Annotated in this window: 78 protein-coding genes and 1 pseudogene (1 of these 79 running past the window's edge); 45 read left to right on the forward strand and 34 right to left on the reverse strand. The window is 61.4% G+C overall.

All coding sequences use genetic code 11. The annotated features are described in order from the left end of the window. The 14 genes and pseudogenes from CWS72_RS27320 to CWS72_RS02150 form a co-directional block, all read right to left on the reverse strand. Positions 1-1,219, reverse strand: a pseudogene (locus CWS72_RS27320) (hypothetical protein); the annotation flags it as partial. After that, the gene (locus CWS72_RS02090; protein ID WP_101248917.1) at positions 1,216-2,013 is read right to left on the reverse strand and encodes a MinD/ParA family protein; all 798 of its coding nucleotides are present in this window, start codon (positions 2,011-2,013) and stop codon (positions 1,216-1,218) included. The pseudogene CWS72_RS27320 and the gene CWS72_RS02090, both read right to left, overlap by 4 nt. Further along, positions 2,010-3,005, reverse strand: a complete 996-nt coding sequence (locus tag CWS72_RS02095) for a flagellar biosynthesis protein FlhF (RefSeq protein ID WP_101248918.1) — start codon at positions 3,003-3,005, stop codon at positions 2,010-2,012. Before CWS72_RS02095 ends, CWS72_RS02090 begins: the two co-directional genes overlap by 4 nt. Positions 3,006-3,008: 3 nt before the next feature. Further along, positions 3,009-5,060 carry a flagellar biosynthesis protein FlhA gene (gene flhA / locus CWS72_RS02100; RefSeq protein WP_241911553.1) on the reverse strand — a complete coding sequence of 684 codons (2,052 nt, stop codon included), beginning with the start codon at positions 5,058-5,060 and terminating at the stop codon, positions 3,009-3,011. A gap of 268 nt (positions 5,061-5,328) precedes the next feature. Then, positions 5,329-6,702 carry a sigma-54-dependent transcriptional regulator FlbD gene (gene flbD / locus CWS72_RS02105; protein WP_101248919.1) on the reverse strand — a complete coding sequence of 458 codons (1,374 nt, stop codon included), beginning with the start codon at positions 6,700-6,702 and terminating at the stop codon, positions 5,329-5,331. Between the two features lie 19 nt (positions 6,703-6,721). Beyond that, a complete protein-coding gene (gene fliN, locus CWS72_RS02110) occupies positions 6,722-7,039 on the reverse strand; it encodes a flagellar motor switch protein FliN (protein ID WP_101248920.1) in 318 nt (105 codons plus the stop codon). A 139-nt stretch (positions 7,040-7,178) separates the two neighbouring features. Then, positions 7,179-7,910 carry a FliH/SctL family protein gene (locus tag CWS72_RS02115; protein WP_101248921.1) on the reverse strand — a complete coding sequence of 244 codons (732 nt, stop codon included), beginning with the start codon at positions 7,908-7,910 and terminating at the stop codon, positions 7,179-7,181. After that, a complete protein-coding gene (gene fliG, locus CWS72_RS02120; RefSeq protein ID WP_101248922.1) occupies positions 7,910-8,932 on the reverse strand; it encodes a flagellar motor switch protein FliG in 1,023 nt (340 codons plus the stop codon). Before fliG ends, CWS72_RS02115 begins: the two co-directional genes overlap by 1 nt. Positions 8,933-8,977: 45 nt before the next feature. Then, positions 8,978-10,636: a flagellar basal-body MS-ring/collar protein FliF gene (gene fliF / locus CWS72_RS02125; RefSeq protein WP_241911535.1), complete on the reverse strand. Its 1,659-nt coding sequence runs from the start codon at positions 10,634-10,636 to the stop codon at positions 8,978-8,980. Between the two features lie 254 nt (positions 10,637-10,890). After that, entirely contained in the window at positions 10,891-12,879 is a 1,989-nt protein-coding gene (locus CWS72_RS02130) for a flagellar hook-length control protein FliK (protein ID WP_101248924.1), read from the reverse strand. 204 nt (positions 12,880-13,083) lie between these two features. Next, entirely contained in the window at positions 13,084-15,870 is a 2,787-nt protein-coding gene (locus CWS72_RS02135; protein ID WP_101248925.1) for a FlgK family flagellar hook-associated protein, read from the reverse strand. A gap of 87 nt (positions 15,871-15,957) precedes the next feature. After that, positions 15,958-16,653, reverse strand: coding sequence for a flagellar protein FlgN (locus tag CWS72_RS02140; RefSeq protein WP_146002594.1), 696 nt, complete (start codon positions 16,651-16,653; stop codon positions 15,958-15,960). Next, a complete protein-coding gene (locus CWS72_RS02145; RefSeq protein ID WP_101248927.1) occupies positions 16,650-17,024 on the reverse strand; it encodes a rod-binding protein in 375 nt (124 codons plus the stop codon). The genes CWS72_RS02140 and CWS72_RS02145 overlap by 4 nt, the downstream gene beginning before the upstream one ends. Further along, the gene (locus tag CWS72_RS02150) at positions 17,024-18,187 is read right to left on the reverse strand and encodes a flagellar basal body P-ring protein FlgI (protein WP_101248928.1); all 1,164 of its coding nucleotides are present in this window, start codon (positions 18,185-18,187) and stop codon (positions 17,024-17,026) included. The genes CWS72_RS02145 and CWS72_RS02150 overlap by 1 nt, the downstream gene beginning before the upstream one ends. A 488-nt stretch (positions 18,188-18,675) precedes the next feature. Between CWS72_RS02150 and CWS72_RS02155 the strand changes: the two genes are divergently transcribed. Both CWS72_RS02155 and dksA read left to right on the forward strand, forming a co-directional pair. After that, positions 18,676-19,116, forward strand: a complete 441-nt coding sequence (locus tag CWS72_RS02155) for a flagellar assembly protein FliX (RefSeq protein ID WP_101248929.1) — start codon at positions 18,676-18,678, stop codon at positions 19,114-19,116. A gap of 132 nt (positions 19,117-19,248) precedes the next feature. Further along, positions 19,249-19,665, forward strand: a complete 417-nt coding sequence (gene dksA / locus CWS72_RS02160) for an RNA polymerase-binding protein DksA (RefSeq protein WP_101248930.1) — start codon at positions 19,249-19,251, stop codon at positions 19,663-19,665. A 78-nt stretch (positions 19,666-19,743) separates the two neighbouring features. Here dksA and CWS72_RS02165 read toward each other — a convergent pair whose 3' ends face one another. Then, the gene (locus CWS72_RS02165; RefSeq protein ID WP_101248931.1) at positions 19,744-21,204 is read right to left on the reverse strand and encodes a tetratricopeptide repeat protein; all 1,461 of its coding nucleotides are present in this window, start codon (positions 21,202-21,204) and stop codon (positions 19,744-19,746) included. Between the two features lie 457 nt (positions 21,205-21,661). On the opposite strand from CWS72_RS02165, the gene CWS72_RS02170 reads away from it, so the two are divergent. The 4 genes from CWS72_RS02170 to CWS72_RS02185 are packed head-to-tail and all read left to right on the forward strand — an operon-like array spanning position 21,662 to position 26,397. Continuing rightward, entirely contained in the window at positions 21,662-23,116 is a 1,455-nt protein-coding gene (locus CWS72_RS02170) for a glycosyltransferase family protein (protein WP_146002595.1), read from the forward strand. Positions 23,117-23,164: 48 nt separating this feature from the next. Next, a complete protein-coding gene (locus tag CWS72_RS02175; protein WP_146002596.1) occupies positions 23,165-23,743 on the forward strand; it encodes a hypothetical protein in 579 nt (192 codons plus the stop codon). A gap of 5 nt (positions 23,744-23,748) precedes the next feature. After that, positions 23,749-25,203 (forward strand): glycosyltransferase family protein, encoded by a 1,455-nt coding sequence (locus CWS72_RS02180; protein WP_101248934.1) that lies wholly within the window; start codon positions 23,749-23,751, stop codon positions 25,201-25,203. A 9-nt stretch (positions 25,204-25,212) separates the two neighbouring features. Next, positions 25,213-26,397, forward strand: a complete 1,185-nt coding sequence (locus CWS72_RS02185) for a glycoside hydrolase family 99-like domain-containing protein (RefSeq protein ID WP_101248935.1) — start codon at positions 25,213-25,215, stop codon at positions 26,395-26,397. A 6-nt stretch (positions 26,398-26,403) separates the two neighbouring features. Here CWS72_RS02185 and CWS72_RS02190 read toward each other — a convergent pair whose 3' ends face one another. Genes CWS72_RS02190 through CWS72_RS02200 form a run of 3 tightly spaced genes read right to left on the reverse strand, consistent with a single transcriptional unit; the run spans position 26,404 to position 31,040 of the window. After that, positions 26,404-27,417 carry an SPASM domain-containing protein gene (locus tag CWS72_RS02190; protein ID WP_158240469.1) on the reverse strand — a complete coding sequence of 338 codons (1,014 nt, stop codon included), beginning with the start codon at positions 27,415-27,417 and terminating at the stop codon, positions 26,404-26,406. Positions 27,418-27,429: 12 nt separating this feature from the next. After that, the gene (locus CWS72_RS02195) at positions 27,430-29,574 is read right to left on the reverse strand and encodes a glycosyltransferase (RefSeq protein ID WP_101248937.1); all 2,145 of its coding nucleotides are present in this window, start codon (positions 29,572-29,574) and stop codon (positions 27,430-27,432) included. A gap of 38 nt (positions 29,575-29,612) precedes the next feature. Continuing rightward, complete coding sequence (locus CWS72_RS02200) at positions 29,613-31,040, reverse strand: hypothetical protein (protein WP_101248938.1); 1,428 nt, start codon at positions 31,038-31,040, stop codon at positions 29,613-29,615. 590 nt (positions 31,041-31,630) lie between these two features. On the opposite strand from CWS72_RS02200, the gene CWS72_RS02205 reads away from it, so the two are divergent. Next, entirely contained in the window at positions 31,631-33,580 is a 1,950-nt protein-coding gene (locus CWS72_RS02205; protein WP_241911555.1) for a glycosyltransferase, read from the forward strand. Positions 33,581-33,960: 380 nt separating this feature from the next. Beyond that, positions 33,961-35,688: a B12-binding domain-containing radical SAM protein gene (locus CWS72_RS02210; protein ID WP_101248940.1), complete on the forward strand. Its 1,728-nt coding sequence runs from the start codon at positions 33,961-33,963 to the stop codon at positions 35,686-35,688. A 181-nt stretch (positions 35,689-35,869) separates the two neighbouring features. Here the strand turns inward: CWS72_RS02210 and CWS72_RS02215 are convergent, their stop codons facing one another. From CWS72_RS02215 to CWS72_RS28265, 8 genes are all read right to left on the reverse strand, one after another. After that, positions 35,870-36,763 (reverse strand): class I SAM-dependent methyltransferase, encoded by an 894-nt coding sequence (locus tag CWS72_RS02215; protein ID WP_101248941.1) that lies wholly within the window; start codon positions 36,761-36,763, stop codon positions 35,870-35,872. Between the two features lie 49 nt (positions 36,764-36,812). After that, positions 36,813-37,748 carry an FkbM family methyltransferase gene (locus tag CWS72_RS02220; RefSeq protein WP_101248942.1) on the reverse strand — a complete coding sequence of 312 codons (936 nt, stop codon included), beginning with the start codon at positions 37,746-37,748 and terminating at the stop codon, positions 36,813-36,815. 14 nt (positions 37,749-37,762) lie between these two features. Continuing rightward, positions 37,763-38,812 (reverse strand): NAD-dependent epimerase/dehydratase family protein, encoded by a 1,050-nt coding sequence (locus CWS72_RS02225; RefSeq protein WP_101248943.1) that lies wholly within the window; start codon positions 38,810-38,812, stop codon positions 37,763-37,765. Positions 38,813-38,834: 22 nt separating this feature from the next. Beyond that, complete coding sequence (locus tag CWS72_RS02230; protein ID WP_101248944.1) at positions 38,835-39,851, reverse strand: hypothetical protein; 1,017 nt, start codon at positions 39,849-39,851, stop codon at positions 38,835-38,837. 249 nt (positions 39,852-40,100) lie between these two features. Beyond that, the gene (locus tag CWS72_RS02235; RefSeq protein ID WP_101248945.1) at positions 40,101-40,904 is read right to left on the reverse strand and encodes a hypothetical protein; all 804 of its coding nucleotides are present in this window, start codon (positions 40,902-40,904) and stop codon (positions 40,101-40,103) included. Between the two features lie 69 nt (positions 40,905-40,973). Then, complete coding sequence (locus CWS72_RS02240; RefSeq protein WP_101248946.1) at positions 40,974-42,083, reverse strand: radical SAM/SPASM domain-containing protein; 1,110 nt, start codon at positions 42,081-42,083, stop codon at positions 40,974-40,976. 333 nt (positions 42,084-42,416) lie between these two features. Next, positions 42,417-43,433 (reverse strand): radical SAM/SPASM domain-containing protein, encoded by a 1,017-nt coding sequence (locus CWS72_RS02245; RefSeq protein ID WP_158240470.1) that lies wholly within the window; start codon positions 43,431-43,433, stop codon positions 42,417-42,419. Between the two features lie 350 nt (positions 43,434-43,783). Continuing rightward, positions 43,784-44,011 (reverse strand): hypothetical protein, encoded by a 228-nt coding sequence (locus tag CWS72_RS28265; protein WP_241911561.1) that lies wholly within the window; start codon positions 44,009-44,011, stop codon positions 43,784-43,786. Between CWS72_RS28265 and CWS72_RS02250 the strand changes: the two genes are divergently transcribed. The 14 genes from CWS72_RS02250 to CWS72_RS02315 all read left to right on the forward strand — a co-directional run bounded on the left by CWS72_RS02250 (position 43,913) and on the right by CWS72_RS02315 (position 60,155). Next, positions 43,913-45,364 carry an N-acetylneuraminate synthase family protein gene (locus CWS72_RS02250; protein WP_241911556.1) on the forward strand — a complete coding sequence of 484 codons (1,452 nt, stop codon included), beginning with the start codon at positions 43,913-43,915 and terminating at the stop codon, positions 45,362-45,364. The genes CWS72_RS28265 and CWS72_RS02250 overlap by 99 nt on opposite strands. A 3-nt stretch (positions 45,365-45,367) precedes the next feature. Then, positions 45,368-47,188: a thiamine pyrophosphate-binding protein gene (locus CWS72_RS02255; RefSeq protein WP_101248949.1), complete on the forward strand. Its 1,821-nt coding sequence runs from the start codon at positions 45,368-45,370 to the stop codon at positions 47,186-47,188. Further along, on the forward strand, positions 47,188-48,009 hold the full coding sequence (locus CWS72_RS02260; protein ID WP_101248950.1) for a transposase: 822 nt from the start codon (positions 47,188-47,190) through the stop codon (positions 48,007-48,009). The genes CWS72_RS02255 and CWS72_RS02260 overlap by 1 nt, the downstream gene beginning before the upstream one ends. Next, the gene (gene rfbG / locus CWS72_RS02265) at positions 48,006-49,112 is read left to right on the forward strand and encodes a CDP-glucose 4,6-dehydratase (RefSeq protein WP_101248951.1); all 1,107 of its coding nucleotides are present in this window, start codon (positions 48,006-48,008) and stop codon (positions 49,110-49,112) included. Before CWS72_RS02260 ends, rfbG begins: the two co-directional genes overlap by 4 nt. A 19-nt stretch (positions 49,113-49,131) precedes the next feature. After that, positions 49,132-49,902 carry a glucose-1-phosphate cytidylyltransferase gene (rfbF, locus tag CWS72_RS02270; RefSeq protein WP_101248952.1) on the forward strand — a complete coding sequence of 257 codons (771 nt, stop codon included), beginning with the start codon at positions 49,132-49,134 and terminating at the stop codon, positions 49,900-49,902. A gap of 22 nt (positions 49,903-49,924) precedes the next feature. Then, a complete protein-coding gene (rfbH, locus tag CWS72_RS02275; protein ID WP_101248953.1) occupies positions 49,925-51,265 on the forward strand; it encodes a lipopolysaccharide biosynthesis protein RfbH in 1,341 nt (446 codons plus the stop codon). Positions 51,266-51,404: 139 nt separating this feature from the next. After that, entirely contained in the window at positions 51,405-51,902 is a 498-nt protein-coding gene (locus tag CWS72_RS02280) for an NUDIX hydrolase (RefSeq protein WP_101248954.1), read from the forward strand. Positions 51,903-52,248: 346 nt separating this feature from the next. Further along, on the forward strand, positions 52,249-54,699 hold the full coding sequence (locus CWS72_RS02285; RefSeq protein WP_101248955.1) for a hypothetical protein: 2,451 nt from the start codon (positions 52,249-52,251) through the stop codon (positions 54,697-54,699). A 320-nt stretch (positions 54,700-55,019) separates the two neighbouring features. Next, on the forward strand, positions 55,020-55,634 hold the full coding sequence (locus CWS72_RS02290) for a sigma-70 family RNA polymerase sigma factor (RefSeq protein ID WP_241911536.1): 615 nt from the start codon (positions 55,020-55,022) through the stop codon (positions 55,632-55,634). A gap of 132 nt (positions 55,635-55,766) precedes the next feature. Further along, on the forward strand, positions 55,767-56,603 hold the full coding sequence (locus tag CWS72_RS02295; protein WP_101248956.1) for a flagellin: 837 nt from the start codon (positions 55,767-55,769) through the stop codon (positions 56,601-56,603). A 171-nt stretch (positions 56,604-56,774) separates the two neighbouring features. Then, the gene (fliD, locus tag CWS72_RS02300; protein ID WP_101248957.1) at positions 56,775-58,841 is read left to right on the forward strand and encodes a flagellar filament capping protein FliD; all 2,067 of its coding nucleotides are present in this window, start codon (positions 56,775-56,777) and stop codon (positions 58,839-58,841) included. 18 nt (positions 58,842-58,859) lie between these two features. Then, entirely contained in the window at positions 58,860-59,294 is a 435-nt protein-coding gene (gene fliS / locus CWS72_RS02305; RefSeq protein WP_101248958.1) for a flagellar export chaperone FliS, read from the forward strand. A gap of 75 nt (positions 59,295-59,369) precedes the next feature. Beyond that, on the forward strand, positions 59,370-59,642 hold the full coding sequence (locus tag CWS72_RS02310; RefSeq protein ID WP_101248959.1) for a hypothetical protein: 273 nt from the start codon (positions 59,370-59,372) through the stop codon (positions 59,640-59,642). Between the two features lie 135 nt (positions 59,643-59,777). Beyond that, positions 59,778-60,155 (forward strand): flagellar export chaperone FliS, encoded by a 378-nt coding sequence (locus tag CWS72_RS02315; RefSeq protein WP_101248960.1) that lies wholly within the window; start codon positions 59,778-59,780, stop codon positions 60,153-60,155. 93 nt (positions 60,156-60,248) lie between these two features. Here the strand turns inward: CWS72_RS02315 and CWS72_RS02320 are convergent, their stop codons facing one another. From CWS72_RS02320 to CWS72_RS02335, 4 genes are all read right to left on the reverse strand, one after another. Then, a complete protein-coding gene (locus CWS72_RS02320; protein ID WP_101248961.1) occupies positions 60,249-61,775 on the reverse strand; it encodes an O-linked N-acetylglucosamine transferase family protein in 1,527 nt (508 codons plus the stop codon). A 165-nt stretch (positions 61,776-61,940) separates the two neighbouring features. Next, a complete protein-coding gene (locus CWS72_RS02325) occupies positions 61,941-67,109 on the reverse strand; it encodes a tetratricopeptide repeat protein (RefSeq protein ID WP_158240471.1) in 5,169 nt (1,722 codons plus the stop codon). Between the two features lie 56 nt (positions 67,110-67,165). Beyond that, entirely contained in the window at positions 67,166-69,424 is a 2,259-nt protein-coding gene (locus tag CWS72_RS02330; RefSeq protein WP_158240472.1) for a tetratricopeptide repeat protein, read from the reverse strand. Next, the gene (locus CWS72_RS02335; RefSeq protein ID WP_101248964.1) at positions 69,421-91,761 is read right to left on the reverse strand and encodes a tetratricopeptide repeat protein; all 22,341 of its coding nucleotides are present in this window, start codon (positions 91,759-91,761) and stop codon (positions 69,421-69,423) included. The genes CWS72_RS02330 and CWS72_RS02335 overlap by 4 nt, the downstream gene beginning before the upstream one ends. Before the next feature lie 511 nt (positions 91,762-92,272). Between CWS72_RS02335 and CWS72_RS02340 the strand changes: the two genes are divergently transcribed. From CWS72_RS02340 to CWS72_RS02365, 6 genes are read left to right on the forward strand one after another with little or no spacing between them, the layout of a single operon-like run. After that, complete coding sequence (locus CWS72_RS02340; protein WP_101248965.1) at positions 92,273-92,932, forward strand: flagellar hook assembly protein FlgD; 660 nt, start codon at positions 92,273-92,275, stop codon at positions 92,930-92,932. 41 nt (positions 92,933-92,973) lie between these two features. Beyond that, positions 92,974-94,647, forward strand: coding sequence for a flagellar hook-basal body complex protein (locus tag CWS72_RS02345; protein WP_101248966.1), 1,674 nt, complete (start codon positions 92,974-92,976; stop codon positions 94,645-94,647). A gap of 17 nt (positions 94,648-94,664) precedes the next feature. Then, on the forward strand, positions 94,665-95,021 hold the full coding sequence (locus CWS72_RS02350) for a hypothetical protein (RefSeq protein WP_101248967.1): 357 nt from the start codon (positions 94,665-94,667) through the stop codon (positions 95,019-95,021). 11 nt (positions 95,022-95,032) lie between these two features. Continuing rightward, complete coding sequence (locus tag CWS72_RS02355) at positions 95,033-95,470, forward strand: hypothetical protein (protein WP_101248968.1); 438 nt, start codon at positions 95,033-95,035, stop codon at positions 95,468-95,470. 23 nt (positions 95,471-95,493) lie between these two features. Next, on the forward strand, positions 95,494-97,611 hold the full coding sequence (flgK, locus tag CWS72_RS02360) for a flagellar hook-associated protein FlgK (RefSeq protein ID WP_101248969.1): 2,118 nt from the start codon (positions 95,494-95,496) through the stop codon (positions 97,609-97,611). A 30-nt stretch (positions 97,612-97,641) separates the two neighbouring features. Beyond that, positions 97,642-98,838: a flagellin gene (locus CWS72_RS02365; RefSeq protein ID WP_101248970.1), complete on the forward strand. Its 1,197-nt coding sequence runs from the start codon at positions 97,642-97,644 to the stop codon at positions 98,836-98,838. A gap of 371 nt (positions 98,839-99,209) precedes the next feature. Here CWS72_RS02365 and flgH read toward each other — a convergent pair whose 3' ends face one another. From flgH to flgF, 4 genes are read right to left on the reverse strand one after another with little or no spacing between them, the layout of a single operon-like run. Further along, positions 99,210-99,965, reverse strand: coding sequence for a flagellar basal body L-ring protein FlgH (gene flgH, locus CWS72_RS02370; protein ID WP_101248971.1), 756 nt, complete (start codon positions 99,963-99,965; stop codon positions 99,210-99,212). Between the two features lie 11 nt (positions 99,966-99,976). Beyond that, positions 99,977-100,924 (reverse strand): flagellar basal body P-ring formation chaperone FlgA, encoded by a 948-nt coding sequence (flgA, locus tag CWS72_RS02375; protein WP_101248972.1) that lies wholly within the window; start codon positions 100,922-100,924, stop codon positions 99,977-99,979. 12 nt (positions 100,925-100,936) lie between these two features. After that, positions 100,937-101,725: a flagellar basal-body rod protein FlgG gene (flgG, locus tag CWS72_RS02380; protein WP_101248973.1), complete on the reverse strand. Its 789-nt coding sequence runs from the start codon at positions 101,723-101,725 to the stop codon at positions 100,937-100,939. 15 nt (positions 101,726-101,740) lie between these two features. Then, positions 101,741-102,484: a flagellar basal-body rod protein FlgF gene (flgF, locus tag CWS72_RS02385; protein ID WP_101248974.1), complete on the reverse strand. Its 744-nt coding sequence runs from the start codon at positions 102,482-102,484 to the stop codon at positions 101,741-101,743. A gap of 292 nt (positions 102,485-102,776) precedes the next feature. On the opposite strand from flgF, the gene CWS72_RS02390 reads away from it, so the two are divergent. The 17 genes from CWS72_RS02390 to flhB all read left to right on the forward strand — a co-directional run. Then, positions 102,777-103,319 (forward strand): flagellar basal body-associated FliL family protein, encoded by a 543-nt coding sequence (locus CWS72_RS02390; RefSeq protein ID WP_101248975.1) that lies wholly within the window; start codon positions 102,777-102,779, stop codon positions 103,317-103,319. Between the two features lie 15 nt (positions 103,320-103,334). Next, positions 103,335-104,543, forward strand: a complete 1,209-nt coding sequence (fliM, locus tag CWS72_RS02395) for a flagellar motor switch protein FliM (RefSeq protein WP_101249205.1) — start codon at positions 103,335-103,337, stop codon at positions 104,541-104,543. Then, positions 104,543-105,061: a DUF6468 domain-containing protein gene (locus CWS72_RS02400; RefSeq protein ID WP_101248976.1), complete on the forward strand. Its 519-nt coding sequence runs from the start codon at positions 104,543-104,545 to the stop codon at positions 105,059-105,061. The genes fliM and CWS72_RS02400 overlap by 1 nt, the downstream gene beginning before the upstream one ends. A gap of 14 nt (positions 105,062-105,075) precedes the next feature. Further along, a complete protein-coding gene (locus CWS72_RS02405; protein ID WP_101248977.1) occupies positions 105,076-105,915 on the forward strand; it encodes a MotE family protein in 840 nt (279 codons plus the stop codon). Positions 105,916-106,028: 113 nt separating this feature from the next. Beyond that, positions 106,029-106,415 carry a response regulator gene (locus CWS72_RS02410; protein ID WP_101248978.1) on the forward strand — a complete coding sequence of 129 codons (387 nt, stop codon included), beginning with the start codon at positions 106,029-106,031 and terminating at the stop codon, positions 106,413-106,415. Positions 106,416-106,426: 11 nt separating this feature from the next. Then, on the forward strand, positions 106,427-107,074 hold the full coding sequence (locus CWS72_RS02415) for a protein phosphatase CheZ (RefSeq protein ID WP_101248979.1): 648 nt from the start codon (positions 106,427-106,429) through the stop codon (positions 107,072-107,074). A 177-nt stretch (positions 107,075-107,251) separates the two neighbouring features. Then, complete coding sequence (locus CWS72_RS02420; protein WP_101248980.1) at positions 107,252-110,785, forward strand: tetratricopeptide repeat protein; 3,534 nt, start codon at positions 107,252-107,254, stop codon at positions 110,783-110,785. Positions 110,786-110,887: 102 nt separating this feature from the next. Further along, complete coding sequence (locus CWS72_RS02425; protein WP_101248981.1) at positions 110,888-111,211, forward strand: EscU/YscU/HrcU family type III secretion system export apparatus switch protein; 324 nt, start codon at positions 110,888-110,890, stop codon at positions 111,209-111,211. Then, a complete protein-coding gene (locus CWS72_RS02430; protein WP_101248982.1) occupies positions 111,208-111,519 on the forward strand; it encodes a hypothetical protein in 312 nt (103 codons plus the stop codon). The genes CWS72_RS02425 and CWS72_RS02430 overlap by 4 nt, the downstream gene beginning before the upstream one ends. A 25-nt stretch (positions 111,520-111,544) precedes the next feature. Further along, positions 111,545-111,856, forward strand: a complete 312-nt coding sequence (locus tag CWS72_RS02435) for a FliO/MopB family protein (RefSeq protein ID WP_158240473.1) — start codon at positions 111,545-111,547, stop codon at positions 111,854-111,856. A gap of 41 nt (positions 111,857-111,897) precedes the next feature. Further along, positions 111,898-112,602 carry a flagellar type III secretion system pore protein FliP gene (gene fliP, locus CWS72_RS02440; RefSeq protein WP_101249206.1) on the forward strand — a complete coding sequence of 235 codons (705 nt, stop codon included), beginning with the start codon at positions 111,898-111,900 and terminating at the stop codon, positions 112,600-112,602. Positions 112,603-112,962: 360 nt separating this feature from the next. Then, positions 112,963-113,364, forward strand: a complete 402-nt coding sequence (gene flgB / locus CWS72_RS02445; protein ID WP_101248984.1) for a flagellar basal body rod protein FlgB — start codon at positions 112,963-112,965, stop codon at positions 113,362-113,364. Positions 113,365-113,379: 15 nt separating this feature from the next. After that, positions 113,380-113,790: a flagellar basal body rod protein FlgC gene (flgC, locus tag CWS72_RS02450; protein WP_101248985.1), complete on the forward strand. Its 411-nt coding sequence runs from the start codon at positions 113,380-113,382 to the stop codon at positions 113,788-113,790. 53 nt (positions 113,791-113,843) lie between these two features. Next, positions 113,844-114,167 carry a flagellar hook-basal body complex protein FliE gene (gene fliE / locus CWS72_RS02455; RefSeq protein ID WP_199175513.1) on the forward strand — a complete coding sequence of 108 codons (324 nt, stop codon included), beginning with the start codon at positions 113,844-113,846 and terminating at the stop codon, positions 114,165-114,167. 10 nt (positions 114,168-114,177) lie between these two features. Further along, a complete protein-coding gene (gene fliQ / locus CWS72_RS02460) occupies positions 114,178-114,444 on the forward strand; it encodes a flagellar biosynthesis protein FliQ (protein WP_101248986.1) in 267 nt (88 codons plus the stop codon). 9 nt (positions 114,445-114,453) lie between these two features. Beyond that, entirely contained in the window at positions 114,454-115,218 is a 765-nt protein-coding gene (locus CWS72_RS02465) for a flagellar biosynthetic protein FliR (RefSeq protein WP_101248987.1), read from the forward strand. A 3-nt stretch (positions 115,219-115,221) separates the two neighbouring features. Further along, positions 115,222-115,343, forward strand: the 5' end (the start) of a protein-coding gene (flhB, locus tag CWS72_RS02470) for a flagellar biosynthesis protein FlhB (protein ID WP_101248988.1). It continues 949 nt past the right edge of the window; the window shows 122 of its 1,071 coding nt (coding positions 1-122); the start codon lies at positions 115,222-115,224; its stop codon lies beyond the right edge, outside the window.

A 115,343-nucleotide genomic window follows, 5' to 3' on the forward strand; every position in this document is an offset into this window, starting at 1 on the left:
AGATGTGTATAAGAGACAGTGCCGGTGGCGCGGAAGCGGCTGTCTTTGGATCCGACGCGACGGGGGGATTGACCGTAGGTTGTGATGGCGGTTCGGCCGCGTGACCGGATGGGGCGGGGGGGGATGACGGTCCGGCAATTGGCGGATCGGATGGATGACCCCCGAGTCCCGCAGGGGGAGTCGGCGAGAGGGGAGCTCCTCCGGCCGTTTGTTGAGGGGCGCCGATCACGTCCGGGGATGACGCCGGCGTAGGCGTTCCCGCCGCCGGCGTCGTTGGCGAAGTGCCCGGGGGGGGGCCTGACGTCACCGGCAGCGGCTGTGAAGCGACGGTACCGGGCGATTGGCTGGTTGTGGGGAGTGACGAGGCCAAGGCGGGGGGCGCGGCGGTTCCTTTGTCCTCCGCCACCGGGGGGGCCGTCTTTTCAGCCATTGGCAGGAGGGGGGCTTGTGGAAGTGGAGCCCCTCCCAGCGGAGGCAGGGGACTCAATGCCGGGGGCGGACCCGGAATCAATGTGCCCGATTGGCCATAGGCCTGCCGCGCCAGACTGGCTGTGGTGAAGGGGTTGTCCGGTACCAAAGGCTCGCCCGTGATGCCCGGTCCGGAAAAGATGGTGGCGGAATTCGCTCCGGCCGGAGGGGCGGCGGCGCCATTTTGAATATCGACGATTCGGACGGTAAAGGTGGCGCCGGCCGGCAGAGGCGCCGCCGTGTTCTTCTCGGCCTGGCCCGTTTGGTTGGATATGACGGTCGCGGTGACGCCTTTTGCCGGTGATGACGCGACGACATCGGTGGTGGGGGGCGTGCTTACGACAGGTGCTGATGTCGTGGCCGTGTCGGCCGGGGCCGCCGCCGCCGTCCCACCTAACGCGGCGGGCTGCCGGAAAGCGGTTTGTCCGGCAGGGGATATCGGTTGGCCGTTGACGGTGAGCAGGCGAAGCGGAACGGCGTCGCCGGCGTCGCCCACGCGCAGTTGAAGGGTCGTTCCGGCAGGCATCGCGACAGGGAGTTTGACCTCAAGGGCGCCGTCGGAATTTTGCAAGGTGACGGCCGTCTTGGCCGGCGCCGTCCCGGTGCCGGTCGATGTCAATTCGATGACCGAACCCGCGGCAAGGCGGGACAACAGGGCTGCGGGGTCGCTCAACACCGTAACTCCGCCTGCCGCCGGGGTGGGCGTCGCGATGGGCCCGGATGGCGGCAGGGACGGGGAAATGGTGCTCATCGGCCTCCTAGCAATTTGTCGACGATGGCTTCCACATCGGCGGCGGCTTCGCTATTGGGCGATCGGGTCAGCAGCGGGCTCTGGTTCCGGATGGCCTCCCTGACCTTGAGATCCCGGCGGATCACTCCGGCCAGAGGGGGGGAGGATTTGAGAAATCCTTCGCAGGCCTTGAGCAGGGTATTGTAAATGCGTTCGCCCTCGCGGGTCGAATTGGCCATATTGACGACGACGCGGATATCGGTGCCGGGGCGTTCCATCAATGTCACCTTGATGAAGGCATAGGCATCGGTCAGCGATGTCGGCTCGTCGGTGGTCACCACCAGGATGGTGCCGGCATTGTTGGACAAGGCCCGCACCGTCTTTTCGACACCGGCGCCCAGGTCGAGGACCACTCTATCATAGGCGCAGGCCAGAAGATTGAGGTCATCCCCAAGAAGTTGCAGGCGCGAAAGGGGGATGTTGGCCAAAGATCCCGATCCGGACCGGCCGGCGATGACGTCGAAACCGCCCTCGGGATAATTGACGGCAGCCTGATTCAACGTCAGGCGCCCGGTGACCACGCTGCCCAGATCGTATTTGGGCATCAACCCCAATTGAATGTCGACGTTGGCCAAGCCGAGATCGCCATCGAACAGCAACACGCGCTGATTGGCCCGGGCCAGCGCATGGGTCAGCGTGATGGAGAACCACGTCTTGCCGACGCCACCCTTGCCCGACGCCACGGCGAGCACATTGCGTCCCTTGGCCCGTTGAGTCGGCCGAGGCGCAAGAGTGGGGACTGGCGTTGCGGTCATAAAGTGGCCTCTGTCGTCGTTGGGGCTGACTTTGCGCTGATCTGAGAAACGTTGGGCAATAACATGCGCGCCATGGTAGGGGCGCTGATGGGGGTTACTCCATTCGCGACATGGGGTGTCGCACTTACATCGCAAAACATTAGTGGCGCGGAGTCTGCTGCCGCCATGATTGAGCCCAATCGGCGGGTGGTGTCAAGGCGCGTGGCTAAAAGTCGTGTCGCACCGACGGCGGCGAAGGCCTCGCCGACTTCGGAGGCCTCTACCGGATCGCTGCCGGCGGCCAGCACCAGGATAGGCTCGACATTGGCGGCCTCCACCAGGGCCGCCAGATATTCCATGTCGGTCTGCTTGAAGGGGTTGAGCCCAGGGCTGTCGATGAAGACGATATCATAGGCGCCGGCGCATTGCTCGACCGCGCGGCGCAACGATTCCGGACCGCGGGCCGGGATCAGGTCGATTTGCAAAATGCGCGTGAAGGCGGCGAGCTGTTCGGTGGCGCCGGCACGGACATTGTCGGCGGTGATGACGCCTACTCGCCGGTTTCTCAGGGCCGAGCGGGCGGTCAATTTGGCCACCACCATGGATTTCCCGTTGCCGGGTGGTCCGACCAGCATGAAAGGGCGGGGGGCGCCATGATCGGGCAGCGGCGCGAAAGCGAAACCCGCTTCCAGGGCGGCGGTGCAGGCCGCCAACGGATCTTCGATGCCGCTCATGCGCACCGCGTTGACCAGACGTTCGGTCAGACGTGCCGGCACGCCATGCTCGGTCAGGGCCTCGCGCACCACTTCGGCGGCCGGCGTGCTGTTGGCCTCGGCCAGCATTTCGTTGATGGCGTCTTCGACATCCGTCGGTTCCAGCGCGGCGGTGATGCGAATCCCCTTGCCGCCCGCCGCCCGCTGAGTCGAGACGATGATCGCGTCGTCTCCCAGTTCCTCACGGACCATGTGCATGGCTTCCGCCATGCTGGGTGCGGTATATGATTTGAGCCGCATCGCTTAGATTTGCCCCATGGTCTTGATTTTCGCCTTGGGGTGAATTTCCGACTGGGACATGACCACGGTGACGGGACGGAAGCGTTCGACGATCGAGCGGACGTAAGGCCGTACCGTCGGGCTGGTCAGCAGGACGGGGGTCTCGCCCTGCATGGCAAAACGCTCGAAGGTCTGGCGGGTCTTTGTGATGAAATCCTGAAGGCGGGACGGGGCCATCACCAATTGACGCTCCTCGCCGGTACCCTGCAACGATTCGATGAAGGCCTGTTCCCATTCGGGCGACAGCGTGACCAGCGGAATGAAACCCTGGGCGCTGGTGTTGGCGTCGCTGATCTGACGGGCGAGGCGGGTCCGGACGTGCTCGGTGATGATCATGACGTTGCGGCTGTGACTGCAGGCTTCGCTGACACCTTCCAGAACGGAGGCCAGATCGCGGATCGAAACCCGCTCCTGCAACAGATTTTGCAGAACCCGCTGGATGCCGCCCAGGGTGATCTGCGACGGCACCATGTCCGCCACCAGCTTCTGATTTTCCTTGTCCAGTTCGTCGAGCAGTTTTTGCGTCTCGGCGTAGGACAGCAGATCGGACATATGGTCCTTGATGACTTCGGTCAGATGGGTGGTGATGATGGTCGAGGGATCGACCACCGTGTAGCCGCGGAACAAGGCTTCCTCGCGGTTGGCGGGATCGATCCAGACGGCCGGCAGGCCGAATGTCGGTTCGCGGGTCTGCTCGCCGGCCAGCGTGATGTCTTCGCCGCGCGGGTCCATGACCATCAGCATGTTGGGGCGCAGATCGCCGTGTCCCGCCTCCACCTCCTTGATGAAGACCGTATAGTTGTTGGCCGGCAACTGCATATTGTCCTGGATGCGCACGCTGGGCATGACAAAGCCCATTTCGGAGGCCAGTGCGCGTCTCAGGGCCTTGATCTGATCGGTCAGTTTCTGACCGTGCGGATTGTTGATCATCGCCAACAGGCCGTAGCCCAGTTCGAGCCGGACCTGGTCGATCTTGAGCGCCGTCGCGATGGGATCCTCGGCGACCGGAGCCTTGAGCGGGGCCTTGAGCGCCTCCTCCTCGGCCTGGGCGACCCGGTTCCGCTCATTGCGGTCGAGGAAATAAGCCGCTCCGCCGGTAAGCAGCGCCAATCCGAGGAAGGGCGCCATCGGCATGTCGGGCAGAAGGGATATCGACATCAGCAGGAAGGCGCTCATGCCGAGCGCTTTGGGATAACTGGACAACTGGCCGAACAGGGCCTTGTCGGTCGCCTCCTGCAAGCCTGCCTTGGTGACCAGCATACCGGCGGCGGTGGAGACGATCAGGGCCGGAATCTGCGTGACCAGGCCGTCACCGACGGTCAGTTTCGTATAGAAGTCGGCCGCCTGGCTGAAGGCCAGATGCTGTTGCACCATGCCGATGATCATGCCGCCGATGACGTTGATCACCGTGATCATCAGACCGGCCACCGCGTCGCCGCGCACGAACTTCGAGGCGCCGTCCATGGCGCCGAAGAAGGAGCTTTCGCCTTCCAACTCCTTGCGTCGCGCCCGGGCGATGCCTTCATCGATCAGGCCCGACGACAGATCGGCGTCGATGGCCATCTGTTTGCCGGGCATGGCGTCCAGGTTGAAGCGGGCCGCCACTTCGGCGATACGGGTCGAGCCCTTGGTGATGACCACGAAATTGACGATCACCAGGATGGCGAAGACGATCACGCCGATGACGAAATTGCCGCCCATGACGAAGCCGGCGAAGGCCTGGATGACGTTGCCGGCGCCGGCCGTTCCTTCGTGGCCATGGGTGAGGATCAGACGGCTCGATGCCAGGTTGAGGGACAGCCTGAGCAACGTGGAGATCAGCAACACCGTCGGGAAGGAACTGAACTGCATCGGCTTTTCGATGAAGATCGCCGTCATCAGGATCATCACCGAGAAGGTCAGGGAAAAGGCCAGGGCGATGTCCAGAAGCCAAGCCGGCATCGGCAGGATCATCGCCACCAGCAGCAGGACGACGCCGAGGGCGAAGACGATGTCGCCGCGCTTGAGGGCGCGCATCACCTGATCCAGCGTCGCCTTCATGGCCGGATTGCCGAATCCGGCACCACCCACGCCGGACGTGGTGCCGGCGGTCGTGGCGACGGGAGCTGAGGCGGCTTCGGCGTTGTCGGCCACGGTTAGAGTTCCTTCCCCCAACTTACTGGATGATGCGGCGGACCGCGCCATGCCCAGAAGACTTCAAATGATGCAGTCGCCTCGCCTCTGGCGGGGTCGGGTATTGTCCGGCCCCTTGGATCCGACACCTGTAAACGTTCAGGCCGGAATCCTAGGCGGCCGAATGTTCCCCTTCGCCGGGCGAGGGAACGGGAATGCCCTCGTCGGCATACAGGCGAAGCTTGTTCCGCAATGTGCGAATGGAAATCCCCAGGATGTTCGCCGCATGCGTCCGGTTGCCCAGGCAATGCTGCAAAGTATCGATGATCAGATCTCGTTCGACGTCGGACACCGTCCGGCCGACCAGCTGTTTGGTGGCGCCGGTCGCGGCGGACGCGGCGGCGGCGGCGGTGGCGACGACGGTCGAAGCCGGATCGGCAACCGTCGGCGCTCCGGACAGCAGGATGGCCTCTGAGCCGATTTCGGTGCCGTTGGCCAGCAGCACGGCGCGATGCATGGTGTTTTCAAGCTCGCGGACGTTGCCCCGCCAGTGATGGGTGAGCAACATGCGTTTCGCCGTGTCGGACAGCGGCCTTGACGGCAGGCCGTTCGCCTCGGCGTATTTTTTCTGGAAATGGTTGGCCAGCATCTCGATGTCGAGCGGGCGTTCGCGCAAGGATGGCAGGCGCAGGTTGACGACGTTCAGCCGGAAGTACAGATCTTCGCGGAACGTGCCGCGGCGGACCTCATCTTCCATGCTGCGGTTCGAGGTGGCGATGATGCGCACATCGACTTTCACCGGCACATTGCCGCCGATCCGGTCGATTTCCTTTTCCTGAAGGGCGCGCAGCAGTTTCGCCTGGAGGCGAATATCCATCTCGCTGATTTCGTCGAGAAGCAGGGTGCCGCCGGTGGCTTCCTCGAATTTGCCCAGGCGTCGTGCCACGGCGCCGGTAAAGGCGCCCTTCTCATGGCCGAACAATTCGCTTTCGAGAAGGTTTTCGGGGATGGCGGCGCAGTTGATGGCGATGAACCGTTTGCCGGCGCGACGGCTTTTCTTGTGAACCAGGCGGGCGATCAGTTCCTTACCGGTTCCGGATTCGCCGGTCACCAGGATGGAGGCGTCACTGGGGGCAACCTGCTCGGCCATGCGGATCAATTGTCCCATCACCGGGTCGCGATAAACGATGGTGTGGCTTTCCTCGGTGACGGCGGCGATCACTGCGGCGATCAGATCAGCATCGGGAGGAAGCGGGATATATTCCTTGGCTCCGGCGCGAATGGCGCGGACGGCGGCGCTCGCATCGGTACCGATACCGCAGGCGATCACGGGAATGTTGATCCGTTCGCTGACCAGGCTGTCGACCAGCGCCTTGACGTCGAATTTGACGTCGATCATCACCAGATCGGCCCCCATTCCGCCGCGCAATACTTCGAGACCGCCGGTGACGGTGTCGACATGGGTTACCTTGGCTCCCCGTGCCATCGCCATCTGGCTGGCGGCGCCGACCTGTCCGTCCAAGCTACCGATGATCAGAAGCTGCATGCTGTCCTACTCCACCGATTCAACTGCGATCGGTCTTGATGATTTCCGTCATCGTCACCCCAAGTCGGTCCTCCACCACCACGACCTCTCCACGGGCAACCAGACGATTGTTGACGTAAATGTCTATGGCCTCGCCGACCTTGCGATCCAGTTCGACGACGGCGCCCCTGCCCAGTTTCAACAACTGGTTGACCTGCATCGTCGCCTTGCCGAGAACCGCGGAGACCTGCACCGGGATGTCATAGACGGCTTCCAGGTCGCGCGCCGAGCGCGGACCTTCCGGGATGTCGGCATCCATCATATCCGACTTCAGTTCGTTCAGTTCGAGATCCGACATCAAATTCTCCCCGTGGCCTCACTCCGATATCGCACTCTGTCGCCATGTCAGAGCGGGACCGTCATTCCGTCACCCGGTGCCCTTCGATTCGGCTGGACGGTGGACAATCGCCACCTCCAGCCGGGGCACACAACCATTCTTAATCCGCGATTGCAACCTCGCCGTCGGCATCCCCGGGATTCTCCTCGGCCACCGGATCGGGCAGGGGTTCCCCCATCGCCCGGGCAATAACCGAATCGATTTCTTCCCACAGGCGTGCCTGGTCCCGCTCGGCTCCCCCATCGCCCCATTCGACGCGGCAATCGCCGGGGGCGATGCGCGGATCGGCGGTGAAGATCAGCTTGCCCTCGAACCCCGTGGTCTCGGCGGCTTGCTCGGCCTGCTCGCGAATATTGTCCATGTGCTCGGGGTTGACGCGAATGGTGACACGGATGTCCTTCTCGATGTGGGAGAGGCATTCCCGAACCACGCCGGTAATTTCTTCCAGATCGTGCTCCCGCGACGTTTCGGGGAGAAGCTTGCGGATCACCGCCGTCGCCACCGCCACCGCGTCGCGCATGCGCTCTTCGTTGGCGGCCTCCTGAATGGCGGCCATGTCCTGCAATTGGGTGGCGATCGCCTCCATGGCCCAGGCGATCAGACGCTCGTTGTAACTTTCGGCCTCCTGGAGTCCGGCCTGGCGTCCCGCCTCCGTCGCCTGCTCGCGGGCCAGCGCCAGTTCCTCTTCCGAGAAGGTCGGAGGTGGCGGAGGCACATCCTCCAGGGCCTCGTCCGTCATGTCGGCGAATTCGTCCTCGACGACGATCTCCATCGGCCGCGGCGGCGGCGCGTCGAAATCAAGGTCGAAGAGGTATTTCTGAAGCTTCGCCATCAATACACCAACTCATCTTCTTCGCGGCCCTCGGAGATGACGATCTGGCCGCTGGCGGCGAGTTCCTTGGCCAGAACGACGATGGCGCTTTGCGCCTGATCGACATCGCGCAGGCGGACCGGCCCCATGGCGTCCATGTCTTCCCGCATCATCTTGCCGGCGCGTTCCGACATGTTCTTGAAGAACAGTTCCTTGATGGTGTCTGAGGCGCCTTTGAGGGCCATGCCCAGCTTGTCCTTCTCGACGCTTCGCAGCAGGGTCTGGATGCCGGCCATGTCGATGCGGACCAGATCCTCGAAGGTGAACATCAATTGCTTGATGCGCTCCGCCGATTCGCGGTTGCGTTCCTCGAGCGCGCTCATGAACCGGTTTTCGGCGTTGCGATCGAGGTTGTTGAAGATGTCGGCCATCAACTCGTGGGCGTCGCGGCGGGCCGTACGCGCCAAGTTGGACATGAATTCGGTCCGCAGCGTCTTCTCGACGCCGTCCAGGACCTCCTTCTGCACCGCCTCCATCCGCAGCATGCGCATGATCACTTCCATGGCGAAGTTTTCCGGCAACAGCGAGAGGACCCGCGCCGCATGGTCGGCCTTGATCTTGGCCAGTACGACGGCGACCGTCTGCGGATATTCGTTCTTCAGATAGTTGGCCAGCACCGTCTCGTTGACGTTGCCCAGCTTGTCCCACATGGTGCGTCCGGCGGGACCTCGGATTTCCTCCATGATCATGTCGACGCGGTCCTTGGACAGCGTCTTCATCAGCAGCCGTTCGGTACTCTCGTAGGAACCGACCAGCGATCCCGTCGAGGAGATCTGATCGGCGAATTCGACGAACAGGCGTTCCACCACGCCGGCATTGACCGTGCCGAGATTGGCCATGGTCTGGGAGATCTCCTTGATCTCCTCGTCGTCCATCATCGCGAAGATTCGCGATGATTGTTCTTCACCGAGGGACAGCATCAGAATGGCCGCCTTTTGGGGGCCGGTCAGGCTGCGATAGTCTTCTTTCATACGTGGTGCCATAGGGCTCGATCCCGACTTAAGGTCTTCCGCTTAACTCAGCAATGGTCAGGTATCCGAATACATCCAGCCCCGGATAATGCCCAGTGCTTCCTCGGGGTGTTTTTCCACGATTTCGCCGATCTTCCGGAGCGAGGAGGCCTTGACCCGGCCTTCGACCTTGTCGATATCGATCAACTCGTCGACGCTTTCCATCTCGTCGGTCAGCATGCCCGCGGCGGGAGCCGGCGGCATGGCGCCGGGACCGAGCAACGGCGGCCCGCCGCCTTCTGTCAGCAGGCGCCGGTCGCTCATGCCCTGCGCGGCCATGGATTCCACCGCACGGCTGACCAGGGGACGCAGAACCAGCAGCAGGAAAAGGATGGCGACCACGGACAGGCCGAGATTGGAGGCCACCTTCTCGATGAAGTCGCGATCGAAGCCGAACAGCTTGTTCTCCGAACCGTCGGGCTCGGGCTCGTCATGCCCGGCGAAAGGCATATTGGTGACCTCGACCTGGTCGCCGCGATTGGCATCATAGCCAATGGCGTTGCGCACCAGGCTGGCCATCTGGTCCATTTCCTTTTCACTGCGGGGTTGATAGGACAGCTTCTTCTGCCCTTCGGCTGGTGGCCCGTACCGCCCGTCGACCAGAACGGCGGCGGTGACCCGCTTCAGTGCGCCCAATTCCTTGACCTGATTCTTGACGGTCTTGGAAATTTCGTAATTCACCGTTTCCTGGGTGCGGTTCTGTTTGCTTTGGCTCTTCGCCCCGGCGTTGTTGGCGCCGGCATCGGGAAGGTTCTGCTGCACGCTGACCGAATTGCTTTCGGCGTCCTGCGTCTGCTCGCCTTCCTCGACGGTGACCTGGGAGCGCACCACCTTGCTGTCCGGATCATAGGTCTCCTGCGTCGTCGCGACGCGGTCGAGATCCAATTCGACGGAAACCTCGGCGCGCACGCGGTCGGGGCCGATGGACCGCTCCAACAGATCCTCGATCGTCCTTTGCAGACGCTGTTCGGTGTTCAGCTTCAATTCGTCGGCGGTTTCGGCCGCGGCTGTCCGGTCGTCGTCGGTGCCTCTGGCAAGCAGCGTGCCCTTGTCGTCGACGATGGAAATGCGCGATGGCTTGAGCTTCGGCACGGCCGCCGCCACCAAATGCTGGATGGCCTTGACCTGCGCCTTGGACAGGCGGGCATTGCCGTCCATCTTCAAGATGATCGAGGCCGAAGGTTCCTGCACTTCGCGGGTGAACATTTCACGTTTCGGCAGAACCAGATGGACCCGGGCCGACTTCACCCGCTCGATCGAATGAATGGTGCGGGCCAGTTCGCCTTCCATGGCACGCACGAGATTGAGGTTTTGCATGAAGCTGGTGGAACCCAGCATGTCGCCCTTGTCGAAAACCTCGTAGCCGGTCGATACCGAGCCGCCGCTCGGCAGTTGCTGCTCGGCCATCTTGACGCGGAGGTCGAGCTTGCGATCCCGGGGCACCCAAACTTCGGAGCCTTCCTTGCGCAATTCATAGGGAACTTTGTCGGCCTGCAGCTTGTTCACGATCATGTTGGCGTCTTGCAGGTCGAGCCCGCCATAGAGCATTTCCATGGGAGGCGACGACATGCGCGCCATGACGTAAATGAGGAAGGCCAAAACCGCGACGCCACCCCCCGCGATGGCGGTCAGGCGCATCGTGCCGAGATTTTTCAGAGATTGAAGGAATGCGTTCACGGCTGGGTTCCCCACGTCGCATGCGCGTGACATTGCGCAGCTTTTTCCATCAAGCCGACGCTATACCTTGAAAATGAATCACAGGTTAACGACCGGGCAAATCTTGCCGGGTCGGACCCGGAGGGGAACCGGGGCGGGACACATCGTGGGCCGGCCGAGAGGTCGGCGAGGATCGTTTGTTGACCTGCCGGGCGGGATGAACGCCCGGAAACTCAGTTATGCCGGCGAAAAGTCAGATCAACGGCTCGCCGGTATTATACGTTGATGTCGAGACCGCTGCCTTCGCCACCGGTCTGCTGCAAGGCGGCCAAGGCCTGGGCGGCGGCTCCCCCCTCTTCGTCGTCTTCCCCGGAATTATCGCCGGCGAGGCCGGCGTTGTTTCCATTCTGTCCGGTTTGCCCGTTCTGGGCCGCCTGACGCTGCTGTTCGTCGCGCAATTGGAAGCTCAGCGAGTTCGCGTCCGTGCTGAGGCCGGCATTGTTCAAGGACTGCTGCAGACTGCTGGCATCGTTTTTCAGCAGTTGCAGGGTTTCCGGGCGATCTGCGGTCACGGTCGCCTTCACTTGTCCGTTCTGCATCTCAAGCTTGACGTCGACCCGGCCGAGATCCGCCGGATGCAGTTGCAGGCTCAGGGTATCCGTGCCGTCTTTCAGGCTTTTGCTCAGTTGCACCTTGATCTGATCGGTCGGACTGGGTTGAACCGTCTGGCGAACCGGCTGGGAGGAGCTTACCGAGGAGGTTTCCTGCGCCTGGGTCAGGCTTTGGACGCCACCAGGGGCGGCGATGACGGCATCGGTCGCCAGATTGGCTTTTACTTCGACGGGGTTGGATGAGGAAGCCGCCGCGCCCGTCAAGGTCATCGCGGTCGCGATATCGGCCTTGCCCGCCGAAGACGACGCGTCGAGATGGAAGGCGTCCTGTTCTCCCGAAAGTCCGAAAGCCGAAGCCGATGATCCGCTTCCCTTGGTGTCGGCCTCCTGGTCGCCGGATGAGGTGGATGTCCCGGATTGTCCGCCCGACTGGGAGGTAATCGGTGAGACGCCCACGGTCAGGCCGTTCTGGCCCAAGGAAGATGTGTCGACCGAAGTCGCGGTCGCCGGTTCCGCGCTGGTGGCGGCGGCGGCAACGGCGGCATTGGACGCCAATTGACTGGTGTTTTGCTGGGGCACGCTTCCCGAGGTTGCCGTGCCGGAGCTTTTCACCGAAACCCGCGTCGAACCGGCGATTTGACCCAGCGAGGCGGCTTGTGTCGCGGTGGCGGAATCCGCGGTCTGCGACGATTGTGTCGCAGTCTGCGCGTCGGCATTCTGCCCGGCCTGAGGTTGTGCCGCGTCGGCGGATGGGCTCTGGGAGGCCGCCAAACCGGAGATCTGTCCGCTGGCGTCTTGTTGTCCGGTCGATGCCGATGCGGAAGGAGTGGTTGTCTGTCCGTCGGCGCCGGCCGTTTCCGGCGAGGCGGCCGAGGCCGGAGATTGGCCGAGCGGATTGCCGCCCGACAAAGGGTCCATCGCGTCGGAAGGTACGCTCGAGCCGGTTTCGGATCGGCTATCCGTTCCGTTCGGCGATGTCTCTGTCGTCTGGGCGGCGGGGGCGGACGCCTGAGCCGCCTGAGCCTCTTGAACCGCGTCGTTCGTTTGGGGTGGAACGCCGTTTCCGGCCGCTGCGGCCGTCGTGTCGGCCGTATTGTTGGCTTGGGTATCCGCTTTCCGGCTTTGTTTGCCGGCGCCGGCCGTCGAGGATTTTGCGGTTCCGGATGACGATGCGGGCGGGGCTGCGCGCGGGCGCGTCGGGAAACTCCCCTGGCTGTTGCCGATTTGCGCGGGGGTTGCGGACCCGCTCGAGGCCAGGGCCGAGCGTTGTTGAGCCAAGCCGGACGAGTTTGAGTCGGTCAGAGTGGACGTGCCGGTCCTCGTCAGGTCACGGGAAGACGGGGGCGACATCATGGCCGACGAGTCCAGCGACGCCGTCAATGCATCGGTGGAAGACGACTGCAGCGCGCTGAGCGAGGTGCTGGTCCCTCGGCGCGTCGAGGCCGTTTTCGCATGCTTCTCCGTGGCGTCGCCGCCGGAAGGTTGAGACCTGCCGATGGCGGCGGGGTCCTGGGATTGGTCTTGCCCCAGCGTGGAAACCGATTGCATGAGGAGATTGGCGAAGCCGTCGGAACTTCCGTCCGACAGGCGATTGACGGTCAGGGGCGTTGCAGAGGTGCGGTTGGATTGTACTGCAATGGCCTCTAGCGCCATAATTTCTGCTTCCTGCTGCGGGTCAATGGACTGGAGTATGTGAAGCAATTCCCGGGCCAACTGGAGCGTTGCCAAGAGGTGCGCTTTTTCGCCAATTCAGCCATCCGGAAGGATTTGCCGAAGTGAGCATTATTTGCCGGGCGGTCAAAGTTTCCTCTTGGGAAAAGGCAATGTCTGCTCCCCCGATTTCGCCGGTCCCTCTGGTCAATGGACCGGCGCGTCCAGGCTTCCGAACAATTGAGCCATGGTAGAGACGATGCGCGACGAATCGTGGAATGCCTGTTGATAGGCCGTCAGCGTCGAGACCGTATCGTTCATGTTCATGCCGCCGACTCGCGAATGTTGCAGTTTCAGTCCGTCGAGCAGCGTGCGCTGGAAATCGATCTGTCCGCGTGAGACGGTTGCCTGAGCCTTCACCGTGGCGATGATCGTTTCAGCGTAGTTGGTCAGGGTATGGCTGCCGCGCGGCATGTTGCCCGCCGCGCCGAGATTGACCTGTCCGCGCAGCAGATTGGCGATTCGGGTGATGAATGCCGGGTCGTCGAGGATCGAGGCATCGGTGAGGATGTCCGCGCTCAAGCTCAAAGACTGGGCCGTTCCCGGAATGGCCGTCGTGGTGAAAACCCCGGTCGGAGCCTTGCCGTCGAAGGCGTCGAAGGGGGTCGCGGCCAAGACGTCGTTCAGGCCAAGGAAATTGGTGAATCCCGGGATCGCTTGCGTCGCCGGCGGATTGAGCCCCAGGCTGTCGCGCACATTCAATTGCAATGCCAGCGTGTCGCCGCCTCCCTGTCCTTTCCATTCTCCCTGAAAGGCGAGGGGGAGGCCGGTGTCGGAAGCGATTTCCAGGAAGGAGTAGTCGCCGATCTCTTCCACCGAGGCCCTGATGCCGCATGCGGCGAATGGCTCCGTGGGGGCATTGATCGTCTCGGCGATGGTTTGCAGATCGCTGCCTGCCTTGACGTCGAGCCGGCCAACGGCCTTTCCGTCGAGATTGACGGCCAAGGTACCGCCAGCGGCGGAAAAGGCTTCAGCGGGACTGCTGCGGAACGAGTCCGGCGCGCCATCCATCCGCATTTTCTGGCCCATGGGGGCGGCGATCTTCAGGGCGACCTGATTTCCGGCATGGATGACCGTCGCCTTGATGTCTTTTTTCTTGGCGGCCCCGTTGATCTGCGACGTGAGGGTGGCAAGCGTCCAGTCGGGTCTCAGGATGAGTTGCGCGATCAACTCGCTTTCCTGATTGCGAAACACCAACGGTCCATCCAGGCCCAGCGGAGTCGTCGCGTCGGGCCGGGGAGAGCTGAGGAAGCTCGATCCTTGCGAATCGGGCTGATAATTGACCACAACGTCGTCTTGCGCTTGGTCGGGGGCCGGCCGAAGCCCCAGGCCGGCGACGACATTCGTTCCGCCCATGTCGGGTTCGATGCTGATGTCGCTGCCGATGGTGGTGGCGACGTGGAGGGCTACGCCGCTTTCGGTTTCGATCACGCTCGCATCCAGCCCTTCCAAACTCTTGAGCTTGCCGGCGATGGCGGTGAGGCTGTCGCCTGGAACGATGGGCTGGGGAGGATTGGCGCGGTCCGTGGAAATGAGGTTGCCGGCGCTGTCGGTGAAGGCGATCGTTCCGGAAAGGCCGAGCGGCTTATTGGCGTCGGCGACGCTGGACGAACGATAGGCGAGGCTCCGCTGGTCTTGAAATGTTAGCCCGGTGACGGAGCCCTGGGGTAGATGGAAGACGATCTGCCCATCCTCGTTGAGGCTGGTGTAAGGCTCGCTCCGGGTCCCGAGACGCTGAACGAACCAGCGATTCAAAGCCATTGCGGCCTGGGGGGCGGTCCATGGGCGGTTGCCGGGCAGTCCGTTGGAGCGCAGATACTGCTTCATCAGCAGGGACAGGCCGACGCTGGCGGCCGGCTTTCCCTCGGCTGTCGAAAGGCTGAGGATGACATCGCCCCCCAACAGGGTGAATTTCTGTATCGTGGGATCGGTGAAGCGTCTGCTGCCGCGGCGGGTGGACGTCAACCCCTTGCGGGCCAATGCCCGGTTGCTGATCTGATTGATATGCGACTGTAGTGTTTGCGCCAAAGTGTCCAATTGGCTCTGCACGTTGGGCAGGGTGGCGTCTCTGGTTTTCAAGAGGGTGTGGAGCGTGCCGGCCGTCACATGGCCGCTGATGTCGATCCCATTGGCCGTGATTCCGCTCAATCCGCCGTTGGACAGCGTCATCGACGGTTCGATCTTCGCGGTGGCCTTGTGCTCAAGGGGGGTTACCGAGCCGTTGATCAGAGGGGTGCCGCCCTTGGTGTAGAGCGAGACGGTGCCGTCGTCACGGTTGAAAGAGGCAAAATCGAAGGTGCCGGACAGAGTGTCGAGCACCGCGTCCCGTTCCGTTCCGATGGCGCTGCTCGACTGCCCGACCGCCGCGTTGAAGGCGATCTTATTGTTGAGATCGGCAATTTGCCGCAAGATCGCATTCGCTTTCCCGACGGTAATGCCGATATCGCTATCGGCCTGGCTTCTCAGGGCCTGGATCTGCGTCGTCGTGGTTTTCAGCTTATCGGTGAAGGTCGCCGCCGCCCGCATCACGGCTTTCGAGGAAGCCCCCTGCTGGTCGGCCATGTCCGCAAAGGCGTCTGTCAGATCGCGCATCGAATGAGCGATGGAGGCGGGATCCTCAGGCGCACCCAGAAGCTTCTGGAGCGTTTCGCTGATCTTGTCGTCGGCCAACAGCGTATGCAACGTTCCGATGGCATCCCGGATGCTGGCTTTCAGGCCCTCTTCGACGCTGCTCTGGATGGCTTCGAGGGGGAACAGGGCACCCAGAATCCAGGATTCGTCGGGGCGCTCGGTTTTGGTCTTTTTCGTTTTCGGCGCGGCCGCCGCGGCCATCGCGGCGCCCGCCGCATAGGCGGCCCCGCCGTTGGACGCGGCCTGTTGCTGCGCCCAAGTCAGGCCATTGGTTACCGCGCCTGTTTCCCCCGTGGCCGCCATGCTCGCACGTCCCCCGTGATCCGTTTACGTCCGGTCCGCATCCGGCGGCGGGGCCGCCGGATGCGGGTATTTCCGATCGATGCCCGCTCAGATGGTGTTGTTGTAAGCGAGCGAGACGCCGTTTCGAATGTAGCCGTCGCACATCATTCCAGCCTTGGAATAGGAGACGTCCTGACGGCGCATCCTGCGGGCGGCGGTATTGATGACTTCGAAGAGCTGTTCGATCGCCTTCATGTTGGCTTTGAGCAGCGTGGTGTTTTCCTTGGCCCGCTCCTCAAGTCTGCGGACCATGGCGGTCACCAGGCTCCGTTGCTCAGGCGTGATGCCGCGCTTGTTTTGAGGTTCGGCCAGCAGAGCGCGCAGTCGCTCCTGGTAAAGCCGGGTGGCGGCCATCTTCCGATCGAGCAGGGCTTCGACGGCTTTCGAATCGCCGGCTTTGAGCGCCTCGTTCTCCTCGATCAAAAGGTCGTCATAGACTTGGATAGCCTCGACCATCGGTCCCAAGCTGCCGGGTAGCGTCCTGGGGTCGATTTTGGGCATGGCTTTCGCGGTGCCGGCGGCGGCTTTCGTCGCGGCTGGTCCGGCTGGTCCGGTGGCGGCCGGCTGCCCAGGACGTCCGGCGACGGCGGGCGGCTTCCCGGGATGGCTCGCGGCCATGGGCGGCCGCGTGGGCTTGTTTCCCACGGCGGGGGGCGCTGGCGGCGGCGCCAACGGAGCGCGCGCTCCAGGTGCCGCTTTCGGTGGCGGTTTGTGCAGGTTGGAACGCGGCGGCGGAGCGCTCATTGTGTCTTCTCCTGTTGCTTGATCAGCGTGCGCATGACGGCGTCGGCGATGCCGATACCGCCCTTCTGCGCCATTAACTTTCCGTATTCGTCGAGCAGCATCGGCTTGAACATGTCCTCGCCCGCACCGCCGCCGAACAGCGTATTTTTGCCGACACCCTCGAACATGTGGCCAAGCATCTGCGACAGAAAGACCGACTCGAAGCTCTGCGCGGCCTTCTTGGCGGCGACCATGTCGATGGGGGCGTGCGAGGATGAGCCTGTCGTCGCTCCGCTTTGATCGCTCACTTCCTGGGCCGCAAGGGCCTGGGCGTTCATCGCTCGCGTGGCGAGAGCCTGGCTGGCCATGCCCTGGGTCGGATCGGTTAGCATCACATCACCTCGATGGTGGCTTGCATGGCGCCGGCCGCCTTGATCGCCTGAAGAATATTGATGAGATCCGTCGGGGCGATGCCGAGAGAGTTCAGTCCGTCGACCAGTTCCTGAAGCGTCACCCCGCCACGGACCACGGCCAATTTCTTGTCGGCGCCTTCATCGACCTGGATGTCGGTTCGGTTGACGGTGGTGGTCGATCCGGTGGAGGAGAAGGGCGAAGGCTGGGAGACCTGCGGTGTCTCGGTAATGCGGATGGTGAGGCTGCCCTGCGCGATGGCGACCGTGCTGACGCGGACATTCTCGCCCATGACGATGGTGCCGGTTCGGTTGTCGATGACCACGCGGGCGATCTGGTCGGGCTGCACCTGCAATTGCTCGATGTCGGTCAGCAGCGCCACGGTGTTGCCGAGATAGCGGGGTGGCACGGCGAGACGGACGGTGGCGGGATCCGTGGGGCGGGCCGTGTCGGAACCCAGATAGGCATTGACGGCCTGGGCGATGCGGCGCGCCGTGGTGAAGTCCGGGTTGCGCAAGGAGATCTGGACCGATTCCATGCGGCTCATGTCGACGCCGACCTCGCGCTCGATGACCGCCCCGTTGGCGACCCGGCCGGATGTCGTCACATTCTTTGTGACCGACGCGGCGGCGCCCGAGGCGATGTATCCGGCGGTGATCTGGCCCTGGCCGACGGCATAGACCTCGCCGTCGGCGCCAACCAGGGGCGTGACCAGCAACGTGCCGCCGTAAAGGCTGGTGGCGTCGCCCAGCGCGCTGACCGTCACATCGATGCGTGTCCCCTGCCGGGCATAGGACGCCAGTGTCGCCGTAACGACCACCGCGGCGACGTCCTTCGCCTTCAAGCCGGTGTTCGACCCGGCCACCAGGCCGGAGCTGCGGGCGTTGACACCCAACCGCTCCAACATGCCGATCAAGGATTGCTTGGTGAATTCCGAGTTGTCGAGGCCGTCGCCAGTGCCTTGAAGGCCGACGACAAGGCCGTAACCGATGAGGATGTTGTCGCGCACCCCCTCGAAGGTCGCGATGTCCTTGATCCGCGAACTGGCCTGGGCCGGCACGCCGGCAAACAACATGGCCAGCGCGCAGAAGCCGGCGACGAGGTTTTTCAGGACAGAAAACGGTCGGGTGTTACCCCTGTTCATGGCGATCTTCTCCGGTACATCGCTTCAAGGACCTGCGGGTCCCTTGGTGAAGGACAATCAGCGCTGACCTTCATGCGAATCCCGTGCCATGAAGGGAGGGTCAGGAAAACCGCCATTTTTCGACAGGAAAGAGGCGGCGTCGGCAACTTCTGTCCGGCTATGGCGGCAATTTCTGCCCGAGGTGTTTTCCCATCGGGTCCGCTCCGTCCCGGTTTGGCTGAAAATGGAAGGTTATGAACAAGAACCGGATACAAGGCCCGGGGGTGCGGCCTCAACATCGGCGGTCTTTCGAAAGGTGCGGATAAGATGAAACAAAAATGCCTGATGTCTCGAATTCTTATCCTTCGCCGATCAAAGGGCTTTGTTTTTTTTCATCCCTGGGGTGATGTGTTGCGGGGGTGACGGCCCCTTGCCGGATTTCCCTGTTTTCAACGGGACTCCCCACAGTGTACACTCGCCCCTGAAATTCCAGTCTTTGCAGGCGAAGTATGAAAGTTTCCGGCGTCGGAGCGACCGCAGGGTCGGGACAATCCAGAAAGACGGCCAAGACCGACAAGACGTCGACGGGTGCCTTTGCGGAGAAATTGGCCGAGACATTCGACGCGGTCGAAGAGAATCTGGGTGTCGACGCGCCTTCCGCCGTCGGCGGCATCGACGCTTTGCTGGCCGCTCAGGGGGTGGGGGATGCCACCGACGGCGAAGAGCGTCGCCGAATGGTGAGATATGGCGAGGATCTTCTCGAGAAACTCGAGGAGATTCGGCATGGCCTGCTGCTGGGCGCCATCCCCAAGGAAAAGCTGATCGCCTTGGCCCAGATGGTGCGCACCCGCCGGGGGAACGTCGCCGATCCCAGGCTCTCCTCCCTGCTCGACGAGATCGAGTTGCGGGCGGAGGTCGAGCTTGCGAAACTCTCCGTCCGTGGGGCGTAATCGCCCATCCGGTCCGCCTCTCCAATCCGGCGAAATCCATCCCAACCAATCCGTCTTGCATTCCTTTCTTGCGGGGATCGGCCTCGGTCCTTATATTCCGCGGCGGAATTCGCACTCGAACGTGGGGAATGCATGACAGTTACGCTTCCGCCGGATTACCGTCCTCGTGACGACGAACCGTTCATGAACGAATACCAGACGGAGTATTTTCGCCAGAAGTTACTGCGCTGGCGCGGAGAGTTGTTGCGGGAATCCGATGAAACGCTCCAGCATTTGCAGGAGGGTGGGGCTCAGGAGGCGGATATCGCCGATCGCGCTCAGACCGAAACGGATCGTTCGCTGGAACTCCGGACCCGTGACCGGGCCCGCAAGCTGATCGCCAAGATCGATGCGGCCCTGATGCGGATCGAAGATGGAACCTACGGCTTTTGCGAGGAAACGCAGGAGCCGATCGGAATCCGCCGTTTGGATGCTCGACCCATCGCCACCTTGTCCATCGAGGCGCAGGAGCGCCACGAGCGGTTGGAACGAACCCACCGCGACGAGTAAGCCGCACGCGCGAAAAGGCCTGAAAAGCGGCACCGGCGTTTCGCTGGTGCCGCCGCCTCGCGGAAATGCGGAGCCCGATCAGGCCTGGGAGTTCAGGTCGTCGGCGACGCGGGTTATGACTTCTCGCCAATCCCCAGGACGGTTTTGCCGATAAAGTCGCATCGACGGATACCAGGCCGTGCGGTCCGGACCCGGCAACCAACGCCAATCGGGTGAGGCATGCAGCAATGTCCAGACCGGGCGCCCCATGGCGCCGGCGAGATGGGCTGCGGCGGTATCCACGCTGATCAGGAGATCCAGGCCGGTAAGGATTGCAGCCAGATCATCGAAGTCGGCAATTCCCCCTCCGAGATCGGTGACGCTTTGACCTCCGTCCGTTCGCCGGATGGTGTCGCCTCCCTCCCTTTGCAGGCTGTAAAGAGCCACGCCGGGGACGAGCGTCAGTCCGGACAGAAGGTTGGGCGGGATTGCCCGCTTCGGGTCCAGCCCGGCGGCGTTCCCCGCCCAGATTAGACCCACTTTGAGCTTGTCGTCGTCCCGCGAAAGGGCTTTTCGCCACCTCGCTTCGCGGTCCGGCACGGCGTGGAGATAAGGATCCCCTGGTGCCGCCGCCAGGACGTCCGAGTCGACGCCGAATGCGAAGGGCAAGCTGGGGATGGGGATTTCAAAGTCGAAATCGGGAAGCGGAGAGCCCCATTCGATCACATCGGCCACGCCCGGCATCCGTTTGATCAGGCCCGCCAAAGGGGCGCGGCATTCGACGATCAGTCGTCCGCCGCGTCGCGCCGCTTCCGGCAGATAGCGGCAGAACTGGATGACATCGCCGTAACCCTGTTCGGCGTGCGCCAGCAAAGTCCGGCCTTCGAAGGGTTTTCCGTCCCAGCGCGGTTGGGAGAAGCTCCTGGGCGGAGAGAGGGGGCGCCATTCCCATTCGGCGAAGCCCTCCGCCAGATGGCCGGCGGCCAGCAGGGCGTGAGCGTGATTGGCATGATGTCCGGCGACATGGGGGGCCGCCGCGACGGCTCTCCGGTGGGCCTGGACGGCTTCGGCGGCCAGTTGAAGGTTTTGAAGGCTGATGCCGAGGTTGTTGTGGATTTCGGCGAAGGCCGGCTGCAGCACCAGCGCGTGGCGAAACGCCGCGGCCGCGGCTTGGTGACGGTCGGCCTGGGAGAAGGTGACGCCCAATTGGAACCACGCCTGGACGTCGTCAGGATGGATCATGACGCCCTGCAGGTTGGTCGCGATGACCAAGGCCAGCATCGCGCGGTCAGGCTGCCCCAATGCTTGGTAAGCGCTGCCCAGATGCATATGGGGTTCCGGCGAGGAAGGCGCGGCATCGGCGGCGCGTTCCAGGAAAACAGTGCCTTCTTCGGCCGATCCCCGGCGCACCAAGAGCCGACCCAAATGAAGATTTGCTTCGGGATGCGTCGGGTTTTCCTTGAGCAGGCCACGATAAAAGAGTTCCGCGCCCGTCCAATCGCCGGCTTTTTCGTTTTCAATGGCCTGGGCCAAGAGGAGATCGGAGTAGTCCATAGGCATGTTGATCTGCGGTCTCCAATCTCGATGAACGGTTCAGGTGCATCTGGAGTAAACGGTTGGCGGGATTCAGTGATTCATGATCCAAGCCGTTTGGCAAGTCCCGCTGAATCGGATCACGCGACTACATCCAGCTGACAAACCGCATGTTTGTGATATGGCCCTGGTCTTGTCTGGCTCGAAAGTGGCAGGCGTGTTATCCATGGGGTAATACCAAGTCTCGCTGAGTGCGGTTCATCGAGACTTGGCTGGCCTATTGAGAAGCCGCGCTCCGCCGGCCTTGCCGGCAATTATCGGGAATGTGCGCGAAGCGCACAGGGCATTGGCGCAAAGCCCAGGGTTTCGGAGAAACCCGCCCGACGATTGAGGACAGAGGTGATCGGTGCCGATCACCGAGAGTTGGTATAAGACGGCTCCCATTGGGCTGGGGGTGACCCGGATGGTTTGAGGCGAGGGTGGAATGTTAGCTGGATTGGTCATTTCCACGTCTTCCGGACGCCAGCAACGATTCGACTTCCGTTTTTCGCAAGGTACCTTTGGCGACGAGGACATCTTCGATTCAGCGCTCAGCGTTCCAGGGCGTTACCTCGTGGAGGTTGCCCGCCGGTTGCGGCGGCAAACGCCCGAGGCTGATTGGTTCGTTGTCGGCAATCCGCTGCTGCCTTTGAGGACCGATCTTCTGGCCGGTTGGCTGGACGGCCCCCCATCCAGTCCCGTGGTGGCGACCGATCGCGCCAACTTTCCCGTCTTCTATGTTCTGCCGCGCCGTCTTTTCGACGACGCGGAGCGCTTCCTGCTGCTTCTGTCCGCGTTGGACGCCACTCTCGACGCCTGTTTGCTGACGAGGCTCCTGGGCGAGACGGTGTCGTGCCGGCAGGTGGATCTGGAGCCCGTCGGCGAGGCCCTGTCGGCCAGCCCTAACGGATGGGTGAATGGCGACCAGAGGCTGCTGTCGCTTAAATTGCAATGCGGCACCGCGCTGAAGCTCATCGAAGAACGGAGCGACTGGCGGACCTTGCCGTTCGCCACGTTCTATCCGATGCATGCCGGCGACGTTCTTTTCGTGAGCGTGGCCTCGCGTATGGCCGAACAAACGTTCTTCGGCAAGCACGTGGTCTGTTCGTCCTACATGGACATCCCGGCCGCCTGCGGCAGCCGTTTCGAAGCCATCCGCCTCGATCTTCCATGGATCCCCCGGGATGGCTCGGTCAGCGAGTTGACCTATTTTTCCCAGGCGATAGAAAAGCTGGGGTCCGAGGTCTTGGAAGAAAACGTTCTCGTTTTTTCGAGAATTCTTCGCCTTTATTACCATTCGCCATTTCATCTGGTCGATCAGGCGCGTTTCGCCTTGGGCGAATCGCTCGAGTCCATCAGCCAGACGGTCCATGGCCGGCCCGCCGCGGAGCAGGCGCGCTGCCGGCTTCCGACGAAGCCGTTGCGCGTCCTGTTCCATTTGAACGGCGGCTGGTCCTTGAAGACCTATCCTCTGGACAAGATGCGCGTGGTGATCGGCACCTTGCGCAAGCTCGGTGTGGAGGTCAGCGTCCTGTCCCGGCCCGACCTTGAGTCGGCGGGGGCGGTGTCCCTGGAAAGCAAGGATTCGGAAACTTTGCGCCGGCTGATCGAAGAGCATCACCTGTTTGTCGGGGTGGATTCATTCCCGCACCATTTTTCCACCCTCGTGGCCGGCTGGCCGACCATTGGCCTGTTCGGCAATACCAAGCCCTGTAATTCGGATTCCATGTATCGGGCCGGTTATCGGTCATCGGATCTATCGCTGTCCTGTAACCGTTGCGGCGCCTATGACGGCTGCCCGGTTTTCGGGACCAAGGAATGCCTCAATTACGCGCCGCCGGCCAAGGTCGTGACCGATATCTTCGATCTGGCGCGCGAGACCTATGGTTACGAGCCGTGACGGTTGGAACGGAGAGCCGGGACATGTTCATCGGAAGGGAGGCGGGGCGTGGGTCGTTTGTCGGACTTTCAGCTTGAGCGTCTGATCGCCGATTATGGATGCCGTTTTTTTGTCGAAACGGGTACCGGCGAGGGGGTGGATGCGGAATTCGCCGCCACCTTTGCGTTCGATCACGTCTATTCCATCGAGAAGGTCCATGGCCTGGCGATCAAGGTGGCATTCCGCAATGCGCGGAACCTTAAGATGACGGTCGTGCACGCCCAAGCCGAACGCGGTCTCAAGATGGTTTTGGACGAAATTCCGCCCCACGCCCCGGTTCTTTTCTGGATGGACACCGAGCCGTCCTTCGACGCGAGCCAGTCCTCGTCGCCGCTCGAGCGCGATTTGCGGCTGATCGCCAGCCTGCGCGATGTCGTGGGGGATGTTTTCCTGATCGATGATCTTCGGCTTTACGAAAGTGGTGTCTTCGAGGATGGTCCTTGTCCCGTCGAGGCGATGGCGCCGTCAGGACAGCGCAACCTGGATTTCGTCGAGGATATTTTCGGAAAGACGCATCACCTCCAGAGGCTGGCGCGACAGACCGGCTATCTATGCGCCTATCCCATTCGCAGACAATCGGACGCTTAAGGATCATGCTGGCTGGGCTTTCCGTCACTTCCTCGGGTTCCGTCGAACGATTTTCCTTCGTGTTCGGTTCGGGAGCCTTCCGCGATAACGAGATCTTCGACTCGGCGACCTGCCCGCCCAGCCGCTATGTCGTGGAAGTCGGCCGCCGCATGATCCGGGCGGTTCCCTCCACGGAAGTGCTGATCATCGGCAATCCCCTGTTGCCGCTCAGCCCTCAGCAATTGGCCGAATGGAGCGGCGCGGTCCGATCCGTCCCGGCCATCGTCACCGACGCACGCAAATTTCCCATTCTCTACGTCCTGCCCCGGCGACTTTTCGACGACCTCGAGCGCTTCCTCCTATCGCTGTCGACGATGGATGGCGACATCGATAGGCGTCTGCTTCAGTTGGTGACCGGTCAAGAGGTGAGCCAGATCCGCACGCCCGGGCTGGAGATCAAGCACTTCCCTGTGACGACGCCGACCAATTGGTTCCAGGGGGAAGTCCGCCAGCAGATGCTGAAGGTCTTGTCTCTGGCGGCCATCCAGACCATCGAGCGCAATCCCGGCTGGCGGAATTTACCCTTCGCCACCTATCAGCCCTATCATGCTGGCTCCTTGCTGTTTCTCAATCTCGCTGCGCGCCAGGTTCCCGACGGTTTTTTCAAGAAGCAGATCCTTTGTTGGACGTACAAGGACATCTATCAATCCTGCCCCGGCCCGTTGGAGCCCGTCTGGTTGCGTCTGCCCTGGCTGCCCCGCGACAATTCCGTCGGGGAACTCGAATATCTCGCTCGGTCGCTCGAGCGCCTGGGGCAGGACGTCATCGACAATCACTTCATTGTCTTCATGCGCTATTCCCGCAACTACAGCGTTCCACCGTTTCACTTGATCGACCAGGTGAAGTTCGCCCTGGGAGAGTCGATGACGGATGTGAGCCGGACGGTGCATGGTCAGCCTCCGGCCTGTTCGGATCGTCCCGATCTGCCGCCCCACCCCTTGAAGCTGTTATTTCATCTGGTGGGGGGATGGTCGCTGAAAAGCTATCGCGACAACGATGCTGCGACGGTATTCACGGTCCTGAAGTCCCTGGGGTGCGATATCACGGTCATCGACCGGCCCGATCTGGCGGCGCGGCTTGGCGTGCGATCGATCATCAGCGATGATACCGAACGGCTGACGGCGGCGGTCAAAAGCCACCACATCTTCATCGGCGTCGATTCCTTCCCTCACCATTTCGTCCGGCACGTCCTGGGATGGCCGACGATCGGCCTGTTCGCCAATACCAAACCCTGCAATTCCGATGCGAAGGAGGCTCCGGATTACCGTCCGGTGGTCGGCAACCTCCCCTGCAATCCGTGCGGGGGGCACGATTCCTGTCCGGTGTTGGGTGGGGAGAACTGCGCCAATTTCGCCGATCCCGCCCAACTGATCACCGCCATTCTCGGGATGGCGAGCGATCTCTACGGTTTTACCTTCTAGGAGAAGAAGATGTCGGTCCGCGTCCTAGCCTTCTTCGATGCGCGTTACCAGTCGAGCGCCGATGTCCGGCGGTTATATGGCGAGGGCGATGCCTGGCGTCGCGTCCGTGAGGCGCGACCGGCTAGCCGGCAACATTTCGCCCTTAATCTGCCATCGACGCTGGGGCAATATGATCTGGCGCAGCCCGAGGCGGCGGGACGAGTCGTGGCCATGGCGCGCCAAGTGGGTATCGACGGCTTCGTTCTCGATTGCCGCTGGGACGGCGAGGCTTACGTAACCGGTGCGCAGGCACTGGCTCCGATGTGCGGAGATTCGTTCGCTCTTGCATTTCAGTGGCGCAACGGCGAGGAGGATTTCTGGAAGGCGCCGGCCTCCAGGTCCGACCGGACCGAACGGGCGTCGCGGCTGATTTCCGCTCTCAAGGTGGGGCTGCCGATACTGGCGGACGGGCGTCTTCTGATGATCGTTGATCGTCCCAAGGAACTCGCCGACCCGGGCGAGGTTCTCGGGATCCTCAAGGAAGAGGCTTGCCGGGCGGGCTTGCCGGGCCTTTACGTCATCGCCAACCGTTCCGAGGACAAGGGGCGCTTCCTATCCAACGGGTATGATGCGCTGGTCGATCCCGGGCCGGCGGAGTGGCATTCCTGTTCGCCCAGCAACCGCCCCAACGGGCTGACCTTTCTGGAGGTGATGGCGGGCCTCAGGGATTCGGTCGACTACCTGGACCGCTTTTTTCCTTACGTCCTGTTCGCCGTGGCTCGGATGATCAATCGGTCCCAGCGCGGCAAGGTGATGCCTCGGGTGTTCCCGGCTTACTACGACTGGGCGTTGCACCCGGATGGCGGCGCCACTCATCTGGCGGTCCAGGGCAAGCCTTTTGATTCCTATATCTATGGCTTGTTCGTTGAGAACGCCATGCTGTTTTCCCAACAGAACTTTGCGCCGGACGAGCGCTTCGTCTTCCTGGAATCCTGGAACGACTGGCTGACCGGCAGCCAGGTGGAGCCGAGCCTTCTGGACGGGGACATGATCTACAACGCCACCAAAAGCGCGATCGACCGCGGCCGGTACGTCATTCAAACGCGTAACGAAGAGAGCGCCGGGGGGATCGACGAGGCCATGAAGACCCGGATCGCGCTGCTGGTCGAGGCGGCTCAGACGCTGTCTGCGGCAAGCGGGAAGACGGGCGGCTGACGCGGATCAGCCGCGCAATTTAGAAAGCTCGGTCAGATCGACGATCGGGTCGCTGAACATCGGGTTGCGCAGCATCTCGCGAAGAGCGCCGTGATCGGGGTGGCTGGGATCGGCGATTTTGCGGGCGGCTGCGGGCTGCGGAAGGAAGGCCGTCGCGGCGATGGGCGAAAAGATCACGCGGTCGCAGTGTAGTGTTTGGCCCAGTTCCACCATGGTCGGCATTTGCGGCAGGCTTGCCGTTTCGACGGTCATTGAAATGGCGAGCCGGCGCAGCCGGCCGTTGCGGCGCAGGCTGGCGGCCAAGTCGAGTGCGCCGGACAGGGCCTCCCAGGTCACGGCGGAGCGTCGATGATCCTCCGACCAGGGCCAGACGGCATCCAGCGTCACTTCGAGGCCGAGGTCGTATCGCTCCAGTCCGCTCAAAAGGCGCCAGGTCTGCTCGGACAGGTTCTGCGCGTTGGTCTGGATGTCGAGGCGCAAGGGGCCTCGTTCGCGTTCTGCCAGATGGTGGAGAATGCGCAGCATGTGCGGGCTGGCTAATGGATCTCCCGGGCCGACCACTGCGATCGAGCGGGGGGTATTCCAGAATTGCAAGCCGGCGATCAGCCGGTCGGTCACCACGGCGCGCCGCTGATTGTCGGCGGCTCGCATGGCTTCGTCGACGCCGGAGGACCATCGCGTCGCGGAGGACGGGGCATAGGACAGGACCAGCCGGCTGGGACGTCGCTCCAGCGTCACCTGACGGTCGGCAGCGATCGCGCGCAAGTCCGGATCGGACTGTCGCTCGGCTTCTGGCAGGGTGGCGAGATGGGGGCAGCGGGCGCGCAGGCAAAAGCGGAAAGACTGGTCGTGAACACTCTCCCGCATGGTCCGGGCGGCGGCGGAGTTCCATACCTCATCGAGAGACTGTTCGGTCAGATTACCGGCGTTGCCGATAATCCAGGTGGAATGGCAAAGCAGGGCGTCGCCATTCAGAGAGATTTCCAGCCGGTCGAAGGGGCGGGGGCAGAATTGGGCCAAGATTTGTTTCCCTCAGTTCCAGCCGGCTGTCTTGCGCCGCAGGGTTTCCACCTCGCGCGTCAGCATTTCCACCTGCTCGGCGAACAGGATCGCGCGCTGGTGTTCCTGTTGAAGCTGTTGAGCCAGCGCGATCAGCGGCGTTTTATCCAGATGACAGCCCATCGCGTAGCGTAAGACCGGTCTCAACCAGGCCGGAACCACTTTCAGATAGGGACGTAGTCCGCGCATGTTGCTTTGATACATCGAGCGGGTGGCGCCCCGCGTCATGCTGCCGGCGGTGTCGCGATACCAGAACAGGCTGTCCGGGACGCAGATCAACGAAAATCCGGCGAACAGCGCATGGACGAAGAACTCCTTGTCTTCGTAGCCGATACCGAAATCCTGGGTGTAGCGGACGGTGTCGAAGATCTTGCGGCGGATTAGCGCGCAGACGGTACCGAAAACATGATCCTGAATGCCACGTGTCAGATCGGCGCCGGTAAACAGGTACAACCCACGGAAGCGGTCGGGGGCGTAATCCTGCATCGGCTCCTCGCCGGCGACGCGCTCGCAGAAACTGGTGACGATGTCCGCCCCGCGGGCCTGGGAGGCGGCGACCATGATGGAAACCATGTCCGGTTTCCAGGCGTCGTCGTCATCCAGGAACAGCACATAGTCTCCCTTGGCCGCCAGGGCTCCGGCGTTCCGCGCGGCCCCCTGGTACAGGTTTTCCTGGCGCACGATTCGCAATGGCCGCCCCTGCCATTCCTTCTCAAGCCTGGCCAAGCTGTCCTTCGAAACCTGATCCCGGCTGCCGTCGTCGACGACGATGATTTCGATGTTGGGATAGGTTTGGTCCTGTACCGATTGCAGCGCTTGCGACAGGAGATGCGACCGCTGGAAGTGGGTGATGCAGGCCGAGACCAGCGGCAGCGGCGGCCGGGGACTTCCCGGTGGGACATTGGGTGGTGCCGCCGCGAGGCGGCGATGGCGTTCCCGCCAGATTTCCCAAAGCGCGTCCTGCGAGATGGCGGGAGTGGGGCGCGGCAAGGCCTCGCGGCCGACCAGTTCGAGCAGTTTCTCGGCGACGCGTGCCGTGTCGGCGGGCGGTCCCATGTTGTCCAGTCTGCTTTCCTCGGCCAGCAGGCTGGAGGCATCCGTCCGCGAGGTCATGAGAACCGGAACGCCTCGTGCCACCAATGCTCCTTGCAGGGCTCCCGCCAATTCGTCGGGACAGGGAAAGATGACAAGGCAGTCGAGCATCGACAGGACTGTGGCCGCTTCCTGCCAGGTGACCCAGTCGTAGTTGACCGGACGACCGTTGGCAGCCGGCTCGATCTCCTGGCGCAGCCTGTCGGCGGGAAGTCCGGGGTCGACGGACAGGATGCGCAACGAGACATCGGCCAGCCCGGCTTTTCCCGCCGGCAGGCTATCGCATGCGCGCAGGATGCGACGGGTCATTTCGCAGAAGGTGCCGGCTGGCTGGCTGGCGACGAAGACGATTTCACGCCGGATCGTGGGTTCCATGCGGAACGGTCCGGAATGAGTGGAATCGACCCCCAACAAGACCGGTTCGATCACATGCCGGGCCGGAAAGGCGCATTCGGCCGCCGCATAGTCCCTGTAGACGTAGTCGCTGGTGACGATGACCTCGTCGGCCAGTTCCAGGCAGGTGCGTTCGAAAAAGGCGTTGGTGACGGGCGCGATGTCGTTGACGAAGGACCCCAGTCCATCCTGGTAAAGCAGGCTGCTTCCGAAGGCCGTCACGATGAAATGGGTATCGCGATATCTGCGGCCGACGGAGCGTGCGGTCATGGCGTAATAGCCGAAACCACCCAGGTCCGGCACATGCACGACGTCGAAACGGTGCCGGCTGAGCCATTGATCGACGATCCATGCCTGCCGGCTGCCATGACCGCGCGTGACCACGGGTTCGTCGGGCGCTGCGACGAAAGTGACACCGGCCCGCTCATGCCGTTCCCGGACTCCGACGAACCTTTGGTCATAGGCTTCGGCGGCGCACTCGACGATATGCACCAGGGTGACCCGATGTCCCCAGCCGGTCAGTTTGACCGCCAGTGCGAAATAGAATTCTCCGATGCGTGCCGGGGTATAACAGCCGGCCACCTCGGGAGTAATGATGGCGATATCGAGCGTTCTGTCCTGATCGGTCATCATCGGCTCCAGCTACCGGACGAATGTCGGGGTGGCCCCCTTCAGCGCTTTCTTTCTCTGGCGAGAAAAGTTGGAAAGAGGGCGTGCGACTCGGCCGCCAAACATTCACCGAGCGCCTTGCTGAAGACTGTCCGCAATTGATCGAGAGTATAGTCGAAATGATCGCCCCGCCGCGTCAGCAAATCGCCGAGACAGGATACGCATTCACAAATGAACTCATGACGCGCCCGTTCGTCGGTGGTGCGATCCTCCGGAGCGAACCGGCGGACCAGGGCCCCGGACGGCGCATCCAGTCCAAGATCCAGAACGGAGGGATAGCCCGACTCCAGCAGCACTTCCAATCCATGGCAATGATGCTTGTAGTCATCGATGTTGGCGAGGGAGTGCAGCCGCCCGGATGCGAATCTAGCGTTCCGCTCCGCCATTTCCTCTTCGGACAGCCAGCGTTGCATGAGCATGCCGACGATGACCGGGATGTCGATTCCCGTCCGGTTGGTGAACATTGAGAGGCTGCGGCCCGAAGCCAGGATGTCGACGATGGTCGAATCCTGCCCCAGATGGTTCAGAAAATAGCCGTCGTAGTTTTCGTTGCTGAGCAGCGCCCGGTTCAAATTAAGGTTCTCGCACTCGATGGCGTCGTTCAATTGGCGGAACAGATAGGAGAGCTGATCGCAGTCGCGACTGGCGAAGACGTAGCGGCGGATCCCCTTTGCCTGGGCAAACGCTCTTAGATAGAGAGCGTAAGTCAATAGGAAGGTACAGAATGGGCCGACGACGACGTGGTGGAAGCGGTCGGCTCCGGCCGGTAATTGTCGCAGCCGCAATTCGCGGATGACAAGGGCCAAATGGCCGACGCCGGCGTCTCGCAGGAAGGTTTCCCAGGGGACGAGCTTGTGATCCTCGATCAGTTCGCTGGCGATGCCGAATTGGGCGGGAACCAGCAGATCCGAATCAAGCTTATCGCCGTGATGGCAGCGGATCGTATATTTTTCCAGCAGCACCGGCCAGATCGTGCCGCGCGACTTGCCCCAGTTGCCGACGACCGGGGGCGCCATGGTATGGAAGCCGCAGATGCCGCGCAGAATGTCGCCGACGAAATCGGGCCCCATATACATGTCGGAGACGACCAGGTCTTCGGGCCGGACCCGGGTGATCTGCCGGCGAATGGGAAGAAGCTGTTCCTTTTCGGCGGTGATTTCCAAAGCCAGCAGTTGGCGGGCCCGCAACCTGTCGACGCCGAATTGTTCGTGCAGGCATTGGTAGATCGCGTGGATGACGTAAGGCTGGCCGATTCTGTCGAGATAGGACTGGGCGCTTTTGCGGAGCTTGGCGAAACCGGAAAGGCCGGAGGTTTCTTCCACTAATTGGAAAATATACTCGTGTCCGATACCGAAACGCGCGACGAGTGTGTCGAACACGTCCCAGGTGTCGACGACGGGATGCGTCCATTTATCGACGGGATAGGACATAAAGACTTATTTTCTATCAAATTTTCGAGCCGAACCCATGATTAAGGTGTCCGCATTAATTTCGGGTTAACACATTGGGTGCGCCCGGGATGATCTGCGGCATCCGTCGGTGAGTGATGCTCAGAGGGGACGCATTTCCATTCCTGACGCAGAATCTCTCTTGCATTAATCATTTAGGTAGGATTTCCCGTCATCCTGGTGCCTCTTGGCTGTGTCTTTCAGTGTGATGACGGCGATGGCGCACCCGGCACCGGCTGAACATTCACGGCTTGGGGTGGAAATGCATTGTTCTGTCTGAGGTGGTCATTGTATGAAGGGGCGGGATCAGAGTAATCAAGACGGGGATTTGAACGAGGTTGCGATAAACATCTCTAATGTTTGCCAAATACCTATTATTTTAATGTGCCTTTTCCGCGAATTCCTGTTTGGTTGAATTAACGACATTATTCGGTTCGTCCTGCTTCATAGCGCTTTTTGCGTGATGATATCGAAGGTTATATTCTGAGCGCAGGATCGCTTTTGCGCTAATGTGATCCCCCCGGTTTGTAGAGGAGTGTCGAATGGGGTATCCGTACTATTATCATGCGCCGATGTTTCCGAGCCGTGCCGCGGTTCTTGACGTCGGGCTCAAATGCACGCACTCCTGCCGGTTTTGTTATTACAGTTTTCTGGATGGATCGACCGATCAGTTCAGTGGGATGCGCCATGCCAAGTTCCGGGAAGGTGCCGCGCTTCGGGATGTGCTCACCCAGTTGAAGGCATCCGGTTTCCTGGCTTTCGACATCACAGGGGGCGAGCCGACGCTGCATCCTGACATCATCGACTTGATCCGTTACGCCGAAGTGGATCTGGGGATGAGCGCCAGACTCATCACCCTGGGACAGTTCCTGATGAAAAAGCATCGGAACGGAAAACGGGATCGGTTGATCGAGGATCTGCTTGACGCCCAGTTGACGAATTTTCTGTTTTCCTGCCACGCGGTTGACGAGACGTTGTTCCAGCACTTGACCGGAGGGTCGTGGCTTGTCCAGCGGGATGCGATGAATCTCCTGGATGAGAAGGGGATTCAGTATACCAGCAATACGACCGTCTGCGCTGATAACTATTCTCACCTACCGGATCTGGCGCGAGAAATATTGAAGCATAATGTATATCTTCATAATTTTATCGCGATGAATGCGTATCATTACTGGTCAAAGGAAGGTCGTGCCGCCGGAGTTCAGGCCGGATACGTCGAAATGGGCCACTATCTGCGGGAAGCGGTGGCTATCCTGGAGGAAGGAGGCGTTGCCGTTAATATCCGCTATGCGCCCCTGTGCACGATGGCGGGTGTCGAAAAGAACGTCGTCGGTGTCGTGGGGGTGCGCTACGATCCCTACGAATGGATGAACGCCGTCAACCACCAAAGCCCCGTTCCCACGACGGACGGCCAGCGGCTTCCCTTGCAGGGAGGGCAGATCGAGCGGGTTTTCGGGCTCGTCGAGAAAAAGGAAGTCGTGAACGGTGTCAAGCTCATCGCGGCCCGCGGCATTCCCGGCCATCCTGACGGTTTCAACAAGCTTTTTTCCGCGGAATGCGGCTCGTGCTCGGCGCTCAATGTCTGCGACGGCTTCGCGCCGTCCTATCTTTTTCAGCATGGCACGATGGACGCCGTCCCCTATATCGGCTCCAGCCGGGGTGATCTGCTCGACAATGCGAGGATGGCCTATACCGCCCCGTTTTTCGTAAAGCGTCGCCAGGGCGCGGATATGAAGTCCGTCGTCCGCAGGGCGTTGCATCCCCAGCCGATTGGCGCCAACCCGAAGGTTTCGATCATTGTCACCTGCTACAATTACGAGCGGTACTTGGCTGGAGCCCTGGAAAGCGCGCTGAAGCAGACGTATGAAAATTTGCAGGTGATCCTGGTCGACGACGGTAGCACCGACGATAGCCTTGCCGTCGCCATGACTTACGGGATCAGATATCCGGAAAAGTTGACGGTGATACGTCAGGACAACTCCGGCCAGCCGGCGATCGCCCGCAACAAGGGGATTGAACGCTCGGATGGCGAGTTGATCCTTTGCCTGGATGCCGATGATCTGCTCGCTCCGACGATGGTCGAGGAGTGCGTCGATTGGATGCGCCGCCATCCGGAGACATCGATCGTCTATCCTTGCATGCACGATTTCGGAATTAAGGAAGGGATCTATGACGCCAAGCCATATTCCTTCCCCATGCTGCTTCTGGGAAATTTCCTGCCTTATTGCAGCCTCTACAAACGTGAGGTGTGGGAGACCGTCGGCGGGTACCGCACCAATGTGCGCGGCTGCGAGGATTACGACTTCTGGGTTGCGGCGGGTGGATTGGGATATTTCGGCAAGCAAATACCCCGGGTTCTTTTCCACTATCGCAATCATCAGGAGGGCATATACCTGACTGATGTGAAGCCGAACTATCCGGAAAAATTCAGGCAGATCATTTTGAATAACAGCGACCTTTACCCGCCGTCGATGGTTCGGCAGGCCAAGTCCGGCGAGCCCATCGCGCTGGTGGTTTCTTGACGGTGAAAACGACCTAGAGCATTGAGTTATTCAGATGATTCAATGCTCTAGACTCTGCAAGAGCGAAAAAGCTCCGTTTTTTCAACGCTCGAGCGCCGCGCAGGCTGGAGTGCAAAGACGAAATTGTTGAATCCTCTGTTTGTGTCAATGCACTAGGGTTGGTGGGGGAGTGGTGTCATGAAGGTTCGCCCGTTATTCCAGCGAACGGATTTGGTCTCCGATTGCAATTGGAAACCGAGACATGGCGTAATGCATCCCATGCATGGTGACTCCTCCACCGAGATCGCAATATCGCTCTTAACAAGACGGCTTAACGGCATTACGTAAAAAGTGTCTTCCATCTATGAGCTGAATTTGGTCGGATCTGCGGAGTTCTAATAATGAAAAGGGTTCTTTTCCTTATTCCCATGCACGTCGAATTTGAGAGCTTCGTTAATCCCATTTTTAATATGAGAACATTTGCGAAGTCCGACGGAAAAATTTTCTCAACGCTAGCGACGGATCTACCCATCGGCCCGCTATCGATGAGTGCGTATATAAAGAAGTTTGAAGATGTCGATGTTAAATTAATCGACTTTAATGTTGAGGCTATGCTCGCTCCGACATTTAATTACGATCGGTTCTATGACTTCTGTTATGACGTCATGAAGGATCTCTCATTCGTTCCCGATATCGTTGGGGTTTCGTCGCTGTTCGGGCCGTCTTTCTTTAATTTTATAGACTGCGCAAAGGTCGCAAAATCCCTGTTCAAGGATGCTTTGGTTATCGGCGGAGGAAATATTCCGACAAATAGTTATAAATATATTTATAACGACTTGAAATGTGCATATTTTGACGCTCTGTGTTTCGGTGAGGGGGAGAAGCCTCTTCTCGCGCTGCTTCGGGCTCCGGATGTTCGTTCCTATCTAGAGGAATCGAATTCGTGGATCACCATGGATAAAATTCGGAATAGTCCAGCTGGATTTTTTCCGGTGCATGATTTCATAGAAAATCTGGATGAAATCCCCTTTTACGACTATGGGTTGGTGGACATCACCCGACATGGCTTGAACCCTTTGACAACAGGGTTCAAGGCTGTGATCGATGCTGGTCAGAAGCAGAGTTATCACGTCATGACCTCAAGGGGATGTCCCTATTTCTGCACCTTCTGCGCCTCCCATCGTGTCCATGGACGCAAGATGCGCTACCACAGCCTTGAGCGTGTAAGGGAAGATCTGGTCAGGCTGAAAAACGAGTGTGGGGCACAGACAATCATCTTTCAGGATGATCACCTGATGAGTGATCGGGAGCGAGTCTATGAAATCCTTCGAATGGTGAAGGAATTGGAGTTCAGTGCTCTGTTTCAAAACGGATTGACGCTCTATGCCCTGGATCGTCCGATGTTGGAGGCGTTTTACGATGCCGGCGTTCGCCACCTGGTCCTGCCTGTTGAATCCGGTAGCGAAAAAGTTCTTAAGGAACAGATGCATAAGCCGCTAAAGATAAAAATATCAAAACGTGTGGCAGAGGATTGTCGAGATCTCGGTATTTATACGAATACCAATATTCTGATCGGAATGCCGGGAGAAACGAAGAAAGATATTGATGAGGCAATTGAAAATCTTAAAGATATACCGGTAAACTGGTTTAATATTGCGTGCGCCAGTCCCTTGGCCGGCAGCGAGATGCATGAGATTGCCTTAAGAAAAGGCTATATTAGTGGAGAGGTCTTGGGATCTGATTACCACAAGGCATTGATTGAAACCGAAGATTTTACTCCTGAGTTTATTCAGGAAAAACGATATCTCATGAATCTTGAACTGAATTTTGTATTCAACAACGACATGCGGTGCGGAAGATACGACCTTGCCGTCAAAGGCTTCGACAACGTATTACGGTTCCGCTCAGACCACGCTTTTGCGTATTATTTTCTTACGAAATGTTATCAGGAGCTTGGTCTCGAGAATGACCACCAAGAAGCATTAGAAGGATACCTGAAGTATAAAACAAACCCGTCCTGGCAGAAGTATTTTGAGTATTTCAATCTACCGGATGATCCGAGCCAGTTTGATGCCGTTTATCAAAAATCGATGAATACCGGGAAAGGAAGCGCGATCGAGCGAGTTTGACGTATTTTGAGTGAAATTGATGCCCCCCTCCCGCGAGGGGCGGAAATTTCTTTTAAAGTCAACGCCTATGCGCTTTCGCGGGGATGACGACGGAAATGATGTCACGAAGACTTTTTCCGCAGCCTGCTAGGGGTGGGGGAGACCTGCTTCGGGGGGCAAGAGTGATATCGTTGATGTTTGCTCATTTTAGTTTGCAGGCGAGAACCCGATAGTAATTATGGTACCCATCAGAGACGTTGAGCAGCTTCCTATCAATAATTTTCAGGCCAGAGCGTTCCATTAATTCAGTAAGCGACTGATCTGAAAAGAAGTTTATATGTTCGTGCCAGTGACGTTTCTTCTTGTGTAGTTCTTTCGATGTTTCATCATCGGAAAATATCGGTTCACGAGGAACTTCGACATAAAGCACCGTATCGCGGTGCATCGAACGACCGATGTCGCGCACGACATCGCCCGGATAGGGGATGTGTTCGAGTACATTGGCGCAGATGATCAAATCATATTCGGTCGATTGGACGGTTGCCTGTCCCACGAGTTCGCCCCCCGACACCACGGGGCGATCGCTAATGTCGTAGACATGCAGTAAAGAACGCTGAGCGGCGAAGGGTGCGTTCTGTCCGGTATCTCCACCCCAGTCGAGTATGCGCACCGGGAAATGTAGATGCGGGGAGAGGAAGTCCTCAATCTGCGGGACATAGGTTACACCATTGTTAATGGTGACGTTGGTGGCGAGATAACCGGGCTCGAAGCGCCCGCGCATCTCTGCGTAGGCGCTGCTGCGATAGCCATGATACATCGCATTCATCTCGAAATTATTGAAGCGGATGTCGAGGAATAGCAAGCCGCAATCAGCGCATTGGACCGAGTTGCAAAGCGGATAGGCAAGTCCGGTGGGGATCGTCCGCAGGCCCCATTCTGGGGTGATTTCCACAGCCTGCCAGCCGAAAGCGCGATAGGCAACAAAAGGCATCAGTATCGCCGGCGACCGCGCCAGATTACGACTACCGCAGCACACGCAATTTTGGGCGATACGTTCGCCATCGTGGGAACCTATCGTCTGAACCGTTTCAGTCATCCCGTTATTCCTCGGCAACACGCTGTTTCAAAGCGGGAATCTTCTTGTTTCAGACACCATGACGTGCCAGAAAATCCGCATGCTTCTGTGGGTCGGCGAAGAAAAAATTCTTGTGGGTTGTTTCCTCGTCCATCACTTCGAAGGGCGCGAGTGCGTTATCGTTCAGCACGAAACACCGATAACCGATGCCTCTCAACAGTGAGATCACGTCGTTCGGATGATAGCCGAACGGCTTTGCCCATTTTCGTAGCAATTCCAAGAAGATCAGGGGGCGCTGCGCCGCAATGGTTTTATATGCACCCTTGATCACGAACAATTCCGCCCCCTCCACATCGGCTTTCAGCATGTCGAGTTGGGGGCAACCTGCCTGGACATAATATTCATCGAGTGAAATCACCGGGACAGAGATTTCGACATTGGAGCTATTTGGGTGAAGTCGATTCAACGAGGCTGCCGCTGGACCAGGGTACTCGGGAATAAACAGCGTCAGTGTGCTTGCGGTTTCGCCAACCGCTGTATTGTTGGCGACGATGCAACTCTCTCTCCTGTTAAGGACAATATTACGCTGTAATTGTGAATAGGAGAGAGGAACCGGTTCGAATGCATGGATTTTTCCACCGGGGGCGAGGTTGGCCGCCCATTGCAGCGAAAAGAAGCCAATATTGGAACCGACATCAAAAATGGTGGAAGCCCCGCGAGCTGCATCATTCAGGACCGGGCATTCCTCGCTTTCATAATGGCCGATATTGATCAATTCGCTTGGGGCATAGCAGGAATCTTCCAGATTCCAATGCAGTCGCAGACCGCTATGCGTCACCACCACCAATTCCTCAGGATGAATTTCGATGCTGGCGACTTCGGTACCAGAGATCAGTTCCTGGTATTGCCTGAGAATCAGATGCTTCTCCAGCATCTTCATACGGCATTCGAGTCGATCCCAGGCCCCGGAGGGGAAGGCATTGCGGATTGAAATCAGGTTGTCCATTTTTCCTCGCGGGTTCAGTTTTTCTTGACGCCACCGAAGCTTTCGATCGTGCGTCGGAAGCCTTGGGCTATCGTGGTCCGGGGATGCCAACCAAGCGAGGCCAGCCGGGAGATATCGGGCGCCGATCGTTTTGGTGGGGAGGGTGATGCCGGAGCTTCGATTACCACCGACAGGCCCAACTCTCCAAACTCCTCGACCAGCAGGTCGGCCAGTCCACGAATGCTGGTTTCAACCCCGGTGCCGACGTTGTAGGGGAGGGCTCGTTGCCCCCGCAACATTACGGTGAAATAAGCCAAGGTCGCGTCGGCGATGTAGCAGAACGAGCGGGTGGCGAGGCCATCGCTTGTAATCACGAGATTGCGTCGGGCCATGATGTCGTTGATAAAATCGGAATGGACCCAGCCGCCAGCGAGATTCATGCCTGGGCCGTAGGTGTGGAATGGCCGGACGATCCGAGTTTCCAGGCCATATTGCTGAGCCCAGGCTGCGCACATCGTCTCGCCGACCCGCTTGCCCTCGGCATAACAGGCGCGGGCGTCAGCCGGATCAACTGGGCCATAGACATCCTCGCGCATTGGGATCTGGTGTGCCTCAGGCGATCCGCACACTTCTCCCGAAGAAAAAAAGAGGACGTGCCGGCTGCCCTGCTCGCGGCCGAGCTCGAGCATCCGGTAAGTGCCGAGCATGTTCGCGGTCAATGTTCCCGCGGGGTCAGTCATCATCTGTCGCGAATTGGCGATGCTGGCGGCATGGATGATCACGTTGACCGGTCCTTCAATGGGCGGTGGAGCGATGACATCGCCGGTGATCAGGGTGAAATCATTCCTTTCGCGCAAATGCGGGAAGCGGTTCCAGGCCTTTTGAGGGTCGCGAACCAGTCCAAGCAGACGAGTCGGACCGAAACCTTTGTGTTCCCGCATCGCCAGGAGAACCTCGACCATGTACGAGGCCAACAGTCCGGACGCACCACTTACCAGCACGGTGGTGCCGGCAAAGGACTCCCAAGGCAGATCTGCGGCGAGGATGTCGGCTACATCTGCGCGGATTACGGGATTCATTGCCATGATTTCATAGCTCTCTGAAAGCCTAGAGCGAGGACCAGAATGAATAGTAGCTTTGTCCTCGTTCTCGGTTGATGAGTCCCATGAAGTCAGAGAGATCCGTCAACAGCTCGTGGAAATCGACGTTTCTTTGATTGATCCATTTAAAGCGCAGGGCCGTGCCGATGGTGTGGATATGGTTGCTTGCCTCGATCTGCGGCATCCCTTTTGCGAATACGGAGTGCCAGTGGCCATACCATGTGCGCAAAATCGTTTGTCGTTCCGTCTCGGAAAGATGACCGCAAATCATCGGCGAATCGATGATTCGGCAACCTTCGTAAGCGATGTATAGCGGGTAGAGGAAATGTATCGTTTGATCAAGGCCAACTTCTTCGAACCAGTGGATATCCTTTCGCTTGGTTTCCCAAACGCTAAAGTCGTAATAGTAGATAATCCGCCCGATATTGAGGAAACGGCCGCTCAAGACCTGCATCAGGGTTGAAAGCCAATCTCGATAAGGCATTTCAAATGGCATCGACATAATAAAATCAAGGATGCGGCTCATCACTTCTCGTCGGATGACGGAGTAAACCAAGTGATTTGAGTCGTCTCCAGACAGAATATAGTTGCGGCAGCGTTCCACGGCGTCAAGTTGATCGAGCGGGGGATATCGGAGGATTTCCGACGTCCTGGCCCTCTCGCGCAGGTAATCTCCCGTAATTCCGGTCAGAGAATGATCGTCGCCATGTTGCTCGATCAAGTGAAGCACCATGTCGATTGCTTTGTGTTCACAGAAATCGTCGTCCCCAAAGCCCACAACGAAATCACCGCGCGCCAACTTGAATGCTTCCTGAGTGTTCTGCCAAGCGAGGCAGTAGTCAGTGAATATGATGTCGCAATTTTCAGCTTCTATCCGTGAAAGCAGGTCTCTTTTTTTTGGATCGCACGAATTGTCGCGAATTACGACCTGTATGTCTTTGCTACCCCAGGAGCAATACTCGAAAAGTCGTGCGCAGGTCGAAAGGGTCGCTCGGTTGCTGGGGATTACGATAGAAAGTTTCATGATGTACTACTGCCTAAGGTTAGCGATCCGCAGGGTACACGACTTTTCGTGTTAGTGGCGCAACATGGAAGAGAGGTCTGTCACACAATCAAGTCCGGCTCGTCTGGTCGGGGCAAACGATTGATATATTTATTATCGCTGCCACGTTGCGGCGGGAGTCGGGGAGAGGTTCCCAAGGCCATTCACGCTGCTTAATTTTGCGTCACTGATAAAAGTGTGGCGATGAACAGGGGGGGGGACTCCGGAACGTCACTCCGCCAATACCGTCAGTCCTGCTGCCCAATATTCAGCGGCCTGGTCAAAATGGACGCGGCGGTTGAAGGTCAAATTCCGACCGTAGGCCTCCAGATGGTATGCCGTCTGGAGTTTTTCGGCGCTCAGGGCGGCGAGCCATAACAATGGCGGATAGGCATCCGGGTTCAGAAGCAGGCTGGGGGACCCGGCAAAGGCCGCGCAGGTATCGGCGCCGCCCGCCAGCAGGAACGTATCCGGCAGTCTTCGCACTTGTTCGACGGACGCCGGCACTGAATATTCCTGTAGCGCCAGGAAGAAATAACCGACAACGGTCGTCCGGGAAACGGCTTGCAGCAAGCGGTCGTGGCGAGAGCCTCCGGTCACGGACAATTGACCTGTCAGGCTGCCTTTGTGATGTCGGGTGTAGCTGGACTGGGGATGGGCATCGAGGAAAGACTTCTCCACCGCTGGCAAGTAGATCTTATCCAGGTCCGAGCCAATGTCTCGGGACAGTGCATCGGGCATTCTGGGCAGGAAAAATGGGAGGTGGATGCCTTTGGCCAATCCACTTGTGGCAGGATCCCGGCTGACCTTGTCCAGCACGGACCGCGCTTGTCGTTCGAAATCATCGCGCGACAGGCCCCCGTCATCGTTCAGTGCGCCGGCTATGCGGGAATGGATGGCGGAATAGTCGATTTCGGGCTGAATGCAGACGAAACGGCGGCGAGTCCGTCTATGTACCTCCGCCTTCAAGTCTGATGATGGCACGCACCGGCCATGTTCATCAAAAATGGCGAGATCAATAATTGCGTCTGGCATAATCCACCTTCGTTGCCCAAAAAGACTGGGATAAAAATCTGCGGTACCCGGCTCGGAGCCGTCGAGGCGTCAGGGTATCAGCTTGTCCTCATCCGAAAAGCCCTGTCCCCAAGGCAGGGGCAGAAGTTTGGCGTCTGCGGTTTTTTCTGTATGCATCTTGATGAACTGGGGGTCCTCGCCGATCAGGCAGTCCGGTCGATAGGGGCCCAGCCACGGATTACGCATACCGCGTGCCAGAACTTCCTTCAACGAGGTTTCCCGGAGATTGCCCAACGAGAAATCAATATACGGGCAAGGCGTCACTTCCATAGACGACGTCACCGTGATGATCCCTTTGACCGTGATGCATCCCTTGAAGGAGCCGTAAGAAGGGGTCATGTGCGTGAAAACGTTGTATTTTTTCTCCAGTTCACGCAGAAAGTCCGCTTCCTCCTTGTCGATAACGAACTCGGGGTGCTGTGTGCATGAACCGGTCGGCTTGGCGTAGGACACATAGAGGCCGATGCCGTGTTTGGTGGCGAATTCGCAGAAATCCAGGAATTCCTTCGTGTGTGCTCGGCCCTTGATCAGAACGGTTTGGATGATCAGGTTCAGGCCGGCATCAAGGCACGCATATATGCCGCGCATGGCTCGCTTGTAGGCGCCGGGCTTGTTGCGGAAAGCGTCATGCTCGGCCTCGATAAAGCTGTCGATCGATATCTGGGCCTTTTCCACGCCGATCGACTTGATATGTTTGGCGCGGGCTTCGTCCATAAACCAACCGTTGGTGTCGGTGATGACGTAATGTTTTTCGGGATCGATGGCGGCCACCACTTCGTCGAAATCTCTCATCACCAAAGGTTCTCCTCCGGTAATGACGAAACGGGCCAGCCCCAGTTCATCGGCCTGTCGCGATAGCGTGCGGACGTCGTCCATGTTCATTTTGCGACGCTCATCCGTCACCCCGGTTTTTTCCAGATGGCGGTCCATATAGAATTCGGCGGAGCAATGGGTGCATTGGAAATTGCACAAATAACTTTTTTCAAGGCGGATAATCGGGCTGATTTCTCCTCGTTCTTCCATGACGGCGATCTGTGCCAGTTTGTCGGCCACGTAAGGTTTGCGCGACCGCAGGTCGTTTCGCTTGGTCAACTCGGCTGAGGTGAGCTTGCTGTCAACAGAGTCGTTAGTAGCGGCCATAGGGATGAACTCCGTCATTCGGAAAGAACTGAAGAGGGCGGTGCAGCATGAGATCGAAGCCGTGTTCTTCGCTGGCGTCTGCCGATGGTCGAGAAGACCCGGGCGACGCCGCCGGAAGTGGGGCGGACGAAAAAATCGATCGGAGGCACCGTATCGTATATCGAGGTTAAACCATACTTCGAGCTTATGAAGAATTGGTAAATCATCGGCTCCACCCAAGCGGTTCCGGCCACAATTCCTTTCCGCAAGAAATGGTTATCTGATAAATTGCTATACACGGACTTTTATTGTCTATATTCCGGCAGCCCGATCCTTGTGATGGCTGGATATCTATCAAAGATAGAATGGCATTAGGCGCTCTACGTCGTTGCGGAGATCATCTTCGGGAAATAGCCGGTATTTGATGATATTGCAGTTCTTGCAGGCGTGGGAGGCCTGATCGCATCCGTGCAACTGGCTCAGTCGGAACTTACGGAAAGTTTCGCTGTTCCATATCTCCACCATGCTCTGTTCCCGACAATCGCCCATGATGGCCGGGTAATCCCATGAGTAGCAGGGAACGATCTTGCCGTCGGGGTTTATCTGCATATGGAAGAAGGGCTGGGGGCAGACTTTGACGTCGGTGACGGGCAGGCCGTATTGGGTGAGGCGTTTCTCCCGGTCTCCGAGGATGTCGTCGTAGTTGACCGAGTCGTGGATCGGGACGGTGTTTTCAACGGCGATGGTGTCGCAGACCTTGCCGAAAATATCATGGAAGCGCTGCCGGTCCGCGTCGTCGTCCAAAGCGGTGTCGACGATTTTGACGTAAAGATGGGCCTTGCCTTTGTTGCGGTAGAAGTAGGCCAAGTTATCCACGAACCGCTCGAAATCAATGCGGGTGCGGCTTTCCTGCCAGTATTTGTCGGCGCTGGTTCCTTGAACGGACACCACCAACCGGTTCAGTCCGGCTTCGAGCAGGGCGTCGCTCATGGTCGGCGTGAGCAGTACCGCGTTGCTCACGATTTCAATCGTGTTGGCAATGCGTCGCTCGGCTGTGTAGCGGATCATGTCGACGAGCTTTTTGTGGATCAGGGGTTCTCCGATTCCCACGAACCGCAGCACTTTGATCTTCTCGGGAAAACCCGACATGTCATCGACGCATTTGCGGTAAAGGTCGTAATCCAGGAGTGTCTTGTCGGAAATGAACCCGTGCAGGGACTTGTCGACAGAAAAAATGCAGTAATTGCATTTCAGGTTGCAGGCATAAACTGGGAACACCTGGACGACAAAGGGGGTTTTCAATGGCAACGAGTCCGCCAGTCTCCGACGGGTTCCTCCCGGTGCGTGGCCGCTGATGTCGATTGCCGTCAAAGTGTTTCGCTCCTGGAAGGTTCCGGAAGGCGCTCGTCTATTACCCACGACCGATGCGAACAAGCCGCCACAATAAACCTAAGTTTTCGCTCGTGGAATATAGAAGGGCAATCGCTAAGATTCGGTTAGGTTCTTTTCAAAAAAAAGACCCGGAAAATTTTGTCAACAAGAGATGTGGGGACATTCTGCTGGATGCAACCGCCTGAACAATGACCTCCTCCTGATATGAAACTGTTAGAGTTGAGGGCCTCCACCCCATCACTTCTATATTACGCAGATGCCATCCTGGGTAAACGCTCTCGCCCGAAGAGCGCATTTGTAATTTTTACCTTTATGCAAGGATGTATCTGCTATCGTTGCGCAATTCCATATCCGGATTGACGATTAGCTGCCGGTGAAGGACTGATAAACTGCGAGGCCGTCGGATGACTGGATTCTGTGAAGCTCCCCTGTTCGTTTTGGAAATCGCCAATAATCATATGGGGGATGTCGAGCACGGGCTTCGCGTCATTCGCGAATTCGCCGAGGTCTGCCGGCCTTATCCTTTCAAGTTCGCATTCAAGCTTCAGTACCGTCATCTCGACAGTCTGATCCATCCCGATTTTATCGCGCGGACGGACATCAAATACATCAAACGCTTTTCGGAAACACGGCTGTCTCGTGCGGATACCGGGCGCCTGGTGCGCGAGATCAAGGATCAGGGCTTTATCGCCATGTGCACGCCTTTCGACGAGGCGTCGGTGGATTTGATCCTCGAGGATGGCTTCGACATCCTGAAGATTGCCAGTTGTTCCTTCTTCGACTGGCCGCTGCTCGAAAAGGTTGTGGACGCCGACCGGCCCGTCATCGCGTCTACTGCCGGCGTGGCCCCGTCCGATATCGACAAGGTGGTAACCTTCCTGCGTAATCGCAAGAAGCATTTCGCATTGATGCATTGCGTGGCCGAATATCCGACACCGTCCGAGAAGCTGGAAATCAATCAGATCGATTTCCTCAAGGCTCGCTATCCCGACGTGCCGATCGGTTATTCCACCCACGAGAATCCATCCCTGACCCTGCCGGTCGGATTGGCGATCGCGAAAGGCTGTACCATTTTCGAAAAGCACATCGGCGTGCCCACGGACCGATATGCGCTGAATGCCTATTCGGCAACTCCCACGCAGGTGGCGGCCTGGTTGGAAACGGCACAGCAGGCATTGCACTGCTGCGGTTCCACTTCTGGCCGCGCGCAGCCGTCTCAGGCCGAGGCAGACAGCCTGTTCGCGCTCCGACGAGGCGGTTACGCCAAACGGCACATTGCCGCGGGAGAGCGGATTACGGATGCCGATGTCTTCTTTGCCATTCCGACCCAGCCTGGGCATGTGACGGCCAATGACTGGTCCAAATATACGCAGTTTTATGCCGAACGCGCGATTGAGCCCAACCAGCCCGTGTTGGTGGACAATACCCGCCAGATCAATACCAGGGATACCGTGCTGAATATCGTGGAGCGGGTAAAGGCCCTGTTACGCAAGGGAAATATCATCGTTCCCGGTCAGGCGGAGCTTGAGATATCGCATCATTATGGGCTCGAGCGCTTCGATGAATGCGGCATTACCATGATCACGGTCGTCAATCGGGAGTATTGCAAGAAGCTGATCGTGGTCCTGCCGGGCCAGCGACATCCCGAGCAGTACCATAATCTCAAGGAGGAAACCTTCGTCGTGCTGCATGGCAGTCTCGAACTGACGCTGAATGGTGCGGTCCAGACATATGGAGCTGGTTCCGTGGCCGTGGTTGAGCGGGGGGTGAAACATGCCTTCGAGAGCGCTGAAGGCGTGGTCTTCGAGGAAATCTCCTCCACCCATTACGTGAACGATTCGTTCTATACGGATTCCCGGATCGGGGAGAATAAACAGCGCAAAACCGTTCTTAGCTATTGGCTGGACTGAATAATGGAATCTCCTGTGAGAGTCGCCGATTACGTTTTTTCCTTTGTTGCGGAACAAGGGGTTTCAACCGTCTTCCTCGTTCCCGGTGGCGGAGCCATGTTTCTGGCCGACGCGGCCGGTCTCGCCAAGGGCGTCGATTTTGTTCCCAATCATCACGAACAGGCATCTTCCATTGCCGCCGAGGCCTATTCCCGAATCAACGGGACCTTGGGCGTGGCGGTGGTGACCACCGGGCCGGGTGGGACAAACGCCATCACGGGCGTGGCCGGGGCTTGGATCGAATCCGTTCCGATGCTGGTGATTTCCGGTCAGGTCAAACGAGCCGACCTGAAGGGTGATACAGGTGTCCGCCAGATCGGCCCCCAAGAGGTTGACATCGTGTCATTGGTTCGACCGATTACCAAATATGCGGCGACCGTCATGGACGCGGGGGACATTCGCTATCATCTCGAAAAGGCCGTCCATTTGGCGACTTCCGGTCGCCGAGGGCCGGTTTGGGTGGACATTCCTCTGGATATCCAGGCGGCGACGGTCGATGGGGCGACGTTGCGGCCGTTCGTGCCCGAAGTCGTGGCAAAGCCAGATCTGTCCAAGGCGGCGGACGAGATCATCGACCTGCTGAACCAGGCGGAGCGGCCGTTAATCTTGGCCGGACATGGTATTCGTCTGGCGGGGGCGGCCGAGACGTTTCGTCAGTTGTATGAGGCGCTGCAGATCCCGGTGGTGGCCACTTGGAATGCCATGGATCTGATCCCCGCCTCGCATCCGTTGAGTGTTGGCAAGCCTGGAACCGTGGCGCTGAGAGCCCCCAATTTCGCGGTGCAGAACTGCGACCTTCTGATCGGCATCGGCGCCCGTTTCGACAATGTGGTGACCGCATTCAATCCGGCTCGCTTCGGCAGAGATGCGCGCAAGGTGGTGGTGGACGTGGATCCGGCGGAGTTGGCCAAGTTCACGCATCACATTGATTTGAAAGTGGAGGCGGACGCGGCGGCATTGATCGGCGCGCTGCTTGAAAGGCGTTCCCGGATCAAAGCGCGAGATCGTTCTCCGTGGCTTGCCCGGTGCGCAGAATGGAAGCGGCGCTACACCGTCAATGACGGCAAGCCGTTTCCGACTTCGGGGGCGATCAGCCACTATCACCTGATGCAAATCCTGTCCGAGGAGATTCCGGAAGATACCCTGGTGGTTACCGGCAGTTCGGGACTGGCCGTCGAGGTGTTCTATACCGTTTTCCAGAACAAGCCGGGGCAGCGGGTTTTTCTGACCTCGGGTTTGGGGGCCATGGGCTACGGGTTGCCGGCGATGATCGGTGCGGGCGTCGCCAATGGCCGCAAACCGTTCGTCGGTGTCGAGAGCGATGGAAGCCTGCAAATGAATCTGCAGGAGTTGGCGACGCTGAAGGCACAGAATCTGCCGGTGCGCATGTTTGTCGTCAACAACAACGGTTATGCTTCGATCCGTAACACTCAGCGTAACTATTTCGACGGGCGCTATGTGGGGACAGGACCCGAAGGCGGTCTGTTCATCCCTGATATCGTCGCCGTTGCCAATGCCGTTGGTATTCCTGCCTCCAGTGTCAGCGATGTCGCCGATCTCAGGAGCGCTGTGCGGCGCACTCTGGAGCAGACCGGGCCTGTGCTGCTGGACGTGCGAGTGATGAACGACGAGAGTCTCTGGCCTAAGTCGGCGGCATTGCCACAGCCGGATGGCTCCATGCTGTCGATGCCTTTGGAGGATATGTCTCCCTTGTTGCCGCGCGCCGAGTTGCGAGCTCAGATGCTGGTACCTTTGGCCCCCGAATCGGAAAAGGTGCGCGACTGATGGCTGGCGATGGAGTGCTTTTGTCCGATTATCTGGATCCTGGGCACCCCTTGCTGAGTTTGTCGCGGACTCTGGACTGGCCAAGTCTGATCGCCGACGCCTCTCGATTTTCCAAGTCGGGGCGACTGATGCTTGGTCTTTATTTATTGTCGATTCAGCGTGGCTTGTCCGATCGGGCGCTTTGCGAAGCTTGGCCCGAAAATCCCTATTTCCAGGCCTTCTGCGGCGAGACGGTTTTTTGCCGTCAGCTGGACGTGACGCCGGAGGAGATGGAGGATTGGCGGCGATCCGCCGGTGCGGCAAACCTGGAGTCCTGGGCGGCCATCGTGGCGTCGGGAGACGGAGAGGACGGGGCGCGCACGTTCGTAATAGACGTGGATGGAGTGGTCGCCACATTGACACCTGGCAACGACTACCGGCGGGCGCGGCCTCTTCCCGACGTGATCGCCGCCATCAACCGATTATATCGGCGAGGTCATCGCATCGTGATGCTGACAGCGCGTGGCTCGGCGACCGGTCTATCATGGGAGGATGTGACCCGGGAGCAGTTCGAGCGCTGGGGCTTGCTCTATCATGAATTGCGGTTCGGCAAGCCGGCAGCGGACTATTACGTCGACGATCGGCTCATCGGGGTGGAAATGTTGTGCGCCATGTCGCTGGGCCGGCGGTTTCCCCCAAGCACCCTGGCGCCCCGGTTGAGTGAGGCCGACCTTGCCAGCGAGCATGAGGATGCCGTCATTGGTGTCTGTGGCAACGGAGCGCATGGTGCTCCCGGTGGCGTGGAAAACGAGAAGGCCGGATCTGCAAGGATAATCGGATGATTTCTCGCGAGTTCTGGCGCGGAAAGCGGGTTTTTCTGACCGGGCACACCGGATTCAAGGGCAGTTGGCTGTCGTTGTGGCTGACCTCTCTGGGTGCGCAGGTTTCAGGTTATGCGTTGGCTCCACCCACTAACCCGTCGCTGTTCGAATTGGCTCGTGTCGATGGACTGGTCGATCACCATGTGGGTGATATCCGCGACCTCCCCTTTCTGCAGGCTGTTTTGCGGCAGGCTAATCCGGATATCGTGATTCACTTGGCGGCGCAACCTTTGGTGCGCCTTTCCTACGCTCAACCGGTGGATACCTATGCCATCAATGTCATGGGCACGGTCAATCTGCTCGAGGCGGTGCGCAATTGCGGCGGCATACGCGCGGTGATTTGTGTGACAAGCGACAAGTGCTACGAAAATAGAGAGTGGGATTGGGGCTATCGGGAAAACGATTCCATGGGGGGGAGTGATCCTTACAGCGGAAGCAAAGGCTGTGCCGAACTGGTGACGGCGTCCTACCGCGCCTCCTTTTTTCCATCGGATCGTCATGCCGAACATGGCGTGGCCGTGGCGTCGGCGAGAGCGGGTAATGTGATCGGTGGCGGGGACTGGGCCGCCGACCGGCTTGTCCCGGATCTGATGCGCGCGTTGATTGCGCGGCAGCGTCCGCTGTTGCGCAATCCGCATTCGGTGCGGCCGTGGCAACATGTGTTGGATCCCTTGGCCGGCTATTTGATATTGGCGCAGCATCTCTTCCCAGAGGGAGGAGGCGCCTTCGCGGAGGGCTGGAATTTCGGGCCGTCCGAGGATGACGCTTGGCCGGTGAACCGGCTGACCGATCGGCTTTGCGCTTTGTGGGGCGGGGATTGCTCGTGGGATGCCTCGGGTTCGCCGCAGTTGCGGGAAGCCGGGACGTTGAGACTCGATTGCGCCAAGGCGCGTCACCGGTTGGGGTGGGGACCGACGTGGCGGCTGTCCGATGCCCTGGCCGAGGTCGTCGCCTTCAACAAGGCGTTGCTGGATGAGGCCGACATGCGCGAAGTGGCCTTTAAGCACATTGCCCTTTTCGAAAGCGGGCAGACATGCGCCGAGGAAGTTCTATCCTTGGCGTAACGGGGAAGGAGACAAGAATATGAAAGCCGTTATCCTGGCGGGGGGGCTCGGGACGAGGCTCGCAGAGGAAACCTCGCTTCGGCCGAAGCCTATGGTGGAAATAGGCGGAAAACCAATTCTTTGGCATATCATGAAAATATACTCTGCTTATGGTGTAAATGATTTCGTGATATGCCTTGGCTATAAAGGATATATGGTCAAGGAATATTTTTCTAATTATTTTACACATAACTCTGATATAACGATAGATCTTAACAGTAACAATATTAATATTCATCATAAGTCTGTTGAGCCCTGGCGTGTGACCTTGGTGGACACCGGGGAGTCTACGCAGACGGGTGGCCGAGTGCGACGGGTTCGCCATCATCTCCAGGACGAAGAAGCCTTCTGCCTGACCTATGGCGATGGCGTGGGCGACATCGATATCGGTGCGCTGATGGCTTTCCATAAGCGGCATGGGCGGCTGGCGACTGTTACCGCCGTAAGGCCGCCAGGCCGTTTTGGCATGCTTGACTTGGAAGGGGATCGGGTGACCCGCTTCAATGAAAAGCCCATCGGGGATGGCAGCTGGATCAATGGCGGATTTTTCGTTCTCTCGCGCGATGTGATCGATCTGATCGCCGGCGACCAGGAACCCCTGGAGGATTTTCCTCTGCGGACGTTGGTGGCGCGGGATCAGTTGCGGGCGTTTTTGCATGACGGCTTTTGGCAGCCGATGGATACCCTGCGGGAAAAGAACCTGTTGGAAGATTATTGGGCCTCGGGTTGCGCGCAATGGAAATGCTGGTGAGCCCGAGGGAAAAGGAGCGGCGATGTCGGTGACGACGGTGGAAAGCGAAACCCGAGACGAGGCGGAGGCTCTTCGGGAACAGATCCTGGCACTGGCCGAGCGTTATCATGCCTTGACGCACGCGGTGCCTCCTTTCGTTCCTGGGCAGATGCCGGTCCAGGTTTCCGGCAAGGTGATGAGCGCAGCCGACATGCGGAACCTGGTGGACGCGTCGTTGGATATGTGGCTGACCGCCGGACGTTTTTCGGATCGCTTCGAGAAGGCGTTCGCTGCCGTTTGCGGCTTGAAGCATGCTCTGCTGGTCAATTCCGGCTCATCGGCCAACCTGCTGGCGGTTTCGGCGCTGACCTCGCCCGATCTCAAGGATCGGCGTCTTACCTCGGGCGACGAAGTGATCACCGTTGCCGCAGGATTTCCCACCACCGTGAATCCTATCCTGCAGAACGGGGCCGTTCCTGTCTTCATCGATGTCGACATCCCGACGTACAATGCCGACGTTTCCCTGCTGGAACAGGCTGTGTCATCTCGTACTCGTGCGGTGATCTTCGCTCATACGCTAGGGAACCCGTTCGATCTGGCGGCGGTGCGGGCTTTCTGCGACCGTCATGGCCTTTGGCTGATCGAAGACTGCTGCGATGCTCTCGGAGCCCGTTATGACGGCCGTAAGGTCGGGACTTTTGGCGACATTGCAACTTATAGCTTTTATCCTGCCCATCACATCACCACCGGAGAAGGCGGGGCGGTGGCGACCAATAGCGGTCCTTTGAAGCGTGTTCTGGAAAGTCTGCGGGATTGGGGGCGCGACTGCTGGTGCCCTCCGGGCAAGGACAATACTTGCCGGCGCCGTTTTTCCACCCAAAAAGGGCAGCTGCCCAGCGGATATGATCATAAGTATATATATAGTCATGTTGGCTACAATCTGAAAGCTACGGATCTGCAGGCGGCAGTCGGATTGTCGCAGTTGGATCGTCTGGATGAATTCATCGACGCACGTCGCACCAATTTTGCTGCGTTACGTCAGGGGTTGACTGACCTCGAGGACATCCTGATCCTGCCCCAAGCCACAGCCAATGCTGACCCGTCCTGGTTCGGTTTTCCCATCGCGGTGCGTCGCGAGGCGCCACTGACCCGTTACCAACTGGTGACCGGCTTGGATCAGCGCCTCATCGGCACCAGGCTTCTGTTCGGAGGAAATCTTCTGCGTCAGCCGGCTTACGCCGGCGTGGCTCATCGGGTGGTGGGCTCGCTGGAGCGTTCGGATTTCGTCATGGAGCAAGTGTTCTGGATCGGAGTGTTCCCGGGCCTGGACCGGTCTCGGATCGATTACGTGATTGAATCGCTCCACACCTTGTGTGGCCGTTAAGTTTGAGCGGCCTCCGCTTGGTGGTTTGGTCGATTGGCTGCGCCGGTCGGGACAGCAGGCGAGGGAGGGGCGGACATGACGGAGTTCCGTCCCCTGTAATGTTCCGGGGTATGCATCAAAGATTGATTGGGGAAAGACGATGACGTTCGCAGAGGCCATTGCGGTACTTGATCGTGCCGTGCCCGATCCGAGCAAAGGGTTGCCCGACGAGGTATTCTATTACATCAGCCGGACAACTCCCCTGCTGAACGTGGATCTGCTTATCAAGGATGAGACGGGGCGCACTCTATTGTCCTGGCGGAATGATCAATATTGCGGGGCCGGTTGGCATATACCGGGAGGTATCGTCCGCTTCAAGGAAACCATGGAAACGCGCCTTTTGAAGGTGGCCGAGCGCGAGATTGGGCGTCCTGTCGATTTTGATCCGGTGCCCATCAAGATTACCGAGATGCTGCATCCGGAGCGGGCCAACCGCAGCCATTTCGTTTCATTTCTGTTTTCCTGCCATCTATCCAGCGATTTCGTGCCCAGCAATGCGGGATTGTCGCCGGGAGACGTTGGTTTCCTCGAATGGCACAAGGGCTGTCCTGATTGTCTTATCCGGTATCATCAGTTGCATTACGGGGCGTTTATTTGATTCCCGAATTGAGTTCGAGGGCGTGCGCGGATCGGAGGGAGTCAGGGAAGGCCTCGACGGAAGGTCCCCGGCGGTCCAAGACGAAAAACCGCTGGGGCTCGCCATGTTCATTTTCGGCGAGATCAGGCCGTCGGAAATTCGATGATGATTTTGAATGAGCGTGGTGATGGAAACATTCGTCCGCTTTTTCCAATCAACGAGATAATTGGATTTTGTCTTCAAATCAAATTAACCACGTAATTGCCGAAGCTTACTGTTAGCTGGTATCTAGTCCATATTTTTCTGGTGTCGCGGTTGGCGATATCGGCGCTGGCGATTTCCCGCCGCGTATCTTTGCGGAGCGATAATGATGACTGCCGAAATGGTCCAGCTGTCGGATGGATTGATTTTCAAGAAGGGCATCTCGACCGTCTCCTTCGCGCTCTTTGGCACGTTGCTGCTCCGCCGGTGCGTGAGCGTCGAAGGCGTCTACGAGCGGACTCTCCATTACGCTCCCGTTCCCGAGCGCATGAAGCAGTTGGGCGAATCCTTTATTCAGCATCGCACGCTGGCGCAGAATATGCTGCGCATCAATCGCAAAGGGGGGGGCGTGTTGGGGGGCGTCTCCATGGTGTCCGGCGTTTCCATCGAGGCGATCTACAATCATTTCGCCGTTCATGCGCTCAATCTGCCGCGTTCCATCCGGCCCGCCCTCGTCGAAGCGGAATTGAAGGCCGAACAGGAGCTCTGCTTCATCAATCCGGACATTTTGGGGCTCTATCAGGAGGCGCGACGGCTTGGACGCCGGGTCGGCATCGTCGCCGAGTCTCACTGGTCTCCCGAGCAGGTGCGGACGCTGTTGCGGGCGGTGGCGCCCGATCTGGTCTTTGATTTTGTCTATACCTCGGCGCAGCCCGAGGCTGTGGAGGCTGGGGGGCTCTTCAAGCTTTTTCGGGCGTCCGAGGGCTTGAAGCCCAGCAAGGCCGTTCATATCGGCATCGATGAGGATACCGTCGAACAGCAGATGGCCGGTATAGCTTTGATCCCCTATGAGTTGCCTGCCGACCCATGGGGGGGGCACTCCAAGCGGGAAGAGGCCGCGGCAAGGCTGCTTGCCATGTCGGATCGCGGATTCAACTGGCGGCTCGACGGAGGTTTGCGGCTGATGCGCAGGTTGGCTTTGGCCAAGGTGCAGCCCGCTTCCCCTCACCATGCCGTCGGCGCCGCCGTGCTTGGGCCGGTCATGGCTGGTTTCCAGCGCCATATCGAGCGACGGTTGGCCGAATTGGCCGGGCCGGGGCGCCGGATCAAGGTGCTGTTTCTGGCTCGCGATGGCTATCTGCCCATGCGGATGTGGAGCGCGTCCGGCGCCGGCCGGGCGGAGTATGTCGAAATCAATCGCCGCATCGCCATGATCGCCGGCGCCGAGGGCGAGGGGGGGCTGGAAACCGTGCAGGGGCTGATCGCCTCCATGCCTTTCGTCAGCGCGTCCGGTGTCGAAGACTTCTTCAAGATCAAGCTGCCTGCCAAGGTGAAGGCCTTTTTCGCCGAGCAGGAGGACAACGTCTCTCCGGGTGATAAGTTCGCGGCGGCCATTCCCCGTCTAATGGGGCGCAAGACCCTCAAGAAGCTGAGCGAAAATTTGCGGGCCGCCCTTCTCGATTATCTGCGGGTCAAGATCGATGATCTGGAGAGCTGTACCGACATGGTGTTGGTCGATATCGGCTATACCGGCAATATACAGAAGGGCCTGCGCCGGGTTTTCAATGTCGAGGGACGGAAAATTCGTCTGCATGGCATCTATCTGATGCCACATGGCGAAAGCTTCGTCGAATTGCCTGACGAAGATACGGTCAGCGGTTATCTCGACGACACGGTGATGAGCCCCGGGGCCAAACGGGCCTTGATGCGCGATGCGCCGCTGATCGAGGAGTTCTGCTGCGCTCCGGTCGGCTCGGCGCGTAGCTACGATAAGGGGCGGGAGGTCCGGGAGGTCGACGTGCGTCTTCCGCAGGAAATCTCCTTCTGCCTGGAAATGCAGGATGAATGCGTCCGTTATTTCGATGCCTATCGCGACGTCGTGAAGCGTTTCGGCGTCGATCCAATGGAGGATTTCGAGACTTATCGTGTCTGGACGGCGGCCATTCTCAGTCGTTTCGTCATGATGCCGAACGGTCTTGAATGCCAAACCTTCGGTCCGCTGCTGCATGATGTCAGTCTCGGTTCCAGGGCCTTGATCGCCACCATCACTACGGCCGATATCAAAAACCTGATGGGGACGCTGCCGTTCCCCGCCGTGTGCAGTATTCATCATCCGCCGGTCTGGTTGGGGGGGAGCCTGGCCGCCTACAGTGCCGCCGCCGGCTTCTGTTACGCGGCGACCGGCTTCGGTCTGGGGACCGATGATTTCTTCGGCGACGTCGAGGTGGGGGCGTTCGAGGCGACGATCATCAAGGAGGAGCGGGCGGTGCCGATCCCCGTACCGGCCTCGCTGACCCCCTTTGGTGATTTGCGATTGCGTATTCCCGTTCTTAATAAGGACGGGGACAGCGTTGTCGCCCTTCCCTTGAAGGGGCCCTTGTCTCGCGGTGTGGTGCGGTCCTTGATCTTGCAGGGCGGCGCCGATATCACCGAGGCGACCACCACCCGCTATGGAGAACCTCAGCCCATCGAGACACTGCAGGCCCTCGGGGCAATGTTGGACGGTACTTTTTTTCACGCCGTTCAGCCGGAAGCCTATTTGTTGTTGAGCATTCCGGCATTCAAGCAGACCGTCAGCGTATTGACTGTCCTGATCACTCCGCTGTTCGACAATTGAGCGAATTCCCGCAGCGGCGGGATGTTGCCTGAGGTGGTCTTTCAGTAATAACTCGTCCGCCTAAAATATAAAAATTCGATAAAAATTTTAAGTTTATTTGTGGGGGCGCCCCTCCTCGTCATGGGCAAATTTTGCCGACCAAATTGATCTCGATGTGGCAGATTCTTCCCGGAATATTCCGTCTCATGTCATTGTAGGCTTGAATTTACTGACAGTTTATTTGTGGCATGCCTCTTGCTTTGGTCTCTTCGGGCTATTGGTCTTGCCGACTCTGATAGGGGCGGTAGGGGGCTCATTGGAGATCCGGAGCGAACGGCGCCATGAATAAGATGCTTTCATTCGCCAGCAATACGATGACCGCGTTGACACCGCTGGACGGGAGTGACGATGCTCTCCTTGAGCGGATGCGGCAGGACGATGTGGATGCCTACCGTACCTTGGTGGAGCGGCATATCGACCATGCCTATGCTGTCGCGATGCGCATCTTGAAGAACCCTGCCGACGCCGAGGATGTGACTCAGGACGCCTTCGTCAAGGCGTGGCTCAATCGGCATCGGTGGGATGCCGGCAGGGCCAAGTTCAGCACATGGCTTTATCGGGTCATCGTCAATCGTTGTATCGACAAGCAGCGCTTGTTGAAGACCGAATGGCTGGACGACGTCGAGGAGCCCGCCGCCGATATTACCGATGCGGTTACCCTGATCCATCGGCAGCGGGTTTATGGACGGCTGGAGGACGCTCTACACAGGCTGCCGACCCAGCAGCGGGTGGCGCTGGTGTTGTCCTACTACGAGGACATGAGCAATATCGAGGTGGCCGATGTGATGGGCACGACGGTCGGGGCGGTCGAATCTTTATTGAAGCGGGGGCGTAAGCGTTTGCGCGAGCTTCTGCGGCGTTCGGAGGGCGATATCCGAACCGGTTTTGCCGACTGACGGAAAAAACCTTCATTTTTGTGCGCCCGATTTTTCCGGACGGTCCGTTCAATCAATGAATGAGCTTAATCGCATTGCTCATTCAGCCCCCCTCCGAGGGGATTCCGAGTGAAGGACTATTAGGAGGCCAGCATGCCCGTTATTTCGACCAATAATGCCGCCAACGCGTCATTGAACTATCTGAACAACAACTCCAACAAAGAAACCAATCTGCTCTCCCAGCTGGCCAGTGGCTCGCGCATCGTGCAGGCGTCTGACGACGCCGCCGGCCTCGCCATCGGCACCCAGTTGCAAGCCAACGTCACCGTCTATAACCAGGATGCCACCAACGTCAGCCAAGGTACCGCCATCCTGCAGTCGGCCGACGGCGCCCTGGCCCAGATCAGCAACGTCCTCCAGCGCATGATGGCGCTGGCCACCGAGGCCGCGTCCGGCCAGGTGACCAACTCCCAGCGTTCCGAGGACATCAATACGGAATACACGCAGCTCAAGAGCGAAATCAGCAGCATCGTCAGCAGCACCACCTACGCTGGCCAGACCCTGCTCTCCGGCTCCTTCCTCAGCAACGTGAAGTTCCTCGTCGGCACCCTGTCGTCCAACTTCATCACCATTTCGGTGGCCTCGGTTTCCGTCGGCGGCACCAACGGTCTGCTGGGTAACACGGGCTCGACGGTCAGCACGGCGGCCACGGCGTTGCAGGCGATCAACAAGATCAACTCGGCGATCAATACGATCACCAAGGATCGCGCCAAGATCGGTGCCTACGAATCGCAGTTCTCCTTCAGCAGCCAGGACATCGCCACCAACTCGCAGAACATCACGGCGGCCGCCTCGGTGGTTCTCGATGCCGACGTTGCTTCGGTGAAGTCGCAGTTGTCGTCGGTCGACGTGAAGACCCAGGCTTCCGTCGCCGCTCTGACCCAGGCCGCCCAGTTGCCGTCCGAACTGCTGCGTTTGATCCAGTCGTAAGTTTCCTGACTGGATTTGGACGTGTTGGATCTGCTGGTCGAAAATCTGTCGGCAGACCCCGGCGGCATCGGAGGCTAGGCTGCCGGCGACGTCGGTGATAAGTTACGGCGTGGAACTGGGTTCGGTTCCACGCCGTGGCGGTTCTGGCCCGCTCAAGCAGGGAAGTTGGAAATGAGCAGCGTCTCAACATCGTCCACCGTCTCGACCGGCAATGCGACGGATATTTCCACTGTCCAGAGCAGCAATTATTCCGTGTCGCTGGCCTCGGCTGTTACTACCAAAGTCCAGCCTTACCTGACCCGTGCCGATTCCATCGCCACGGAAATCACCACGAACAAAACGAAGATCGCCGCTTATCAAAGTATGCAGAGCCTGCTGCTGGCCCTGAAGACGGCGACATCGAATTTAAGTTCGCAATCGACCGAAGGCACGAACGTCTTCAACAGCCGGTCTGCCGGATTGACCTCGAAGGCGGCGGTCAGTGGCTCGACCCCCTCGGATGCCAGCACGCTGTTGTCCGCGACCGTCAATTCGGGGACCAACTCCGGGACCCATACGGTGGTGGTCAACCAATTGGCCGCGGCCGAGGAAGATGTCGGCAGCACCATCAATCTGTCGAGCACGGCGGTCCTGTCGTCGTCCTCGTCCTTCAGCAGCCTGGTCGGCGGAACCTTCTCGATTTCCGAAACGGGAAAACAGGCGGTCAGCATTACGCTGACTTCGTCGATGTCGCTGACCGACGTTGCCAGCGCCATCAATGGCAACACGGACACCACGGGCGTCAGCGCGTCGGTCGTCACGATCGATAGCACGCATTCGGTGCTGGTGGTCTCGGGACAGGATACCGACGTGCCGCTGGAATTCAGCGACGGCAGCGGGATCTTGTCCAAACTCGGGCTTCATACGAGTTCGACGACCCAGAGCAGCACGGCGACCATTTCGGACACGACCTCGGCGCTCGGCCTCGCCGGAGCCTTCACCATTAATGGCGGCGTGGTGGGCAGCACGGCGACCGCGGTGAGTGTCACCATCACCTCGACGATGTCGCTCGCCGATGTCGCGAGCACCATCAACGCCGCCGCCACGGCCGCGGGTATCAGCGGAACCATGGCCAGTCTGTCGGGCACGACGCTGACGCTGTCTTCCGGCACTGGCGGTTCCACCTTGTCCTTCTCCGGTATTTCCGGCGATGTGCTGTCGACGCTGGGCATTGATGAGGTGGCGAGCAACGGTGCGGTCAATCAGGTCAATGCGGCGCAGGCGGCGATTTTGACTATCGACGGGGTTTCGGGCATTACCCGGACCACCAATAGCGTGACCGACGCCTTGAGCGGCGTATCGCTCGATTTGACCGGGGCGGATTCGAATACCATCGTCACGGTTACGGTGCAGCCGAATACCACATCGATCGGAAACACCATTCTGGCCTTCATGACCGCCTACAATAACTGGGAGTCCTTCGTTCAGATGAACGAAGCGACCGGCAGTGACGGGACGGCGTCCAGTTCGGCCACGTTGTTCGGCGATTCGACCCTGCGTGAAGTCAGCCTGGATATCGATAGCAAGATCACCTCCATGATCAGCAGCATGACGTTGGCCGACATTGGCCTGACGCTCAACAGCAGCAATGAGTTGGAAGCTGACACCACGACGCTGACCAGCCAGCTCAAAGACAATTTCAGCAATGTCCTGAACCTGTTCCAGTCCCATATTTCGAGCAGTTCCTATACCTTGCAGACCCGGGGTACCGATTACAGTACCTATTCCGGAACCTTCAATATGACGATCACCAAGTCGTCGGGGAGCATCACCGGAATCACCCTGACATTGGCCGACGGCTCGACCGTCGATGCTTTGGCCAAGGGGCTTTTTACCGTCAGCGGGCAAAAGATTTCCGGTGTTTCCGGAAGCGCTTACGATAGCCTAAACTTAACCTATACCGGTGAGAATGGCACGGCGACGGTGACGGTCAGCGCGACCGTCGGGCTGGCCAATCAGCTCTATACCACCTCGAAAAACTATGGGAACACGCTCAACGGCACTGTTGAAAATCTGATTGAAAATCTTCAGGACGAAGACACGGCCTTGACCTCGCAGTACAATACGATCATCAATCAGGCAAATAGTTACGCGACGTTCCTTCTCCAGCAGTATTCCAGTCTGACGTCGACGGTCCAGGCTGCGGCTTATGCCAGTTCCGTGCTGAGTTCGATGTTCGCCATGCAGACCAGTAGTTGATGATCTAGGAGTGCCCCGATGAGCCAGACCCGTTACGCCATTTCCGCCTATGAGACGGCCCAGCGCACGACGCCCCCATTGAAGATCGTGGTGATGCTCTATGACGGCATTTTGGCCCGGATCGCCAGGGCTGCGGATGCCGCGCGGCAAGGCGATTCCCAGAGGCAATTCGAGGCGGTGATGAGCGCGGCGCGCATCATCGACGGTTTGAACCGCCATCTCGACATGGAGAAGGGTGGGGATGTGGCCATCCGGTTGCGTGAAACTTACGAGGCCGTCGCCCGGACCTTGTTCCGTTCCGTCGGCAAGGAGACCGGAGCCGAGGCTTGTGACCGCCTGCTTGTCGCCGTCCGCGAGTTGCGTGACGCCTGGGCGGAAATCGCCGAAGCCGATCCCGCGTCCCGCGGAACGATCGATAAGCCGCAAAATTTCTCCACCTCGGAAGCCGTGTGAGCCGGCCCCGAGGCCGGGCTCTGAAACGATCAACCGCATGTCCCGACGGCATGCTTATTTAAGACGGAAGTTGCCTTGGACGCTTTCGTGTCTCCGCAAGATCTGCAGGACATCGTCGATCAATACGGCGAAGATCCTGCTTGGTGGCCGGCGTCCCGCCGGACTGCCGCGCAGGAATTGATCGACGTCTGCGCCGAGGCCCGTGAGATCATTGCCCAGGCTCGCGAGTTGCGGGAGGCCTTGCGGTCCATGGGGCCCGCCGCGCCGGAATGTTTTAGCGACCGCATCATTTCCGTGGCGCTCGAACTGGATCCCCCGATGGATGACGTGGTTTGGCTCCGAAATTGACCGGAGCCAAAAGACCCGCATAATTCTTTTGTTCTCCGGTAACCGTTCCTTAAACATCCAATAGGCATGATTGGCCGAACATATTTGCCTGGGCGCAGTTCAGGGTATGCCCGGCTGTTGGGGAGCGAGTAAGCGATGTCTACGACCCAGACCAATCCTTCGGTGACGGCTGAGCCTTCGACGACGGCGGTCGTGCAGCTTTACGACACCGTCCTTTTACATGTGAGCCGGGCCGCCGAGGCTGCTCACAAGGGTGATTTCCAGGCGCAGTTCGACGAAGTGATGAGCGCTACCCGTATTATCGACGGCTTGAACCGGTGCCTGGATATGGCGCAGGGCGGTCAGGTTGCGGTCAATCTGCGTGAAATGTATGAGGCCGTCAGCCGGACCTTGCTGCGTTCGGTCGGCAAGCCCTCGGCGGAAGAGGCTTGCGACAAGTTGATCTCGGCGGTGCGCGATATGCGCAATGCCTGGGCGGAAATCTCGGGCTTGCCGCCGATCGCGGCGCAGTAATCCGCTTTATCTTAGGACGACATCTTTCCTCCGAGAGTGCTTCGGACTCGTGCCGAAGCACTCTTCGCATGCCCGGCCCTATAGAGCTGGCCGTCACCTGTTCCCCACCGCCCATAGAAATGCTTCGAATGCGCGGAGCGCCATCTCGTCCTCGTAAAGGACGTGGCTTGCCGCCGCGATACGGCGGCTCAACTCGTCCCGTCGCTGCCGGTCGCGGCCGATGGCCAAGGCGATTTCGACATAGTGGTCGAGATCCCGGGCGATGCAGTCCTCGATCCCCAGCAGCCGATAGAATCCGAACGTGTGGCGGGCCCGCATATGACGGCCGGGCCAGGTGACGACGGGCGTGCCGCAGGCGAAGGCCTCCAGTGTGGTATGGCCGCCGCTGTAATGGGGCGGGTCGAGCATCACGTCGGCAAGGCGCATCAAGCCGATGAAGCGCGGTCGATCTTGCGGCCCGAGAATATGAATCCGTTCCGCCAGCTCCGGCGCGGGACCGAGGATGCGCCCGCGCACGGCCTGCATCAGCGGTCCCGTCCAGCCAGCCGTCAGTACGAGGTGGGCCGAGGGGGCTTCCGTCAGAATACGCCGGATGACCGCGTCGAAATCGGGATGAAACTTTTGCGGCGTCTGCGGGCAGAGATACAGCAAGACGCCTTCCGGCAATCCGTAATCGCCCGGCGCCGGGGCGGCGGATGGAATGTCCGGTCGGCGGACCCAACTGCCGATTCCCGGCAGGCGGATCAGTTTTTCACCGTAATGGGTCTCTCCCTCCTCGGGCTCCATCGCATCGCTGCTGAGGAAGACGTCGATGCTGGGCAGGCCGGTGGTATCGGGGTGTCCCCACAGCACGGCCTGCGTTGCGGCCAGACGGGCATGGGCGAGGAACAGGGTGAAGGGATCCATCCCGAGGTCGAGATAAACAAGGACGTCCAGCCGTTCCCCGGCGATCCTCAGGCGGGCCTCCGAGAGATCGGCGGGCAGAGTGACAATGCGTTTTCCCCGCATGCCCGCCTGCCGGAGGTAAGCGTCGCTCCCTTCGATGGCGAAGGCGCAAATGTCGAAACTGTCCGCATCCAGCCGCTCGATCAGGCCGGTGAACAGCCGCGCGATGGTGTGGTCGCAGAAGAACCAGGAGACGAATCCCACGCGGATGGGACCGGGCGCCCGCGGCTCCGAGACATGGGGGGCCTGCCAGTCGAGGTCGGGTGTCGCTTTCGAGCAGACCTGATGAAACAGCCGATGCAAAGGGCCGTTGCCATGTTCGCCGTGATAGGCAAGCAGAAAGCAGGTCCAGTCGATTTCCTTTACCGGGTTGGCGACATGCAGATCTTCCGTCAGCAAGGCCCGCAGGCGTTCCTCCATCCTGGCGCGCAGATCGTCGATTTGCCGCCGCGATTCGGGCACACTGGGAAGCATGATCGCTTGACGGATGCGCCAGGCGTCATTGGGCGCCAGCGCGATCGCGTGGGCCAGTTCGGCTTCCGCCTCGGAAAAGAGGCCCGCCGTCCATAGCTGCTTGGAGAGCAGCGCATGCGCCCTGGCTTCCAGCGCGACCAGGGCTTTGCGTCTGTTTTCCTCGGCGGCGACCGCGTCGCCATCGTTCTTTCCATCTTCCATGGTTACCGATCCGCAAGGTTATTTTATACCAGGTCTCGATGAGGATAACTCATCGAGACCTGGTCTGGCCCATTGAGGGCCCGCGCCATCGTTGGCGCGAAGCCAAGGGGTGCGGAGGCACCCCGCCCGGCGATTGAGGGCTCGGTGACCGGTTGCGGTCACCGATTAGTCCATCCATTGTCGCAGGCTTGCCGTGACGCGCTCGACGACGCCATCCCAATCTTCTGGGGCCATCTGGCGGAACAATCGGAGCGTCGGATACCATGGGCTGTCCTCCCGGCCGCGTCCCCAGCGCCAGCAACCGTCGAAACGCGAGAGGATCCAGACCGGCTTGCCCATGGCCCCGGCCAGGTGCGCCGGCGCGGTGTCGACGGAAATGAGCAGGTCCAGGTTGGCGAGCAACCCGGCCGTATCGGCGAAGTCCCCCAGGTGGGTGGAAAAATCGGCGGGTCGGAGGGCCTGGGCGACGTCATCGAGTTGACCCGCCGCCATTCCCGTCTGCACACTGACGAAGTCGATGCCGGGGAGAGACAGAAGGGGGCCCAGGCGCGACAATGGCAAGCTGCGCCGGCGATCGATGGCGTGGGCGCCCGCATCCTGTAGCCGCGGATTGCCGGCCCAGACCAGCCCGACTCGCGGCTTGCGCAGTCCGGCGAGGCGATGGCGCCATGCGGCGACATCCTCAGCCGTGGCGCGCAGATAAGGCACGATGGACGGCCTGGTGCCGATCGCCGTTCCCATCACATGCGGTAGGCTCATCAGGGGAAGATGGCAGTCGAAGGGCGGCAGGGGATCGCCGGCCGCCACGATTCGCAAGGTCCCGTCGAGACTGTCCAGCAAGCGGGCCAACGGCGGATAGGCCTCGACGACGACGGTGCCGCCCCGCGCGGCGACGAGCGGAGCGTAACGGACGAATTGGATGACGTCGCCGAACCCCTGTTCTCCATGCAGAAGGATGGTTCGGCCCGTCAGGTCTTCGCCTTGCCAGCGGGGCTCGCTGAAATCGCGCTCCGCCAGATTGGCCAGCCCCCCTTTCCAGCGCCATTCATAGTCGTCCCACCCGCTCTCGTCATTGCCGTTCGCCAGATGGGCCATGCCCCGGTTGGTCAGGGCTTCGGCATAGCGGGGGTTGAGGAGGACGGCACGGTCATAGGCTGAGATCGCCTCCTCCAGCCGTCCCATCTGATGCAGCGTCACGCCCAGATTGTTCTGCGGTTCGGGGTCGTCCGGACGGCAGGTGATCGCCGAGCGGTAGGCGGCGATCGCCAGATCCGGCCGGCGCAGTTCCATCAGCGTCACGGCGAGATTGTTATAGGCCTCGCCATAGTCGGGATGGAGAGAAAGGGCCTGACGGAAGGCGGCGACGGCTTCCGTCAGGCGGCCTTGTTCCTTGAGGACGATGCCCAGATTGTTATGCGCCTTCGGATAATCGGAACGGATCCCGATGCTGGTTCGCTGCGCGGCCTCCGCTTCGGCGAGCCTGCCGGCGCCGCGCAGGGCGCTCCCGAGATTGGTGTTGATTTCGGAACTGTCGGGATGAACCGACAAGGCGGCCTGATAGGCGGCCACCGCTTCCGGCAACCGGCCATGATGTTGAAATGCCAGGCCCAGATTATAGAGAGCCTCCCAGTAGCCGGGTCGGATCAGCAGGGCCGTTCGCAGGGCGCCGATGGCCTGGTCGAAGAGATCCTGATCCTTGAGGGCGTTGCCCAGATTGTTGAATGTCTGGGCGTCGTCGGGAACCAAAGTCAGGACCGCGCGGTAGGCGGTGGCGGCCTCGGCTGGACGGCCTTGCTCTTGAAGGACGACGCCCAGGCAATAATGGGCGTGCGGGTCGAGGGGGCGCGCGGCGATCGCCTGGCGGAAGACGCGTTCCGCTTCGTCCGGCCGTTTCCGGTCCAGCCAGGTCTTGCCGAGATTGATCAGCGCTTCCGGATAGTTCGCCTTGAGGCGCAAGGCGCGATGATAGGCTGCCTGCGCCGCGTCGGGGCACCCTTGAGCCCGGTAGGCGTTGCCCAGATTGTTGTGTCCCTCGGGACTTGCCGGAACCAACGCCAGGAAGCGGCGGATCAAGGTGGCGGCCAGGCCGTCACGTCGCGTTTGCAGGGCGACGGCGCCGAGAAGATGCAGTCCGTCGGGATGATCGGGCCAAGCCGCCAGAAGATGGCGATAGCCGGTTTCCGCCTCGGCCAGACGTCCCGACAGATGATGGGTGCGGGCTTCCATCAGCAGTCGCGTGGCGGTGGCGTCGTCGTTTGCCGCGCGGGGAGCCGGTCGATGGTCCGTCTGGCCGGTGTGCGCGGCCAACGCGTCGCGGATGCGTCCGATGACCTCGGTCCAGTCGCCGGGGGCCTTTTGGCGGAACAGGCGCGCGGAGGGATACCAGGGGCTGTCGTCGCGGTCTTCGAGCCATCGCCAGCAGCCGTCGAAGCGCGACGCGATCCACACCGGCTTGCCCATGGCGCCGGCCAGATGGGCGACCGCCGTATCCACGGTGATGACCAGGTCGAGGTTGGCCACCAGGGCCGCGGTGTCGGCGAAGTCGGAAACCTCGGCCATCAGATCGAGCGGACGCAGTTCGGCCGGAAGATCGTCGATCCGGTTGGCCGGATCCCCTTTCTGCAAGCTGACGAAACTGACTCCAGGCAGGGAGAGCAGCGGCGTCAACCGGGTGATCTCGATGCTGCGCTGCCGGTCGGCGGCGGTCAGGCGATAATCGTGCTGGCGGGGGGAGCCGGCCCAGACGATGCCGACTTTGAGGCCCGACAACCGGGACAGCCGCCGGCCCCATGCCTCGGCCATGGTGGCGTCGGGGATGATATAGGGGCATTCCGCCGGGATGTTTTCCAGCCGGGTGCCGAGTGCCCCCGGCGCGCTCATCATGGGAAGGTGAAAGTCGAAGGGGGCGAGGCCCGTCTCCATGACCATGACCCGGTCGATGCCCGCCTGGGCGTTGAACAGGCGCACCAGGGGAGCCTGACATTCGACGATGACGGAGGCCCCCGCCCGGGCGAAGAGTGCCGCATAGCGGATGAATTGCAGGCTGTCGCCCAATCCCTGCTCGGCATGGAAAAGGAGCGTTCGGCCGCGAAGATCCTGTCCGGTCCACCGCCTTTCCTCGGGAAAGCGCGGGGTGAGGCCGGGTGTTCCCCCTTTCCAGCGCCATTCGTATTCGCGCCAGCCCTCTTCGAACAGCCCCCGCAGCAACAGGATGTGCCCCAGGTTGACGTGGGCCAGGGCATAGGAGGGCTGGCAGATGACGGCGCGCAGATTGGCGGTGAGGGCTTCCTCCACCCGGCCTTGATTCTTCACGGCGACGCTGAGGTTGAGAAGGGACAAGGCGTCGCCCGGTCGTCCGGCCAGGCAGGCGCGCTGGATCATTTCGGCGTCCGCCGGGCGGTTCTGTTCCTGCAGGGCCGCCCCGAGATTGATCAGCGCCTCCTGGAAATCGCCCTTGTGGCGCAAGGCGTCGAGATAGGCGGCTTTCGCCTCGGCCAGACGCCCTTCCTTGTGAAACAGAAGGCCGCGGTTGTAATGGGCTTCGGCATAATCGGGGCGAACGGCGAGGGCCTTCTGGAGCGATGCCAGCGCCTCGTCGCGCCGGCCCTGGCTGGAGAGAATATTTCCGAGATTGTTGTGGGCTTCGGCGTGATTGGGATCGGCGGCCAGCGCCGCCCGATAGGCCGCCTCGGCATCCAGCGGCCGTCCCGCTCCCTGGAGGGCCACTCCTTGCGCGTAAAGCGTCTTGGCCCGCGTTTTCCCGTCGTCTCCAGAAGGAGCGTTTCGCGGCGTCGATGGTGGATGGGGGAGTGGGGGCGCGGCGGCGAGAGGGGTGTGCCCTTCGATAACCGAGCTCAGTGTCGCGGCGATGCGGGTGACGACCTCGGTCCAGTCACCGGGGGCCTTTTGGCGGAACAGGCGCGCGGAGGGATACCAGGGGCTGTCGTCGCGGTCTTCGAGCCAACGCCAGCAGCCGTCGAAGCGCGACGCGATCCATACCGGCTTGCCCATGGCGCCGGCCAGATGGGCGACCGAAGTGTCGACCGAAATCACCAGATCGAGGTTGGCCACCAGGGCCGCCGTATCGGCGAAGTCGGAAATCTCGTCCATCCAGTCGAGGGGGCGAAGGGCCGGGGGGATGTCGGAGATCTGCCGGGCTTTCTCACCCTTTTGCAGGCTGACCATGCTCACTCCCGCCAAGGCGAGCAGAGGTGTCAATTCGGCGAGAGCCATGCTGCGGCGTCGATCGATGGAATTGGCGCGCGTGTCGTAAGGCCTGGGATCGCCCGCCCAGGCCAGTCCGACTTTCAGGCCGGGAAGCGGACGCACGCGCTCCGCCCATTTCTCCACCGAGGCCGCATCCGGCCTGACGTAGGGAACGGACGTGGGAATGCTCTCCTTGGTGATGCCGAGGCGGTGCGGCGCGCTCATCAGCGAAAGCTGGACGTCGGAAGAGGGAGGGGGGGCATCCTTGGCCACCACCTGCGCCACGCCGTCGACGCTGGACAGCAATCGGGTGAGGACCGGATGAACCTGGAGGATGACCTTGGCGCACCGGGCCGCGATGGGCGTGGCGAAGCGGGAGAATTGCAGGCAGTCGCCCAGCCCCTGTTCGCCATAAAGCAGGATGGTTCGTCCGGAAATGTCTTCGCCTTCCCATTCCGGTCGATTCCCGGAGGGACGAACGGCATGGAAACTGTCGAGCCGCCGCCGCCATTCATATTCGTGCCAGCCCGCCGAGAATTCGCCGCGGGTCAGCAACACCATTCCGAGGTTGTTGTGCGCCTCGGCGAAATCAGGTCTGAGAGCGATGGCCTGGCGGTAGCGGACTTCCGCCAGGTCGCATCGATTCTGCTCCTGATAGGCGGCACCGATGTTGCCGAGGGCGTCGGGGAAGTTCGGCAGGCAGTCGAGCGCCCTGCGGTAATAACGGGTCGCCTCCTCCAGAAGACCCGCGGCATGCCGGATCACCCCGAGATTGTTCCAGGCCTCGGCATAGCCCGGGGCCAGAACGATGGCGGCGCCGAACGCGCGCGCCGCCTCGGGGAAGCGGCTCTGCAAGCGCAGGGTCTCGCCCAGATTATTGTGGAAGGCGGCGTTCTCTCCGTTGATGGCGATTGCCTGCGCGATGGCGCGCACGGCTTCGTCGTAGCGCCCCCCCTGCGCGGCGGCGACGCCCAGAAGATTGAGGCTTTCGGCGTGCCGGGGATGATCCGCCAGGATCGCCCGATAGAGGCTTTCGGCTTCGATCCGGCGGCCGGCCTGGTGGTGACGGACGGCCTCGGCGAACCGTCCCGAGACGTCCGCTCCGCTTTCGGCGGGCGTGGACGCCACTCGGACTTCCGGGCCCGGGGCGATCTGTTTCGCGGCGGCGCGCCGTTGCTTGCGGTTCATGACCCGGCCAGATGTTCCAGTTCGCGGACGACCTTCGCCAGCGGCGAGCCCCAATCGCCGGGACTGGTCTGACGGAACAGGCGGACGGTGGGATACCAGGGGCTGTCGTCCCGATCCTTGAGCCAGCGCCAGCAACCGTCGAAGCGCGACAGGATCCACACCGGCTTGCCCATGGCGCCGGCCAGATGGGCTATCGCCGTGTCCACCGTGATGACCAGATCGAGGTTGGCCACCAAGGCGGCCGTATCGGCGAAATCGGAAATTCCGTCCATCAGGTCGAGTGGGCGCAGTTCCGGGGGAAGAGCTTTGATCTGACTGGCGGGCGCGTCTTTTTGCAGGCTGACGAAACTGACCCCGGCGAGGGAGAGCATTGGCGTCAGCCGGGCGAGGGCGAGGCTGCGCCGCCGGTCGATGGCGTTGGCCGGGGGATCGTGGGGACGGTTGTTCCCTGCCCAGACCAGGCCGACCTTCATCCCGGCCAGGCGGCTCAATCGTTTGCCCCAGGCTTCGGCAAGGGCGGGGTCGGCGGTCAAATAGGGACTATCCGCCGGAATGCTCGCCAGGCTGGTTCCCAGCAGATGGGGGGCGCTCATCAGATAAAGATGGCGGTCGGCGGTCGGACGATGTTCTCCGGCGGTGCTTACCCGAACGTTCGGAGCCAGGCGTCCCAACAGCCGTTCGAGTCCCGGCTGCACTTCGAAATAGATCTGCGCCACCCGTTCGGCCAGCAACGGAACATAGCGGGCGAATTGCAGAACGTCGCCAAAGCCCTGCTCGCCCTGGAGCAGCAGGGTGCCGCCGCTCAAATCCTCGCCCGTCCACGCCGGCTCTGCGAAGGTCCGGTGGTACAATGTCCGCACCCCCCCTCTCGCCCGCCACTCATATTCCCGCCACCCTTCCTCGTAATCGCCGTTCAGCAACAGGGCGGTGGCAAGGTTGTAGCGGGCCACGGGGTAGTCGGGGCGCAGCGCCAGGGCGCTTCGGTAGGTTTCGAGCGCTTCGTCGAGATGCCCGGCGGCCTGCAGGGCGATTCCCAGATTGTTGAGGGCGCCGGGGAACTCCGGACGCAACTCCAGGGCCTTCCGCACGGCCAGCACGGCCTCTTCGAAGCAGCCCTGGTCGTAGTAGGCATTGCCGAGATTGGCGAGCGCCTCGGCGTAACCGGGATCGAGGTGGATGGCCCTGCCGCAGGCCGTGACGCTGTCCTCCGGCAGCCCCATGGCGACCAGGGCGACCCCTAGATTGCTGTAGGCCTCGGGATAATCCGGCGTGACGGCCAAAGCGCCGCGGAAAGCCTCGGCGGCCTTGTCCGGCAGGTCTTGCGCCTGGAAGATCACCCCCAGATTGTTGAGCGCCTCGGCGTAAAGCGGCCGGATCTTCAACGCCGTTCGATAGGCTGCCTTCGCCTCATCGAGGCGTCCGGAGGCTTTCAGCGCCAGACCCAGGTTATAGGCGGCCTCGGCGTGATCCGGGCTGATGGTCAGGACGATCCGGCAAGCCTCGGCGGCTTCGTCGTCCCGCCCCAGTCCGTGCAGCAGGGCGCCCAGATTGTTCCAGGCTTCGGGATAGTCGGGGCGGAGAATGATGGCGGCCCGGAAGGCGGCGACGGCGTCCTCGGGTTGCCCGTCAAGACGCAAGGCTTCGCCGAGATTGGAGCGGATTTCGGCATCGAGAGGGGCCAGGGCGATGGCGCGGCGATGAGCGGCGACGCCGTCGGCGGGACGGCCGGATTTCGCCAGGGCGACGCCGAGATTGGTATGGGCCTTGGCATCTTCCGTTCGCAGGGAAAGTGCGGTGCGGAAGGCGTCAATGGCCGCATCGAATTGTTCCCGGGCCAGTAGGACGATGCCGAGATTGGTATAGGCCTGAGGAAACTCCGCCTTGAGCGCGATGGCGGCGCGGAAAGTTTCGGCCGCCTCGGCGAGCTTGCCCTGCCGCTGCCGGGCGATGGCCAGATTGTAGGGGATCGTCGGGTTGCCCGGTTGCAGCCGTCGGGAGCTTTCGAGCCAGGAGACGGCTTCGTCGAGGCGGCCTTTTTCCAGCAATGCGATGCCGAGGTTGGTCCGGGCTTCGGCGAGGGCCGGGGCATGATTGATCGCCTGTTCGTAGATCTCGATCGCCTCGTCGGCCCGGCCGTCCGTCTCCAGAAAGACCGCCAGATTGTAGAGAAGCTTCGGATCGCCGGGATGAGTGCGCAGCAATGTGCGCAGCGTCGCGATCATCGTTTCGGTGTTTCGGCTGCCTGCATGCGTCATCGGATGGCCATCTTTCGCGTCTCCGACCGATCGCCTTTTTCCCCACCACCGGCCGCCCAGTCGGCGAGCGTCCCGGCAAGCCGGGCGATCACCGTATCCCAATCGCCGGGCCGGGGCTGGCGGAACAGGCGCGCGGAGGGATACCAGGGGCTGTCCTCGCGGTTCTGCAGCCAGCGCCAGCAGCCGTCGAAGCGCGACAGAATCCATACCGGCTTGCCCATGGCGCCGGCCAGATGGGCAACCGAGGTGTCGACGGTGATCATCAAGTCGAGGTTGGCCATCAGGCCGGCGGTATCGGCGAAATCGGTCACGCTTTCCATCACATCGAAGGGGCGCAGATCAGGGGCGATATCGGCCATCTGCGCAGCCGGCGGACCTTTTTGCAAGCTGATGATGCGCACACCCGGCACCGCGAGCAGGGGGGCGAGACGCGACAGGGCGATGCTGCGCCGCCGGTCGATGGCATGCGAGCGCGGATCGTGAGGGCGTGGATCGCCGGCCCAGACCAGGCCGACCTTCAATCCCTCCAGGCCGGAAAGCCGCCGGCGCCAGTTGTCGATATCGACGGGATCCGCCGTCAGATAGGGGATATTGGCGGGAATGCTGTCCGATCGGGTTCCCAGGACAGCCGGGGCGCTCATCATCGGCAGATGCCAATCGAGGCCCTGCGGCAGCGGCTCGTTCGTCGCCACCACTTGCGAAACCCCCGGAACGCTGGTCATAAGCCGCTTCAACGGCGGATAGACTTCGAGAACGATCCGGGCTCCCCGGCCGGCGATCATCTCGGCGTAACGGCAAAATTGCAGGACATCGCCCAGGCCCTGCTCGGCCCGCAGAAGAATGACGCGGCCTCTCGGATCCTCGCCGTTCCAAAGGGGGGGCAGGCCCGCGCGCGATTTTGGGAAGATGCTCCGTTCACCCAGGCGGCGCCATTCGAACTCCTTCAGTCCCTCGGCGAAATCTCCGCGCAGAAGCAGGGTGACGGCGAGATTGCTATGACCCAGGACGTAACTGGGGTCGAGGGCGATGGCGTGCCGATAGGCGGCCTCGGCCCGGTCGAGATCGCCATTCTCGCGATAGACCGTGCCCATGTTGCTATGCGCCTCGGGGAAGGCCGGATCGAGTTTCAAGGTTCGATCATAGCAGATCAAAGCCTCCTCGATATGCTCCTGGAGATAAAGGGCGGTGCCGAGATTGTTGTGAACCTCCGGCATGTCGGGCCGCAAGGCCGCGACGCGGCGGAAGGCGTAAACGGCCTGTTCCGGCCTGGCCGCCTCCAGGAATGTATTGCCGAGATTGTACAAGGCTTCGGCGTAATCGGGATTCAGGTGCAATGCCTGTTTGAAGCAGGCGATGGCGGCGTCGTATTGATAGTGTTCCTTCAGGACGTTGCCGAGATTGTTGTGGGCGGCGGCATCGGCGGGCTGAAGAAGGACGGCGCGATGGAAGGCGACCGTCGCGGCATCGAAATTTTTCTCCGACGCCAGCAGATTGCCGAGATTGTTGTAGGGGGCCGGCAGGTCCGGACGCAGGACGAGCGTTCGCAGGAAACAGGCGGCGGCCCGCCCCGCATCGCCGAGGCTCCGATAGGCGTTGCCCAGATTGTAGCAGGCCTCGACGAAGTCGGGGTTCAGGTCGAGGGCGCGGCGATGGGCGGTGACGGCCTCGGGCCCGCGTCCGGCGGCGAGAAGCGACGTGCCGAGGGCGTCGTGGATGCCCGGGTGTCTTCCATGCCGCGCGGCGGCGTCGGTCAGCAGCGTCACGGCGTCGGCATGGCGGTCCTGTTGCTGGGCGATCAGGCCGAGGTGGTAGAGGCAGCCGATATTGCCGGGTTCGTCGGCGAGAATGCGGCGATAAAGCGCGGCTGCGGAGTCCAAACGGCCCGCCTGATGCTGTTCGACGGCCTGGGCGAACAGACGTGCCCCGCCGGGATCCTTCCGCGCGGCGCGGGGCGCGGTCTCGGCGCGGCTTTTCAGATCCGTGGAGATACGCTCGATAACCGAGCTCCAATCGCCGGGCCGGGGCTGGCGGAACAGCCGCGCGGTGGGATACCAGGGGCTGTCGTCACGATCCTTGAGCCACCGCCAGCAGCCGTCGAAACGCGATAGAATCCATACCGGCTTGCCCATGGCGCCGGCCAGATGGGCGACCGCCGTATCCACCGTGATGATCAGATCGAGATTGGCCACCAGGGCCGCCGTGTCGGCGAAGTCGGAGATCTCGTCCATCCAGTCGTGCGGCCGCAACCCTTGCGGAAGCCCCCCGATCTGGCCGGTGGCTTTTCCCTTTTGCAGGCTGACGAAGGAGACGCCCGGCACGTTCAGCAGGGGTGTCAGATCGGCCAGGGCGACGCTGCGGCGGCGATCCACGGCATGCGCCCGGAGATCGCCGGGACGCGGGTCACCCGCCCAGACCAGGCCGACCCTCATTCCGGACAATATCCGTAACTTTTCTTCCCAGCGGGCGGTGGCGGTCGCTTCCGGCGCGATATAGGGAATGGCGGCGGGGATGGTGTCGAGGCGCGTGCCGAGGCGGTAGGGGGCCGCCATCAGCGGAAGGTGGCAATCGAACGACGGTAGCGGAGTTCCAATGGCGATCACCTGGGCGACGCCGGATACCGAGCGGAGCAGTCTGACCAGCGGCGGATGGACTTCCAGAAGCACGCGCCCGCCGAGGGCGGCCAGCAGTGTCGCATAGCGGGCGAATTGCAGGGCATCGCCCAGTCCTTGTTCGGCATGGAGCAGGATCGTCTTGCCGGCCAGGGGGGCGCCATCCCAACGGGGTTGTGCGAAGGAGCGCGGTCTCAGCGTTTCGACGCCCCCCATCCACAGCCATTCGTGTTCGCGCCAGCCTTCCTCGTATTCTCCCAGCAGGAGCAAAGCCTGGGCGAGGTTGTAATGGGTTCCCGCCTGATCGGGCTGCAGGGCGATGGCGTGGCGGTAGGCGGCGACGGCCTCGACCGGTCGTCCCATCTCTTGCAATGCCACGCCCAGATTGGACTGGGTGCGCGGATCGTTCGGCTCGATGCGCAAGGAGCGCTGATAGCATGTGGCGGCCGCCGGGGCGTCGCCTTGATCGTTGAGGGCGCGGCCGGCATTGTTGAGCGCGTCCGCATAGCCGGGGCGGAGCGTGAGCGCCCGCCGGAAGCAGGCCGCCGCCGCCGCTCCGGCCCCTTGCATCTGCATCAAAAGTCCCAGATTGCAGGCGGCCTCGGCATGGCCGGGCGTATCGGGATGGCTCTCCAAAAGGCGAAGATAAAGGGCTCGGGCCTCGTCGAGGCGGCCTTCCCGATGATGGTCGACCGCCAGGGAGAAAAGCCGCGCCGGATTTTCCTCGGGCGCCGCCGGGGTCATTCCCGGCAAAGGCTGTTGTCCGACGGCGTTCGCCAATTCCCCGACGAGACGTCCGATGACGGTCCCCCAGTCGCCGGGCTCCGTCTGGCGGAACAGGCGGGCGGTGGGATACCAGGGGCTGTCCTCGCGGTTCTTGAGCCAGCGCCAGCAGCCATCGAAGCGGACGAGGATCCAGACCGGCTTGCCCATGGCGCCGGCCAGATGGGCGACCGAGGTGTCGACGGTGATCACCAGATCGAGATTGGCGATCAAGGCGGCGGTCTCGGCGAAGTCCGAGATTTCGCTCATCCAGTCGTGCGGCCGCCGCTCGGGGGCGATACCGGCCAGTTGGAGCGCCGGCGTCCCTTTTTGCAGGCTGACGAAGGAGACGCCCGGCACGGCCAGCAAGGGGGCCATCCGGGACAAGGGCATGCTGCGGCTGCGGTCCAGGGAACTGGCCCGCAGGTCATTGGGCCAGGGGGCGCCGGCCCAGGCCAGGCCGACCTTGAGGCCGGGCAGGCCCGTCAGGCGCTGGTTCCAGACCTCCGTCCGGGTCGGGTCGGCCGTAAGATAGGGAACCTCGGCCGGTATGGTCTCGATTGTCGTGCCAAGACGGTAAGGCGCGCTCATCATCGGCAGATGGCAGTCGAAGGCGGGAAGACGGTCTCCCTTGCCCACCACCCGGTCGACACCGGGAAGCGTGGCCAGCAGGCGCTTCAACAGCGGATCTGCTTCCAGGACGACCCTGGCGCCGCGCCCGGCCAACAGCGTCGCATAGCGGGAGAATTGCAGCACGTCTCCCAGTCCCTGTTCCCCATAAAGCAGAATGGTCCGGCCGGCGAGATCTTCACCCGCCCACGGCGGTTGCGGGTAGGTTCGGGGGGCGACTTCCGGACGATCGCCGCGCAGGCGCCATTCATACTGGGCCCATCCCTCCTCATAGCGGCCCAGGAGGAGAAGGGTGGTCCCCAGATTGTATTGGCCCTCCACATCGTCGGGTGAAAGGCGGATGGCGGTGCGAAAGGCCGTTTCCGCTTCCGCGAAACGGCCCATCTGTTTGTAGATGACGCCCAGGTTGGAATAGGCCTTGGCGAAATCCGGTTGCAGGGTGACGGCTTGTCGGCAGGCCAGCGTCGCCTCATCCCAGCGCCCCTGCTCGGCCAGGGTCCCCACCCAATTGGACAAAGCGGCGGGATAATCGGGCTTCAGCGTGATGGCGCGGTGGAAAAGGCGGGCCGCCGTTGCCGGTTCCCCCTCGCCCATCCGGACGATCCCCAGGTTATTGTACGCTTTCGGGTAATCCGGGGCATGGGCGATGGCCTCGCCGAACCATCTGGCCGCTTCGGCGAGGCGGTCCGTCCGCAAGGCGATCAGCCCCAGATGATTCATGCCCTCGGCGTGACCCGGCGCGACGGCGAGGAGGCGTCGGAAAAGAGCCTCCGCCTCGCTCAGCCGTCCGGCTTCGAGAAGCGGAACAGCCTGCGCGAACAGCGTGTCGGCGCTGTCGGTCCGGCGCTTGTCCAAGACGGTGGTGGGCGATGATGGCGGTCCGGCGAGCGCGGTCAATTCCCGAACCAGCCGGGCGATCACATCATTCCAATCGCCCGCCCTCGTCTGACGGAATAGTCGCGCGGTGGGATACCAGGGGCTGTCCTCGCGGCCTTCGAGCCAGCGCCAGCAGCCGTCGAAGCGCGACGCGATCCACACCGGCTTGCCCATGGCGCCGGCCAGATGGGCGACCGAAGTGTCGACCGAAATCACCAGATCGAGGTTGGCCACCAGGGCCGCCGTATCGGCGAAATCGTCCATCTCATTCATCCAGTCGAGGGGGCGGACGATCTCGGCGAGACCCCGCAATTCCTCGGCCGCCCGGCCTTTTTGCAGGCTGACGAAGCGGACGCCCGGACATTCCAGCAGAGGGGTCATCCGCGCCAGGGGAATGCTGCGCCGGCCATCGGCGGCGTGGGCCTCCCGGGTGCCGGTCCATGGCGCGCCGGCCCACACCAGTCCGACCTTCAAGCCGTCGATGGACGAAAGGCGTGCCCTCCAATTTTCGACCAGCGCCGGTTCCGCTGTCAGGTAGGGGACCGGGGCGGGCACCGCTTCGACGGTGGTGTCGAAAATGCCGGGTGCGCTCAGCAATGGCAGATGGACGTCGAAGGGAGGCAGAGGCTCCCCATCGCCGGATACCACCCGGCTGACGCCGGGGACCGAAGCCAGCAGCCGTTTGAGCGGCGGATGGGCTTCAAGAACGACGCGGGCTCCCCGGTCGGCGATCAAGGCGGCGTAGCGGACGAATTGCAGGGTGTCGCCCAATCCCTGCTCGGCATGCAGGAGGATTGTGCGTCCCGCGATGTCCTCTCCCGACCATTGCGGCTGCGGGAAAGGCCGGGGACGCAAATAGTCGACACCTTTCCACCGCCATTCGTAATGCCGCCACCCTTCGCGCCATTGGCCGGACAACAGCAGGGCATGGGCCAGATTGACATGGGGACCGGCATCGTCCGGCCTGGCGGCGACGGCTTTGCGGAAGGCTTCGATGGCTTCGGCCGGTCGGACGAGACCGAGAAGGGTGACGCCGAGATTGTTCTGCACGTCCGGATGACGGGGGAAGCGTCTGGCGACCGCCTCATGCAGGGCGAGGGCCTCCTCCGCGCGACCTTGCGCCCGCAGCAGGCATCCCAGATTGCTTTGCGCCGCCGCGTCGCCCGGTTTGCGGGAAAGCGCCTGGCGATAAGCCTCTTCCGCCGCGTCGAAATCGCCGGATTTGTGGTGCGCGATCGCCATCGAGAGCAGGTGGGCCGACTCTTCACCGGACGTCTTTTCCAGCTTTGGAACGGAGGGGGGCGCGGCCAACCGGCGGAGTTCCTCGGCGACGCGTCCGACCACGTCGTCCCAATCTCCGGGGGCCTTTTGGCGGAACAGCCGCGCGGTGGGATACCAGGGGCTGTCGTCCCGGTCCTTGAGCCAGCGCCAGCAGCCGTCGAAACGCGACAGGATCCACACCGGCTTGCCCATGGCGCCGGCCAGATGGGCGACCGCCGTATCCACCGTGATGACCAGATCGAGATTGGCCACCAGGGCGGCGGTATCGGCGAAGTCCTCCACCTCGTCCATCCAGTCGTATGGACGCAGTTCCGGTTCGATATCGAGCAGTTGTGCCGCCGGGGCACCCTTTTGCAGGCTGATAAAGCGAATTCCCGGCACCGAGAGCAAAGGGGCCAGGCATGCCTGGTCGACGCTTCGCCGGGCGTCGAGGAGATGGGAGCGCGGATTGCCGGGACGCGGGTTTCCGGCCCAGACCAGTCCGACCTTGATCTCCGGCCAGTCGGCCAGCCGCTGCCGCCATGCCCGTCTGCGATCGTCATCGGGCCACAGATAGGGAACGGTGGCGGGAACGGTGTCCAGGGTGGTTCCCAGGACACGGGGGGCGCTCAACATCGGCAGATGAAAATCGAACGCGGGGAGAGCGTCGCCTTCCGGCACCACCTGGGACACGCCCGGCACATGCTCCAGCAGGGCGGCCAAGGACGGGTGGACCTCCAGGATCACCCGGGCGCCGCGTTCGGCGATCAATGCGCCATAGCGGACGAATTGCAAGACGTCGCCCAGGCCCTGCTCGCCCCACAGCAAGAGGGTTTTCCCGGTTAAATCCTCACCGGCCCACAGCGGCTGGGAAAATATTTTGGCCGTCTGGGGCTGGGTGGCGTCCCTCCAACGCCATTCATATTCCCGGAAGCCGGCGGCGTAATGGCCGTCCCGCAACAGGGCCATCGCCAGGTTATGGCGGATTTCGGCGTCATCGGGATGGAGGACGAGGGCGGCCCGATAGGCGGCTTCGGCTTCTTCCGCGCGGCCCAGGATATGCAGGACGAGGGCGAGCCCACCGTAAGCCGCGGCGAAATCGGGACGCAATGCGATGGCCGCCTTCGCCGGGGAAACCGCTTCGGCGAAGCGGCCTTGATCGAAGAGCCCGGCGGCCAGATTGGCATGGGCCTCGGCATCGTCGGGGGACAGGCGGATGGCGGTCCGGCAGGCGGCCAGGGCTTCCTTCGGCCGGCCCTTGCGGATCAGCGCGGCGCCGAGCGCGCCTTGCGCCTTGGCGAGGAACGGATCGCAATCGACGGCGTTCTGAAAGGCGAGGACCGCCTCGTCGATCTTGCCGAGCGTCGTCAGCGCCTGACCCAGATTGTGATGACATTTGGCGTCATGGGGATCGATGGCGATGGCTTCCCGGAAAAATCCGATCGCCTCCTCGGGTCTGTCGAGGGTCATCAGGGCGACGGCCAGGTTGATGTAAGCCGCGGTGACCGAAGCGTCGCGGGCTATGACGTCGCGGTAGGCGGCGACGGCCGCCTCCAGACGTCCGGCCCGATGATGGTCCATCGCCTGTGCGAAAAGCCTGCCGGCGTCGACGTCCGGACGGTTCGCCGCTCGATCGGTTCCCGGCGACCCCGGCGGAGGCATCCGGCGCAAGGCGTCGGCCATCCGCGCGACGACCTCGGTCCAGTCGCCGGGGGCCTTTTGGCGGAACAGGCGCGCGGAGGGATACCAGGGGCTGTCGTCGCGGTCTTCGAGCCATCGCCAGCAGCCGTCGAAGCGGGACGCGATCCACACCGGCTTGCCCATGGCGCCGGCCAGATGGGCGACCGCCGTATCCACGGTGATGACCAGATCGAGGTTGGCCACCAGGGCCGCCGTATCGGCGAAGTCCTCAACCTCGTCCATCCAGTCGTGGGGGCGAAAGGCCGGCGCGATATCGGCCAGTTGTGCCGCCGGCCCGCCTTTTTGCAGGGTGATGAACGTTACCCCCGGCAACCGCAGCAGGGGCGTCATTTGTGAAAGCGTCATGCTGCGGCGGCGGTCGATCCGGTTGGCGTCGGGATCGTGGACTCGGGGATTGCCCGCCCAGACCAGGCCGACTTTCAGTCCCGGCAAGCCGGCCAGGCGGTGGGCCCAGCGTTCGGCCATGCCGGCATCGGCGGTCACATAGGGGACCGCCGCCGGAACTGTTTCCACCGTGGTGCCGAGGGCCAGCGGCGCGCTCATGAGCGACAGATGGCAGTCGAACGCCGGCAAGGCCCCGCCCATCGTCACAACCTGGGACACGCCGGGGATGGTGGCGAGCAAACGCCGGAGCGGAGCTTGCACTTCCAGGATCACCCGCATGCCCCGCCGGGCGAACGGCGTGGCGTAACGGGCGAATTGCAGGGCGTCGCCCAGCCCCTGTTCGGCATGCAGCAGAATCGTTTGCCCGGCTGCCGCCTCGCCATTCCACTGGGGGCGGGGGAACGGCCGCTGCCGCAGGAAGCGCATCCCGCCGCGCAGACGCCATTCATATTCCCGCCAGCCTTCCGTGAAGTCGCCGCGATGCAACAGCGCCATTCCCAGATTGGCATGGGCTTCGGCATAGCCGGGATCCAGGGCCACGGCGCGCCGGTAGTGGTGGATGGCGCCCTCGACGTCACCCTGCTGGGTCAGAATGACGCTGCGGTTATTGTTGGCGACGGCGTCCTCGGGGGCCAGGATCTGCGCATATTCGCAGCAGGCGATGGCTTCGGCGAGTTTGTCCTGGTCCAGCAGCGCCGCGCCCAGATTGCTGTAGGCGGTGGCGAGTTGCGGGTCGAGGAGCACGGCGCGGCGATAGGACCTGGCCGCTTCGTCCGCGTCGTGCAGATCCTTGAACGACTTGCCCAGATTATTGTGCGCCTTGGCATAGTCGGGTTTCAGAATCACCGCCCGGCGGCAGCAGGCGATGGCTTGCGCGGTCTTGCCCTGGTCGTTGTAGGCGGCGCCCAGATTGTTCAGGGCCTCGGCGTAGTCGGGGGTCAGCGTCACCGCCTGCCCGATCAGCCGTTCGGCGGCGGCGTAATTCCCGGCCTGCCGGACGATCAGCCCAAGATGATGGTAGACGAACGCATTGTCGGGAGAGAGTGCGAGGATGCGCCGGTAAAGCGCTTCCGCCTCGGCCAGCCGTCCGCTCCCGTGATGCACCACGGCACGGGCAAGGAGCCGGGCGCTGTCCGTCGCGTCGGATTTGTCCTTTTTCCCCGAGTGATCGGCTGGGGGCGGCGGGATGATCAGTTTCAATGCCTCGGCGATCCTGGACACCACCTCTTGCCAGTTTCCGGGTTCCTTCTGCCGGAACAGGCGGACGGCGGGATACCAGGGGCTGTCGTCCCGGTTCTTGAGCCAGCGCCAGCAGCCGTCGTAGCGGGACGCGATCCAGACGGGTTTGCCCATGGCGCCGGCCAGATGCACCACCGAGGTATCGACCGAAATCACCAGATCGAGATTGGCCACCAGGGCGGCTGTGTCGGCGAAATCGGCGATCTCGTCCATCCAGTCGAGGGGGCGCAAGGGTGGCGCGATATCGGCGGTCTGGCCGGTCGCCTCACCCTTTTGCAAACTGATGAAGGAGACCCCCGGCATGGCGAGCAGGGGTTCCAGTATGGCAAGCGGCATGCTTCGGCGGCGGTCGATGGCGTGGGCCCGCCTGTCGTGAGGCCGAGGATCGCCCGCCCAGACCAGTCCGACTTTCAGCCCGGGCAGCCGGGCCAGACGCTTCTTCCAGGCCGCCGTCGCGTCTTCGTCGGGCGTAACATACGGAAAATCGGCGGGAATTGTCTCCAGGGTGGTGCCCAGCAAGCCGGGGGCGCTCATCAGCGACAGGTGATAGTCGAAGTCCGGCGGGACCTCGCCTTTCGTCACCACCCGGGAAACGCCCGGAACGGTGGATAGAAGCCTGGTCAACGATTCCGGGACTTCCAGGATGACTTTGGCGCCCAAGGCGGCAATGGGTGCCGCGAAGCGCGAGAACTGCAGATCGTCGCCCAGGCCCTGTTCGCTTCGCAACAAAATGGTGCGGCCGGAAAGATCTTCGCCAGTCCAGACGGGTTGGGGAAGCTGCACCGGTTCCGCCCAGTGGACGCCGGGATGCAGACGCCATTCGTGCTCCCGCCATCCCTCCTCGTAGCGTCCCGTCTTCAGCAGGGCGGCGGCGAGATTGCAATGGATTTCCGGATGATCGGGCTGCAGGGAAAGGGCCTTGCGGAATGCCGCGACGGCATCGTCGAGGCGCCCCAATTCGGTGTAAAGGGAGCCCAGATTATTGTGCGCTTCGGCGATGTCCGGCCGCAGTTGAATGGCGCGCAGGAGGCACGGTTCCGCTTGATCCTGTTCGCCCCGGTCGCGCAACGCGGTGGCGAGGCTGGTCCAGGCCTCCATATAGGACGGCTGAATGCAAAGCGCCTGGCGGATGTAGGCCACGGCGAGCGAAGGGTTTTCCCTCTGCTGGGCGATGATGCCCCGGTGATTGAGAACAACCTGCTGGCGCGGCTCCCGGGCGAGGATCCGGCGGTAAAGATCATCCGCTTCGGTCAGTCGTCCTTCCTGATGGTGGCGCACCGCCTCGGCGAACAAGTCGTTCAGGCTCGGCTCGGGGATCCGTCCGCCCTCGGCCACGCGCCGCAGTTCGGTGGCGACCCGCTCGATAACCGGCGTCCAGTCGCCGGGGGCCTCTTGGCGGAACAGCCGGACGGAAGGATACCAGGGCGAGCTTTCGCGATCGTCGAGCCAGCGCCAGCAGCCGTTGAAACGATTGAAGATCCAGACCGGCTTGCCCATGGCGCCGGCCAGATGAGCGACCGAGGTATCCACCGCGACCACCAGATCGAGATTGGCCACCAATGCCGCCGTATCGGCGAAATCCTCCATTTCGTCCATGGCGTCGAAGGGCCTGCGCTCGGCGGCGATGTTGCGGATCTGGCCGGCGGCCTCTCCTTTTTGCAGGCTGACGAAGGTGATTCCGGGGATCGCCAGCAGGGGTTCCAGTTCGCCGAGCGTCAGGCTGCGACGGCGATCGATGGCATGGTTGCCGGGATTGAGGGTCCGCGGATCGCCCGCCCAGACCAGCCCCACCTTGAGGCCCGGCAGATTGGACAGCCGCTTTCGCCAGAGGTCGCTGGCCTGGGAATTGGCCGATACGTAAGGAACGTTTGCGGGAATGGTCTCAAGCCGGGTGTTCAGCCGCAAGGGCGCGCTCATCAGCGGCAGATGACAATCGAAGGCGGGTAACGGATTTCCCCTGTCGATCACCTGGGCGACACCGGGGACGGTGGACAGCAGGCGGGTCAGGGGGGCTGGAACTTCCAGCAGAACCCGCGCGCCGCGACCGGCCAGCAGGCTGGCGTAACGGGCGAACTGAAGACCATCGCCCAGGCCCTGTTCTCCATGCAGAAGAATGGTCCGTCCGGCCAGAGGGTCGCCGGTCCATAAGGGGGCGGCAAACTGCCTGGGCGACAGGCCGGGAACGGCACCTTTCCATCGCCATTCATATTCGCGCCAGCCTTCCTCGTAATCGCCCCGTCGCAACAGGGCGATCGCCAGATTGTAGTGGGTTTCCGGCAGGTCGGGCGCCAGGGCGATGGTTTGCCGATCGGTTTCGATGGCCGCCTCGACCCGGTGCAGTTCATGAAGGCAGGCGCCCAGATTGGATCGGGCGCGGACGTCTTCGGGGGTGAGGGTGAGCGCCCGCCGGCAAGCGGTGATCGCCTCTTCCCGCCGCTCCCGCTCTCCCAGCGCACCGCCCAGATTGGTCAGGGCCGCGGCAAAATCCGGCTTGAGCGCGAGGGTGTCACGGTAGGCGATGATCGCCTCGTCCAACTGATGCAGATCATGGAGGGCGATCCCGAGGTGGTAGCGCGCGTCCACGTCTTCCGGCGCGAGTGCTACGGCCATGCGGAAGGTGATGACGGCGCCGTCGATCCGTCCGGCCTTGCTCAGGGCTCTGCCCAGATTGACATGGGCTCCGACATGGTGCCGGTTCACCATGATGGCCTGGCTGATCCAGCCGACCGCCTGGGTCGCGTCGCCGGACCACAAGGCGATCAAGCCGAGATGATGCAGGCTGTCGAAGTGGCCGGGGTCGCGGTCGAGGACGCGCCGATAGAGAGCCTCGGCCTCTTCCAGGCGTCCGGACCGGTGGTATTGCAATGCTTCGGCGAACAGGCAGGAGGGATCTTCCGGGTCTGACACCTTCGTCGCCGCCGCCGCCACCGTCGTTACCGGGCGGCAGGCCGTCAGCTTTTCCAACTCCGCCGCGACGCGGGCCAGGACTTCGGTCCAGTCGCCGCGTGTCCGCTGGCGGAACAGTCGAGCCGTGGGATACCAGGGGCTGTCGTCGCGGTCTTCGAGCCAGCGCCAGCAGCCGTCGAAGCGGGACAGGATCCACACCGGCTTGCCGATGGCGCCGGCCAGATGGGCGACCGAGGTGTCGACGGTGATCACCAGATCGAGATTGGCCACCAGGGCGGCGGTGTCGGCGAAGTCGGAGACCTCATCCATCCAGTCGTGCGGCCGCAGGCCGGGCGCGATATCGGCCAGTTGGGAGGCCGCCGCCCCTTTTTGCAGGCTGATGAAGGAGATGCCCGGCAGTTCCAGGAGCGGCGCCATCAGGGAAAGGGCCATGCTGCGGCGTCGATCGATGACATGGGCTCTTCGGCGATGGGGCCTGGGGTCGCCGGACCAGACCAGACCGACCTTGAGACCGGACAGTCCCGTCAGGCGACGGCCCCAGGCCGCCGTCCGGGCCGGGTCCGCCGCAAGATAGGGACTCCGGGCCGGGATCGTTTCCAGCGTCGTGCCGAAGCGGTGCGGCGCGCTCATGATCGGCAGGTGATAGTCGAAGGGTGGCAGGGGCTCGCCTTTGCTCACCACCTGATCGACGCCGGGCAGCGTGGCCAGCAGACGTCTCAGTGGCGGATAGGCCTCCAGGACGACCCGGGCGCCGCGTCCGGCGAACAGCGACGCATAACGGGAGAATTGCAACAGATCGCCCAGTCCCTGTTCGCCGTAAAGCAGGATGGTTCGTCCGGCGAGATCCTCGTCCGTCCACAGCGGCTGGGCATAGGTTCTCGGCGTGACCTCCGGAGGATCGCCGCGCAGGCGCCATTCATACTGGCTCCAGCCTTCCTGGTAGTGACCCTGGAGGAGAAGGGTGGTTCCCAGATTGTATTGGGCCTCCACATAGCCGGGCGAAAGGCGGATGGCGATGCGGAACGCCGTTTCCGCTTCCTTCGGCCGCCCCATTTCGCTGTGGATGACGCCGAGATTGGAATAGGCGTTGGCGAAGTCGGGTTGCAGGGCGACGGCCTGCCGGCAGGCCACCACGGCATCGTCCCATCGTTCCTGCTCGCCCAGGCTGCTTCCCCAATTGGACAGGGCGGCGGGGTAATCCTCCCTGAGCAGGACGGCGCGGTGGAAGAGGCAGGCTCCCGTCGCCAGGGCGCCTTGTTGCGTCCGGACGATGCCGAGATTGTTGTAGGCTTCGGGAATGTCGGGTCCGAGGGCGATGGTCGCGCTGATCAGGGCGGTCGCTTCGTCCAGGCGGTTGGAGCGTAGGGCGATCAGTCCCAGATGATGCAGGCTGGCGACATGATCTGGCTCGGCGGCCAGAATCCGGCGATAAAGGACTGCCGCGTCGCTCAAGCGTCCGGTTTCGAAACATCCGACGGCTTCGGCGAACAAGCGGGAAACGGGGATCTCGGTTTTCCCGTCCCCTTTCGGTTTTTCGGCGCGGCCGGCATGCCGGTCCGGGGTGGCCCGTCGCGTCAGTTCCGCCGCGACCCTGGCGATGACTTCGTCCCAGGCGCCGGGGGTTTTTTGGCGGAACAGGCGGGCGGTGGGATACCAGGGACTGTCCTCGCGGTTCACCAGCCAGCGCCAGCAGCCGTCGAAGCGGGACAGGATCCAGACCGGCTTGCCCAGGGCGCCGGCCAGATGGGCGACCGAGGTATCGACGGTGATCACCAGGTCGAGATTGGCCACCAGGGCGGCGGTGTCGGCAAAGTCACCGACCTCATCCATCCAGTCGAGGGGGCGCAATTCCGGCGGGACGCCAACGGTTTGCGTCGCCGCCGTTCCTTTCTGCAGGCTGATGACGGTGACGCCGGGGATGGACAGCAGCGGCGCGAGCCGGGCGAGCTCGATGCTGCGCCGGCGGTCGATGGCATTGCCGCGAGGATCGTCGGGTTTCGGATTGCCGGCCCAGACCAGTCCGACCTTGAGGCCCGGCCGGTCGGCCAGCCGCGGCCTCCACTTTTCCCGCAGCGCGGGATCGGCCGTGAGATAAGGCACGGCGGCCGGAATGGTCTCCAGCGTGGTGCCGAGGGCGAAGGGGGCGCTGATCAGCGGCAGTTGATAGTCGAAAGCCGGAAGCGCTTCGCCCTTGGAGACCACCTGGGCGACTCCCGCCAGGGTCGTCAGCAGCCTCGTCAGCGGTCGATAGGCTTCCAGGATCACCCTGGCACCGCGGGCCGCGAAAAGGGGGGCGTAACGGGCGAACTGCAGGACGTCGCCGAACCCCTGTTCGCCGTAAAGCAGAATGGTGCGGCCCGAAAGGTCCTGGCCGGTCCAAAGCGGTTGGGAAAACGGCCGGGGCGTGAGGTCGGCGAAACCGCTTTTCCAGCGCCACTCATACTCACGCCAGCCTTCGCCGTAATGTCCGCCGCGCAGCAGGGTTGTGCCCAGGTTGTAATGGGCCTCCGGGGAATTTTTCCGAAGCGATAGAGCGGCTCGGAAGGCTTTTTCCGCGTCTTCCAGACGCCCCAGGGCGAGGAGCGGGATGCCAAGGTTGTTAAGGGCTTTTTCCGAAGCGGGTTGTGTATGAAGAGCCGCTTCCGCCGCCGCGACGGCCTCGTCGAATCGGCCTTGGATGAACCTGACCGTGCTCAGGTTGATCTGTGCGTCCGTGTGGGTGGGGCTTGCGGCGAGCGCCGTCAGATAGGCCGCCGCCCCGGCGTCGAGGGCTCCCTGGGAGACCAGGAGGATGCCGAGATTATTGTTGGCTTCCGGATAGTCCGGTCGAATCTCCAAGGCATGCCCGAACGCCTCGATGGCTTCCTTGATCCGGCCTGTGCGCTGATAGGTGACGCCGAGATTGTAATGGGTCTGCGGGTCGTCCGATTTTTGCCGAAGGGCTCGCCGGAGGAAGTCCGAGGCTTCCTCGGGACGGTCCCGTTCGAGGGTGATGAGGCCTAGATTGTTCAGGCTGGCGGCATGTTCGGGATTGGTTTTGAGAATCCGCCGGTAAAGGCGTTCCGCCTTGTCCAACCGGCCGGCCTTGTGATGGCGCAAGGCCTCGGCGAAGAGGGGTGGGGGAGGAGGGGGCGGGGCATCATGGCGGGCTGTGCCGCCTGTCTTATCGCCGTCGATGGCCCGTGAAGCCGGGACCAACCGCTCCAACTCCGTCGCGAGGCGTGCCACGACCTCGGTCCAGTCGCCGGGGGCCTTTTGGCGGAACAGGCGCGCGGAGGGATACCAGGGGCTGTCGTCGCGGTCTTCGAGCCATCGCCAGCAGCCGTCGAAGCGGGACGCGATCCACACCGGCTTGCCCATGGCGCCGGCCAGATGGGCGACCGAGGTGTCGACCGAAATCACCAGATCGAGATTGGCCACCAGGGCGGCGGTGTCGGCGAAGTCGCCGATTTCGCCCATCCAGTCGAGGGGCCTGATCCGGGAGGGCAGATCGCCGATTTCGCCGGATGCCGGCCCCTTTTGCAAACTGACGAAGGTGATCCCGGCGGTGGACAGCAAAGGTGTCAGATCGGTCAGGCGCATGCTGCGCCGGCTATCGACGGTGTGGGCGCGAGGGTCCTCGGGGCGGGGGTTGCCCGACCAGACCAGTCCGACCTTGAGGCCCGATATCTTGGCCAGCCGCCGGCCCCATGCCGCCGCCGCCGTGGCATCGGCCGTCACATAAGGCACTGCGGCGGGGATCTCCGCCAACGTCGTGCCCAGGGCATGGGGCGCGCTCATCAGCGGCAGCTGATAATCGAAACGGGTGGTTTCCTCGTCCGTCGAAATCACCCGGGATACGCCGGGGACGGTCGCCAGCAATCGTTTCAGGGGCGGATAGACGTCGAGAACGACCGTGGCGCCCCGGGCTGCGAAAAGGGCCGCGAACCGGGCGAATTGCAGGACATCGCCCAATCCCTGCTCACCGTAAAGCAGGATGGTGCGGTTGGTCAGCTCTTGGCCGGCCCATCGGGGTTGCACGAAGGAACGGGGAAGGGCGCCGTCGATTCCTCCGTTCCACCGCCATTCGTTTTCGCGAAAGCCGTCCGGATATCGGCCCGCTTTCAGCAGCGCCGCCGCCAGGTTGCAATGCGCCTTGGGAAAATCGGGGCGATGCAGGATGGCGTCGTGGAATGCGGTTTCCGCTTCGGCCCGGCGCCCCAGGGCAAGCAGGGCGACACCTAAATTGTTGTGGGCGTCCGCCGAGTCGGTCTCGATTTGAAGTGCCGTGCGCGCGGCGGCGACGGCTTCGTCGAAACGACCTTGCTCGAATAGGGACGTACCGAGATTGATCTGCGCCTCCAGATAATCCGGCCGTTTCGCCAGGGCCGTCCGGTAGGCGGTCTCGCCGGCCTCGAATTTCCCCTGGGCGACGAGGACGCTGCCCAGATTATTTTGTGCCTCGGGATAGCCCGGGCGGCGCTTGAGCGCCCGCTCGAAGGCCCCGGCCGCCCGTTCCCATTGACCGGTGCGTTGGAAGATCACGCCGAGATTATAATGAGCCTCCGGATCATCGGGATGCTCCTTGACGGCTCGTTCGATCAGTTCGGCGGCTTCCGCCGAGTGGCCCTGTTCAAGCAGAAGCAGTCCCAGATTGTTGAGGCTGCCGGTATGCCTTGGGGCGTAATCGAGGATCCGGCGGTACAAAGCCGCGGCTTCGTTCGGATGGCCCGCCTGATGATGTCGCAGAGCTTCGTTGAAAAGCTCGGCGTCTTGGGGGGCGGCGAAATGCCGCGCGGAGGATGCTGGTTGTCCGATCTCGGTCAAGGGCTCCGGGGTGTTGTGTCCTTTCGTCGCCGCCGTCGCGCGCTTTTTCAATTCCGGGACGACCCGTGCGATGACCTCGTCCCAATCGCCGGGGGCCTTTTGGCGGAACAGGCGGGCGGTGGGATACCATGGGCTGTCATCGCGCTCTTCGAGCCAGCGCCAGCAGCCGTCATAGCGGGACAGGATCCACACCGGCTTGCCCATGGCGCCGGCCAGATGGGCGACCGAAGTGTCGACGGTGATCACCAGGTCGAGATTGGCCACCAGCGCCGCCGTGTCGGCGAAATCGCCCACCTCGTCCATCCAGTCGTGTGGACGAAGGTCCGGGGCTATGGTGTTTCTCTGCGCGCTTGCGGCCCCTTTTTGCAGGCTGACGAAACTGACCCCGGAAAGACCCAGGAGCGGCGCCATGCGGGTGAGGGCCATGCTTCGCCGGCCATCGACAAGCTGGGAGCGCGGTTGGTGCGGCCTGGGATTGCCCGACCAGACCAGTCCAACCTTCACGCCGGGCAGCGCCGCCAGCCGCTTGCTCCAGAACGGCGTCAAGGAACTGTCGGCGGAGATGTAAGGGATGTCGGCGGGAATGGTCGCCAGCGTCGTGCCCAGGCGACCGGGTGCGCTCATCATCGGCAGGTGATAGTCGAAGTCGGGAAGGGTCTCGCCCGCCACGATGACCTTGGCGATTTTGGGCATACCGGCCAGCAGCCGCTTCAATGGTGCCGGGACTTCAAGAATGATCCGGGCGCCGCGTTCGGCGATGGGAGACGCGAAGCGGACGAATTGTAAAATGTCGCCCAGTCCCTGTTCGCCATGCAGCAGGAGGGTCCGTCCGGAGAGATCCTCGCCGTTCCAAAGGGGCTTGGCGAAAGTTTTGGGCGTCAGATTTCCGGCTCCCTTCCGCCAGCGCCATTCGAACTCCCTCCAGCCGTCGGGATAGTCCCCGTCCTGCAGCAGCGCCGTCGCCATGTTGTAATGCGTCATGGCGTGATCCGGCGCCAGGAGAAGGGCCGTCCGGTAGACGGCCCTCGATTCCGCCGCGCGTCCCATCATTTGTAAGGTGACGGCCAGCCCTTGATAAGCGGTGGCGAAATCGGGCCGAAGAGCGATGGCGGTCTTTACGATCGCGAGGGAGTCCTGGAATCGTCCCTGGTCGAACAGCGCGGCAGCGAGATTGGAACGGGCCGCGTGATTGTCGGACGCGATGGCTAGGGCCGCGCGGCAACAGGCCTCGGCCTCCTGCGGCCGTCCCCGTTCCAGGTGAATGGCGCCGAGAGCCCCGTGCGCCCTGGCATGGCGGGGATCACGATCGAGCGCCGCCAGGATGCTCGCCTGGGCGTCATCGAGTTTGCCCAGTTTCTGAAGAGCCAAGCCGCAATTGTATCGGATCTCGGCGTCATCGGGTTGCAGGGCGGTAGCCCGAACGAACGCCGTGACGGCTTCCGGCAGCCGGGCGAGCGAGGTCAGGCAAAGAGCCAGATTGGCGTAGGCGTTTTCCTGCGCGGGGGCAAGGGATAGGGCCGCCTGCCAGCAAGCGATCGCGTCCGAGGGGCGATGCAGGAGGTTGAGGGTGACGCCCAGATTGAAATGAACGCGCGCATCGTCGGGGCGCAGGTCGAGGGCACTTTGGAACGCGGTGAGGGCTTCGTTCAAACGTCCGGTGGATTGCAGGGCGCTGCCCAGGTTGATCCGGGCCTCGGCGTTGGTCGGGTCAAGCTCCAGGGCGCGGCTGATTTGGCCGACGGCGCTATCGGCATCGTTTTTTTGCAGAGAAATCAGGCCGAGGTTGTAATGGCAACCGGCGTGACGGGAGTCCTGGGAGAGGATGCTGCGGTACAAAGATTCCGCTTCGGCCAGCTTACCCGTCTGGTGAAACTGAAAAGCCAAATTGAAGAGAACGGCCTGTTGGGGTGCTTCGGGCAGTCCGCTGGGCGATGTGGCAAGGGGCGTGGCCGTCCGTCGCTCCAATTCCGCCGCGACCCGGGCGATGACCTCGTCCCAATCGCCGGGCGCCTTTTGGCGAAACAGCCGCGCGCTGGGATACCAGGGAGTGTCGTCGCGATCTTCGAGCCAGCGCCAACAGCCGTCGAATCGCGACAGAATCCACACCGGCTTGCCCAAGGCGCCGGCCAGATGGGCGACCGCCGTGTCCACGGTGATGACGAGGTCGAGGTTGGCGACCAAGGCGGCCGTGTCGGCGAAGTCTCCAATTTCATCCATCCAGTCATGTGGACGATGTGCCGGCGCCACGTCGTTTTTCTGCGCGCTCGCGGCCCCTTTTTGCAAGCTGACGAAACTGACTCTCGGAACGGCCAACAGGGGAGCCATCCGGGCGAGGGCGATGCTGCGCCGCCGGTCGATGGCATTGGCCTCGGGGTTGTCGGGGCGAGGTTCTCCAGCCCACACCAACCCGACCTTGAGGCCGGGCAGGGTGGCCAGGCGCTCATGCCAAATCGTCGTGAGGACGGTGTTTGCACTGATATAAGGAATGGCGGCGGGGATCGTGTCCACCGTCGTTTCCAGCAGCCGCGGCGCACTCATCAGCGGCAGGTGGTAATCGAAGTCCTCCAAAGGCTCGCCCAGCGCGACGACGCGGGAGATGCCGGGGATGGTGGCGAGCAAGCGCGTTAGCGGCCGGTGGACTTCAAGAATCACGCGGGCTCCGCGGCGGGCGATGAGCGGCGCATAGCGGGCGAATTGCAGTGCGTCGCCGAAGCCCTGTTCGGCGTGGAGCAGAATGGTGCGTCCGGCCAAATCCTCGCCCTGCCAAAGGGGACGAGCGATTTCCCTGGCGGCGATGCTCCGCGCGCCCCCTCGAAAGCGCCATTCGAATTCGTGCCAGCCCTCGGCGAAAGCGCCCTGTTTCAGCAACGCGGTTCCGAGGTTGTAGTGGGCTTCCGGATAATCGGGCTGCTGCTCGATGGCGCTCCGGTAAGCCTCGGCGGCGCGTGCCGGCTGTCCCAGTTCCATGAGGGCCGCTCCCAGATTATTCCGGGCGGTGGTGTAGCTCGGGTGAAGGTCGAGAGCTCGCTCATAGGCGTTGGCGGCTTCCGAAGGACGGCCTGTCGCGTGATAGGCGACACCAAGATTGTAATGTGCGTGCGGATCGTCCGACTTTTGCGCAACGGCCCGGCTGATCAGGGGAACCGCCTGATCGGCCCGCCCATTGCCAAGGGCGATCAGTCCAAGATTGTAAAGGCTGGCCGCGTGATCGGGGATGTCGTCGAGAACCGCTCGATAGAGAACCTCCGCCTCGGTTAACCTGCCCGACTGATGATGCTGCACCGCCCGGGTGAATGAAAGGGCGGGGCCGACCCCGTATTCCTTTTCTTCGATGGTGCTCGAAGAGGTCTGAATGTCCTCGGTCGTACCTTGCGAATGCGCGGCTTCCGGCCATGGCGCCGTGGCGCGCGTGCCCGGCGTTCCCGTCAGTTGTTCCAGGTCCCGGGTGAGCCTGTCGATCACCGGGCTCCAATCGCCCGGCACGGCCTGCCGGAAGAGCCGGGCCGTGGGGTACCAGGGGCTGTCCTCGCGATCCATCAACCAGCGCCAGCATCCGTCGTAGCGCGAAGCGATCCACACCGGCTTGCCCATGGCGCCGGCCAGATGGGCGACCGAGGTATCGACGGCGATTACCAGATCCAGATTGGCGATCAACGCGGCCGTGTCGGCGAAGTCGGTCACCTGGTCCATCGGATCGAACGGGCGGAGTTCGGCGGGAAGCTCCGCCAGTTGCGCGGCCGGACTTCCTTTCTGGAGGCTGACGAAGTTGGCGCCCGGCACGGAGAGCAGGGAGGTCAACCGCCTCAAGCTCATGCTGCGCCGCCGGTCGGTGGCATGGGCGCGAGGGTCGAGGGGGCGAGGATCGCCGGACCATACCAATCCCACCTTGAGACCACGAAGATGGGCAAGCTGTTCGGCCCACGCCGCCACCCGGGAGGCCTCGGGGATGATATAGGGAACGTCGGCGGGAATGGTCTCCACCGTCGTGCACAGAAGGCGGGGCGCGCTCATCATCGGCAGATGGATGTCGAACGCCGGCAGCGGATCACCCATCGTCACGACTTGGGTCACCCCCGGTACGCTGCCCAAAAGCCTCGCCAGCGGCCGATAGACCTCGAGAACGACGCGCGCGCCGCGTGCGGCGAGGGGAATCGCATAGCGGGCGAACTGCAAGATGTCGCCCAATCCCTGCTCGCCATGCAACAGAAGAGTTTGTCCGCGCAGATCTTCGCCATTCCAGCAGGGTTGGGCGAACTGCCGGGAGACAAGGCTGCGGACCGCCCCCTTCCATCGCCATTCGTAATCCCGCCACCCCTCGAGATATTGGCCGTTCTGCAGCAAGGTGGTGGCCAGATTGTAGTGCGCGGCGGGAAAGTCATCGAGGAATAGAAGGGCGGTCCGGAATGCCTTCTCCGCTTCGGTCAGGCGGCCCATGGCCTGCAGGGCGACACCCAGATTGTTGTGGCCCGACGCGGAATCGGGCAGCAGGCGGACCGCCGTCTGGGCCGCCCGGGCGGCTTCGGCGAAGCGTCCCTGGTCGAACAGGGCGGAACTGAGATTGGAGTGGGCGTCCGCGGTCGCCGGATTAAGGATGATGGCCTTTCGGCAGAAATCCGCGCCTTCACCGAGTTTGCCCTGAGCCACCAGGGCGGCGCCCAGGTTGCTGTAGGCTTCCGGATCGTCGGCCCGGAAGGATAGGGCGGCGCGAAACGCGGCCTCGGCCTCTTCCTGTCGATTGAGGCTGTTGAGGGCGATCCCGAGATTGTTGTAAGCGCCAGGATCGTCGGGTCTGATCGTCAGGGCCCTGCGATAGAGAATGACGGCCTCTTCCAGGCGTCCCGCCATCTTCAGCGCCAGCGCCCAGTTATAAAAGGCCGAGGCGAAATCGGGCTGGAGGGTCAAGGCCCTTTGAAAGGCTTCAATCGCTTCCGAGTAACGTCCCAGGCGATGGAGCGAGGCGCCGAGGTTGTTGTGGGCATCGGCGTGGGCAGGCAGAAGAAGGCAGGCCCGGGTGAACAGGTCGATGGCTTTGCCGATGTTGTCGGCAGGCTCGCCTTCGCGCCGCCTGACCAGCGCGAGGCCTTGCTTGTTGAGAGATTCCGCCTGGGTTGCCGCCGTCTGGCCGGAGACTCGCTTCGCCGAGCGCCGCTGCTTGCGGTTCATTCTGCGGATCTCTCCCCGCCAAGGTCATCGGAGTGAAAGGGGTGTTGCACCAAGGACACCGAACAAGGAAAAAGTCAAGCGCCGCCCCACCGATTCAGGCGATGGATCAGAATAGCCGCATCGGATTAATGAAAGCTTGATGCGAACGATCGCGGCCTCAAAAAGACAATGCATCCACAAGATGCCATCGATCGGGATGACGCTTCCGCCACCGCGGCGTCGGAACTGCGGGGCCAGCCCTTCTCCGACTGCCGCGGAGAGGCCTTCAATCGATGCCCCCTGATCTGGCATGCTTCCTGCAGAGAGGTGGGTGGGATAAACGCTTAAGCCAAGTGTTTTCTCGGTTTTTGGTGGGCCCGTGATGGGTCAAAACTGCAGTACGGGGAAAAATCTTCCTAGTGTCAGCTAGGTATCTTTTGCGCAGTGGCCACGGGAAGACATTTGAGCGGTTCTGGTGCGAGCGGGCGGTAAGGGTGGCCCCGGCACCGATCGGAATTGGGAGTCAGGTAAGATGACATCGGTCACATCAACGACGTCCACCACGTCTACGTCCACGTCGACAGCGACCGCCGCGTCGTCGGCCAGCGCGTCTTACAACACCTTTTTGACACTGCTGACCACCCAGTTGCAGAACCAGGATCCGCTGAATCCGACCAATACCGACACCTTCACCAGCGAGATGATCCAATTGTCGGGTGTCGAGCAGGAATTGGCCATCGAAGGGCAGTTGGAGACGATCTCCACCAACCTCAACACGATGACCGCATCGAACGGCCTCGGCTATATCGGCAAGACGGTGACGGCGAGCGGCAGTACGGCCCCCATGCAGAGCGGGTCGGCCAAATGGACCTACACCCTCGACTCGGCGGCTTCCACCGTCACCCTGACGGTGAAGGATAAGGACGGCACTACCGTTTATTCCACGACGGGGGATACCACGTCCGGAACCCATTCCTTCACCTGGGACGGCACGACCACCGACGGGGCAACGGAAACCAGTGGCGACTACACCCTGTCGGTGGCGGCCAAAACAGCCAACGGCACGACGGTCACCACCTCCACCGATCTGGTGGGAACGGTGACCGGCATCGACAGCTCAAGCGGCTCCACCGTTTTGAAGGTCGGTGACGTCGACGTTTCCATTTCCAATGTGGATTCCATTTCTAGTTAAGCCAGACGCAGGCCGAGTAGTGATCTTAAGGAGTTAGGACCATGGACGCAGCAATGTCTTCGGCGGTTTCGGGCCTCCTGGCTGAAAGCACCGCGCTGTCCAATATTTCGAACAATTTGTCAAATTCCCAGACGACGGGCTACAAGTCGGTATCGACGACCTTCACCAGCCTGCTCACGGAGTTGACCAACAGTTCGACCTACACGTCGGGTGGCGTGTCGGCCTCGGCGCGACAGAATGTGCTGGCCCAGGGTACGATCACATCGACGAGCGTCACGACGGATATGGCGATCAGCGGTGCCGGCCTCTTTGCGGTCACCACGAGCCTGACCGCCGGGCAGACCTATTATACGCGGAACGGCGCCTTCGACACCGACTCGACCGGCAATCTCTATCTGTCGGGCACCAACTATTATCTGGAAGGCTACTCGGTCAACAGCGGAACGGCCTCCTCGTCGCTGTCGGTGGTGAATATCGAAAGCCGGGAGATCGACCCGCCGGTGGCTACCTCCACCTATTCCCTGTCGGCCAATTTTCCCGCCGCCGCGCAAAACGATCTGGGAACGATCAGCTATACGACGACCTCGACCCCGTCCACGACCGAGCACTTGTCCGCCGTCTATGTGCAGACCGGATCCGATAGCGCGGCCGGAACCACCACCTATGAGGTGGCGATCGACGCGGCGAACGGAACCACCATCACCGATGGCACGGGGACTTCTGGAAGTCAGCTCCTCTATTCCGTGACAGTCGACTCCGCCGGAGCGATCACCGCCGTGGTCGATATGGCGACGAACACGACGACCACCACGCTGCCCGATATCACGCCGAGCGACGCGTCGACCATATCCTTGTCGACCAACTATACCAGTTGGTCGAGTTTCGCGACCGCCGTCGGGACCGGTTTCAGCCAGACAAAATCGATGACCATCTACGATTCTCTGGGCGTTTCCCACGCCGTCTCCGTGACCTATACGGCGGCAGGCGACAATAAGTGGCTCATGACGGTCAAGTCCGCGAGCGATGGGACATTGGTCGATTCCAACGGTTCGTCGGTGAGCTCCTACAGCTACGAGGTCAGCTTCAATTCCGACGGAACCTATTCCGGCATCACGTCGCTGGGGACGGGGGAAACCAACGCGGGGGGCACGGCCGGGTCGGCGCCCATTTCGTCCACGGGCGGGCCGGAAATTTCGGCGATTTGGACCGATGGCGCCGCTCCGACCACCGGGACATCGGCTGTTTCGATGTTCATCGGGTCCTCCGGCAAGTCGGACGGTTTGTCGCAATATTCCTCGTCTTCGTCGACAGCGGTTTCCATCACGGTGAACAGCTATTCGCAGGATGGCGTGCGGGAGGGAACCCTCTCCAGCGTCGCGGTGAGCAGCGCGGGCGACGTCGTCGCCTCCTACACCAACGGCAATTCCGTGACGATTTACAAAATTCCCGTGGTGACCTTCGCCAACGAGAACGGCCTCACGGCCATGTCGGACGGCGTCTACTCCGAATCGCTTTCGTCGGGAGGTGCCGTCTTCAATACGGCCGGAGAAGGAGCCTCGGGGACGATCGAAGGGGGGGCACTCGAATCCTCGACGGTCAACACCACGACCGAGTTCGCCAACATGATCACTACGCAACAGGCATATTCGGCCGCATCGCAGGTTATCAGCACCGATAAGCAGATGTTTACGTCGCTGATGCAGGCCATAGCCTGACGTCGTGGAGGTGAGCCATGCGATATGATAGCGAAGGCCGCGAATCTCTTAATCTGCTGCAGAAGAAGGCGGCGCGCAAATTGGCCGAGATCCATCAGCTCATGGCTCCCGGTCTCGCGGCGCCCGCCGGTCTGGAAGAACTGCAGCATGCGGCGCAGCTTCGGATGGCCGAACTGTCTCCGGTCGAGCGCGAGAAATTGAAGGCGAAGGCGATCGTCGCCATGAGCCATCTCGAGCGTCTGATGAGTGAAATGTCGCAGCAGCTTGTCGATATCGGCGAAGAATTGCGCAAGGTCAACCGGCAGGGCCAAGCGGTCGGCGCCTATGGCAAAACCGTTGCGCGGGCGGGCCGGCATCGTCCGGCCTATATGTGAGGAGAGATAAAATGGACGCCCCTCGCAAAATACCTGCGCAGGTTGATCCGGCCGCCCCCGGGAACGCGGCGGTCAGTGAATTCGTCGACGTGATGGACGAGTTGAAGTCCATCCTCGCCGAGGAAAACGATCTGCTGAGCCAGGGGCTGCCCGCGTCGGTGCTGGAGACCATCGGTGAAAAGGAACAGCTTTCACAGAAATACGGAGTTCTGGGCAACGACCTGGTCGATCGCTCCGGGGGGCAGATCCTGAGCGACGGCGCCTTGCGCGAAAAGCTTTTGGAGGCTTCGGCCGAACTGGTGGCGATGACCGAAGAGAACCGTCAATTGCTGAGCAATGCCTTGGCCGCGACCCGTCGACGCGTCGACAAGGTGATGGATGCGATCCGCACCTGTGAAGAAGACGACACCCGGAATTCCGATGACCAGCCCTCGCCGCGGCGGGGCTAGGTCGCCGTGACGGAGTAACGCCCATGGCCGGTCTCAACGTTGCACTTTCCACCGCGGTGAGTTCGCTTCTTCTGCTCGAAAAGCAGATGAGCGTCACTTCGAACAACATCTCCAACGCCAATACCACCGGTTATTCGAAGGAGTCGGTTCAGGTCGCCTCGTCCGTCACGGGCGGCGTCGGGACCGGCGTGACCGATCTGGGGACCGTCAGCGACGTCGACAAGTTCCTGCAGAATTCGGTGTTGTCGGCCAATACCGAATCGTCTCAGGCGAGCGCGTACAGTTCTTTGTACCAGGATCTGCAGAACGCGTTGGGGCAGGTCACCTCCAACGAAACGGGCGGGAACGACATTTCTTCGCAGCTCGGCACGCTGGAAACGGCCCTGTCCACTCTGTCGACGACGCCCTCCAATACCGCGCAGCTCACCAACGTGGTGCAGGATCTGGACAACCTGACGTCCAATCTGCGGTCTGTTTCCTCGAAAATTCAGCAACTGCGCACGAGCGCCGACAGTCAGATCAGCCAGACGGTCGACGACGCGAATACGCAACTGGACACGATCAACGGTCTCAACAACCAGATCATCAGCGCCGAGAATCAAGGGCAGTCGACGGCGGCACTCAGCGATTTGCGCATGAATGCGTTGAAGAGCTTGAGCTCGGATCTGGACGTGAACTATTACGTCAAAAGCGACGGCGGGATGGAAGTGTTCACCACGTCGGGGCAACAATTGATCACTGGGGGCTCCGTCAGCAAGCTGTCCCATACCTCGGTCCCGGTCTCGGCCAATACGACCTATGCCTCCGGCGGCATCAACGGGATCATGGTGGGCGGCACCGACATCACCAGCGAGATCAGCTCCGGCAAATTGGCGGGTTTGATCCAGCAGCGCGATACCGAGCTGCCGAATGCGCAGAACGCCTTGGATACGCTGTCGCAAAGTTTGAGTTCCACCTTGAACTCCATCACCAGCCAGGGGACTGCCAATCCGGCCCCCTCGACGCTGACCAGCGCCACGGGTACCAGCTTCGCTTCCACCGATAAGGTTGCCCCATCGTCGAATTTGACGGTTCGGGTGGCGATGGTCGATTCGTCGGGACAGGTGCAAAACTTCCAGGACGTCGATCTGAGCGGCGCCGCCACGGTGGCCGATATCGTCAGCGATATCAACACGGCCTTCGGATCGCCCACGCCGCCGGTCGCCAGTTTGAACGGATCGGGGCAACTGGTCCTGTCCTCGACGACATCCGGGCAGGGAATCGCCGTCAGCACGGTCAGCGGAAGTCTGGCGTCGGTCAGCACGTTGACGGATGGCACCACCACGACGGGAACCTCGACGAATTTCGGCAGCTTTTTCCATCTGAACGATGTGATTACGGGGGGCTCGTCCGCCACGAGCATCTCGGTCAACTCGTCGTTGCTGAAGAATGCCGACTTGTTCCCCTCCGCGACCTTAAATACCGGGAGCACGACCTATCCCTATTCGGGAATCGGCGCCAGTGACGGTTCGATCGCCACCTCGCTTGAGAACGCATTGCTGGCTTCCAACAATTTCACCGCCAATACGGCGGTAGGCACCACCGCCGAATCCAGCACGACGACGCCCCTTGGATTATCCGGCAGTTTTTCGATCGATGGCGGCACCAGCCGGGTCGGTGTGACGGTGACCTCGACGATGACCCTGTCGGATATCGCCGAGGCGATCAATACGGCGGCAACGTCGGCCGGAGCCACCGGTGTCACCGCGTCGGTCGTCGGCAACGGAAATTACCAGTTACAGATTACCACCGGTGGGTCGACCCTGACCTTCGGCAACATCAGCGGCAACGTCATTTCCAGCCTTGGTTTGTCCAGCTCGCCCTCGGGCTATCTGGGAACGACGTCCTCGACCTTTTCGGGTTACGCCGCTTCGATCATTTCCGATGTTGCCGCGCGAGCGAGCAACGCATCGACGGCGGCCACCTCTTCACAGACGACATTGTCGACGATGACGAACAATCTCAGCGCTCAATCCGGTGTGAATACCGATGAGGAAATGGCCAAACTGACCGAGCTGCAGAATGCTTACGCCTCGTCGGCGAAAGTGGTGAGCACGGTTCAAACGATGTTCAATGCCCTTCTGCAGGCCGTCAATGGTTAACGCCGGCAGGATGGGATGGAGTAAAGTCCGATGACCAGAGTTTCCACACTCCAAATGAATGCGGTGACCGTTGGTTCGGCATTGGGGGTGCAATCCCAATACTCCCAGGCCGAGATCCAAGAGTCGTCCGGATTGATTGCTTCGGATTTCGCCGGCCTTGGCGGAACCAGCAGCAACGAGATGCTCAATCTCGAAAACGACATCGGGCAGGCGCAAACCTGGGCATCCAACGCGACATCCGTCGGCACTCGCACGCAGGCCATGTATTCGTCTCTCGGCAATATGGTGTCGACCGTTACCACCCTGGAGAGCAAGATCAGCGCGGCCTCGTCGTCCGCCGATAATTCGTCCTTGCAGGCGGCTGTTCAGGAACTGCAGAAGACCCTGGTTGCCCAGATGAATTCGCAGGTTGGAGGGAACTATCTGTTCTCCGGCAGCAGCACCAGCACGGCTCCCGTCGACTTGACCAACTATCAGTCGTCAAGCTATAGCGGCGCGGGGACGAATAGCCGTTATAGCTATTATAACGGCGACAGCAACGTGCTCTCGGTTCGCATCTCGGACCAGCAGACGGTTTCCTACGGCGTGACGGCGAACAGTGCCGGGTTCGAAGAAGCCCTGCGGGCGACGCAGGCGGTGAGCGATGCCGCCGGCGGCGCGTTGGATTCCAGTACGCTGACGGCCACCGACCCGTCGGCCTCCAGTTCCGTGACCGCGGGTACCATCGACATCAATGGCGCGTCGATTACGGTCAATGCGGGCGATTCCCTCGATACCATCGCCAGCAACATCAATGCCGCCTCCTCCGCCACGAATCCCATTTCGGCGAAGATCGTCTACAACGGCAGCTCCTATGCGCTTCAGGTTTCCAGCGGCAGCAGTTCGACGGATCTGACCATTAGCGATCCAACCGGTCTCGGCCTGGCCAGCACCACCTATACGACGTCTTTTCAGGCTACGATGAAATCGGCGCTCGCCACCGCCAACAGCGCGGTGACCGATCTGTCCAACCAGCAGGAAGCGGTCGCTGTGAAATCCAGCGAGTTGAGTTCCGCCAAGACCCAGCTCACGACCTATGTGACCTATCTGCAAAGTTCGTTGAGCGGCGTCAAGGACGTCGATACCGCGCAGGCGGCGGCAAAAGTGTCCCAGTATCAGACACAGTTGCAGGCGTCTTATATGGCGGTGGCCCAGATCAGCAAGGTCAACTTGGCGCAGTATCTCTAAGGACCGGATTCAGTAAAGTCATCGCGTTCTAAAGGCGTATCGTCAGTTGCCGCTTGGGTTTCGCGATTAAATCAAAAGCCGTTATGCCCGGCCTTGAGCCGGGCTCCACGCCCCGAACAAGTCTCTGTCGTTCGCTCCCACCACGTGGATGGCCGTGTCGAGCACGGCCATGACTGTTTCTGAGGCAATCAGCACGATATCCCGGTAACTGACGATAGGCCCTAAGGGCAGGCAAATTTTGCCTGCGCTCTTTGTTCATGTCCGTCCGGCCCTGTCCGATGACGAACCCGGGCGGGCCGAAATGGAAAGAGCTTCAGGTTTTTGGACCTGAAGCTCTTTGACGTGAAGCGATCCTTGAGCGTCGACGCCGTCTAGAACGGCGCGATGGTATCGAAGATCTGCTGGCCGTAGCGCGGTTGCTGGACATCGGCCAGCGTACCTCGTCCGCCGTAGACGATGCGCGCCTCGGCAATTTTGTCCGAGGTGATGGTATTGAGCGAGGATATGTCTTCGATCCGGATGATACCCTGGACCGAAAGCTCGCGCAGATCGCCATTGACCCGCAGTTCCTGCTTTCCGGCGATGACCAGATTGCCGTTGGGCAGTTTCTGGGTGACGGTGGCGGCCAGATTGATCGTCACCTGTTCCGACCGGGCCGAAGTGCCGGTCCCCGACATGCCGCTCGAGCTGTTCACGCTGACCAGGCTGCTGGCCGTCGATCCGGCGAAGACCTTGCCGATGCTGCTTTCCAGGCCGAAAAAATTCGGAACGCCCATGGCTTCCGAGCCGGTGGTGCCCGTCGAGGTCTTGTTGCTGAGAGAGCCGCTCTCGTTGATGCTGATCGCGACGGTCAGGATATCGCCGATTTCCGTGGCCCGCTGATCCTTGAAGAAGGCGCGCGACCCCGACCGCCAAAGCGAATTGGTGCCGTTCGGCGGCGATGTCGGGGCCGGCATCGGCATGCTGACGGGATGATAGTTGGGGGCTTGAGTCGGATCTTGGATCCGCGAAATCTTGGGCTGCTCGCCCACTTCGGACATGCGTTCGAAGAAATTGCAGCCGCTGATCGAGGCCGTCGCCGAAAGCAGCAGGGCGGCTTTGAATGAGAACGACGACTTGCGCGACATGGTCTAACTCCTCAATTGGCCAGGGCGGTGGCGCCGTTCAGCGACACGCTCACCACATTCGGCCCTTCGATCCGGCCTTCGACGGTCAGGTTGCTATGGCTGTTGGTGACCCGGATGAGGTCTCCCACGCTGCCTTGCTCGACGGCATGCCCCTGGGTCGATAGCGACATCGAGCCATATTTCAAGACCATGGTGACCAGGGCGCCGCGCGCCACCGCCACCGGTTTTTGCAGATCGGCGGTCGAGACCATCTGTCCGCTGCGAATCGTCTGGCGCGGCGTCATGCCGACGATCTGGGTGGGATCGATGGCGACGTCCCTGCGAACCACGTCCTCGCGCATCTTCATCCAGGTGAGGTCGCGCTGGGTAATCACGTCGCCACGGGTGGCCTGGCGGTTCAATACGGGAATATCGATGGTCTGGAAGACGCGGCCGGTCACGCGCAGGCGTGTGGCGCTGGGTGAGTTGGCCGGCACTTCGACGGTCGCGGTGAACCGCTTGTAGCGGCTGTCGTAGAACAGATCGCGCACGCCGATGCGCAGATCGACGCCGACCGGCACGACGATCTGCGCCGCCCGGTTGGCCAGTTCGATCTGGCAATCTCCGGCGACACCTTGTCCGGCCAGGGCCGACAACAGTTCCGCTTCAATCTGGTCGTGGGTCAGGGTCACGCCGGCCCGCTCGACCACCGCTTGTTCGAAGGCGTTCTGCGGACGCCAATCGAGGCCGTTCATCATCGCCACGCGCTGGAGCCAGTCCGCGTCGAGCGTCGCCCGACGGCCGGGAGCCGGCGAGCGGGCAATGGCGACTTCGGCCTTGGCGCCCACGTTGTCGAACAGATCGCCCAGCTTCAGCACCTCGCCGTCGACCACGACATTGGGTCGCAGCAACGCTCCGGCGTACGCCGAAGAGGCGACGAGGCTGAAGGCGAATGCGAGGGGAAGAAGCGCGCGGTTCATGACGATTGCCCCTTACGATTTGAGCTGAGAAGTCGTCTGCATCATGCTGTCGGTGGTCTGAATCACCTTGGAATTCATTTCATAGGCGCGCTGGGCGCTGATCATGTTGGTGACTTCCGAGACCACATTGACGTTCGATTGCTCGAGATAGCCTTGCAGGATCGTACCGAAACCGGTGCTTCCGGGGCTTCCGGTGATCGGCGCTCCCGAAGATGCGGTCTGCAGGAACAGGTTGTTGCCTTCCGCCTCGAGGCCGGCCTCGTTGGGGAAGTTGGCCAAATTAAGCTGGCCGACGACGGTCGCCGTGGTCTGACCGTCCAGCGTCACGGAGACCTGTCCGGAGCTATTGATGGTCGTGCTCAACGCGTTGCTGGGAATGTTGATGCCCGGCAGGACGGTGTAGCCCTCGGCGGTGACGATCTGCCCCGCCGCGCTGAGCGCCAGGGTGCCGTCGCGGGTATAAGCCGTGGATCCGTTCGGCAGCTGGATCTGGAAATAACCTTTGCCCTGGACCGCAAGGTCGAGGGTGTTGTTGGTGTTGCTCAGGCTGCCTTGTTCGGTGGCGCGGTAGACCGAAGCGGTCTTCACGCCGAGGCCGAGCTGGATGCCCGACGGCACGATGGTGTTGTTGTCCGACGAGAAAGTGCCGACACGCTGAAGATTTTGATAAAGAAGGTCGGTGAACTCCGGAAGCCGCCGATTGTAGGCGGTGGTGTTCATGTTGGCGATGTTGTTCGAGATCACTTCCACGTTGGTCTGCTGTGCCTGCATACCGGTGGCGGCAATGTTCATGGCCCGCATGGTCTCTATTCCTTCTTACGCGTTCTGCTGGGACTGAGACAGCACCGACATGGCTTTCAATTGCCGGCTGTTCTCATTGTCGATGAGATTTTGGATGCTTTCGTAGTTCCGCATGATGGTCATCATGTTGGTCATTTCGGCCACCGGCTGAACGTTGGATTCCTCCAGCATTCCCTGCGAAACATTGGGGCTGTCGGCCAAGTTCGGCGTCTGCGTGGTCTGATAGGTGCCGTCGCCGGCGGCGCGGAGCTGCTGGTCGTTGTCGAACGTCACCACCTTCATCTTGCCGATGACGCCGTTTTCGCTGGACAGCGTTCCGTCGCCGGCGATCGAGATCTCCGCCTCGTTGGGGGCGAGCACGATCGGTGTGTCGCTCTGCTGGAGCACCGGATAACCGGAGGCCGTGACCACCATGCCGTTTTCGTCCAGGCGGAAATGGCCCTCGCGGGTGTAGCGCTGGCCGGCCGGGGTATCGATGGTAAAATAGCCGTCGCCGTGGATGGACACATCGAGCGGCGCCCCGGTCTGGGTGACCGGACCCTCGCGGGTATCGCGCAGCATGCCCTGGTCCCGGACGAAGGAAACCTTCTGGCCGAACGGTGTGGTGTCGGTCTTCGACTTCACGACGTAGTCGCTGAACATCACCTGCTGGGTTTTGTAGGACGGCGTATTGGCGTTCGCCAAATTATTCGCCACAACCTCCATCTGCCGCCACAAGGCGGCTTGGCGAGAGAGGGCGACGTAAGATGTGTTTTCCATCACACTGGTCCTGCAAATGACAGTCGCCAACCGATATGCAGTTGCCGTGCCAGAATATGGAAAATGGCGGGAAGTCTCGTTTCCTTGATGTTTCGACCCGGGTTTTCATGGGGCGGGGTCCCGCCGGGGTAAGCCGTGCCGGGTAGTTATTGCCCGGTACCGGCCCACTTGTTATGGTGCGCCGCCGGCCGACATTTCGTCGGCCTATCAATCTCTTGTTAACCGCCGGTGGCTAGAGTGTGGGGTGAGTTACTCCGGGCGCCGGCCAGGGGCCCAATGGGGACGGAGCACCATGGCCGAAGATCTTGAAGACGATTTCGAAGAAGGTGAAGCTTCCGACGAACTGGAGTCCGTGCCGGAACGACGCGGTGGCGGACCCAACCGGAAAAAGCTGATTTTAGTTGTCGTGTTGATCCTTGTCGTGGTCGGCGCGGCGGGAGCCCTTTATTTCACGGGCGTGTTCGATTCTCTTTTCCACTCGACGAAGAGCGAGAAGAAGGTCGAAGAAGAAAAACCTAAGGAAGTTCACGCGGCGGTTTTCTATGATTTGCCGGAGATCCTGGTTAATCTGAACACGTCGGGACGCAAGCAGAATTTCTTGAAGATCCGGATTAGTCTGGAATTGGAAAGTCCGCTCGACGTTTCGAAGATCGAGGGCGTGATGCCGCGGATCATCGACAACTTCCAGGTCTACCTGCGCGAGTTGCGCATCGAAGATCTGCAGGGATCCGCCGGCATGTTGCGTTTGCGCGAGGAACTGCTGACCCGTGTCAACAACGCGGTCAAGCCGGCCAAAGTCAACGACGTGCTGTTCAAGGAAATGCTAGTTCAGTGACGGATGGATGCCCGCATGGCTGAGAACGTCGAAGATGGTGGGGAAAGTCGTTCGAACGAGGACGAAGAAGCCCTCATGAAGGAATGGGCCGCCATGGCTGGCGGCGATGAGGACGACGCGGCCGGCGGTGGGGCCGGTGCCGGGGCGGCCGAGGGTGGTGACGAAGGCGGCGATATGGCCGCCGAATGGGAAGCCATGCTGGGGGCCGGCGACGATGCCGATGCCGACGGCGGCGAAGACGGCGCCATGGGTGGCGGCACGACCACCCGCGTTCTCAATCAGGACGAAATCGATTCGCTTCTGGGCTTCGACGATTCGGCTGGCGGAAGCGGCGATCGCTCGGGAATCCAGGCCATCCTCAATTCGGCCCTGGTCTCCTACGAACGCCTTCCCATGCTGGAAGTGGTGTTCGATCGCCTGGTCCGCATGATGTCGACCAGCATGCGTAATTTCACCTCCGACAATGTCGAGGTTTCGCTCGATAACATCCTGTCCCTGCGTTTCGGCGATTATCTCAACTCCATTCCGCTGCCGGCCATGCTGGCGGTGTTCAAGGCCGAGGAATGGGATAATTACGGGCTGCTGACCGTCGATTCGTCCCTCATCTATTCGATCGTCGACGTGCTGCTCGGCGGGCGCCGGGGAACAGCCGCGATGCGGATCGAGGGGCGGCCATACACCACCATCGAACGCAATCTGGTGGAGCGGATGGTCCATGTGGTCCTGGCGGACCTGTCGGCCGCGTTCGACCCCTTGTCTCCGGTGACGTTCCGTTTCGACCGTCTGGAAACCAATCCTCGTTTCGCGACCATTTCCCGACCCAGCAATGCCGCCATCGTCGCCAAGCTGCGCATCGACATGGAAGACCGCGGCGGCCGGCTGGAACTGATGTTGCCCTATGCCACCCTGGAGCCCGTTCGCGAGCTCTTGCTGCAGATGTTCATGGGCGAGAAGTTCGGCCGCGATTCGATTTGGGAAACCCATTTGGCCGAAGAGCTGTGGCTGACCGACGTGGAAATGGAGGCGGTGCTCGACGAACAGGTGATGCCGTTGCGCGACATCCTCGGACTGCGGATCGGTTCGAAGATCATGCTGAACGCCATGCCCGATTCGAAGGTCGAGCTCAGATGCGGCGACGTGCCCATGTTTGGAGGGAAGATGGGGCGCAAGGGCACTCACATCGCCATTCGCATCGACGAGAAGATCAAGAAGGAGAAAGTCTGATGGACTATAAGCTCGTTCTTGATCTCATCATTGCGATTCTGTTGGCGGCGACCATCGCCTCTGCGGCCGTCCTCAACAACAAGCTCAATCAGTTGCGGAAGAACCGCGACGACTTGGCCAAGCTCGTCGCCGCCTTCAATGATGCGACGGTTCGCGCCGAGGCGGGTATCCCGAAATTGAAGCGGGCTTCCGAAGAGGCCAGCTCGACCCTGATCGACCGGGTGGAGAAAGCTCAATCCCTGCGCGACGATCTGGCGTTCATGATCGAGCGGGCCGATGCCATGGCCAATCGGCTGGAAGGATCGGTGCGCACGGCCCGTGGCGAGGCCAAGCCCGTTCCGGCGCCGGCCTCCAGTACGGCGCCTCTTCGTGGTCCCTCCATACGGCCCGCGCCGGCATCTCAGCCCGTCCCGAAAGTTTCCGTGCCGCCTTTGACGGCAAGCCGGGACGATACTTTGGATGATGACCGTTCGGAAGCGGAGCGCGAACTTCTCCGCGCCCTGCAGGCCGTTCGGTGACAGGAAGGAAGACAATGGCCAAGAAAGCCAAGCCCATTCCTGCCGCTCCGAGCTCCCCGTTCTCGCGTCAGCAGGGGATTGACAGGGGACGGACGGCGCCCGGTATCCGCCTGCTGCCGGTGACGATTTTCGTCGCGGTTCTCATGCTGTCGGTTCGGGTCAACGACATTTGGAGGGGGGTGACGTCCATCGATGTCTCTCCCGTCTTGTTGAACGAGACGCAGGCGCAGCAACCACCCCCGCCCGGCGGCCGCAAACGCGGACAACCTTCGCCGAGCACCACCGCGGATAGCGGTGCCGCCGCGACTGCGTCCTCGGCGGCATCCTCCTCCACCTCCGCGTCCTCGCAGGCCGCATCGTCCCCGGCGGCGGCCCCCGCCGTGGCCGCGTCGTCGTCCGCCGGAGCCTCGGAAGGCGAGCCGCCGACCTTCACGCAGAACGAAGTCGACGTCCTGCAGAAGTTGTCGGAACGTCGCGAGTCGTTGGACGCCAGGCAGCGCGATCTTGATCTGCGCGAGAATATGATCAAGGCGGCCGAAGGCCGAATCGACAAAAAGATCTCGGAAATGAAAAGCCTGCAATCCAATGTCGAAGCGATGTTGAAGCAGGTTGATGACCAGGACGACGGAAAGATGAAAAGCCTGGTCAAGATTTATGAGAACATGAAACCGAAAGACGCGGCACGTATTTTCGAACAACTCGACATGCCGATCCTGCTGGGCGTGATCACTCATATGAAAGAGCAAAAAGTCGCTCCGGTCATGGAAGCCATGGATCCGATGAAAGCTAAAACATTGACCGACGCCATTGCGATGCGGCGTGCTACAAAAGCGGAAGGTCGCAACGGCAGTTAGCCGAATAATTGGAAAAACACTTGATCCGAGTGGAGTTCTGTATTTTAACTAGACATCAAAACCACTGTTTTAGCCGATTGGCAATTTGCTCAGTGGCGTAAAAGGAGTGACGGATGGCAGTCGACAAGAACATGCATGTTTTGATTGTGGACGATTACAAGACCATGTTGCGTATCATCCGCAACCTCCTCCGGCAGTTGGGTTTCGTCAATATCGACGAGGCGACCGACGGATCGATGGCGTTGCAAATGATGCGTGGCGGTAATTACGGTCTGGTGATCTCGGATTGGAACATGGAACCGATGACCGGTCTTCAGCTCTTGCGCGAAGTTCGTGGCGATGCCAAGCTGAAGAATACCCCCTTCATCATGGTGACGGCCGAGTCCAAGTCGGAAAACGTCATTGCCGCCAAGGAAGCCGGTGTTTCCAACTATATCGTCAAGCCGTTCAACGCTGAAACTTTGCAAGCCAAAATGGTCAGCGTCCTTGGCGAATTCTGAGGAGACGTTGCATGTCGTCGACCATTGACCGTGATCTGGCCTTGCATCTTGAGGCGCTGCGCAAGCAAAAAGGGGACACGGTCAAGGTCGAGGAAGTGGGCGATGTGGTCCGCTCTTTGCTGGCGTCGCTTTCCGGCGACGTTTCGGCGGGCGACCTCAAGCTTTATGGCGAGGTTCAAGCGCTCGCGGCTTATATTCATAACGCCAAAGTCGAGATCGCGGCTCTTCGCCCACAAGACATTCAGCACGAATATATCGCCTCGGCGACGGACGAGTTGGACGCCATCGTCGGCGCCACTGAAAATGCGACCAATTCCATTCTCGACGCCGCGGAAAAGCTGGACTCTCTCAGCTCTGACATGACGCCGGACGTCGGTCAGAAGCTGACAGAGCAAATTACCCTCATCTATGAGGCTTGCAATTTCCAAGACATTACCGGCCAGCGGATCACCAAGGTCGTGAGGGCGCTCAAACATATCGAAGAGCGCATTGACGCACTGGTTCTCGCTTTCGGTCCCGAGGTTGCGACTTCAGCACCGGGGACGTCCAAACCGGACGAGACGGCGCCTCTCACCGACCAGGATCTGCTGAATGGTCCTCAGCTACCAGACCAGGCCCACGACCAGGCCTCCATCGACGCCCTTTTCGACAACATTTGAGGATGGCATCTCCGGCCGTAAGCCGTATGCACCAGCGGGTCGCAAAGTGAAATCCACCGCTGGATTATCTGTTGGCATTGTCGTTGTGGGGACGGTGATTTGGTTCAATCTGGCCGGATTGGCGGTTTCTTCTCAATCGGGGGGCGGCCTCTTGCGGAGGTCTGGAGGCGCCGTGTAATGGAACTTCGGCGTCTGTTCCAGATCTTGCCGAGGATACTGCTGCTGGGGGGGCTGGCCTGGGGCGTTTCCAATGCTCCGGCGTGGGGGCAGGCGTCTTCACAGACCGGCGCCTCGCCAAGGGGAGCCCAATACAACGGCTTCGGCCGCATGGTCTTCGATTGGGATGGTCCGACCAGTTATTCCGCCGACGTGATCAATGGCGAGTTGGTCTTGCGCTTCGATCAGCCGGTCAAGGGCGATTTTCATAGTCTGCTGCGGCCGCTGTCGCAATATTTGAAGACGGTTTCGGTCAGTTCCGACGGCAAAACGGCCACCTTCCCCTTGACCCATCCCATCCAGGTGCGCGCTTTCGGGGGCAGCGGCAACAGCGTGATCGTCGATTTGGTGGACAAGCCCGACGCCTCCGCACGTTCGAACCAGGCGGAAGCCAAGCCGCCGGCCTCGGCCTCTTCGGGCGACGCACCTTCCGGCCAAGCACAGTCATCCGCGACGGAGGGCGAGGGGCCGCTGTCGCTATTGCCGCCATCGGCACCACCACCATCATCACAATTGCCGCCGTCAGCGGCCGCCGCACCACCGCCGGCACCCGCCACCCCTCCGGTTGCGGCGAAGCAGCGGCCGGCAGGTGAGGCTCCGGCCGTCGAGGTTCGCGCCGGGGAGCATGGCAGCTTCAACCGTGTGGTCTTCTCCTGGCCGCAGACCGTCGACTATAAGGTCGAGAAGCAGGGGGGGCGGGCCACGGTGACGTTCGCCAAGCCGGCTCGCTTCGATCTGGCGGGGTTGCAGACGAGTTTGCCCTCGGATATCCGGCTTCTCTCCGCCGATGGGGGCGGGAAGTCGGCGACCGTCGCGCTTTCGATTCCGGAAAATGCCCGGCTGCGTCATTTTGCCTCTGGACCCAAGGTGGTTTTGGATATCGTCCGCGATTCCAACAGTCCGCCTCCGGCTCCCCCGGCTACGGCGCAACAATCCCCGCCTCCGGGTAACAACGATGTCACGCTGCCGTCTCTGAAGCCGCTGGTTCCCGAGGATCAGCCGACGCTGCCCTCCGAAAGTCTGGCGGCGGCCCAATCGGCCCCGCCTCCCATGGTGAAACCGGTCCAGCCGCCGGCGAAGTCAAACGCCACCGAACCGCCGCCGCCCGCCACCGACGCCCGGCCGGCGGTGGCCGCGCATCCGTTGCCCGCCGACGACGACAAGGTGTTCAGTCTCAGCGTGTCCTGGGAAAAACCGGTGGCTGCGGCCGTCTTTCGCCGGGCGGGTTATTTGTGGCTGGTTTTCGACCGCAAGCAGGAGGTCGACACGAAATTGATGCGCCGTCTGGGAGGCGAGGCTGTTAGCGAAGTGACGCAGATTCCCAACCACGAGGCGACGATATTGCGTCTGGTGGTTCAACCCGACTATGCGCCGAGCGTGAGGCGTGAGGGGTTGCTATGGGTCATCGATCTCATGCATCAGCCGGCGGAGCCCAAGGATCCGATCCGGATAACGGCCCCGGCGGCCTTGACCAACGGCATCGGGATCGTCCTCACCGTGGCGGACGCCGGCAATGTGATCTCCGTTGCCGATCCCGAGGTCGGCGACACCATGATGGTGGTTCCCGTCATCACTCTTGGTTCAGGCGTTTACCCCGGACGCGATACGCCGGACGTTGAATTGCTGCCAACCGTGCAGGGAATCGCCTTGCTTCCCCACGCCGACGGGCTGGACGTCCGTTCGACACGCGGCAGCGTATCCATCGGTATGCCGACCGGGGCGGGGCTTCGCTTGTCCACGGACGGCAATCGCGCGATTCCGTCCGTCAAACGGTCCTCCCGGGAAGGATTCTTCGACGTTGGGACCTGGAAGCGCGGTGGTCCGGAAGCTTTTGCCGCCGAGCGGCGCACCTTCGAGGCGGGTTTGGCGATGATCCCTCCCGCCGGGCGGAGTGGGGCCCATATGGAGGCGGCGCAATTCTTCTTTGCCAATGGTTTTGCCGCCGAAGCATTGGGATTCCTCCGGTTGGCGGCGGATGAGGAACCCTCCCTGGCCGACACCGGACCCTATCGGGCCTTGCGCGGCGCCTGTCAATTGTTGATGGGACGCGAAGAGATGGCTGTGGCCGATCTCGACAACCCCCTGGTCAAGGACGATCCGGAAAGCCGGGTGTGGCAGGCCGCTGCTCACGCCGCTGCCGGTGATGCTCCGGCCAGTTGGGAAAAGCCCTTGGCCGCCGGGCTGCCGATCTTCGGAAATTATCCGAAGCCCTTGGCTTGGCCGCTGGCGGTGATTTCCGCCAAGGCGGCGCTGGCTGCCGGGGATGACGATGCCGCCCAGAAGTCGCTCGATGTTCTGGATCGTTCGATCATGTCTCCTCGCGAGTCGGTGTTGCTGGATTTCCTGCATGGCGCCTACAGCGAAATGAATGGGCAGTTCGATCAGGCGCTCGATAATTACGATCACGCGGCGCAAGGGGACAATCGCGAATACCGGGCCCGGGCGTCGTTGGCGGCGATAGAGCTGCAGCTGAGGCTGGGGCGGATCACGCCGCGGGATGCGGCCGAGAAGCTCGATCGGCTGAGGTTCGGCTGGCGGGAGGAGGATTTCGAGTTCGGTCTGCTGAAGCGTTTGGGTGAGCTGCAGATCAGGGCGGGAGATTATCCCGAGGCCTTGCGCACATTGCGCTCCGTGGTCAGCAATTATCCGGACAACAAGAACACTCCCTCGGTCTCGAAGATGATGACCGACACCTTTACCAAGCTCTACCTCGAAGGGGCGGCCGACATGATGCCGCCGGTGTCGGCGATCGGACTTTATGACGAGTTCCGTGATCTGACCCCCACCGGAGCCAAGGGTGACGAAATGATCCGCAAATTGGCGGACCGCCTAGCTTCGGTCGATCTGCTCGATCGTGCCGCCGAATTGTTGAAGCATCAAGTGACTTACCGCTTGCAGGGGCTCGACAAGGCCCGTGTCGGAGCCCAGCTCGCTCTGCTGGACCTGCTGAATCGCCAGCCGCAGCCGGCCCTGGACGCCATCGTGAACAGCGAGGCCGACGGTTTGCCGCAGGAATTGCAGCGTCAACGCAAGCACCTGAAAGCGCGCGCTTTGGCCGATCTTGATCGGGTTCCGGAAGCCATCCAACTGCTCGTCGGCGATGCCAGCAGCGAGGCGGCTCAATTGAGAGCCGAAATCTATTGGCATAAGCAGGATTGGCCGAATGCCGCCCTGGCGTTCGAAGCCATGGTGCCCCGTCCGGACCGTGGCGCGCCTCTCGACGACGTGACGTCCCGACTGGTCCTCAATTGGGCGACGGCCCTGGCCCTGGGCAATGACGAACGCGGATTGGCTGCGCTGCGGCGGTCCTTCGGCCCGTCGTTCGCCGGCACGGCTTACGACGACGGCTTCACATTGTTGACCAGCGCTCTTGACCGGGATCTTCCCGATATGCCGGCGATCGCCGCGAAGATCAAGGAAGCCGAAGGCTTCCAGACCTTCATGAGCAATTACAAGAAGCGGCTGCGGGCGGGTGGATTGTCGGGAATCAATTGACCGGAGGTTGCCGGGGGCAATACCGATTGCGCCGCCCGCTTAAGCCTTTCTTAAAGGCGAACAGGGCATGGTTAACCTCCGTCATTCCGTGAGACCCAGGCCGTGGACCATTCCCAGACGACGAAAGGGCCGAAGCAGGAGATCGCGGTCGCCCTGTCTTATAAACCGGATCAGGGGGACGGCGCACCGAAGGTCGTCGCCAGCGGACGGGGTTCGGTGGCCAGGGAAATTCTCGACCGGGCCTTCGCCAACGGGGTCAAGGTCCGGGAGGATGCGGATCTTGTCGAACTGTTGGCCGCCGTCGATGTCGATAGCGTCATTCCACTGGAAGCCTTCATGGCTGTGGCCGAAATCCTGGCCTATGTGTACCAAGCCAATCAGCAGGCGGGCCCCGCCTCCTCATTTACGCAGAGTGGCGGATCATGACCAGTGCCGAGGAAACAAGGGAAGAACTCGCCAAGGTATCGTCGCTGGCGATGACCGCGCGCCGTTTGTTGGCCGGCGGAAAACTGGTCGATCTGGCGGCATTGGAGGAACGGGTCCGTATCTTATGCGGAACCGTTCAGGCGATGCCGCGCGAAGAGGGGCAGAGTTTGCTGGACGATATGCGTTCGTTGATCAATAAGCTCGACCAGTTGCGCGGAGAATTGGAACTCCGGCTGACGATTAGTCGCGGCGACGCGGCGGAAAACGCCGGCGGCTCCGATGACGGCAAGACGTCGAGCGGAGGATGATCGCCGGCAAGCGGGATTTGAACCTATGAATTGGGACATCTACTTGCGGAGCTTGGCCGTCCTGGCCTTGGTGGTGGGGCTCATCGCCGCCGTGGCATGGTTGGCCCGCCGGTTGGGCATGGGAATCCTCGTGCCCCGTGGCAACCGGCGGCGGCGGCTGTCGATCGAGGAAATTTTGCCTCTCGATAACCGTCGGCGCCTGGTGGTGGTTCGTTGGGATGGTTCCGAACATCTGCTGTTGGTCGGGGGCACATCGGATATTGTGGTGGATCGGGGCGTCCGGACGGCTTTCGCGGCCGATCTCGCGCGCGTCGAGGAAAAGGAAACGAATCAGTGAGGCGGCGGCTTTATTGGGGACTGGCGACCTTCACATTGGTGATGGGGGGGCTTTGCGCGGCCCATCCCGCCGCCGCTCAGCAGCTTTCTCTCGATCTCGGAGAGGGGGCCTCCACCACGGGGCGGCTGGTCCAGTTGATCGTCCTGATGACGGTGCTTTCCCTGGCGCCGGCCATCCTCGTCATGGTGACCTCATTCACCCGTATCGTCGTCGTGCTTTCCTTCCTGCGCCAGGCTTTGGGCACTCAGACCGCGCCGCCCAACATGGTGGTGACCAGTCTGGCATTGTTCCTGACGGCCTTCATCATGATGCCGACGCTTCAGGCGTCCTATACCCAGGGCATTCAGCCGCTGCTGGCCAACAAGATCGATGAGATGGAGGCTTTCGACCGGGCGGCCAAGCCGTTGCACGCCTTCATGATGCGTCAGGTTCGCGATCAGGATCTGCGCCTGTTCATCGATCTGTCTCATACGTCGCCCGAAGTGACGGGCGCGGAGACGCCGCTGCAGGTGCTGATTCCGGCTTTCATGATCAGCGAACTTCGCCGCGCGTTCGAAATGGGGTTCCTCATTTATCTGCCGTTCCTCATCATCGACATGCTGGTGGCCTCGGTGCTGATGAGCATGGGTATGATGATGCTGCCGCCGGCGACCTTCGCCATGCCGTTCAAATTGATCTTCTTCGTTCTGGTCGATGGATGGTATCTGATCGCCGGTAGCCTGGTGCAGAGTTTTGGCGCGACCTGACGGGGCCCCGCCCGGTTGTGAGGGCCAACGACAAGACACAAGGCAATCGGGCGAACGCGCAAAAGCTGCTTTTCCGATAGAGACTCTCGTCGCGTTGGCGCGATGAGCGTCCCGAAGCTTTAGCGAAGGAAGCCCAGGCGGACGGATGTCCGCCGCCCGGCGCGTGAGGGGCTAAGAATTTAAAACGGGGCAAGCGGGTTCACCCGATTGCCTTGATGAAGCATTGACCGGCGTCCCATGGTCGGCTCATCCTGAGGGTGGGCTTTCGTCCCTGGGATGGGCGGGATTCACCGTTTGTTAAACGCTCCCGGATATGCTCGATACTAGACGCTGGGTAGGCAGGTCAAAGGGCTCAAGGGAATGTTAGAGGATCTTACCCTGTTCGCCATGGCGCAGAAATCCATGGATTGGCTGTCACGCCGCCAGGAGGTTTTGTCCGAGAACGTGGCCAATGCCAATACGGCCAACTATCAGGCCAAGGATCTCGCCCCTCTGTCGTTCAAGAGCTTGCTGGACAAGGACCAGTCGGTGCATGCGGCGACGACCAATCCGATGCATATCTCGCCGGAAGTCATCCCCGCCAAGTTCGATGCGGTCAAGGAAAAGCGCCCCGAGGAATCGAAGCCGAATGGTAATTCCGTGCTGCTTGAAGAGCAGATGGAGAAGATCGGCGACGTCAAGGGCAAGTACGAACTCGCCATCAATCTCTTCACCAAGAATTTGACGATGCTGAAGACCGCCATCGGCAAGGGTAGCAGCTAAAGGGAGCCGTAAGCTTTGGACGATCTGAACAAGTCATCGCTTATCGCCGTTTCCGGCATGAAGGCCCAGGCCGAGCGCATGCGCGTCGTTTCGGAAAATCTGGCCAACGCCGATTCTCTGCCGACCTCTCCGGATGCGACGCCCTACCGCCGTAAAACCATCAGCTTCCGCAACGTCCTCGATAAGACGTCGGGCGCGGATGTGGTCAAGGTCAAGAAGGTCGATGTCGATCGTTCGGAATTCCAAAAGAAATACGATCCGAAACATCCTGCCGCCGATAGCAGTGGCTATGTTCTGGCGCCGAACGTCAATCCGTTGATCGAGTTGATGGATATGCGCGAGGCCCAGCGGTCCTATGAGGCCAATCTCAATATCGTGAGCGTTTCGAAGTCGATGTTGTCGAAAACCGTCGATATGCTGAAATAATTGGTTCAAACGGCCCGTCCGGAATGGACGCGTCAAATCTTGTTGGGTAGATCATGGCCATAACCTCGATTACCGATGCCATCGCGGCCTACAGCAATGCGGCGAAGGCCGTCACCGGCGGCGGAAGCTCTTCTTCCGATGAGACGACGACGGCTCCCGGCACGGATTTCGCCAGCCTTTTGCGTGACGGAGCCAAGGCGGCCATCGATGCCGGCAAGCACAGCGAAGAAATGTCGAAGCAGGGCTTGGCCGGGAAGGCCGACGTGCGCGATGTGGTTGCCGCGGTCAACAATGCCGAAGTGACGTTGCAGACGGTCATCGCCGTTCGCGACAAGGTGGTCGCCGCCTATAACGAAATTCTGCATATGTCGATTTAGGTCCCGGCAGGTGACCGAGGGAGAGCTTATCGAGATTGCCAATTCCAGTATGCTGGTGATGATGAAGGTGGCGGCCCCGCCTTTGTTCGCCGGCTTGGTGATTGGTCTCGCCGTGTCTCTGTTTCAGGCCCTCACGCAAATTCAAGAGGCGACATTGACCTTCGTGCCGAAGGTCTTGGCCGTTTTCGTCGCTTTGCTGATTTTTTTGCCGTTCATTTTGCATACGTTGATGGATTTCATGCATCTGGTCCTCGACCGCGCGATCTCGGGCGGGTGAGGCGCTTCGATGCTGCGCGAGATGCTGGCTTCCAACGTCTATGCGATCTTGCTGATTTTCGCACGTTTCGGCGCCGCCATGATGCTGTTCCCCGGTTTGAACAGTACGACGGTTCCCGTGCGGTTCCGGCTGCTGCTGGCCGCGATGACCGCCTTCCTTGTGTCTTCCTCCATCGCGGGGCGCCTGCCCCCCATGCCGCCGGACTTCATCTCCCTGTTGCTTCTGATCGCGGAAGAAATCACGGTCGGCCTGTTTTTCGGTATCGTGATGCAGGTCCTGATCATGCCGATCGATGTGGCGGGCAGTTTTATCGGCTATTCCGTCGGCTTGACGAACATGTTTACCTCCGATCCGGTCACCGCTCAGCAGAACCAGTTGCTGACGGGGATGCTCAACCTGATCGCCGTCAATGTGATCTTCCTGACGGACAGTCACCATTTGATGTTTCAGGCCGTGGTCGACAGCTATTCCCTGTTCGTCCCGGGACAGCCCATACCGTTCGACGACCTGTCCCAGGCCTTATGGAGAACCGCCTCCGACGCAATGCTCGTCAGCTTCAAGCTGGCGGCCCCAAGTTTGGTCTTCGCGCTGACTTTCAATACCGGGCTGGCGTTGCTCAACCGGTTGGTGCCGCAGATGCAGGTCTTCTTCGTCGGTATGCCGATGCAGATTCTGGGGGGGCTGGGCATCCTGGGTTTTTGCATGTCCCCCATCATGACCTGGTTCCTTCGCAATTTCTCCGACGGCCTCCTGGCCTACATGGTTCCGAGGTGATCCATGGCCGCTGATGACGACGGCAAATCCGAACAACCAACCGGCAAGCGCCTGTCCGAGGCGCGTGACAAGGGTGATATCAGTCAATCCCAAGAGGTGAAGACGGCGGCCATGCTACTGGCCAT

The sequence above is a fragment of the Telmatospirillum siberiense genome, from assembly GCF_002845745.1.
GTDB classification, from domain to species: Bacteria; Pseudomonadota; Alphaproteobacteria; order Rhodospirillales; family Magnetospirillaceae; genus Telmatospirillum; species Telmatospirillum siberiense.

Bases quoted from the DNA above. Each gene is read 5' to 3' on its own strand.
- CWS72_RS02090 (WP_101248917.1), bottom strand. From the start codon at position 2,013: ATGACCGCAACGCCAGTCCCCACTCTTGCGCCTCGGCCGACTCAACGG.
- CWS72_RS02095 (WP_101248918.1), bottom strand. From the start codon at position 3,005: ATGCGGCTCAAATCATATACCGCACCCAGCATGGCGGAAGCCATGCAC.
- flhA (WP_241911553.1), bottom strand. From the start codon at position 5,060: ATGCGCGCCCTCAAGCGCGGCGACATCGTCTTCGCCCTCGGCGTCGTC.
- flbD (WP_101248919.1), bottom strand. From the start codon at position 6,702: ATGCAGCTTCTGATCATCGGTAGCTTGGACGGACAGGTCGGCGCCGCC.
- fliN (WP_101248920.1), bottom strand. From the start codon at position 7,039: ATGTCGGATCTCGAACTGAACGAACTGAAGTCGGATATGATGGATGCC.
- CWS72_RS02115 (WP_101248921.1), bottom strand. From the start codon at position 7,910: ATGGCGAAGCTTCAGAAATACCTCTTCGACCTTGATTTCGACGCGCCG.
- fliG (WP_101248922.1), bottom strand. From the start codon at position 8,932: ATGGCACCACGTATGAAAGAAGACTATCGCAGCCTGACCGGCCCCCAA.
- CWS72_RS02130 (WP_101248924.1), bottom strand. From the start codon at position 12,879: ATGGCGCTAGAGGCCATTGCAGTACAATCCAACCGCACCTCTGCAACG.
- CWS72_RS02135 (WP_101248925.1), bottom strand. From the start codon at position 15,870: ATGGCGGCCACGGGGGAAACAGGCGCGGTAACCAATGGCCTGACTTGG.
- CWS72_RS02140 (WP_146002594.1), bottom strand. From the start codon at position 16,653: ATGAGCGCTCCGCCGCCGCGTTCCAACCTGCACAAACCGCCACCGAAA.
- CWS72_RS02145 (WP_101248927.1), bottom strand. From the start codon at position 17,024: ATGCTAACCGATCCGACCCAGGGCATGGCCAGCCAGGCTCTCGCCACG.
- CWS72_RS02150 (WP_101248928.1), bottom strand. From the start codon at position 18,187: ATGAACAGGGGTAACACCCGACCGTTTTCTGTCCTGAAAAACCTCGTC.
- CWS72_RS02155 (WP_101248929.1), top strand. From the start codon at position 18,676: ATGAAAGTTTCCGGCGTCGGAGCGACCGCAGGGTCGGGACAATCCAGA.
- dksA (WP_101248930.1), top strand. From the start codon at position 19,249: ATGACAGTTACGCTTCCGCCGGATTACCGTCCTCGTGACGACGAACCG.
- CWS72_RS02165 (WP_101248931.1), bottom strand. From the start codon at position 21,204: ATGCCTATGGACTACTCCGATCTCCTCTTGGCCCAGGCCATTGAAAAC.
- CWS72_RS02170 (WP_146002595.1), top strand. From the start codon at position 21,662: ATGTTAGCTGGATTGGTCATTTCCACGTCTTCCGGACGCCAGCAACGA.
- CWS72_RS02180 (WP_101248934.1), top strand. From the start codon at position 23,749: ATGCTGGCTGGGCTTTCCGTCACTTCCTCGGGTTCCGTCGAACGATTT.
- CWS72_RS02185 (WP_101248935.1), top strand. From the start codon at position 25,213: ATGTCGGTCCGCGTCCTAGCCTTCTTCGATGCGCGTTACCAGTCGAGC.
- CWS72_RS02195 (WP_101248937.1), bottom strand. From the start codon at position 29,574: ATGATGACCGATCAGGACAGAACGCTCGATATCGCCATCATTACTCCC.
- CWS72_RS02200 (WP_101248938.1), bottom strand. From the start codon at position 31,040: ATGTCCTATCCCGTCGATAAATGGACGCATCCCGTCGTCGACACCTGG.
- CWS72_RS02205 (WP_241911555.1), top strand. From the start codon at position 31,631: ATGTTTCCGAGCCGTGCCGCGGTTCTTGACGTCGGGCTCAAATGCACG.
- CWS72_RS02210 (WP_101248940.1), top strand. From the start codon at position 33,961: ATGAAAAGGGTTCTTTTCCTTATTCCCATGCACGTCGAATTTGAGAGC.
- CWS72_RS02215 (WP_101248941.1), bottom strand. From the start codon at position 36,763: ATGACTGAAACGGTTCAGACGATAGGTTCCCACGATGGCGAACGTATC.
- CWS72_RS02220 (WP_101248942.1), bottom strand. From the start codon at position 37,748: ATGGACAACCTGATTTCAATCCGCAATGCCTTCCCCTCCGGGGCCTGG.
- CWS72_RS02225 (WP_101248943.1), bottom strand. From the start codon at position 38,812: ATGGCAATGAATCCCGTAATCCGCGCAGATGTAGCCGACATCCTCGCC.
- CWS72_RS02230 (WP_101248944.1), bottom strand. From the start codon at position 39,851: ATGAAACTTTCTATCGTAATCCCCAGCAACCGAGCGACCCTTTCGACC.
- CWS72_RS02235 (WP_101248945.1), bottom strand. From the start codon at position 40,904: ATGCCAGACGCAATTATTGATCTCGCCATTTTTGATGAACATGGCCGG.
- CWS72_RS02240 (WP_101248946.1), bottom strand. From the start codon at position 42,083: ATGGCCGCTACTAACGACTCTGTTGACAGCAAGCTCACCTCAGCCGAG.
- CWS72_RS02250 (WP_241911556.1), top strand. From the start codon at position 43,913: ATGGGGGATGTCGAGCACGGGCTTCGCGTCATTCGCGAATTCGCCGAG.
- CWS72_RS28265 (WP_241911561.1), bottom strand. From the start codon at position 44,011: ATGACGGTACTGAAGCTTGAATGCGAACTTGAAAGGATAAGGCCGGCA.
- CWS72_RS02255 (WP_101248949.1), top strand. From the start codon at position 45,368: ATGGAATCTCCTGTGAGAGTCGCCGATTACGTTTTTTCCTTTGTTGCG.
- CWS72_RS02260 (WP_101248950.1), top strand. From the start codon at position 47,188: ATGGCTGGCGATGGAGTGCTTTTGTCCGATTATCTGGATCCTGGGCAC.
- rfbG (WP_101248951.1), top strand. From the start codon at position 48,006: ATGATTTCTCGCGAGTTCTGGCGCGGAAAGCGGGTTTTTCTGACCGGG.
- rfbF (WP_101248952.1), top strand. From the start codon at position 49,132: ATGAAAGCCGTTATCCTGGCGGGGGGGCTCGGGACGAGGCTCGCAGAG.
- rfbH (WP_101248953.1), top strand. From the start codon at position 49,925: ATGTCGGTGACGACGGTGGAAAGCGAAACCCGAGACGAGGCGGAGGCT.
- CWS72_RS02280 (WP_101248954.1), top strand. From the start codon at position 51,405: ATGACGTTCGCAGAGGCCATTGCGGTACTTGATCGTGCCGTGCCCGAT.
- CWS72_RS02285 (WP_101248955.1), top strand. From the start codon at position 52,249: ATGATGACTGCCGAAATGGTCCAGCTGTCGGATGGATTGATTTTCAAG.
- CWS72_RS02290 (WP_241911536.1), top strand. From the start codon at position 55,020: ATGAATAAGATGCTTTCATTCGCCAGCAATACGATGACCGCGTTGACA.
- CWS72_RS02295 (WP_101248956.1), top strand. From the start codon at position 55,767: ATGCCCGTTATTTCGACCAATAATGCCGCCAACGCGTCATTGAACTAT.
- fliD (WP_101248957.1), top strand. From the start codon at position 56,775: ATGAGCAGCGTCTCAACATCGTCCACCGTCTCGACCGGCAATGCGACG.
- fliS (WP_101248958.1), top strand. From the start codon at position 58,860: ATGAGCCAGACCCGTTACGCCATTTCCGCCTATGAGACGGCCCAGCGC.
- CWS72_RS02315 (WP_101248960.1), top strand. From the start codon at position 59,778: ATGTCTACGACCCAGACCAATCCTTCGGTGACGGCTGAGCCTTCGACG.
- CWS72_RS02320 (WP_101248961.1), bottom strand. From the start codon at position 61,775: ATGGAAGATGGAAAGAACGATGGCGACGCGGTCGCCGCCGAGGAAAAC.
- CWS72_RS02330 (WP_158240472.1), bottom strand. From the start codon at position 69,424: ATGACGCATGCAGGCAGCCGAAACACCGAAACGATGATCGCGACGCTG.
- CWS72_RS02335 (WP_101248964.1), bottom strand. From the start codon at position 91,761: ATGAACCGCAAGCAGCGGCGCTCGGCGAAGCGAGTCTCCGGCCAGACG.
- CWS72_RS02340 (WP_101248965.1), top strand. From the start codon at position 92,273: ATGACATCGGTCACATCAACGACGTCCACCACGTCTACGTCCACGTCG.
- CWS72_RS02345 (WP_101248966.1), top strand. From the start codon at position 92,974: ATGGACGCAGCAATGTCTTCGGCGGTTTCGGGCCTCCTGGCTGAAAGC.
- CWS72_RS02350 (WP_101248967.1), top strand. From the start codon at position 94,665: ATGCGATATGATAGCGAAGGCCGCGAATCTCTTAATCTGCTGCAGAAG.
- CWS72_RS02355 (WP_101248968.1), top strand. From the start codon at position 95,033: ATGGACGCCCCTCGCAAAATACCTGCGCAGGTTGATCCGGCCGCCCCC.
- flgK (WP_101248969.1), top strand. From the start codon at position 95,494: ATGGCCGGTCTCAACGTTGCACTTTCCACCGCGGTGAGTTCGCTTCTT.
- CWS72_RS02365 (WP_101248970.1), top strand. From the start codon at position 97,642: ATGACCAGAGTTTCCACACTCCAAATGAATGCGGTGACCGTTGGTTCG.
- flgH (WP_101248971.1), bottom strand. From the start codon at position 99,965: ATGTCGCGCAAGTCGTCGTTCTCATTCAAAGCCGCCCTGCTGCTTTCG.
- flgA (WP_101248972.1), bottom strand. From the start codon at position 100,924: ATGAACCGCGCGCTTCTTCCCCTCGCATTCGCCTTCAGCCTCGTCGCC.
- flgG (WP_101248973.1), bottom strand. From the start codon at position 101,725: ATGCGGGCCATGAACATTGCCGCCACCGGTATGCAGGCACAGCAGACC.
- flgF (WP_101248974.1), bottom strand. From the start codon at position 102,484: ATGGAAAACACATCTTACGTCGCCCTCTCTCGCCAAGCCGCCTTGTGG.
- CWS72_RS02390 (WP_101248975.1), top strand. From the start codon at position 102,777: ATGGCCGAAGATCTTGAAGACGATTTCGAAGAAGGTGAAGCTTCCGAC.
- fliM (WP_101249205.1), top strand. From the start codon at position 103,335: ATGGCTGAGAACGTCGAAGATGGTGGGGAAAGTCGTTCGAACGAGGAC.
- CWS72_RS02400 (WP_101248976.1), top strand. From the start codon at position 104,543: ATGGACTATAAGCTCGTTCTTGATCTCATCATTGCGATTCTGTTGGCG.
- CWS72_RS02405 (WP_101248977.1), top strand. From the start codon at position 105,076: ATGGCCAAGAAAGCCAAGCCCATTCCTGCCGCTCCGAGCTCCCCGTTC.
- CWS72_RS02410 (WP_101248978.1), top strand. From the start codon at position 106,029: ATGGCAGTCGACAAGAACATGCATGTTTTGATTGTGGACGATTACAAG.
- CWS72_RS02415 (WP_101248979.1), top strand. From the start codon at position 106,427: ATGTCGTCGACCATTGACCGTGATCTGGCCTTGCATCTTGAGGCGCTG.
- CWS72_RS02420 (WP_101248980.1), top strand. From the start codon at position 107,252: ATGGAACTTCGGCGTCTGTTCCAGATCTTGCCGAGGATACTGCTGCTG.
- CWS72_RS02430 (WP_101248982.1), top strand. From the start codon at position 111,208: ATGACCAGTGCCGAGGAAACAAGGGAAGAACTCGCCAAGGTATCGTCG.
- CWS72_RS02435 (WP_158240473.1), top strand. From the start codon at position 111,545: ATGAATTGGGACATCTACTTGCGGAGCTTGGCCGTCCTGGCCTTGGTG.
- fliP (WP_101249206.1), top strand. From the start codon at position 111,898: ATGGGGGGGCTTTGCGCGGCCCATCCCGCCGCCGCTCAGCAGCTTTCT.
- flgB (WP_101248984.1), top strand. From the start codon at position 112,963: ATGTTAGAGGATCTTACCCTGTTCGCCATGGCGCAGAAATCCATGGAT.
- fliE (WP_199175513.1), top strand. From the start codon at position 113,844: ATGGCCATAACCTCGATTACCGATGCCATCGCGGCCTACAGCAATGCG.
- CWS72_RS02465 (WP_101248987.1), top strand. From the start codon at position 114,454: ATGCTGCGCGAGATGCTGGCTTCCAACGTCTATGCGATCTTGCTGATT.